Source organism: Cellulomonas sp. P1_C4 (assembly GCF_056406355.1).
Genome location: NZ_JBFUAI010000012.1, coordinates 54,748 through 144,398, shown reverse-complemented (window position 1 = coordinate 144,398; position 89,651 = coordinate 54,748). Strand labels below are relative to the sequence as shown.

Below are 89,651 nucleotides of genomic sequence, written 5' to 3'. Positions count from 1 at the left end.
CAGCCGGGGCCGCGGCCACAGCCGGGGCCGGCGGCGCGGCCACAGCCGGAGCCGGCGGCGGAGCGGTGCCGGTGCTGCGGGATTGGTTCGCGGTGTGGTCAGCGAGCGTGCGCTCGGCCAGCATTGCCGTCATCGTCGCCACCTCCCGCCTTGCACCGATCGCCCGATGTGGGCATAGAACAAGTGTACGATCGACCACTGACATTCGTCTCTGACCAGAGGAAACGGCGGAGGTCAGAGCCGGTGGATCGCACCCGATCCGCGACGCGCCGCGGCGCTATCGCCCCAGCGCAGCCAGTGCCATCTCCTCCAGGAGCGCACGGGTGCGAGCGGTCGAGACCGACCGCGCGCTGTGCGGTGTGGAGTTCAGCAGGCCGAACGTCGCCTGGGCCCGCAGCCGCAGCTCGGCGCGATCGGTGGACGGGCTGAGCCGCCGCAGCACCTCGACCCACAGGTCGATGTAGCGACGCTGCAGGTCACGAACCGACTCGCGGTCCTGCGGCGACAGGGCGGCGAGGGAGCGGTCCTGCACGCGGATCACGTCGGGGTCGCGCAGGGCGAAGTCGACGTGGAACTGGACCAGCGCGACGAGCGCCGACGAAGGGTCGGAGGCGTCGTCCACGACCGCACGGCCGCCGACGAGCAGACCCTCGCTGACCCCGACGAGCAGCGCCGCCAGCACGGCTTGCTTGCTGGGGAAGTGCCGGTACACGGCGGGGCCGCTGACGCCGACCGACGAGCCGAGGTCTTCGATCGACACCCCGTCGAAGCCGCGGCTGGCGAACAGCCGCGCGGCGGACGACAGCAGCGCGTCGCGGCGCTCGGCCTTGGCGCGGCCGCGGGCTGTCGGGAGGGTGTCGAGCTGCTCGGCCATCAGGGCCCCTTCGTGGACAACGACGTGATCGCAGACTAGCCTGATTTCAGTTAGCGATCCCTAACTGAACTGATTTCTCCAGCCACCCCTTGGAGATAGCGTCGATGGAGATGCTCAGCACCACGGCCGACCCCGCCGCGCCGTCGTTCACCTCGAACGACGAGTCTCAGCGCGCGCTCGTCGGCGAGCTGCACGACCGGCTCCGCACGGCAGCGCTGGGCGGTCCGCAGAAGTCCCGCGAGCGCCACGTGGCCCGCGGCAAGCTGCTGCCGCGCGAGCGCATCGACGTCCTCCTCGACGAGGGCAGCCCGTTCCTCGAGGTCGCGCCGCTGGCCGCCGACGGGCTCTACGACGGCGAGGCCCCGGGCGCCGGCGTCATCGCGGGCATCGGCCTGGTGCACGGCCGGCACGTCATGGTCCTGTCCAACGACGCGACCGTGAAGGGTGGCACCTACTTCCCGCTCACGGTGAAGAAGCACCTGCGCGCGCAGGAGATCGCGCTCGAGAACCGGCTGCCGTGCCTGTACCTCGTCGACTCCGGCGGCGCGTTCCTGCCCAAGCAGGACGAGGTGTTCCCGGACCGGGACCACTTCGGCCGAATCTTCTTCAACCAGGCCCGGATGTCGGCCGAGGGCATCCCGCAGATCGCCTGCGTCATGGGCTCCTGCACGGCCGGCGGTGCCTACGTGCCAGCGATGAGCGACGAGACCGTCATCGTGCGGGGCCAGGGGACGATCTTCCTGGGCGGCCCGCCGCTGGTGAAGGCGGCGACCGGCGAGGTGGTGACGGCCGAGGACCTGGGCGGCGGCGAGCTGCACGCGCGGACCTCGGGGGTCACGGACCACCTGGCGGAGAACGACGCGCACGCGCTGCAGATCGTCCGGGACATCGTCGCGACCCTGCCTGTTCCACGCACGACGGCCTGGGACGTGATCGAGACCCGCCCGCCCAAGGTCGACGAGGGCCAGCTGTACGGCGTCGTGCCCACCGACCTGCTGACGCCGTACGACGTGCACGAGGTGATCGCGCGGCTCGTCGACGGCAGCGAGCTGCACGAGTTCAAGCGCGAGTACGGGACGACGCTGGTCACCGGGTTCGCGCGGCTGCACGGGCACCCCGTCGGCATCGTCGCCAACAACGGCGTGCTGTTCAGCGAGTCGGCGCTCAAGGGCGCTCACTTCATCGAGCTGTGCGACCAGCGCGGCATCCCGCTGGTGTTCCTGCAGAACGTCAACGGCTTCATGGTCGGTCGGGACTACGAGGCCGGCGGCATCGCGAAGCACGGCGCCAAGATGGTCACCGCCGTCGCGACCACCCGCGTGCCCAAGCTGACGGTCGTCATCGGGGGTTCGTTCGGAGCCGGCAACTACTCGATGTGCGGGCGGGCCTATGACCCACGGTTCCTGTGGATGTGGCCCGCGAGCCGGATCTCGGTCATGGGCGGCCCGCAGGCGGCGTCCGTGCTTGCCACGGTGCGCCGCGAACAGCTGGGTGACGACTGGAGCGCCGAGGACGAGGAGGCGTTCAAGGCGCCGCTGCGCGAGCAGTACGAGACGCAGGGGAGTCCCTACTACGCGACCGCGCGACTCTGGGACGACGGGATCATCGACCCGGCCGACACGCGTCGCATCCTCGGCATGGCCCTCGACGTCTGCGCCACGGTGCCGCTCGGCGAGCCGCGCCTCGGCCTGTTCCGGATGTGACGGCCGTGTTCACCAGCGTGCTCGTGGCGAACCGCGGGGAGATTGCGTGCCGGGTCATCTCGACCCTGCAGAGGCTCGGCATCCGGGCCGTCGCCGTCTACACCGACGCCGACCGGTCGGCGCTCCACGTCTCGCGGGCCGACGAGGCCGTGCGGATCGAGAGCTACCTGTCGATCGAGGGGGTGATCGCGGCCGCCCGACGTACCCGCGCCGAGGCCATCCACCCCGGGTACGGCTTCCTCTCCGAGAACGCGGACCTGGCCCGCGCGTGCGAGGCAGCGGGTGTCGTGTTCGTCGGCCCCGGGGTCAAGGCCTTGGAGGTCATGGGCGACAAGAGCCGCGCCAAGGAGCACGTGTCGACGGCCGGTGTGCCGGTGATCCCCGGCTCGTCGGTGGCCGATGCCGAGTCCGCCGAACGCGTCGGGTACCCGCTCCTGGTCAAGCCGTCGGCGGGCGGGGGCGGCAAGGGGATGGTGGTCGTCGAGCGAGCGGACGACCTCGCCGACGCCCTCGCCGGCGCCCGTCGCCTCGCCGCGTCGGCGTTCGGCGACGACACCCTGCTGCTCGAGCGCCTGGTGACCACCCCGCGGCACATCGAGGTCCAGCTGCTTGCCGACGAGCACGGCACGGTGATCCACCTCGGCGAGCGCGAGTGCTCGCTGCAGCGTCGGCACCAGAAGGTGATCGAGGAGGCGCCGTCGCCGCTGCTCTCCGAGCAGATGCGGTCATCCATCGGCGAGGCCGCCTGCGACGTCGCGCGGACTGTCGGCTACGTCGGCGCCGGGACCGTGGAGTTCCTCGTGTCCGACGACGCGCCCACGGAGTTCTTCTTCATGGAGATGAACACGCGGCTGCAGGTCGAGCATCCGGTCACCGAGCTGGTCACCGGGCTGGACCTGGTCGAGTGGCAGCTGCGGATCGCGGCGGGGGAGCCGTTGACGCTTCACGACGTCGAGCTGACCGGTCACGCGGTCGAGGCGCGCGTCTACGCCGAGGACCCGGCGCGGGACTTCCTGCCGTCGTCGGGGACCGTGCTCCTTCTCGACGAGCCTGCCGGCGAGGGCATCCGGGTCGACAGCTCCTTGCGAGCCGGGCTCGAGATCGGGTCGATGTACGACCCGATGCTCGCCAAGGTCGTCGCGTGGGGGTCGTCGCGAGACGAGGCGCTCGCTCGCCTCGACGGGGCGCTTGCCCGCACGACCATCCTCGGCGTGCGCACCAACATCGCGTACCTGCGCCAGATCCTTGCCGATCCCGACGTGCGGGCCGGTCGGCTCGACACCGGGCTGCTCGGGCGGCTGACTCCCACGACCCGCGAACCCGACCCGGTGTCCGTCGTCGCGGCGGCGCTGTGGCTCCACGGCACGCCCGGCAGCCGGCCCTGGCGGTCCGACGGCTGGCGCCTCGGCGACCCGCGACCCAGCCGCTACGACTTCCGGGACATCGGCGAGGTCTCCGTGCTCGGTTCCGCCGTGACGATCGACGGGGCTACAAGGCGCGCGAGCCTCGTGCGGCGTGAGACCGACACGGTCGACGTGGAGGTCGACGGCGTCGTGCACTCGCGCCGTCTCGCGGTCGACGGCCCGGTCCTGTGGGTCGGCGACGACGAGCTGCGCGTCATCACCCGGGTCGAGCGGCTCGCCGAGCAGCTGGCCACGCGCAGCCGGGGCGAACGGGCCGCGGACCCGGTAGTCCGTTCTCCGATGCCCGGCATCGTCGTCTCGACCGACGTGGCGACCGGCGACAGCGTCGTCGCAGGTCAGACCCTCCTGGTCATCGAGGCGATGAAGATGGAGCACCGGGTCGTCGCCCCCAGCGACGGCATCGTCACCCTCACGGTCCGACCGACCGACCGGGTGGCACTCGACCACGTGGTGGCCACCATCTCCGGCCACCCCGACGAAGGGATCCCGGCATGACCTACGACCTCACCCCCGAGCAGCAGAAGCTCGCCGACGAGGTGCGCGACTTCGCGGACTCCGTCGTCGCACCGGCGGCCTACGAGTACGACACGAAGCGCGAGCTGCCGTACGAGATCCTCGCCCAGATGGGGGACATGGGGCTGTTCGGCCTGCCGTTCCCGACGGAGGTCGGCGGTCAGGGGCGCGACTACGTCGACCTCTGCCTGGCGGTCGAGCAGCTGGCCCGCGTCGACCAGTCCATCGCCGTGACGCTCGAGGCCGGCGTGGGGCTCGGGGCGATGCCCGTGTGGCGCAGCGGGACCGAGGCGCAGAAGCAGGAGTGGATCCCGATGCTCGCGCAGGGCAAGGCGCTCGCGGCCTTCGGGCTCACGGAGGCCGACGCGGGGTCGGACGCGGGCGGGACGAAGACGACCGCGCGCCTCGAGGGCGGCGAGTGGGTGATCAACGGCAGCAAGCAGTTCATCACCAACTCCGGCTCCCGGATCACCCGGCTCCTGACGATCACCGCGGTGACCGGCGAGAGCGTCCGAGACGACGGCTCGATCAAGAAGGAGCTCACCGCCATCCTCGTGCCGGCCGGGACGCCCGGGCTCACCGTGCTGCCCGCGTACGACAAGGTCGGCTGGCACACCTCGGACACCCACCCGCTGCGCTTCGAGGACCTGCGGGTCCCGTCGGAGAACCTGCTCGGCGTGCGCGGCCGCGGCTTCGCGCAGTTCATCCAGACGCTCGACGAGGGCCGGGTCGCGTTCGCCGCCCTCTGCGCGGGCGCCGCGCAGGGCTGCCTCGAGGAGGCCATGCGCTACGCGAAGAGCCGCAACGTGTTCGGCCACCCCATCGGCGAGAACCAGCACATCGCGTTCACGATCGCCCGCATGGAGTCCCGCGTGCACTCGGCCCGACTGGCCTGGCTCGACGCCGCGCACCGGCTGGTCGCGGGCCAGCCGTTCAAGCTCGAGGCCAGCCTGGCCAAGCTCATCGCGAGCGAGGCGGCCATGGCGAACGCGCGCGACGCGACGCAGATCTTCGGCGGGTACGGCGTGATGAACGAGAACCCCGTCGCACGGCACTATCGCGACTCCAAGATCCTGGAGATCGGCGAGGGGACGACGGAGGTGCAGCTCATGGTCATCGCGCGCGAGCTGGGCTTCGCGGGGGCGCCGCGATGACGAAGGACGTCGAGCAGCGCGGCCTCTACTACGAGGAGCTCGAGCTGGACACCCGCTACGTGCACCGCCCCGGCCGCACACTCACCGAGGCGGACAACGTCCTGTTCAGCACGCTCACCATGAACGGCCAGGCGCTGCACCTGGACGCCGCGTGGTCCGCCGCGCAGCCGTTCGGGCAGCGGCTCGTGAACTCGATGATGACCCTCGCGGTGCTCGTCGGGAGCTCGGTCGACCAGCTGACCCAGGGCACCATCGTCGCGAACCTCGGCTTCACCGACGTGCGGTTCCCGCACCCGCTGTTCCACGGAGACACGCTGTACTCGTCGACGATCGTGCGGGACAAGCGGCTCTCGGAGTCGCGGCCGGGCCAAGGGGTCGTGACGCTCGAGCACACCGGGCGCAACCAGGACGACCTCGTCGTCGCGGTGGCCACGCGATCGGTCCTGTTCTGGTGCCGGGAGGCCGCGCCGTGACCGGCTTCGCGATGGGCCCGGCGCTGCTGTTCTGCCCCGCCGACCGGCCCGAGCGCTACGAGAAGGCCGCAGCCCGCGCCGACGCGGTGATCCTCGACCTCGAGGACGCGGTGTCCGCCGACGCCAAGCCGGCGGCCCGGTTCAGCCTCACCGACATCCCCCTGGACCCCCGGCGCACGATCGTCCGGCTCAACCCCGTCGGCACCGACGACCTCCGCGAGGACCTCCGCGCCCTCATGGCGACGCCGTACCGGACGGTCATGCTGGCGAAGACCGCGTCCGCCGAGGACGTCCGCCTGCTCGCCCGCTACGACGTGATCGCTCTGGTCGAGACGGCCGCGGGCGTCGTGAACGCCGCGGCCATCGCCGGCGAGCCGAACGTCATCGGGCTGATGTGGGGTGCGGAGGACCTCGTCGCGTCCCTGGGCGGCACGTCGAGCCGGCACGCCGACGGGCGGTACCGCGACGTCGCGATGCACGCCCGATCCACCGTCCTGCTCGCGGCCGGCGCGCACGGCAAGGCCGCGATCGACGCCGTGCACCTCGACATCGCCGACGTCGACGGGCTGGCCCGTGAGGCCGCCGACGCCGCCGCCAGCGGGTTCGCCGCGACGGCCTGCATCCACCCGTCGCAGGTCGCGGTGATCCGGACCGCGTACCGGCCGGACGAGGCCGAGGTGCAGTGGGCGCGGGCCCTGCTGGAGGCGGCCCGCGGCGAGCGCGGGGTCTTCCGGTGGGAGGGACGCATGGTCGACGCACCCGTCCTCCGGCACGCCGAGCGGGTTGTGCAGCGCGCTGGTTGACCGACGGGCTCGGGGCCGGCGACTGTGACGTCTCTCTCGTCGCGGTCGGGAAGCATCCGCGACGGGTCACGTGTTGCCCCCGGAGGCTGCCGACCCTGGCCACCATCGACACCCTGGGAGCACCCCCGCGTGAGCACGTGGAACCTGACCGAGCGCCTCGCCGTCGACCTGCACCGAGTCGCCAGCGCGCTCTGTCGTCCCGTCCACGGTCGCTGAACCGCCCCGGCCCGCCGCAGCCTCGCGGCCGGACGCCCGATCGCCCCTCGTCGTGACCCGCGCCCGCACTGTGGCGCGCCCCCGAAAGGCCTCACGTGTCTGATACCTCCACACAGCCCAAGCGCCGGCTGCGCCTCCCGTCCTTCTCCGTCCAGGTCCTGCTGGGCCTCGGCCTCGGTGTGCTGCTCGGCTGGATCGCCCTGCAGATGGGCCCGACCGCGTCGGGCGACCCGAACTGGCTGACCACGACGCTCGACACCATCGGCTCGTCGTTCGTCACCCTGCTCAAGGCGATCGTGCCGCCGCTGGTGTTCCTCGCGATCGTCACGTCGATCGCCAACCTCCAGCAGGTCACCAACGCGGCGCGGCTGGCCTGGCAGACGCTGTTGTGGTTCGCCATCACCGCCGCGATCTCGGTCGCGATCGGCATCGGGCTCGGCCTGCTGTTCCAGCCCGGCCACAACTCGACCCTCAGCCCCGAGGCGGGCTCCGAGGTCGGGGTGACCGGCAGCTGGCTCGACTTCCTCAACGGCCTGATCCCGAGCAACTTCCTCGGGCTGGGCGCCAGCACGCAGCAGGGCGACGGCGGGCTGTCGACGTCGGTGTCGTTCAACGTGCTCCAGATCGTGGTCGTCGCGATCGTCGTCGGCATCGCGGCCCTGCGCACCGGTACCGCCGCTCAGCCGTTCCTGGCGTTCACGCGCTCCGCGCTCGCGATCGTGCAGAAGGTGCTGTGGTGGGTCATCCGGCTCGCACCCCTGGGCACGCTGGGCCTCATCGGCCGCGCCGTCGCCACGTACGGCTGGGACCTGCTGGCGCCGCTCGGGACGTTCGCGGTCGCCATCTACGTCGGCCTCGCGCTCGTGCTCTTCGTCGTCTACCCCGTGATCCTGCGCACCAACGGGCTCGGGATCATGAGCTTCTTCCGGGGCGCGTGGCCGGCGATCGAGCTCGCGTTCGTCTCGCGCTCGTCGGTCGGGACGCTGCCCCTGACCCAGCGTGTGGTCGAGCGGAACCTCGGTGTGCCGCGGTCGTACGCGTCGTTCGCGGTGCCGCTGGCGGCGACGACGAAGATGGACGGCTGCGCCTCGATCTACCCGGCGATCTCCGCGATCTTCGTCGCGCAGCTGTTCGGCATCGACCTGACTCTCAAGGACTACCTGCTCATCGCGTTCGTGTCCGTCGTCGGCTCCGCCGCGACCGCCGGACTGACCGGCGCGGTGGTCATGCTCACGCTGACCCTGTCGACGCTCGGCCTGCCGCTCGCCGGCGTCGGGCTGCTGCTGGCGATCGACCCGATCCTCGACATGGGCCGCACCGCGGTAAACGTCGCCGGGCAGGCTCTCGTGCCGACGATCGTCGCCAAGCGCGAGGGGATCCTGGACCTCGGCCAGTACGCCTCGGCGTCCGCGGAGGACATCTTCGCCGACGACGTGGAGCCGGCCGAGGTCGTCGACGAGGCGGCGGACCGGCGAGAGCCCGTCCTGACCTCCTGAGCCCGGACGCGGCGGACCGATGAGTCCGCCGCGTCCCGCCGGTATGTATCCGCGGGACCGCATCAGGCCCCGCGACGGGGCAGGAACGCCTGCGCCGTCGACCGGCACAGACAGGAGTGCATGATGACGACTCTCGACACGCTCGACACGACGGCCGTGGAGGACCTGCTGGCACAGATGGGCACCGCCTGGGGCGCCCACGACGCCGAAGCGTTCGCGGCCCTCTACGCCGACGACGCCACGGTGGTGACGGCCGGCACGTATATCCAGGGCAAGGACCAGATCCGCACCTTCATGGTCGCGGGCTTCGACGGTCCGCTGAAGGGCACGGCCTCCGTCGACGAGCCGCAGCGGATCAGGTTCCTCTCGCCCGACGTCGCGGTGGTGAACAGCCTGGGCGGCTACCGACCGGCCGGGGCGGCGAGCGTGCCGCCGCACCTCCAGCGCCGCGCCACGTGGGTGCTCGCGCGGACCGAGGGCCGCTGGCTCGTCGAGTCGTACCACAACTGCGCCGCCAACCCGGCCTGACGCGGGTCGGCGCGGGGCACAATCGGAGCGGGAGAGGAGCGCCGCCGGTGTCGGTCAGCGAGGACTTCGCACGTCAGACGCTGCCGTACCGGCGCGAGCTCCTGGCGCACTGCTACCAGATGCTCGGGTCGGTGCACGACGCCGAGGACCTCGTGCAGGAGACGATGCTGCGGGCCTGGCGCGCGTACGACCGGTACGACGACCAGCGCGCGTCGATGCGCACTTGGCTGTACCGGATCGCGACCAACGCGTGCCTGACGGCCCTCGAGAGCCGTCGTCGCCGGCCGATGCCGTCGGGCCTGGGAGCACCGGGCGACGACCCCCGGGCTCCGTTGGTGCCCGACCGCGAGGTGCCCTGGCTCGAGCCGATGCCGGACGCGCTCGTCGACGGCGACCCGGCGACGGTCGTGGTGGCCCGCGGCCAGCTGCGGCTCGCGCTCGTCGCGGCCATGCAGCACCTGCCGGCCCGCCAGCGCGCGATCCTCCTCATGCGCGAGGTGCTCGAGTGGTCGGCGGCCGAGGCGGCGGACGCCTTGGGCACCACCCMGGCCGCCGTGAACAGCGGTCTGCAGCGCGCGCGGGCGCGGCTGGATGGCCTGGGCATCGGCGCGGACCACGTGGCCGAGCCGGTCACCGCGGACCAGCGCGCCGTCGTCGACCGCTACGTCTCGGCGTTCGTCGTCGGGGACCTGGCCGCCATCGGCCAGCTGCTCACGGAGGACGTCGTGCTCGAGATGCCGCCGGTCCCGGCGTGGTACCGGGGCCGCGACGACTACGTGGCGTTCATGGCGAACGTGTTCGAGCGGCGCGGCACGGACTGGTGGACGACGCCCGTCGGCTCCAACGGGCAGGCGGCGTTCGCCGCCTACGTGCGGGAGGGGGAGACCTACCGGCTGCACTCGGTCCAGGTCTTCTCGGCCACCGCCGAGCGGATCGCGGGGTCGGTGGTGTTCACCGACCCCGCGATCCTGGCCTCGTTCGCCGTCCCTGAGCTGGTCAGGACTGGATGAACTCCAGCAGGTCGGCGTTGATCGTCGCCGCCTCGGTGGTCGGCATCCCGTGCGGGAACCCGGCGTACGTCTTGAGAGTCCCGTTCTGCAGGAGCGCCGCGGACAGGGGGCCGGAGTCGGCGTAGGGGACGACCTGGTCGTCGTCGCCGTGCATCACCAGCGTGGGCACGGTGATCTTCTTGAGGTCCTCGGTGAAGTCGGTCTGCGAGAAGGCGACGATGCCGTCGTAGTGGGCCTTCGCGCCGCCCATCATCCCCTGACGCCACCAGTTCTCGATGATGGCCTCCGACGGCTCCCGGCCCGGGCGGTTGAAGCCGTAGAACGCGGTCGAGGGCAGGTCGCGGTAGAAGTTCGACCGGTTCGTGGCCACCTGCTCCTGCAGTCCGTCGAAGAGCTCCTTGGGCAGGCCCCCGGGGTTGGAGTCGGTCTTCACCATGATCGGCGGCACGGCGGCGATCAGGACGGCCTTCGACACGCGGCTCTCGCCGTGGCGGGCGATGTAGTGGACGACCTCGCCGCCGCCCGTGGAGTGACCGATGTGCACGGCGTCCTGCAGGTCGAGCGCGGACGTCAGCGCGGCCAGGTCATCGGCGTAGTGGTCCATGTCGTGCCCACCGTCGGTCTGGGTCGAGCGGCCGTGGCCCCGGCGGTCGTGGGCGATCACCCGGTAGCCGTGCAGCAGGAAGAACATGAGCTGGGCGTCCCAGTCGTCGGACGACAGCGGCCAGCCGTGGCTGAACACGAGGGGCTGGCCCGAGCCCCAGTCCTTGTAGAAGATCTCGACGCCGTCGGTCGTGGTGATCGTGCCCATGGGTCCTCCAGGGAGCAGGGTGTGCTGTCCTTGCTGAGGCTAATGGGGCATTCGCGACCGCGCGGGCGTTCAGCTGGAGATCCGCTCCTTGATCAGCCCGAGCACCCGGCCGACGTTGAGGGTCCACCCGACCCCGAACACGCGCGGGTTGATGATGCTCCCGCTCTCGGGGTTCCAGAAGCGCTCCTTGATGCGCTCGGGCGTCGGGAACCGGAAGTCGTACGGCACGAAGCCGACGACGACGCCGTTCCACTGTCGTTCTTCAGGAGGCTGACGCAGCTCCTTGACCAGGGCAGCGACCCCGAGGCCGAGCGTGATGAGGCGGATCAGCCGGCGCAGGTCGCGCGGCCCGTGCGAGCGTTCGTCGTGCACTGCCATGGTGAGGGCTCCCGTCGCGGTGGAGCCTCCATGATCCACCTGCGGCGACCTCTGGCGAGGGCGTGCGGCCGCCCGATGTGCGCGGACCTACCCGAGGACGTCCAGGAGCCGCGCCGCGAACGCCTCCGGCTCGCCGGCCTGGCCGAACTCGGGTCCCGAGAAGCCGCCGTGGTGGCTGGGGAAGACGGCGAGCTCCAGCCCGAGGGCGTCGGCGAGCGCCTCCGAGGTGCGCCACGTGAGCAGACCCTTGCTCTCGATGCCGGCGGCGATCACGACGCGGGTCGACGTACTTGTCAGCGCGTCGATGTCCGGGACGTACGCGGTGACCGCGTTGGAGACGCCCGAGAGCAGCGGGTCGGTCCGGGATCCGTCGTCCTCGGTGGGCAGGCCGAACATCGCGGGGTCGGGCAGCGAGGCGGCGAAGGCGTCGGTGAACTCGCCCTGCCACGACGTCAGCCCGATGAACGCCGCCATGCCGGCGCCCCAACCGCGCTGCCGGTACGCGTCCTGGACGGCTCGTTCGGCAGCGGCCGCGGCGTCGGCGTCGGGCAGCACCGAGAGGATCGGCGGCTCGTGCGCGACGAGGGTGCGGACATCAGCGGGATGCGTCGCGACCAGCTGCAGCCCCGTGACCGCGCCGCCGCTGCTCCCGAACAGGTCCACCGGACCCAGCACGCCGATGAGCGCGTGCAGATCCTCGGCCTGCTGCTGCGGGGTGTTCGTCGTGTCGCCGTCGGTGCGTTCGCTGCGGCCGAGGCCGCGGGGGTCGTACGCGACGAGCGTGCGGTCGGGGAGGAACGACGCGAGCGTCGCGAAGCCCTCGGCTGTCATCGGCTGGCCGATGAGCAGCAGCGGCAGGCTCCCGTCGGCGGCCGGGAACGGGCCGCGGACGTCGTAGACGATCGACGCGCCAGGGACGTCGAGGGTGTGGGTGGTCGGCGTCGACATCGACAGGGTCCCTTCGTGCGGTCCGTGGACGCGTTCATCGCACCATGCCCCGCCCGGGTCGCGCTACGGGTCCTCAGTCGGGGAGCAGCGGCACCGCGAGGCCCTCCCCGCGGCGCAGCAGGCTCGCGCGCACCACCGCCTGCGTCCCGAACCGCACCGCGACCGCGTCCACGGCGGCGTCGAGGCCCCTATGGTCGTGGCCGTCGAGCAGCAGCTCGGGCTGGACGAACGCGTCGGACTCCAGCCCACCCAGCGCGACGCCGACCAGGGTGATCCCGCGCTCGCGGACGAGCGGGCCGGCGGACGCCAGCAGCGCGACGGCGGCTGCCGCGATCTGCTCGCCGGAGTCGGTGGCGAACGCCAACGTGCGCGACCGGGTCGCCTTCGTGTAGTCCTCGAAGCGCAGCCGCAGCACCACGGTCCGCGCCACCCGGTTCGCTTTTCGCAGGCGCCGGCACACCCGGTCGACCAGCCCGAGCAGTGCCGCGCGGACGAACTCGGGCGCGTGCGGGCCGTGCCCGATCGCGCGCTGGGCACCGATCGACCCGCGCGACTTCCCGACGACCACCCGCGCCGGCGTGTGCCCGTGCACCACCGCGTACAGGTGCCTGCCGGCCGCGGGTCCGAGGGCGCCGACGAGCACCGAAGACGGCAGAGCCGCGATGTCGCCGGCCGTCGCCAGCCCGTATGCGTGGAGCTTGCGGGCGGTCACGTCGCCGACGCCCCACAGCAGCTCCAGCGGGAGCGGGTGCAGGAACGCGTCCTCGCCGTCGGGCGGGACCAGCAGCAGCCCGTCCGGCTTGGCCACGCGCGACGCCACCTTGGCCAGGAACGGCGTCCGCGCGACGCCCACGGTGATCGGCAGGCCGACCTCGTCGCGGACCCGGGCGCGCAGACGCGCAGCGATCTCGACGGGCGGCACGTCGATCCGGTGCAGCCCGGCGACGTCGAGGAATGCCTCGTCGATGGACACGCCCTGGACCAGGGGAGTGGTCTGGCGGAACAGCTCGAAGACCGCCTTGCTGGCCTCGACGTAGGCGTCGAACCGCGGGCGGACGACCACGAGGTCCGGGCACAGCGCGCGGGCCTGCCGACCGCCCATCGCGGTCTTCACGCCCCGGCGCTTCGCCTCGTAGGAGCAGGCCAGCACGACGCCACCGCCGACGGCGATCGGTCGGTTGCGGAGCCGGGGGTTGTCGCGCTGCTCGACCGACGCGTAGAAGGCGTCGAGGTCGGCATGCAGGATGGTGGAGCGCACGAACACATGTTCGAACATAGGTCTGACACTAGGGTGCCGCCATGCACCGGATCATGCTCCGCGAGGTCATCATCGACGTGCCTGCCGACCGGTTCGACACCGTGACCACGTTCTGGTCCGGGGCCCTTGCGGCGACCCCGCACCCGATCCCGGACGAGCCGTACGTCGGCCTGCGGGACGCCGCGTCGCTGCCGCACGTCGCGACGCAGGACATCGGCGACGACCCGACTCCGCGCTACCACCTCGACATCGAGACCGACGACCTCGAAGCCGAGATCGCGCGGCTCGAGGCGCTCGGGGCGACGGTGCGGAGAAGGCACGACGACTACGCCGTCATGACCGACCCGGTCGGTCTCCTGTTCTGCCTCCTGCCGCCCGTGTCGGAGGAGTTCGAGCAGCGCGCGAAGACGGTGGGGGCTCAGTCGTAGAACGGCGGGAGCAGCTCCGAGTCCTCGGACGTGCTGCGGATCGGGTCGGTCGTCTGCTCGCTCTCCGCGAGTCGCCACCAGGGTGCGTTCACGGTTGCCATCCTCTCCCCGGTGAGCGGTCATGAGCGGGGACGATGGTCCCGGGGTGACGACGGCGACTCCCTCGGGCTCCGGTGTCGGAGGTCGGGCATAGCGTGCATGCCCGACAGCCGTTCCGTCGCAGGAGGTGGTTCGCATGGCCGCAGCACCGCTGGACGTCGCCCTCGCGTATTTCGACGCCTGGACGCACGGCGACCTCGACGCCGCGATGGCGTACATCGATCCCGACATCGTCTGCGACGCGCCGGCCGGTCGCCTGGAGGGTGCCGACGCCTACCGCGCCTTCATGACGCCGTTCGTCGGGATGCTCGTGAGCGCCTCCGTGATCGCGGCGTTCGGTGACGACGAGGTGGCGCTCGTCATGTACGACACCGTGACGCGGCTCGTGCCGGACGCGCCGGGCGCCGAGTGCGTGACCGTGGTCGACGGGCGGATCACCCGCAGCAGGTTCCTCTTCGACCGCGCGCCGTTCGACGCCGCACGCGCGGCCGCGGCGGGCTAGCGATCGCCCGCCGCGGGCGCGCGCATCACTCCCACACGTAGGCAGGGCGCAGCTCCGCGGGGCTGCCTGGACCCGCGAACTGCACCGCGATCTGTTCGGCGCGCTCGCGCGTCGCCACGTTGATGAGGAAGAAGCCGGCCAGCTGCTCCTGGGTCTCGGCGAACGGCCCCTCGCTGGCGAGGGAACCGCCGGTGCGCCAGCGATAGACGGTCGACTCCTGCGGGTCGGCGAGGGCTTCGCCCGTCACCAGCTCCCCGGATGCGGACAGCTCGGTGAGCAGCACGTCGAAGTCCTTGCCCATCGCCTCGAGCTCGTCGGGCGGGAGGGCCCGGCCTTCGTCGGTGAGCTGCGACGTGGGGTGGCCCCAAGGCTTGGGGTTTGCGTGGATGAGGATCACGTACTTCACGGCGGTTCTCCTTGGTCGTGGGCGTTGACATCCCCATGACGAAGTCGACCACGTGAACTCGACACGCGACATCCCGGCAATCTGACCGTCATCTGCGACCTGCACGATGACCGCCATGCGCCTCCTCGTCCACGACGCCCTGCTGATCCCCGTCTCCTCCGCCGGGCCCGACTGGTTCCTCGGCTGGTTCCTGGTGGGCGACGACGGGCGGATCGCCTCGATGGGCGCGGGCGCGCCGGACGCGTCGCTGCTGGTCAGCGGAGTGCCGCTGCTGGACGCGGGCGGCGCGATCGTCGCGCCGGGGTTCGTCTCCGCGCACTCGCACCTGTTCACCTCGGGCATGCGCGGGATCTCGCCCGGCTCGACGCTCTACCCCTGGGTGCTCTCGATGGTCGAGGTCATGGACAAGTGCTCGCCGGACGACGTCTACTGGTCGACCCTCCACGGCGCGCTCGACTTCCTCGCCAACGGCGTGACCAGCGCGTACAACTTCACGCACTCGCGGGTGACGTGGCGCTATGACCCCGTCTCCGCGTCGCCCGCGCTGGGTCGGGTCGCGCCCGTCGAGTTCGTCACGCGGCAATTCGACGCCGTCGCCGACGCGGGGCTGCGGGTGGTCAACGCCATCCGGCTGGACGACGAGGCCGGTCCCGAGGACGAGATGCTCGGGGTGTTCGGGGACATGGTGCGGGAGTCGTCCCTGCGCACCCCCGCCGACCAGCACCTGGGGGCATCGGTGATGGGGGCCGTGCAGTGGGCGTCGGCACCGCGGTCGGCCGAGCTGGAGGTTGCGGTCATGCGCGAGCACGGGATCACCAACCAGGCGCACTTCGTCGAGACCGCGCAGGGCATCGAGACCCAGCGCGAGAAGTTCGCCTGGTACCGGTCCGCGGGGGCGTTCGGGCCGGACTTCCTGTTCGGGCACTTCGTGCACCCGACGGACGAGATGGTCGACGTCGCGGCGTCCACGGGGTGCGGCGTGGTGTGGCAGGCGACGTCCAACGGGCGCCTGGGGTCCGGGTTCGCCGACGTCGTGCGGCTGCGGGAGGCCGGCATCCGCGTCGGGCTCGGGCTGGACGACCAGTCGTGCACCGACATCTCCGACCCCTGGGGGAACATGCGCATCGGGCTCTACAGCACGCGGGCGCTGCACACCGACGCGTCGRTGCTGATGCCCGCCGACGTCCTGCGGATGCACACGCTCGGGGCGGCGGAGGTGCTCGGCGTGCAGGACCGGATCGGGTCGCTCGAGGTGGGCAAGCTCGCCGACTTCCTGCTCGTGGACCACCGATCCCCGGACACGGGTCCGGTCTGGGACGTGCTGGCCACCTACGTGATGGCGTGCGGCCTGCGGAACCTCAAGCAGGTGTACGTCGGCGGCGTGCTGGTATCGGAGCAGGGGACCTCGCCGTCCGCGCTCGCCGCCGCCGCGCCGGGCGAGCTGCGGTCGCGGATCACCGAGGCGGCCGCGCGATGGGGCGTCGAGCTGCCGCTCGCGGCGCTCGAGGGACGGTCCTAGGTGGCTCCGTCGATGTCGCGCCCGTGGTGCAGGTCTCCGCACTCGACCTCGGTCACGCCGTGCGCTCGCAGGTAGGCGCGCGCGCCGCGGTCGCCCGTCAGGGTCTGCGCCAACGGCTCCCAGTGGTGGCGGGCGATGAGCACCGGGTGGCCGGGGCGTCCGTCGTAGACCGCCTGGCGCAGGCTTCCCGACGCCCCCAGCACGCGCTCGACGACGCTCACGGGCGTGCCCGGCAGGTCCACCAGCGTGACCAGGGCGGCGTCGCCGGTCGCGTGGGCGAGGCCCGTGCGCAACGACTCGCCGATGCCGTCCGCCCAGCGCTCCGCCACGACCACCTGGACCCGGTCATCGGAGGGAAGCAGGGCGCGGGCCTCGTCGGCACCCGCGCCCAGGACGACCACGACCCGCGCGCAGCCGCCCTGCTGCAGCAGCTGCACGGCCTGTTCGAGCCAGCCGTCGACCAGGGCCTTGGGCTGGCCGCGGCGCCGGCCGGCGCCGGCTGCGAGGACGATGCCGTCGATGGTGGGGGGCACGCCTGTACGGTGCCATCGCGGGGGTGCGGAGGGGAAACCTGCTGGCGACGACGAAGGTGGCGTGATGATCGCTGACGATGCCGAGACCCGGTCCCGGCTGACCGCCGCGCTGCACGTCGGGCGCTGGGTGGACGAGGTCGCCGCGGGCTGCCCGTACCCGTCCGTCGACTCGCTGGTCGGCGTCGCGGACCTGGCTGCGCGGTCGCTCACACCGGCCGAGGTGGACGAGGCGCTGTCCACGCACCCCCGGATCGGCGAGAAGGCCGGCGGCCTCAGCGCGTCGGAGCAGGCCGCGTCCGCGACCGAGGACCCCGCGCTCGTCGAGGCCATGGCCGCGGGGAACCGCGCCTACGAGGAGCGGTTCGGGCGCATCTTCCTCATCCGTGCCGCCGGGCGCAGCCGTCCCGAGATCCTCGCCGAGCTGCATCGCCGGCTCGGTGCGTCCGACGCCGACGAGGTCGCCGAGGTGGCCGACCAGCTCCGCCAGATCGCGCTCCTGCGCCTTCGTGCCCTGTTCGAGGAGTCCTGATGAGCCAGCTGACCACGCACGTGCTCGACACCACCCTGGGGCGGCCGGCGGCCGGGGTGCCGGTCGTGCTCTCCGGGCTCTCCGGCGGGTCGTGGACGTCGATCGACTCCGGCGTCACGGACGACGACGGTCGCGCGCGTTCGCTCGGGCCGTCGGCCGTGGCGCCCGGGCGGTACCGGTTCACGTTCGACACCGCCGCCTACTTCGCGGCGACCGGGCAGGTCGGGTTCCACCCCGAGGTGGTCGTGACCTTCGACGTCGTCGACGAGAGCCACTACCACGTGCCCCTGCTGCTGAGCCCGTTCGCGTACTCGACGTACCGGGGGAGCTAGGGGCGCGTCAGTACTCGACCTTCGCCGGGCGGGCGAGCCAGGCGTCGATCGGCTCGGCGGCCGTCGGGACCCGGTGGGCGAGGACGGGCATGGGCCAGGTGTCGCGGTCGGCGGCGAACAGCTCGTAGAAGGCTCGGTCGTCGAACCCGGCGCGGGCGGCGTCGTAGCGGTCGGCGGCGAACACCACCCGGTCGGCCCTCGACCACAGGCACGCCGCGAGGCACAGCGGGCACGGCTCGCAGGACGAGTAGATGGTGGCGCCCTCGAGGGAGAAGTGCTCGATGGCGCGGCACGCCGCGCGGATCGCCTGGACCTCGGCGTGGGCCGTGGGGTCGTTGTCGCGCGTGACCCGGTTCTGGCCGACGCCGATCACCATGCCGGCGCGGACGACGACGGCGCCGAACGGGCCGCCGCCGTCGGCCACGTTCGCGGTCGCGAGGGCGACGGCCTGCGAGAGCCAGCTCTCGTCGTCGGGCGTCATGAGGCACCTCCGGGGTGGATCGGGACCGCGGCCAGGAAGGGCGAGGGGGTCACGGGGCACCTACCGAACGGGTCCAGGCGGCCTCGTCGGTCGCGGCGCCGTCGCGGACGATGACCGCCTCGATCAGGCCGTAGGGGCGGTCGGCGGCGAAGAAGACCTCGCCCGGGTTCTCGAGCCCGAAGGGGCGCAGGTCCGCGAGGAAGTGGTGCTTGTTGGGCGCGGCGAACCGGATCTCGACCACCTCGGGGATCGCGTCCAGCACGGCGACGCCCATGTGCCAGAGGGTCTGCTGCAGGGCGAGGGAGTGCAGCGTGGCGAACGTCGAGAGCATCACCGACCGGGCTGCGGCATAGGTGGCGTCGTAGTCGAGCTCGGCGTCGGGTGCGTACCGCCACTGGGCGACCAGAGACGTGGCGAGGACGCGGTCGGTGGCCTCGGCCAGCGTCGTGTACTCGTTCTGGAGGAAGCCGCGGAACTCCGAGCCGGTCGACTTCAGCACCGTGAGGTCCTTGAGGCCGGCGATCACGGTGGTGCCGTTCTCGTCGGCGGTCACCGACGTCGTCCGTACCTCCTGGCCGCTGCGCACCCACGTGTGGTCGTGCTCCGCACCGTCGACGACAGCCCGCACCCATGCGTACTCCTGGACGTCCACCCGGGCGCCGACTACCGGGACGACGTCGTCGACGAAGTGCCGGGCCAGCAGCGTCGCGAACTCCTCGGGGGACGCGATCCCGTGCTTCTTGGCATACGCGAACGCCATGTTCTTCTGGGTGTCCGTGGGCAGCACGGCGGACTGGTCGCCGTCGAGGTAGGCGGCGCCGAAGCCGCCCCGCAGCGCCGTCGACACGTTGAGGTCGCGGATCTGGTGCTGCGGCGTGTCCCGCACGACCCGGACGACGCGCGTCTCGGCCTTGCCGTACTGGTGAGCGTGCAGCCGGGCCGTCATGGGCGAGCCGAGCCGGGGTGGCGTGACATGCGGGTCTCCTGTCATCCGGGGAGCTCGCTGACGGTCCAGGTGCCGTCGGTGAGCTGGTGCTCCTGGCGGTGGCTGACGGACGTCGGGTCGCCCGTCCAGAACGTGACGCTGGTCGGCCGGACCAGGAAGCCGATCCACGACGCGGGCGGGTCCAGCGAGGGGTGCTCGTCCGTGAACGCGTCCCAGGCCGCCCGGCGGTCGTCCTCGGCCAGCTCGGCGACGGCGGGCGTGTTCACCCACGCGAGCTGCTGGAGGTACCGGGACCGGTGCGCGTACGCGCGGTCGGTCTCCGCCCGGTCGGCGCGCTCGGCGAGGCCGCGGACCACCAGCTGCCGCAGCGGCTCGGTCCAGCGGGCGACGAGCGCGACCGTCGGGTGGGCCGTCAGCTGCGCGACCTTGCGGGAGTTGGCGTCGGTGTGGAAGTACAGGCCGTCGGTGTCCAGCTCGCTCAGCAGGACCGTCCGGGCGTCGGGTGCGCCGGTCGCGTCGACGGTCGCCAGGGTGACGGCTGGGCGGTCGGGGTCGTCGTTGGCCGGAAGCCACTGCGCAAGCAGGCGGACGACCTCCTCGGGCAGCGCGGCCGGCACGTCGGCGTCCACCGGTACCGCCGGGGGGATGGGGTCCCACACCGGGTGGTCGAGCGACGGCTGTTCCGTGGTGTGTTCGGGCAGGGGCGTCATCGGCACATCATGCGCCGGGGGCAGCGTGCGTGAAGGCCGCAATCTCGGTGAGCACGTCGACGGCTCGGTCGACCGAGGCGTCGAACAGCGCGGCGCCGGCGGCCGCGGTGGCGCCGGTAGGGTCGCCGATCACCCCGTCGGGTCCGAAGTCGTCGCTCAGCCAGCCGAACTGCGCCGGCGTGCTGTGGAAGCCGAGGTGGGTCAGGGCGCCGATGTGCTCGGGGACGGTGCGGCGCGCCTGCGACATGTCGACCAGGTCGGGGCGCAGGTGCAGCACCAGCGAGGTCTCGCCGTACCCGGCGTGGATGCCGAGGCCGTGCTCGTCGGGCTCGTGCTCGCCGCCGGCTCCCGCGATCTGCACCCCGGCCGGCATCGCGAAGGTCAGCAGGCCGTGCAGGCGGCGGATCTCGCGGAGCGCGACCCCGAGCAACGCGGTGTTGCCCCCGTGGCCGTTGAGGAAGACCAGCCGCCGGGCCGGTGTCGCAGCCACCGATCGGCCGATGTCGACGAGCGTCGACATGAGCGTCTGCCAGGAGACCCAGACCGTGCCGGACGCCCAGGAGTGCTCGTCGGACTTGGTGTAGGTGAGGGTGGGCAACTGCCACACGTCGAGCCCGGCCGCCGCGGCTCGCTCGATCGCGGCCGTCGCGACGCTCTCGGCGATGAGGGCGTCGGTGATCAGCGGCAGGTGCGGGCCGTGGTGCTCCATGGCGCCGGTGGGCACCACCAGGACGGAGTCGGGTCCGAGCACGCGTGCCGTGGCCGGGCCGGAGAGCTCGGCGAGCAGGCGGGTCATCGGATCGCTCCCTTGCGCGGGCCGGCGTACTCCGGGTTGAGCTTGCCGGGGTTGAGCAGGCCGTGCGGGTCGGTCGTCCGCGCGAGCGCCAGCGTGCGCTCGACCTCGAAGTCGACGTTCCACTGGTGCGGGTTGTGGACGCCGACCCCGAGCGCGCCCAGGGCTGCGATGACCTCGTCGAGCCGCTCCGGACCCTCGTAGACGCCCGCGAGCATGCCGATGGGCACGGTGTGCCCGGCCTCGAGGTGCAGGAGCCCACCGGGGATCGTCGCCTGCACCTCGTCGAGCCGGTCGACCAGCGCGTCACCGCCGACCTCGAGGTGGATGTACGTCCCGGGGTCGGCCTTCTGCAGCCACTCGATGGGGTGGTTGTAGGACAGGACGGAGAGCTTGAGGGAGGCCTGCGGTCCGTCGCGGAGGTCCTCCACGGTGCCGCCTGCGGCCCTGACCAGGGCGGTCGCGGCGTCGACGGCGGCGGGGTCGAGGATCGCGCGCAGGCTCGCCCGGCCCTCGGGGATCGCGGGGTCGGGCGGCAGGGCCTCGGACACCGTCGGGTGGTCGGCGGACACCAGGCGCGGGCGGGGCGACAGCAGCCCGATCTCACGCAGCACCCGGAAGGCGTCGTGCTGGGAGTCGAAGCTCGCGTAGAACCCGTGCCAGTCCTGCAGTGGCTCGAGGCGGACGGTGGCCCGCGCGAGGATGCCGGCGGTGCCGTAGTTGTGCACGTAAGCCTGGGCGTCGTCCCCCTCGACGTGGACCAGCGCAGCGTCGCCCGAGGCGTGCACCACGTCGAGCGCGACGACGAACCCCTGGTGGTTGGCGCCGTGCACGATGGTCCCGGTCCCGCCGGAGCCGCCGGACAGGAACCCGCCGACCGTCGACTGCGCGGTCGACGGGTACATCCACAGCTCCTGCCCGGTCTCGCGCGCGGCCGCCTCGATCGCGACCATCGTCGCGCCCGCCTCCGCCGTGACCCAGCCGTCGCCGACCTCGACCACCGCGCGGGCGCGGGTCAGGTCGAGCACCAGGCCGCCGGGCATCGGGATCGCCTGGCCGTAGTTGCCCGTGCCCTTGCCGCGCGGGGTCACCGGCACGCCGTGCCGGACCGCCGCCGCGACGCACTGCGCGATCTGCGGCGCGCTCGTCGGGAACGCCACGACGTCGGCCAGCCCGAGCGGAAGCAGCTCGAGGATGAGCGGCGACATCGTCGCGCCGTCCACGCTGACCCGCTCGCGGACCCGGTGGTCGGTGGTCACGCCGTCGTCGCCGAGCAGGCCCCGCAGCTCGTCGGTCAACGCCTCGACGGCCGTCGTCGTCTCCATGGAACGTCCTTCCAGGTGCATGCGGGCGGCGGGCGGGACGCGAGCCCCSCCCGCCGCCCCGGGGATCAGAAGCCGATCGACTGGTCGAGGAACTCGTTGGTGTAGAGGTCCTTGGCCACCAGGCCCGCCTTCGGCGGGGCGCCCGCGTCGGTGTAGATCGGGCCGGCGATGTCGATGATCTTCTGGACCCGCGCCTCGTCCATGTCGCCGACGTAGTCGTTCTCGCCGTTCGACGCGATGTCGAGCTTCTTCATCTGCTCGACGGCGAAGTCCGCGACGCCCTGGGAGTAGACCCAGCCGTTGTTGTACTGGCCGACGAGGTCGAGGATCAGCGCGTTCGTCGTCGCCGGGTCGTTGATGTAGTCGACGTCCGCCTGCTGCATGACGGGCACGAGCTTCTCCAGGCAGGGCGTGAGGTCCTCGAGGTCACCGGTCCGGACCGACATGGCCTCGGGGTAGAAGGGGAAGCCGGCGTCGTAGATGGTCTCGAGCTTGACGGGCTTGCCCCAGGCCGTGACCTCGTTCTCGTAGATGTACGGCTCGGCCGTCGCGAAGCCCTGCTGCGCGTCCTTGCCCTGCGCGGCGACGAAGTTGGCCGGCGTGCCGTCGTAGCTGCCGTCGGTCACCGAGGCGTCGAGCGTGCCCGAGCCGATGAGGTAGCTCATGTAGGCGGCCMCGTTGAAGTAGCGGATGACGCCGCCCGAGTCCTTCAGCGCGGAGCCGAGGCCCTTGATGTCGGTGACGTCGGGGTACGTCGCCGGGTCCCACATGACCATCATCGGAGACTTGTCGTTCTCGGCGAACACGGCGGTCGTCGGGAACTTGTCGGACAGCTGCACGGCCTCGTCGGTGGAGACGTAGCCCAGCGTGATCGACGTGTCCTGGTACATCTGTGCGGACGCCTGCGTGAACCCGATCGCCGGGCCACCGGCGCGGACCTCGATCTTCACGCCCGTGGGCTTGCCGCCCGACACCAGGTCGCCGGTCACCGACTTCTGGTTGGCGTCGACCGTGTAGCCCTTGCCGACCAGCTCGTAGAGGTGGCCGTGGTCCGCCTCCGGGTTCCAGTCGGTCTGCACCACGATGGTCGCGGGGCAGACGTCGGACAGGTCGACCCCGCCGGCGGCCGCCGTGGCGGCGGTCGTCTCGGAGTCACCGGCGCCGCCGGCGCAGGAGGCCAGGGCGGCCGTGGTGAGCAGGATGCCGACCGCTGCCGCAGCCGAGCGGGGAGTAGTGCGCATGGGGGCTCATTTCAGGGGAGGGACGGGCGGGGTGGAACGACGGCAGCGGGGAGGGGGTGGGCCCGCGGCCGGGGATCAGGTGAAGTCGTACCAACGGCCCACGACGAGCCGTCCGAGCCAGCCGAAGATGACGAACACGGCCACGCCGAGCAGGGAGGCGACGAGGATCGCGGCGTAGAGCTGGGGGCCCTGGAGGCGGGACGCGTACACCTGGATGAGGACGCCCAGGCCGGGGTTGCCGCGCTGGAAGAACTGGTCGCCGACCACCGCGCCGACCACCGCGAGCCCGGCCGACGTGCGCAGGCCGACGAAGATCGAGGGCAGCGCGGCGGGGAACTGCAGCTTGCGCAGCAGGGTGGCGCGGCTGACCCCCTGCAGCTGGAAGAGCTCGCGCTGCTGCTTGGCCACCGACTGCAGGCCGAACAGGGTCATCGACACCATCGGGAAGAGCGCGATGAGGATGGTGACGATGACGCGGGCTTGGAAGTTGTAGCCGAACAGGATCCCGATGAGCGGCACCAGGGCGAGGATCGGGATGCACTGCAGCACCACCGCGTACGGGAAGAGGGACCGCTCGATCCACGCCGCCTGCGACATGACCACCGCCCACGCCATGCCGAGGACGATCGCGAAGACGAGGCCGGTCATCGCGACCTCGGTGCTGTGCAGCAGGGCGGTGGCCAGGGTCTGCAGCTCCTCGGGGTCGGTGAGGACCTCGAGCACCTGGTGCGGGTACGGGACGAAGTACGGCAGCCCGCGGGACGCGTAGTAGGCGGCGAGCGCGTACCAGAGGCCGAGGAAGCCGATGAAGACGACGATCGGCCCGAGCCACGTGATCACGGACTTCTTGCGCCGCGTCGGGGCCGCCTTAACGGGCCGGCGGGTGGGGGCGGTGACGCCCTCGAGCGTGGTGGTGGCCATCAGCTGTGCGCCTCCTTGAGGGCGTGCGAGACCTCGCCGACGACCGCGGCGAACTCGGGGGAGAACCGGATGTCGGGATCGCGTGGCATCGGGAACGGGACGTCGAAGGTGCCGACGAGCCGGCCGGGGCGACCCGACATGACGACGACCTTCGTCGACAGGTAGACGGCCTCCGCCACGGAGTGCGTGATGAACAGGCCGGCGAAGTGCTGCTCGCTGAACAGCTTGAGCAGCTCGTCGTTGAGGCGGCTGCGCGTGATCTCGTCGAGCGCGCCGAACGGCTCGTCGAACAGGAACAGCTCGGGGTCGAGCGTGAACGAGCGGGCCAGCGACGCGCGCATCTTCATGCCGCCCGACAGCTGCTTGGGCAGGTGCTTCTCGAAACCGCTGAGCCCGACCAGGTCGATCGCCTTCGCGGCGGCCCGTCGGCGCTCCTTGATGCCCCGACCGTTGAGCTCGGCGAGCAGCTCGACGTTGCCCTGCACGTCCCGCCAGGGGAGCAAGGTCGCGTCCTGGAAGACGTAGCCGATGTGGTCGGTGGCCAGCTCGACCACCCCGGCGCTCGCGGTCTCGAGGCCCGACGCGATGCGCAGGAGCGTCGACTTGCCGCAGCCGGACGGGCCGACGACCGAGACGAACTCGCCCCGACCGACGGTGAGATCGACGCCGGACAGGGCGGTCGTGCCGTCCGGGAACGTCATGGCGACGTCGTGGAACCCCAGCAGGGGTCCCGCCTCGCGCGCCGGGGACGCCGGCGTGCTGGTGGGTGTCGTGAGGGACACGGTCACCTCGCTTCGGGGTAGGGGCTGGACAGGACCGCGGGGGAGGCGACCTGCGTGTGGGTCTCGCTCTGCGCGACGAGGCGTCCTTCGTGCAGGACGTAGCGGTCGGCGGTCGCGGTGGCGACGACGCCGACGAGGTCCGTGCCGCGCACCGCGAGCAGCTCGGCGCGGGCGCCGACCTCGACGCCCGCGACCGGCAGGCCCATGACGTCGCGCGCCCCGGTGCTGACGGCGGCGTACGCCTCGTCGACGGACAGGTGGCCGGCGACGACCAGCAGCATCGCGGTCTCCAGCGCGTCCGACCGGCCCAGCGGGTTGAACGGGTCGCGCACGTTGTCCGCGCCGGCGGCGAACCGGACCCCGGCGTCCACCAGCGCGCGGACGGCGGTCAGCCCGCGCGGGGTCGCGATCTCGGAGCCCCAGCCCTGCAGGTAGAGGTTGGTGATCGGGTTGGCGATGATCCCGAGGTCCGCGGCGAGCACGTCGGCGATGACCTCGTCGCGCCGCGGCCCGTCCAGGGTGCCCAGGCGGACGCAGTGTCCGGCGCTGACGGGCACGTCCCAGTCGCGGACCGCGCGGGCCAGCACGTCGAGCGTGACCTCGCAGTCGAGGCTCTCGTCCGTGTGCATGTCGACGCCGACGCCGTGCGCGACCGCGACGTCGAGCAGCCGGTGCAGCTCCGCGACGGGGTCGGGCGCGAGGTGCGGTGCGCCGCCGACGAGGTCGACGCCCGCGGCCAGCGCGGCGTCCATGTCCGCCACCGGTGTCAGGTAGCCGCCCAGGGTGACCAGCTCCAGGTCCACCAGCCCGCGCAGCTCGTCGCGCACCTGGACCAGGGCCCGCACGCCGCGCAGCGGGTCGTCGCCGTGGAGCAGGTCGACATGGGTGCGGATGGCCGTCGTGCCGTTGGCCAGCATGGTGAGCGCCTGGGTGCGGGCGCGGGTCGCGATGTCCTCGACGGTCATCCGGGCGGAGTGCGCGTGCCACGAGTCGATCGCGAGGCGCAGGTCGCCCATCGGCGGCCGGATCGCGTCCCACGACAGGGCCTTGTCGAGGTGCGCGTGCGGCTCCGCCGGCGCGGGCAGGAGCAGGAAGCCGTCCAGCTCGAGGGTGGCGTCCGGGTCGCCCGCCGCGAGCGAGCCCCCGGCCACGACGTCCGCGACGACGGCGCCGTCCAGCAGCACGTCGACCACGCGGCCGTCGGCCAGACGCGCGTGCGTCAGCCGCTCGATGGGGCGGGGCAGAGCCGGCATCGCGTCCCTCCTTCCGGAGCGCACGACTCACCCGGGCGGGTGCGCCGTCGCGGGTGGTGAAGCAATTTCTTCGTGCTCTGCGCACGCTAAGCAGGCTGAGTTACCGACGTGTAACCACAGCAGTCCAACTGCGTCACCAAGTGCCGATCTCTGTTAACACGAGCCTCGTACCCTGACGCTTCGCCCGACTCGGCCGCATACGAGGAGCTGCCCGTGAGCGTGTTCAGCGACATCCAGCGGCCCGTTGTGGTGCACGCGCGCGCCGAGGTGGCCGACGGGGTCGTCGCGCTCGACCTGGTGCCGACGAACGGCCGACCGCTGCCGCCGTGGACGCCGGGCTCGCACATCGACCTGCTGCTCGGCGACGGGCTCGAGCGGCAGTACTCGCTGGTCGGCGACCCGGCCGACCGCACGACCTACCGGGTCGCCGTCCTGCGCGAGCCCGACGGTCGCGGCGGCTCGGTCGCCGCGCACGCGCTCGACGTGGGCGACGCCCTGCGGCTGCGCGGGCCCCGCAACCACTTCGCGTTCTCCCCGGAGGGTCCGACGGTGTTCGTCGCGGGTGGCATCGGGATCACGCCGATGCTGTCGATGGTGTCGGCCGCCGTCGGCGCCGGTTCCGAATGGGCGCTGCACTATGCCGGACGCTCGCGGTCGACCATGGCGTTCGTCGACGAGCTGGTCGCGGACCACCCCGATCGCGTGCACGTCTACGCCGCGGACGAGKGGCGGCGTCTCGACATCGGCGCGGTCACCGCCGGGCCGGCGGGTCAGGTGTTCTGCTGCGGGCCGCGGCGGCTGCTGGACGCCGTCGAGTCGTCCGTCGAGACGGGGTGGACCGTGCACACCGAGCGGTTCGAGGCGCGCGAGTTCGGGCCGCCGGTGTGGAGCGAACCGTTCGAGGTTGAGCTCGCACTGTCGGGCACGACCCTGACGGTCCCGCCCGGGCGCAGCATCCTCCAGGTCGTCGAGGACAGCGGCGCCATGGTCGTGTCGTCCTGCCGGGTCGGCACGTGCGGCAGCTGCGAGACGCCCGTGCTCGAGGGGACGGTGGAGCACCGCGACTCCGTCATCGGCCCCGGCGGCAGCGGCGCGACGATGATGATCTGCGTCTCGCGCGCCGCGGGCGCCAGCCTGGTGCTCGAGCTGTGAGCGCTCAGCGCCCGACGCGACGGCGGAGGTCGGCCACCACGTCGTGCTCGTCGGCGGTCTGCAGCACGAAGTCCCGCACCACCACGCGCCCGGCGACGACGACGTGCCGCGGGCGGCGGCCCGGCGCGGCCCAGAGCAGCCCGGCGACCGGGTCGGCGACACCCGCGTCGGCCACCCCTGACACGTCCCACACGCACAGGTCCGCCGCGGCGCCGGGACGCAGGTGACCCAGCTCGGGGCGGCCCAGACCCGCCGCGGAGCCGGCCGTCGCCGCGCCGAGCACCTCGCGCGCGGTCAACGGGCGGCCGACCAGCGGCGCGACCTGCATCGCGAGCCGCGCGTCGGCGAGCAGGTGGCCGGCGTCATTGCTCCCGCCGCCGCTCGTGCCGAGACCGACGGGGACGCCGGCGTCGAGCAGGGCCGCCACCGGCGCGACGCCCCAGCCCATCGGCAGGTCGCAGCCGGGCGCGTGCGTCGCGGTCGCGCCGCTCGCCGCGACGCGCGCCAGCTCGTCGTCGGTGATCCCGCACAGGTGCGCGAGCGTGACGTCCGGCGCGAGCCACCCCCACTCGTCGAGCAGGTCGAGCGGGCGCCGGCCGTACCGCTCGACCGCCGCGACCACGTCGACCTGCTCGTTCGCCTGGGTGCGCCGCCGCAGGCCGTGGCGCGCCGCGACCTCGCCGAGCAGCCGGAAGGTCTCGGGGCCGTCGCTGTGCACGCCCGCCGGGCCGACGGCGAGCTGCAGCATGGGGCTCTGGGGCAGGGCAGCCACGATCGCCTCGGCGGACAGCGCCGCGCGCTCCGGGTCGTCGCGGGCGCTGCCGCGGACGAATACGAGCCGGGCGCCCAGCCGGTGCGCCGCGTCCACGGTGCCGCGGGCGACGTCGACCGAGGCGTCCTCGTCGTCGGGCCAGGTGAGGTGGTGGTCGGCGACCGTGGTCACGCCGCTGAGCAAGGCCTCGGCGAGGCCGGCGGCGGCTGCTGTTCCCGCGAGCTCGCCGTCCACGCCCGCGGCGGCGTAGGCCGCGGCCATCGTCGGCAACCACGACGCCATGGGGACGCCGCGCGTGCCGGGCAGCGTGCGGAAGGCGGTCTGCAGCAGGTGCTGGTGCGCGTTGACCAGCCCGGGCGTGACCACGCAGCCGGCCACGTCGAGCCTTTCGGCGCCCGGCGCCGGGTCCCGCGTGACCACCCCGTCCGTCACGTGTACGTCCCCCACGCGCTCGGTCTGCGCATCGACGACGACGGCCACGGCCCCGGAGAGTGTCAGCATGGGGTCTTGGTAGCACCGTCACGTTGCGGGGAGGTGACCTGAGTGCTCGAGATCGCGGACCGCCTGCTCGCGCGCCTGACCGACGGCCACCGCGTCGCCGTCGCCACGGTCGTGTCGATGACCGGCAGCGGGCCGACCGTCGTCGGCACCTCGATGGCCGTGGACGACACGGGTGCCGCCATCGGCAGCGTCGCGGGCGGGTGCGTCGAGGGCGCCCTGTACGAGCTGTGCGCGTCCGTGCTCGCCGGGTCGGCGCCCGGCGTCCAGGAGTACGGCGTCACGGACGAGGACGCGTTCGCCGTGGGCCTGACCTGCGGGGGAGTGCTGCGCGTGCACGCGCGCGAGCTCGGCCCCTCGGACCTCCCACCGCTCGCCGCCGCTGCCCGCGGCGCAGACGCCGTCGTGGTCACACCGCTCGACGGCCCCCTCCCGCGCGGGTTCGTCCCGTCCGTCGACCGCTCCGGCCTGCTGCGCGTCGCCGGGCCCGACGGAGGTGTCGAGGTGTTCATCGAGGTCGCGTCCGCGCCGCCGCGCATGGTCGTCTACGGCGCGCTCGAGTTCTCCGCCGCGCTCGCGGCCGCGGCGCGGGCGGTCGGGTACCGGGTGACCGTGTGCGACGCGCGCGCCGTGCTGGCCACGCCTCGTCGGCACCCCGGGGCCGACGAGGTCGTCGTCGACTGGCCCGTGCGCCATCTCGGCCTGCAGGTGCTCGGTCCGCGTGACGTCGTCTGCGTGATGGCGCACGACGACCGGTTCGACGCCGACCTGGTCCTGGCCGCGCTGCGGTCCGGCGCCGGCTACGTGGGCGCCATGGGCTCGCGCCGGACCCAGGACCGGCGCACCACGGCCCTCCTCGAGCGCGGCGCCCGGCCCGACGAGCTCGCCCGCCTGCACGCCCCGATCGGCCTCGACATCGGCGCCTCGACCCCGGCGGAGACCGCGATCTCGGTCCTCGCGGAGGTCCTCGCCGCCCGATCGTCGTCCTCGGGCCGCCCGCTCACGGCCTTATCGGGCCCGATCCACCACGCAACGCCAACCCCCTGACCCACAACGTCCGAGCAAGTGGGGCCCCTGACCTGCATCTGCTCGGACGCTAGGCGCGGTGAACCCGCTGCGTCCGAGCAGGTGGAGCCCCTGACCGGCACCTGCTCGGACGTTGGGTGTGGGCCGTAACGTCCGAGCGGATGGGGGCCATGGCCCGCATTTACTCGGACATCAGGCGTCGTGAACCCGTTGCGTCCGAGGAGATGGGGCCTCTGACCTGCATCTGCTCGGACGCTAGGTGTCCCCCCAGGGGATCGGCAGTGTCCGCGGATTCGGTCGTCGGGGCGCGTCAATGTGCGGACGTCCCACCACGCCGTAACGTCCGCACTCGTGCGGGTTCTGGCCCTATCGAGTGCGGACGTTGCGTGCACCAGGTTCGCGGACGTCCGCACTCCTGCGGGGTCTGGCCCTATCGGGTGCGGACGTTGCGGGTGGTGGGGTCAGCTTTGGAGCAGGCGCCAGAGGCGGTCGGCGGTCATCGGGAGCTCGTGGGGGCGGACGCCGAGGGCGTCGCGGATCGCGTTGGCGAGGGCCGGGGCGACCGGGTTGTAGGGCGCCTCGCTCATGGACTTGGCGCCCAGGGGGCCGAGGTCGTCGGTGGTCTGCGCGAAGAGCACCTCGGTGCGGGGCAGGTCGATCATCTGCGGCACGTGGTAGCTGCGGAACGACGCGGTGGTCACGCGGCCCTCGTCGTCGAGCCGCATCTCCTCGTACAGCGCGGTGCCGACGGCCTGCCCGGTGCCTCCCTCCACCTGGCCGCGCAGCTGCTCGGGGTGCAGAACCGTGCCGGCGTCGACGGCCTGGATCGAGCGCAGGACGGTGACCTCGCCGGTGTCGGGGTCGACGGCCATCCGGAACGCGTGCACGTTGAAGGCCACGGACCGCGGGGAGCCGTCGTGGGTGCCCTGGGCGGTGAGCCCGGGCACCGCGCGCGCGATCTCGGTGAGGGGGACCCCGCTGGCGGTGTCGGGCGTCAGGCCCTCGTCCCAGGACCGCGGTTCGTCGCTCGGGTGCTCGCGCAGCGCGGCAGCCGCGGCGAGCACCTTTCCGCGCAGCTGCAACGCCGCGCGGTGCAGCGCGAGGCCGGCGACGACGACGCCCGCGGACCCGAACGCGCCGGTGTCGTAGCCGGCCACGTCGGTGTCGGACTGCCGGATGACGATCCGGTCGACGGTGGTACCCAGGGCCTGGGCGACCAGCTGGCCGTGCACGGTCGTCGTGCCGTTGCCGAACTCCGTGGTGCCGATGCTCGCCTCGTAGCGTCCGTCGTCGAGCAGCCGGACGGTGGCCTCGGCGTAGTGGCCGCGCGGGGCGATGGTCGCGATCATCGCGACGGCCATCCCCTCGCCGACGAGGGCGCCGTCCGGGGTCGGGGCGTCGAGCGAGCGATCGGCAAGGGCTGCCTGCGCCAGGTCGAGGCACTGGTCCAGGCCGTACGAGTTGATGCCGAGGTCGCTCACCTCGTCGGGGTCGGTCACCAGCAGGTGGTCGCCCGGGACGACGACGTTGCGGCGGCGCAGGTCGAACGGGTCGATGCCGACGGAGCGTGCAAGGTCGTCCATCGCGGACTCGATGGCGAAGATGATCTGCCCCAGCCCGTACCCGCGGAACGCGCCCGACGGCAGCGTGTGGGTGTAGACGGCCTCGGCGTCGACCCGCTTGTTCGGGCAGCGGTACACGGCCATCGACTCGCTGACCCCGTGGAACATGACGCCCGGCCCGTGGTTGCCGTACGCGCCGGTGTTGTTGAGCACGTCGATGCGCATGGCGGTGAGGACGCCGTCGGCGTCGGCACCGAGCTCGACCTCGACCCGCACGGGGTGCCGGCTGGGCACGATGGTGAACTCGTCGGCCCGCGTCATCTCGTACTGCACGGCGCGACCGGTGCGCAGGACGGCGAGCGTGACGACGTCCTCGGTGAGCAGCTCCTGCTTGCCGCCGAACCCGCCGCCGACGCGGCCCGTCAGGACGCGGACGCGGTCGAGCGGGAGATCGAAGATGTGCGCGATCTCCTTGCGGACCAGGTAGGGGACCTGGGTGCTGGTGCGCAGCACCAGGCGGCCGTCCTCGTCGAGCCAGCCGCGGGTCGCGTGGGTCTCGAGCGCGGCGTGGGAGACGCGGCTGGTCCGGTACGTGCCGCTGACGCGGTGGGCCGACGACGCCAGCGCCGCGCTCACGKAGCCCATCTCGTCGTGCAGCTGCGCGACCACGTTGCGTCCCGGCTCGGAGATCCGCGCCTCGGGACCCTTGTCGCCGTGGACCAGCGGGGCGCCGGGCCGTCGCGCCTCGGCGGGGTCGACGACCGCCGGGAGCACCTCGTACTCGACCCGGAGGAGCGCGCGCGCTCGCTCGGCCTCGCGCAGCGACTCGGCCACCACGACGGCGACCCGCTGGCCGCGGAACCGCAGGACGGGGTCGAGCACGCGGGTGTCGTCGGGGTCGTCCAGGCGGGACTCGTGGCGGGCGGTCGAGAAGAGCGTCGCGGGCGAGTCCTCGTGGGTGAGGACCGCGAGGACACCGGGCGCCGCGAGGGCCTCGGCGGCGTCGATCGACACGATCCGGGCGTGGGCGTGGGGGCTGCCCAGCACGGCGAGGTGCGCGAGGTCGGTGGCAGGTACGTCGAGCGTGAAGGGCTCCCGGCCGGTGACGATCCGCCGGGCGGCGGGGGAGCGCACCGAGCGGCCCGCGTCCTGCCCGGCCAGCGGGTCGACGGTGTTGCGGCGGCCGGCGACGGCGTCGCAGATCGAGCGGTAGCCCGTGCAGCGGCAGAGGTTCCCCTTGAGCAACCGGGCGGTGTCTTCGTCGTCGCCCCCGGTGAGGTCGAGGCCGGCCACCGTGGTGACCAGGCCCGCGGTGCAGAACCCGCACTGGAACGCGGCCGCGTCGACGAACGCCTGCTGGACCGGGTGCGGCTCGTCCACCGTGCCGAGACCCGCGACCGTGGTCACCGAGCGGCCGTCCGCGCGGTACGCGGGCACGAGGCACGAGTGGGTCGGCCGACCGTCGAGCAGCACCGTGCACGCGCCGCAGTCGCCCGTGTCGCAGCCCTTCTTCACCTCGACGTGGCCGTGCTCTCGCAGGAGCGTGCGCAGCACCTGGCCGGGCGCCGGATCGACGTCGAGCGGTGCGCCGTTGACCTCGAACCTCATGCGAGCTCCTCCCGGACCTGCTCGGCGAGCCGCAGCGTCATGGCGCGCCGCCAGTCCGGGGCGCCGTGGGGGTCGTCGTACCAGTCGTCCATCCGCTCGATCGCGGCGCGCAGCTCGTCGGCACCCGGGAAGGTCGCGAAGGCGAGCCGGTGCGGGTGCGGGACGCCCGCGGTGAGCGTGACGACGAGGCCACCGTCGGCGGACCGGCGGCCGACGACGATCGCGCCGGAGCGCCCGTGTCGCGTGAGCGCGACGCGGCGGAAGACCGCGGGCTCGCCGAGGACCTCAGCGGGCACGACCACCGCACGCAGCACCTCGCCGGGCGCGAGGGTCGTCGATCGCACCCCCGTGACGAAGGAGGCGACGGGCTGGCGGCGCTCGCCTCCGTCGGGCGTCCACACCACCGCCGTCGCGTCGAGCGCGACCGCCCACGTCGTGAGCGCGCCGGCGGGCAGGGCGACGCAGATGTTGCCGCCGACCGTCGCCCAGTCCCAGATCTTCTCCGACGCCACCAGCGACCGTGCGCACCGCTCGACCAGGTGCTGCGAGGCCCAGCCGTCGACGGGCGGGAGGTCGACGAGCTCCCGGACGGTGCACGTGGCCGCCACGGAGAGGCCCTCGGGCGTGAGCTCGATCGCGGGCCACCGCAGCGACGTGAGGTCGACCAGCTCGGTCAGGTCGGGCTGCGTCTCGGAGAACAGCCACGTGCCGCCGGCCAGGGGCGCGCTGCCGGGACCGAGCGCGAGGTCGGTCCGGTCGTGTGCCGCGCGGACGCGGTCGAGTGAGGTCAGGTCCATGGTGCGCCGAGTGAACCGTACCCACGTGTCGGGCATGTGACGACGACCCGTCCTACGGTCGGATCATGACGATCCGACACCTGCGCCAACCGACCCTGGACTGTGCGGAGCCCCGCGAGCTGGCCGAGTTCTACCGCCGGCTGCTCGGCTGGGACTACGCGCCGGGCCACGAGGACGAGGACCCCGCCGGCGACGACTTCCTCCTGCTCATGGACCCCGACCGGCCCGTGCGCCTGGCGTTCCAGCGCTCGGACGCGGTGGTGGCGCCGTGGCGCGTGGGAGCCCGCGTGCACCTCGACCTGGACGTCGACGACCTGGACGTGGCACACGAGGACGCCGTGCGGCTGGGCGCGAGGCCCCTCACGGGCACGCCCGCGGAGGAGGGCCACGCCGACGACCCGTTCCGCGTCTACGCCGACCCCTCCGGACACCCGTTCTGCCTGTGCCTCCCCGACCCCGACGCGTGACGGCTCAGACCGGCGCGAAGGCCCTCAGCTCCTCGCGGCCGCCGTCGACCACGAGGCAGCTGCTCTCCGGCACCTCGTGCCACGCGCCCTTGAGGTCGCCCAGCGGCTCGGACACCACGACGCGGGTCGAGGCATCGAGGTCGTGCAGCACGGGGTTCTCCGGGTACTGCAACTTGAGGACGGCGACGTCGGCGTTCCGGAACAGCGACCGGCTCTGCCCCTCGGTGGAGTAGCGGAACGCCCACATCCGGTCCCCGTCGGTGGTGCAGACGGTCATCTGCACGGGGAACGCGACGCCGTGCGCGCGCCCCACCTGCTCGACCAGCCCCACCGCGCGGGCCACGGCGGCCGGCGGGTCGTCCTCGAGGCCGAACGTGAGGGCGAGGAAGAAGAGGATCTCGGAGTCCGTCGACCCCTCGATGAACGGGTACAGGTCCGGGTCCACCGCGAGCGCGAGGTCACGCTTCATGGCGGAGAACCCGGCGAGCAGCCCGTTGTGCATCCAGAGCCAGCGCCCGTAGCGGAACGGGTGGCAGTTGGTCTGCTGCACCGCGGAGCCGCTGGTGGCGCGGATGTGCGCGAGCACGACACCCGAGCGCACGTGGCCGGCCAGCTCGCGCAGGTTCCGGTCGCTCCACGCCGGTTCGATGCTCCGGAACACCCCTGGAGTGGGGGAGTGGTCGTCGTACCAGCCGACCCCGACGCCGTCGCCGTTGGTGGCCTCCGCGCCGAGCCGGCTGTGCAGGCTCTGCATGACGAGCGAGTTGGTGGGCTTGTAGAGCAGGTCCTCGATGAGGACGGGTGATCCGGTGTACGCGAGCCAGCGACACATGTCGGCCTCCTTGCCGTGCGGTCCCCAGCACACCAGGTGCGGCCCCGGTTGTCTGCACCCCGGCGTCACCAGGGCGGTGTCGGCAGCCCCTCGTCGTACGTCCCGCCCGCGCCGCAGCCGCCCACGTACCCGTCGGGCATGCGCGGGTACACCTCGATCCAGTACCGGCGCGCGAGGTCGGCGGCCTCGATCGGCGACGCGCCGAGCGCCTGCGCCATCCCGGCGTCTCGCTGCACCGCGGCGCACTCGGCGTGGGCCTCGTCCGTGATCCCGACCATGTGCATGGTCTCGTGGGTGAGCACGTGCACCGCGACGACCTGGTCGAGCGTCGGGCGCGCCTTGGCCGACCACAGCCATGTGCGCAGGTGGGCGCACGGGTCCCGCTTGATCAGCGTCGACCGCTCGGGGACGCCGCCGGGGCCCCAGCGGACGAAGCCCAGCTCGGCCCCCAGGTCGAGGAACGCCTGCCCGAGTCCCTGGCAGTGCACCTCCACCGGCCCGCCGGCGACCTCGACCGCCGCGCGCTCGAGCCGGCTCTCGACCCACCCCTGCACGGCCAGCGGGACCGCGCAGCACAGCGCCAGCACGAGCGAGAGGCCGATGCTGATCTTCGGGAAGGGCGCGACCCGGCCGAGCGCGTCGACGCGGTGCAGCACCCAGCGCACGGCGAGGCCCGCCGCGAGGGTGAGCAAGCCGATCAGCGTGAGGGTGAGCAGCACACCTCAGTCATCGGTCGTCGCGGGCTCCACCATGACGTGGGCGGGGTCGAGGACCTCGAGGATGCGGCCCATGACCCGGTCGAGGTCGGCGACGTCGGCCGCGGTCAGGGGGTCGATCACGGTGGCCAGGACGGTGCCGGCGTGGCCGGGGGCGGCGGCCTCGACCGCGCGCCAGCCCGTGGGCGTGAGGATCGCGTTGGTCGCGCGCCGGTCCTCGGCGCAGGGCTCGCGCCGGACGAGGCCGCGCTTCTCCAGCCGGGACACCACGTGCGACAGTCGGGCGAGCGTCGCGTTCGTGTGCGCGGCGAGAGCCGTCATCCGCAGGGTGCGCTCCGGTGCCTCGGAGAGCATGGCGAGCGTGAAGTACTCGAAGTGGCTCAGGCTGGAGTCGCGCTGGAGCTGGGACTCGAGCGTGCCGGGGAGCAGCTCGACCACCGCGATGAGCTTCTTCCAGGCGCGCAGCTGGTCCGCGCTCAGCCATCGCACGTCGCTCATGAGAGCGACTCTATCAAATACTTGACGCTACAAGTATTAGAGGTAGAGTTGTTGAAGCGACAACAAAAATCCAGGAGGACGACGCTGTGAGCACTGTGACGATCATCGGGGCCGGGACCATGGGCCGCGCCATCGCGTGGCGCGTCGTCGCCGGCGGAAACGAGGCCCAGGTGCTCACCCGCCAGCCGGTCAAGGTGGCCATCCCGGGCGCGAAGCACGGCACGATCGGTGACGCACTCACCGGCGACATCGTCGTCCTCGCGCTGCCGTACGGCGCGTACGACGAGGTCCTCGCGCAGTACGAGGGCCAGCTCGACGGCAAGGTGATCGTGGACGTGTCCAACCCCATCGACGCCGCCACGTTCGACGGCCTGGTGGTGCCGACCGGTAGCTCCGCCGCCGCCGTCCTCGCCGAGGCGATCCCCGGAGCGACCGTGCTCAAGGCCTTCAACACGACCTTCGGCGCGACCCTGACCAGCGGCGAGGTGGGCGAGGAGAAGACGAGCGTCCTCATCGCGGGCGACGACGCCGAAGCCAAGGCGGCGCTGAGCGCGGTCGTCGAGGCGGGTGGCCTGCGCGCCGTCGACGCCGGCTCGCTGAAGCGCGCCCACGAGCTCGAGGCCTTCGGCTTCCTCCAGATTGCGCTCGCGGCGTCCGAGCAGACGTCGTGGACCGGCGGGTTCGGGCTGACCCGATGACCGAGATCCTGGACGGGCGCACCGACGTCGGTGCCGTGACGCTCAAGGTGGGCGACCTCGACGCCATGACCGACTACTACGCGCGCGGCGTCGGCCTGACCGTGATCGGCCAGGAGGGCGACCGCGTCACTCTCGGCCGGCAGGGGGTGCCGTCCGTCGTCCTCGAGCACACGCCGCTGCTCAAGCACGCGCCGTCGTCGGCGGCCGGCCTCTTCCACACCGCGATCCTGTTCGACCAGCAGGCCGACCTGGCCTCGTCGGTGTTCTCGGTCGCGCGGCACTTCCCGTCCTCGTTCACGGGCAGCTCCGACCACCTGGTCTCCAAGGCGCTGTACTTCGACGACMCCGAGGGCAACGGCGTCGAGCTGTACTGGGACCGGCCGCGCGAGCAGTGGGGCTGGGAGAACGGCCGCGTCGCGATGGCGACCGAGTACCTGGACCCGAACGGGTTCCTGCGCGAGAACCTCGCGGACCCGGACGCGCTCGACGGGGCGGCCGCGGTGGGGCACGTGCACCTCAAGGTCGGCGACATCACGACCGCCCACCAGTTCTACGTCGACACCGTCGGCTTCGAGGTCACCGCCGAGTACGGCACGCAGGCGCTGTTCGTGTCCGCCGGTGGGTACCACCACCACCTGGCGATGAACACCTGGCAGAGCCGCGGTGCGCAGGGCCGGTGGCCGGCGCTCGGGCTCGGTGAGGTCACCATCGAGCTGCCGACGGCCGACGAGCGCGGAGCCCTCGGCGCCCGCCTGGCGAGCCGCGGCATCGCGGTGCGCGACGACGGTCAGGTGCTGGCCTTCGAGGACCCGTGGAACAACGAGATCCGGGTCGTGGTCGCGGGCTGAGTCACGCCTCCGGGGGCGTCGTCTCGACCGCCTCCTCGTTCCAGTTCTCCACCGTCTGCAGCACCCAGAAGACGACGAACAGCAAGAGCAGGATCGCCTCCACGACGAGGATCGTCCCGAACCAGAGCGTGAACCCGGACAGCGCCGCGACCGCGTACAGCGCGGCGGCGACCACGATGGTCAGCACCATGAGCAGGCTGATCAGCTTGTACGTGCCGGCGTACCCGTGCGGCGTCATGCCCCGGACGTTCCCGCGCTCCGGCGCGCGCCGGCCGTTGATCCACGCGACGCCGGCGATGAGGACGAAGAACGTCATCGCCGACGCGTAGTGCGCGCCGGTGAGGAACGTGTCGCGCGAGAAGACGAACCAGAACCCGAACGCTGCCCAGACGCCGGTCGCGACGAGGAGCGCGATCGTCATAGCGCGGCCCCGCGGGCGTGCGCTCCACCACGCGAACACCAGCCCCACCCCGCCGACGACCAGCAGAGCGCTGACGTTGTTCTCGACGCCGGGCACCAGGTCGGCCGGCAGGCACGTCTCGACGCCCGCCTCGCAGCCGTGCTTGAGCGGCGTCGGCACGAACGCCACCAGCGGGATCACCATGCCCGCCAGGTCGAGCAGGGCGTCCTCCCAGCCGGGCCGGCCCTTGATCGCGATGAGTGCGGGGCCGATGGCGACCAGGGCGCCGATGAACACCGCCTTCACGGCGGTGTAGTAGTACGCGCTGATCGAGCCGAGGCGCGGGCTGTCGCCCCAGATCATCTCGATCGCGAGCGACGTCCCCAGCAGCAGCGCCATCCCCACGACGGAGACGCGCAGGTACCGGTACGTCTTGCGGGTGGTCAGGTCCAGGGCGACGGTGTCCCCTGGCGCGACGTCGGCCATCGTCGGCCCCCTCCCGTTCCCGCCAGGCTAGAGGCTCTCGGCCCGCCGCGATCGCACCACGATCAGGAGTCCCGCCCGGGAATGGCGTCCGCCAGCTCGGCGCGGGAGCGCACCCCGAGCTTCAGGTACACGTTGCGCAGGTGGTACTCGATCGTCTTCGGGCTGAGGAACAGCGCGGCCGCCGCTTCCCGGGTGGTGCGGCCGCCGGCGAGCATGCGGGCCACCTGCAGCTCCTGGGGCGTGAGGTGGTCGAGGCCGGTCGCGCTGCGGCGCTGGGCGGTCTCGCCGGTGGCGCGCAGCTCGGCGGCGGCCTGGTCGGCCCAGGGGACCGAGCCGAGCCGCTCGAACGTCGCGAGGGCGGCGCGCAGGTGCGGGCGCGCGTCCACCCGGCGCTTCAGGCGGCGCAGCCGGGAGCCGTACGCCAGCTCGGTGCGGGCCGTCTCGAAGTCGTCCGGCGTGTGGCCGTGATAGGCCAGCGCCACCGAGAAGCAGACGTCGACTACGGTGTCCGGGCAGGTCAGGCCGGCGGCGCGGGCTGCCCGCGCGAGCGACCACGGCTGGCCCTTGAGCTCAGCGCGCTCGGTCAGCGACGCCGCCAGGGCGTGCGCCTCCTCGTCGCGACCCAGGTGCACGAGCGCCTCGACCATCTCCGCGGCGGGGGACAGGTCGACGTCCATGAAGCCGAGCTCGGTGAGCAGACGGGCGAGCGCGGTGTAGCCGTCGAGCGCGGCCTCGACGTGCCCGAGGCCCAGCTCGAGCTCGGCCAGCGCCGTCATCGCCCACGCGTGGAAGAACCCCAGGTGGTGCGTCCGCGCTATGTCGAGCGCCTCGGCGGCGTGGGACCGGCACGCGGCCACGTCGCCGCGGCGGGCCTCGAGCCAGGCCAGGCCAGCCAGGCAGGCCGCGACGTCCGTCGACTGGCCGGCCTCGCGGGCCAGCTGGACCGCCTCGGTGTAGCCGGCGACGGCGTCGTCCCAGCGGTCGGTGGTCGCCTGGTCGCGCGCGACGTAGAACAGCAGGATCGGCAGGCCGCCGATGTCGGTGCGACTGCGCGTGTGGGCGACGACGGTCGGGATCACGTCGCGGCCGACGGCGCTCTCCCGCAGGTACAGCGGGCCGACGACGAGCCACGGCGCCAGCTGCGGGTCCGCGAGGAACTGCTCCGCCTGGGCGATTCCCGCGCGCAGGAGGTCGGGGCCGCCACGCCCGGTGAGGATGCCGGCGACCGCCGCGGCCATCGTGCCGACCCACCTCGCCCGCGCCGTCCGCGCGTCCAGCTCCCCGATCCGGGCGGCGGCGGAGGCAGCGGCCGCGACGTCCCCCGCGAACTGGCTGGCCTGGATCCCGTCGGCGAGCAGCCAGATGGCGGCGTCCGGGTCGTCGTCGGCGGCCGCGAGCCCGGCCGTGATGAGGATGTCCCGGGCGCGCTCGATCGAGCCCGTGCGCATCGCCACCGCGCCGTCCAGCGCCGCCGCTCGGACGCGCAGGTCCGGGGTCTGGGGCAGCGCCGACGCCCGGGCGAGCAGGTCGACGGCGGCGTCCGGCAGCCCGGCGCGCCACGCGCTCTCTGCCGCCGAGACGAGGCGCTGCACGCGGTCGCGCGGGTCCTGCGTGAGCCGAGCCGCACGCTCGAACCCCGCCGCGGCGACCGCGTGCGCGCCACGGGCGCGGGCGCGGGTCGCGGCGTCGTCGAGCACGGACGCGACGGAGTCGTCGGGGGTGGCCGTCGCCTCGCCGAGGTGCCAGGCGCGGCGGTCGACGTCGTCGGCCGGCACCGCGCGGGCGAGCGCCCCGTGGACCGCGCGGAGGGTGGCCGCGCCGGCCTCCGCGTAGACACCCGAGCGGACGAGGTCGTGCCGGAACGTCACGCGGTCGGGCCCGACGGTGAGCAGCTGCGCCTGCGCGGCCTCGTCGAGGTCGGTCACGGACACGCCGAGCAACGCGCACGCCCCGGTGATCGCGGCGAGATCACCGCCACCGGCCGCCGCGACCAGCAAGGCGGTCCGGGCCGCCGGCGAGAGCTGGTCCGCCCGGCGGGCGAACGTCCTGGCCAGGGAGGCGGGCACCGGGATCGGCGCGCCCGGCGGGAGGGCGTCGACCCCGTCGTCGGTGAGCTCGAGCAGGGCGAGCGGGTTGCCCCCGGTCGCCGCCAGCAGGTGCGCGCGGGCCTCGTCGGAGAGGCGGTGGCCGACCGAGCGGGCCAGCGACGCGGCGTCGTCGTCGGCCAGGCCCCCGAGCGCCAGCTCGGGCAGGCCTGCCGATCCCACCACCGACGGCGCCTCGTCGCGGACCGCGAGCAGGACGACGACGGGGTCGGCGGTGAGGCGTCGGGCCGCGAAGCACAGGGCCTGCGCCGACGGCGGGTCGAGCAGGTGGGCATCGTCGACGACCACCGCGACCGGTCCGTCCTCGGCCACGCGGCTCAGCAGGCTGAGCACCGCCGCGCCGACCGCGAACCGCTCGCCGCCGGATCCCGGCACCAGCGCGAGCGCCGAGCCCAGCGCCTCGGCCTGGGGTGCCGGGATGGCGTCGAGCAGGCCGAGGACGGGCCGCAGGAGCTGGAGCAGCCCGCCGAACGGCACCTCGCGCTCGGCGTCGATCCCCGCGGCCCGCAGCACGCGCATGCCCGCGTCGGACACGGCCGACGCGGCGTCCTCGAGCAGCGCGCTCTTGCCGATCCCCGCCTCGCCGGTGAGCACCAGCGTGCCGCTCTCGCCGACGCGCGCGGCGGCGACCAGCGTCGCGATGACCTGGCGTTCGCGCTCGCGGCCGACCAGCACAGATCGAGTCTAGGGAGCGGACCAGGGGGGCCACCTGATCCGACTGGGCCCCGTCCCCGCCAGTCTCGACAGGGACAGATCCACCCCGACCGAGGAGCGCACGACCATGACCGAGACCCTTCCCCAGCGGACCATCGACCCCGACAAGCTCATGTCCTTCGTGTTCCGGGCCGTCGACGAGGTTGGCGCGACCCTGAACACGGCGCTGGTCGTGATGGGCGACAAGCTGGGTTACTACACGGCGATGGCCGACGGCCGCCCGACCACCCCGGCCGAGCTGGCCGAGCAGACCGGCACCAGCGAGCACTACGCCCGAGAGTGGCTCAACAACCAGGCCGCCGGCGGGTACGTCGAGTACGACGCCGAGGACCGGCGCTACACGCTGCCCGCCGAGCACGCCGTCGCGCTTGCGGACCCGACGAGCCCCGCCTACCTGGCCGGCTTCTTCCAGCTGGCGTTCGGCACCGTCCACGACGCCCCGGCCATCTTCGACGTCGCCCGCGACGGTGACGGCCTCGGCTGGCACCAGCACCACACGGACGTGCACCACGGCTGTGAGCGGTTCTTCCGCACCATGTACAACGGCCACCTGCTCACCGAGTGGATCCCCGCGCTCGACGGCGTCCAGGCCAAGCTCGAGGCGGGCGCCCGCGTGGCCGACGTCGGCTGCGGGCACGGCGCCTCGACGATCCTGCTGGCGAAGGCGTTCCCGAACTCGGTCTTCGTCGGCTCGGACTACCACGCCGAGTCGATCGCCGTCGCTCGCGAGCGCGCCGTCGCCGCGGGCGTGGCGGACCGGGTCACGTTCGAGGTCGCTTCCGCCACCGAGTTCACGGGCACCGGCTACGACCTCATCGCGGTCTTCGACGCCCTGCACGACATGGGCGACCCGGTGGGCGCCGCGCGGCACGTGCGCAGCGCGATCGCGGAGGACGGCACCTGGATGGTGGTCGAGCCGATGGCGGGCGACCGCGTCGAGGACAACCTGAACACCGTCGGCCGGGCCTACTACGGCTTCTCGACGCTCCTGTGCACGCCCGCGTCGCTGAGCCAGGACGTCGGGCTCGCCCTCGGCACGCAGGCCGGCCCGGCCAAGATCCGCGACGTCTCCACGGCCGCCGGGTTCTCGACCTTCCGCACCGCCGCGAGCACGCCGTTCAACAACGTGTTCGAGATCCGGCCGTGACGACGGGCACCCACCGGGCGGACACTGCAAGGGTGACCCAGCGTCGCCCGAGCAGGTCCGCCGATCCCGATGACGTCGGCGTCGTCGTGCGGGACGGGGTGGAGCTCGCCTACGAGGTCTACGGCCAGGACCACGCGCCCACCGTGCTCCTGGTCCCCACCTGGTCGATCGTGCCGTCGCTGTTCTGGAAGGCGCAGCTCGGCTTCCTCGCCCGGCACTACCGGGTGATCACGTTCGACGGTCGGGGGAGCGGCCGCTCGGGCCGGCCAGAGGGGGCGGCCGCCTACACGGACGTCGAGTACGCGGACGACATCGTCGCGGTGCTCGACGCCACGGCGACCGGTGTCGCGGTGCTGGTCACCGAGTCGTGCGGGGCGTCCTGGGCGGTGCACGTCGCTGCGAAGCACCCCGAGCGTGTGACCGGGCTGATGGCCATCGCCCCGTCGTGCGGCCTGGACGTGGCGACGCCGGGCCGCGACCACGTCCCGTGGGACGAGCCGCTGGAGGACACCCATGGCTGGGCCAAGTACAACAAGCACTACTGGCTGGGCGGCGGGTACGACGACTTTACGGCGTTCTTCTTCCGCAAGATGTTCCCCGAGCCGCACTCCACCAAGCAGATCGAGGACTGCATCGGCTGGGCGCACGAGATCGCGCCGCAGGTGCTCGCGGACACGACCGCCGGCCGCCTCGGGTGCGACGGGGCGATCTGCGAGCCGATCGCCCCGCTCGCCGAGAGGGTCACCTGTCCCGTGGTCGTGGTGCACGGCACCGATGACCGCATCCGTCCGCAGGCGTTCGGCGAGAAGCTGGCCGAGCTGACCCGCGGCGACCTGGTCCTCATCGAGGACGCGGGGCACGGCCCGTCGGCGCGCGACCCGGTGAAGATCAACCACCTGATCGCGCAGTTCGTCGACCGGCTGCACCCGGCGCCGCCGCGACCGACCTGGCGGCGCGCCGCGAGCCGGGCGCCGCGCGCGCTGTACCTCTCGTCGCCCATCGGCCTCGGGCACGCCCAGCGCGACGTCACCATCGCGGCCGAGCTGCGCGCGCGCCGCCCCGGGCTGCAGATCGACTGGCTCGCGCAGAACCCGGTCACCCGGGTGCTCGCGCAGCACGGCGAGCGCGTCCACCCGGCGTCCGCGTGGCTGCGCAACGAGTCGGGCCACATCGAGCACGAGGCGGGCGAGCACGACCTGCACGCGTTCCAGGCGATCCGCCGGATGGACGAGATCCTGGTGCACAACTTCATGGTGTTCGACGAGGTCGTGGCCGACGGCGACTACGACCTGGTCATCGGCGACGAAGCCTGGGACGTCGACTACTTCCTGCACGAGAACCCCGAGCTCAAGCGGTTTGCGTTCGCCTGGATGACGGACTTCGTCGGCTGGCTGCCGATGGCCGACGGCGGCGCCGCGGAGGCCGCGCTGACGGCCGACTACAACGCGGAGATGATCGAGCAGCGCGCGCGGTTCGCGCGCGTGCGGGACAAGTCGGTGTTCGTCGGCGATCCCGACGACGTGGTCGAGGACGACTTCGGCCCCGGCCTGCCCAGCATCCGCACCTGGACGGAGGAGAACTTCGACTTCGCGGGCTACGTCACCGGGTTCGACCCGGGGTCGCTCGACGGCACCGACCGACTGCGTGCTGAGCTGGGTGTCCGCCCGGGCGAGAAGCTCTGCCTGGTCACCGTCGGCGGCTCGGGCGTCGGCACCTCGCTGCTGCGCCGCGTCATGGAGGTCGTGCCGCTGGTGCGCGAGGCGGCCCCGGAGCTCCGGTTCGCCTTCGTCACCGGTCCGCGCATCGACCCGGGCTCGCTGCCGACGGGCGAGGGCTCGACGGTGCTCGGCTACGTGCCCGACCTGTTCCGGCACCTCGCGGCGAGCGACGTTGCCGTGGTGCAGGGCGGCCTGACGACGACGATGGAGCTCACGGCGCTGAACAAGCCGTTCGTCTACGTGCCGCTGCGCCACCACTTCGAGCAGAACGTGCACGTGCGCAAGCGGCTCGACCGGTACGAGGCCGGCCAGCACCTGGCCTACGAGGACGCGCTGGACCCGGACGCGCTGGCGGAGGCGATCCTCAAGGAGGCCGGTCGGGACGTCCGCTACCGGCCGGTGCAGACCGACGGCGCGGCTCGGGCCGCGGCGCTGCTCGCGGACCTCGTCTAGACCCAGATCGTCGCGAGCCAGGCCGTGATGCCGGCCAGGGCGAGCAGCGTCCCGTTGAACGCGATCGCGGACCTGACCTCGCCGCGCGACACGTGCAGCGTGACCGCGCCGATCTGCAGCAGCACGAAGCCGATCGCGGCGACGAGGGCGAGCCACGGGGCGACGCCGACCAGCGGAGGCACGATCAGCGCGACGGCGCCCAGCACCTCCAGCACGCCGATCGTGCGCACGACCCGGAAGGGCAGGTCGTCCACCCAGGCCATCATCGGCCGCAGCTGGTCCCGCGACTGCAGCACCTTCTTGCCGCCCGAGTACAGGTACAGGGCGGCGAGCAGCGAGGCGAGGACCCAGTAGGCGACGCTCATGCGGGACTCCAGGTGACGGGTGGTCGGTCGCCACATCATCGGTGATCAATAGGGCGGACCGACGGCACGACGCGGTGCTAGCTTCCGGCGCGTGGGCAGGACGAACTATCTGGTCGAAGGACTCTCCGGCACCGGCAAGACGTCGGTGGCCGACGAGCTGCAGCGTCGCGGGTACCAGGTGATACACGGCGACCGGGAGCTGGCCTACCAGGGCGACCCTGACACCGGTGAGCCGACCACGGTCGGCGCGCACGAGAACCACCTCTGGGACGTCGACAAGGTCAGGGCCCTGGCGGCCGACCAGGGGGAGCCGGCGACCTTCTTCTGCGGCGGCTCGCGGAACTTCTCCCGCTTCCTCGACCTGTTCGACAAGGTCTTCGTCCTCGAGGTCGACCTCGCCACGTTGCACCGACGGCTCGACGCGCGACCGGACGAGGAGTGGGGTGGCGGGGTGCCCACCGACCGGGCGCTCATCGTGCGGTTTCACCAGACCGGCGCGGACGTCCCGCAGGACGGCGAGGTCATCGACGCGACCGCACCGATCGAGGCGGTCGTCGACGAGATCCTTCGTCGGTGCGGGTCAGGGACCTAGAAGTCCACCAGGGTCAGCCGCACGCGGACCGGGTCGCCGATCTCGAGCGACTCGGCCCGGCGCACGGCCTTCTTCACCGGCAGCACGTAGGTGTCCGACGACGGGAAGATCGACGTCCGCCACACGGTGTCGCCCACGGTGACCTCGACCCGCACCGACCCGAACCCGCGGGTGCGGTCGCCGACGAGGTCGAGCACCTCGTCGGCGATCTCCGTCGGGAGGTTGACGAAGGTCCACACGTCGGTGCGTCGGGCGTCCCAGAGCCACAGCGGGGCCTCGAACGCGTAGCTCACTACGACACCATGTCGGCGCCCAGGAGCTGCGGGCCGTCGTACGGCGCGACGTCGTCGTCGTAGCGCTCGGCGTCGTCCTGCGGCTCGTAGCCCAGCGACCGCGCGGTGGTCAGGTCCCACCAGCCGCGCGTGTTCGCGGAGACCCCGTACGCGATGCAGTGCCCGTCGACGGGTCCGCGCAGCGCGGCGTCGACCAGTCGGACCACGTCGCCGGGGCTGAGCCAGATGCCCAGGTGGAACGCGGTGCGCGGCACGTCGTCGCACTGCCCGATCCGCAGGGAGACCGTCTCGAGCCCGTACCGGTCGGCGTACAGGCTGGCCAGCGCCTCGTCGGCGACCTTGGATACGCCGTAGAAGGTGTCGGGCCGCGTGGTCCGGTCCGTGCGGGCGATCTCGTCGGCCGGGTAGAAGCCGACGGCGTGGCAGGAGCTCGCCAGGACCACCCGCCGCACACCGGCGCGCCGGGCGGCCTCGAGGACCCGGTAGGTGCCGTCGATGTTGGTGCGCAGGATGGCGTCCCACGTGTCCTCGCCCGGGATGGCGGCCAGGTGCACGACGGCGTCCGCGCCGGTCATCGCCGCGGTGAGCGCGTCCTCATCGAGGATGTCGACGTGCGTGAACGGCTCGCCCGGGTCCTTCACATCGAGCAGGATCGGCGTCCAGCCCCGCAGCGCGAGGCCGCCGTCCGCGTGCCGCAGGTACGTGCCGACCCGTCCGGCCGCGCCCGTGACCACCACCGTGCCGCTCATCGATCCTCCTCGTCGAGGCCTGCGCCTGGCGCCATCCTTCCCCATCGCGCGGGCCCGGGTCCCTCGTCGTAGCGTCGGGCTCGTGGACATCTCCCAGCTGCTGACCGAGTCGTTCTCCCGCGTGGGGGAGGTGCTGGAGCGTGCCGTCGGCGGGTTGTCCGTCGACGACCTGACGTGGCGGCCCGACCCCGCCGCCAACACCATCGCCTGGCTTGCGTGGCACGCGGGCCGCGGCCAGGACGCGCAGATCGCCGACGTCGCCGGCGTCGAGCAGGTCTGGACCGCGCAGGGGTGGGCGGACCGCTTCGACCTGCCGTTCGACCGCGCCGCCAGCGGGTACGGGCAGAGCGCCGATGAGGTCGCCCAGGTCCGGGCGCCGGGCGAGCTGTTGCTGGGGTACTACGGCGCGGTCGAGAAGCAGACGACCGCGTATCTGGAGCGACTGACCGACGCCGACCTGGATGTCGTCGTCGACGAGCGCTGGGACCCGCCGGTGACGCTCGGCGTGCGGCTGGTCAGCATCGTCGGCGACAGCCTGCAGCACGCGGGCCAGGCGTCGTACGTGCGCGGGCTGCTGGTGTGGTGCGTGCGCGTTCCTAGCCGCGGCCCTTCGACGACACAGAGCCCGTGAGCCCACGCGAGTGCAGCACGTGCCGCTCGAGCGGCGCAAACACCAGCAGCTCGATGAGGATGCCGACCAGGAAGATCAGGCTGATCGCCGCGATGACCAGCGACATGTCGCTGGTGGTCCGGCCGATGTCGAGCAGCTGGCCGAGGCCGGTGCCCAGCTGCGGTGAGTAGGTGATGAGCTCGGCGGCCATCAGGGAGCGCCACGCGAACGCCCAGCCCTGCTTGAGCCCGCCCAGGAAGCCGGGCAGTGCCGCGGGCAGGAGCACGTAGCGGATGCGGGTCCAGCCGCGGGCGCCCAGCACCTGGCCGACGCGCAGGTACAGCGGGGGCACCTGGTCGGTCCCCGCGAGCAGCCCGTTGACGATCGACGGCACGGCGCCGAGCAGGATGACCGCGTACATCGTCGCGTTGCTGAACTGGAACCAGATGATGGCCGCGGGCACCCAGGCGACCGACGGCAGCGACTGCAGGCCCGTGACGATCGGGCCGAACGCGCGCCGCAGCAGGGGAGAGGCCGCGAGCACGACCCCGATGGTCACGCCGACGACGACGGACATGACGAACCCGACGGCCGCGCGCTGCAGGCTGAGGCTCACGGCCCGCCAGGCGGAGCCGTCCTGGATCGACGCGAGCAGGGTCTGCCAGACGTCGGCCGGGCTGGGCAGGGCGTACGGGGGCTTGAGCTCGAGGACGTAGGCGACCTGCCACACGGCGACGAGGACCGCGAGGGCGCCGAGGACCGGCCAGATGGCGCGCCAGGCCTCCTGCCAGGCGGACCGACGGGGGTCCGCGATCGGCCTCTCGAGCGCGTCGAGCCCGGCGGCCAGGTCGCGCTCGCTGGTGCGCACGTGCGCGGCTGTCTCAGTGGCCATGACGGGCGATCTCCTCACGCAGGTGCTCGGTGATCTCGGCGCTCAGGCGCGACACCCCCGGGTCCTCGATGCGCCGCGGCTGCGGCAGGTCCACGGTCCACTCGCGCACCACGCGACCGGGCCGCGAGGAGAGCAGGACGACTCGCTGACCCAGTCGGACCGCCTCACGGACGTTGTGGGTGACGAAGATGACGGCGCGGCCGGTCTCGGCCCAGATGCGCATGAGCTCCTCGTGCAGGACGTCGCGCGTGATCGCGTCGAGCGCGGCGAACGGCTCGTCCATGAGCAGGAGGTCGCCCTCCTGCGCGAGGGCCCGGGCGAGCGCCACGCGCTGCCGCATGCCGCCGGACAGCTCGTGCACGCGCTTGGGCCCGGCGCCCTCGAGCCGGACCAGCGCGAGCAGCCGCTGGGCCTCCTCGCGTCGCTCCGTGCGTCCGATCCCGCGCAGCCGAAGGGCCAGCTCGATGTTGGCGCCGGCCGTGAGCCACGGGTACAGGGCCGGCTCCTGGAACATGAGCGCGGGCCGGCCGCCGGTGACCTCGACCGTGCCGGAGACGGGCTTGTCCAGCCCGGCTACGAGCGAGAGCAGTGTCGACTTCCCGCAGCCGGACGCACCGAGCAGGCTGACGAACTCCCCGCGGTGGACGGTGAGGTCGATGTGCTCGAGCACGGGCGGCCGGGACGCCTCGCCGAAGTGCTGCGTGACGTCCGTCAGGCGCGCCGCGACGGCGGCCCCGGAGTCGGTCACCGGGGTCGCCGTCGCGGTCGTGGTGGTCACTTGCCCGACACCCCGAGGCCCGCGTCGTCGACCGGGTCCTGACCGTTGTCCGCCAGGACCTGGTTGAGCAGCGTCAGGTCGTAGATGCCGTGCAGGTCGGTCTCCTTGGAGACGCCCGCCGCGACGCCGTTGTCGGCCGACGTCTGCAGGCTCGAGGCGATCGGGTCGAGCGTGAGGCGCAGGTTGCCCCAGGCCCGGTCGAGCACCTCCTGCGAGAGCGGCTTGCCGCTGAGCTTCTCGATCGCGGCGTTGGCCGTGGTCTTGGCCTCCTCGGGGTTCGCTTCGATCCACTGGCTCGTCTCGTACTCGGCCTCGATGAGGTTCTTCACCGTGCCGGGGTACTTCGACAGGAAGTCGGTCGTGACGATGAGGTGCGTGGTGACGAAGTCGCCGTCGGGCCACAGGTCCTTCTCGTCGACGAGCACGTGCGCACCCGCGTCGACGACGAGGCGCGACGCCCACGGCTCCGGGAGCCAGGCACCGTCCAGGGTGCCGGCCTTGAACGCGTCGAGCGTCTGCGAGTTCTCCTGCGGCGCGATGGTCACGTCGCTCTCGCCGCCGGTCAGCGACGTCTTGAGATCGTTGTCGGCGAGCCACGCGCGCAGGGCCACGTCCTGGGTGTTGCCCAGCTGCGGGGTAGCCAGCGTCGTGCCCTTGAGGTCGGCCGGCTTGTCGATGCCGTCGCCGACCACCAGCTGGGCGCCGCCCGAGGTCGCGCCGCTGACGATGCGGACCGCGTCGCCGTTGGACTGCGCGAACGCGTTGATGGCGGGGTTGGGGCCGAGGAAGGACGCGTCGATCGCGCCGCCGAACAGGCCCTCGACGGCGGCAGGGCCGGCATTGAAGATCTGCGTGGTCAGCTTCGTGTCGCCGAGCGCCTTCTGGTACGTGCCGTCGTCGACGCCGACGAGCGCGTTGGCGTGCGTGAGGTTGGCGAAGTAGCCGAGCCGCAGCTCGGGCGCCTCCGCGAGGGCCGCGCTCTCGGAGGGCGTGGCCGCCGCGTCGGCGGTGTCGTCGTCCGCGGCGCTCGACGAGCAGGCGGCAAGCGATGCGGTGAGCAGGGCGGTCAGTGCGAGGGCGACGCGGCGCGTGGTCCGGGCAGTCATGGCAGGTCCTTGGGGTGTCGAGGGGCGAGCGGTCGGTGAGCGGGCAGGCTCAGCGACATCGGTGGGGCGACACCAGGGCAGGAACATGGGTGGACGCCATCAGGCGTGACCTCCGTGGGGGACGGGGGTGGCGGTGCGTCGAGCCGCGGTCCGAGGTGGCGGGGCGTCGATCGCTTCGCCAGGGGGGACGGGCGGAGCTGGGTTCAGACGGTCCGCGGACAGCAGGGGCGCGCGGCGACCGTGACGACGGGACAACACGTCGTGACGGGGCGGCGGGTGGACTGCATGGGACGAGGATGACGGCTGGCGCCGGTTTCGGACACCCTCGTCTCGTATGTTGATCGGGATACTCAGGATTTGGGCAGTCGTCGCGACGGCTGTTCACGATCGCCTCGCAGGCGTCGACGTAGAGTCGCGGCCATGCAGTGCCCCTACTTCGACGCGCACCGGTGCCGGTCGTGCACCTGGATGGGGCGGCCGCACGGCGAGCAGGTCGCGGACAAGGAGCGGCACTGCCAGCACCTGCTCGGCGAGCGCGAGGATCTGGTCTGGCTCCCGCCGGTGAGCGGCCTCGAGTCGGGTTACCGGAACAAGGCGAAGATGGTCGTCGGCGGCACGGCCGAGGCGCCGACGCTCGGGATCCTCGACGCCGAGGGGCGCGGCGTGGACCTGCAGGGCTGCGGCCTCTACCCGGACGACCTCGCGGCGACGTTCCCGGTGCTCTCCGCGTTCGTCACCCGCGCGAACCTCACGCCGTACGACGTGCCGGCGCGTTCGGGCGAGCTGAAGAACCTGCTGATCACGCAGTCACCGGACTCCGAGCTCATGCTCCGGTTCGTGCTGCGCTCCCAGGAGCCAGTCGCCCGGATCCGCAAGCACCTGCCCTGGCTGCTCGAGGCCCTGCCGGCGCTCCGCGTGGTGTCGGTCAACCTGCTGCCGGACCACAAGGCCGTGCTCGAGGGTGACCGCGAGATCCTGCTCACGGCCGACGAGACGCTGCGGATGCGTCTGAACGGGATCGATCTGCACCTGCGCCCGCAGAGCTTCTGGCAGACCAACACCGAGGTCGCTGCCGCGCTGTACCGGCAGGCGACGGCGTGGGTCGACGAGCTCGCGCCCGCCTCCGTCTGGGACCTGTACTGCGGCGTCGGCGGGTTCGCCCTGCACTGCGCCGACCCCGGCCGCGAGGTCACCGGGATCGAGACCAGCACCGAGGCGATCGCCAGCGCGACGCTGAGCGCCGCCGACGCCGGCCTCTCGCGCGTGCGCTTCGCCGCCGGGGACGCCACCGCGTTCGCGCTCGCGGCGGCGCGGGCACCGGACCTCGTGATCGTCAACCCGCCGCGGCGCGGGATCGGCGAGGAGCTCAGCCGGTGGCTGGAGGCGTCGGACGTCCGGCAGGTCGTCTACTCCAGCTGCAACGCGGCCTCGCTCGCCCGGGACCTGGCGGCGATGCCGTCACTACGACCGCGCCGCGCCCAGGTGCTCGACATGTTCCCGCAGACCACGCACTACGAGGTGCTGACGCTGCTCGAGCGGGCGTAGCTCAGCCGCGGTGCCGAGATCGGGTGATACATCGGCTCATCGTCAATTCCACAGATAGTTCTGTCCAGTTGACGGTCGATGACTACCACCCGAACGGCCCCTGGTCGCAGGTTGCCCCGGGAACGTAGGAAGAGGCATGCACAGTGGCAGCCTCCCCGTCATCGTCGTCGGCGGAGGCCCCGCCGGCCTCGCCGTCGCCGCCGCGCTCGGTCGCCGCGGCGTCCGCGCCCTGGTCCTGGAGCGGTCCGACGCCGTCGGTGCGTCCTGGCGCCGGCACTACGAGCGGCTGCACCTGCACACCACGCGCCGGCTGTCGGGCCTGCCGGGCATGCCGTTCCCGCGCCGCTACGGCCGGTGGGTCGCGCGCCAGGACGTCGTGGACTACCTCGACGCGTACGCGGTGCGGCACCAGCTGGACGTGCGCACGGGCGTTCAGGTCACCGGCATCGAGCGGGCCGCCGGCGGCTGGTCGGTGCGCACCGCGGACGGCGAGACGTTCGAGGCCGCCGAGGTCGTCGTGGCCACCGGGTACAACCACACGCCCGTGCCGCCGGCGTGGCCGGGCGTCGAGGGGTTCCCGGGCGAGGTGCTGCACGCCTCGACGTACCGGAACCCGGCGCCGTACCGCGGTCGCGACGTCCTCGTCGTCGGCGTCGGGAACACCGGCGCCGAGATCGCGGTCGACCTGGTCGAGGGCGGGGCGTCGCGCGTCCGGCTCGCCGTGCGGACGGCGCCGCACATCGTGCGTCGGTCGAACTTCGGCTGGCCCGCGCAGGGCACGGGGATCGTGGTGCGGCACCTGCCCGTGCCGGTGGTCGACGCGATCGCCCGCGCCGTGGCGCGCGTCGAGGTCCCCGACCTGGCGCGGTACGGCCTGCCGCGCCCGACCACCGGGTTGTACTCGCGCGTCATGGAGGGGTCTGTGCCCGTGCAGGACGTCGGTCTGCTGGCCGCGGTGCAGGCCGGGAAGGTCGAGCCCGTCGCGGCCGTCGAGTCGGTCGACGGCGCGGAGGTCGTCCTGGCGGACGGGTCGCGGATCACGCCCGAGGTCGTGCTCGCGGCGACGGGCTACCGCCGCGGCTTGGAGGCTCTCGTGGGCGACCTGGGCGTGCTCGACGACCGCGGGCTGCCGACGGCGCACGGGCCGCACCCGGCCGCGCCGGGGCTGTACTTCACCGGCTACACCAACCCGATCAGCGGCATGTTCCGCGAGCTGCGGATCGACGCCGGCCGGATCGCGCGCTCGATCGCGCGCGCACGGTCGACGGACCGCGGCCGGCAGGCGTCGGTGCCGACGGCCGTGACTCCGGGCTAGCCGGCCGCCCGCTGGCGCCACGCCCGCCAGGCGCCGGTCGACCACAGCGCCCACACGACGAGCAGCGGCTGGAACAGCAGGCGGATCGCGCGTGCACGGTCGGAGTCGAGGCCGAACGCGTCGGTGCGCGTGACCAGCTGGGAGATGTTGCCTGGGAAGATCGCGACGAAGAACGCCGCGGCGATCCCGCCGACGGTGACGCGCTGCTTGGGCAGGGCGACCAGCGCGCCGCCGAGCGCGAGCTCGACGACCCCGGACCCGACGACGACGGCGTCGGTGCTGAGCGGGATCCACGGCGGCACCTGCGCGCGGAACTCCGTGCGGCTCCAGCTCAGGTGGCTGGTGCCCGCGAACAGCAGGCCCGCGCCGAGCGCGATCCGGCCGACGGTGCGGGCGATGGAGGGGCTCTCGCGGTCGGTCAGCGGCATCGGCCCAGCGTGTCACGCGCGGGTGCGCCGCGCTCAGCGGAGGAACCGGTAGCGCAGGTGGGTGGCCCGCGGCGTCGCGACGACCTCGGTGCGCTCCAGATGGGTCAACCCGCCGCCGACGTGGTCCAGCAGCCGCTCCCCGCGGTGCAGCAGCACGGGCACGAGGTTGAGCAGCAGCTCGTCGGCCATCCCCGCGGCGATGACCTGCTGGGACACGACGGCCCCGTCCATGACCAGCACGTCCCGGTCGCCCGCGGCGGCCCGCGCCTGCTCGACGGCGCTCGCGATCCCGTCGGTGACGAAGGTGAAGTCGGGGTTCGCGTCGGAGGTGTCCGGCCCCGCGCTGAAGCCGTCGAGCGAGACCGATGCGCTGACGCGGACGATGCCCATGCGCTCCTCCTCCGGTGCCCTGACCTTCACCGAAGGGGGTTGCGCGTGGCCACCGAGCGACGTACGTTGAAGGCGTCGCTTAATTAAGGAGTTGCTCACATGCCCGCACGGGACGCCCTGAGCGTGGTGTTCGCCGCGCTCGCGGACCCCACCCGGCGGGCGATCCTCACGCAGCTCTCGCACGGCCCGACGACCGCCGGTGAGGTGGCCGCGCCATTCGCGATGAGCAGGTCGGCCGTCTCGCAGCACCTGCGGGTGCTGGAGGAGGCCGGGCTCATCGAACGCACGGTCACGGCTCAGTGGCGCACGTGCGCGCTGCGCACCGAGCCGCTGGACGAGGTCGCCGCCTGGGTCGACGGACACCGCCGGCACTGGGAGGAGCGTTTCGACCTGCTGGACGAGCGACTGCGACAGACCCGACAACACTCAGGAGAGGCAGACCGATGATCGAGACGGACCAGACCTTGCAGAAGGCCTTCACCATCACGCGCATCTTCGACGCTCCGCGCGCCGAGATCTGGCGCGCGTGGACCGACCCCGACGAGGCTGCCGCCTGGTGGCACCCGCGGGGGGTCGAGACGCCCCGCGACTCCGTCGAGCTCGACGTGCGCCCGGGCGGGACGTACCGCTACACGATGGTCGCGCCGGACGGCAGCACCTACCCGACGGGCGGCACCTACCGCGAGGTGGTCGAGCCGTCGCGGCTCGTCTTCACCTGGGTCGACCCGGGTGACCCCGAGGAGGACGCCCCCGTGATCACCGTGACCCTGGAGGATCTGGGGCAGCGGACGCGCATGGTCTTCCACCTCGACGGCGTGGGTGGGGAGCCCGGCGACGAGAACGTCTATGACGGGTGGGACTCCGCGTTCGACGTGCTGTCGGAGCGGCTCGCCTGACTACTGCGGCTGAGCCCCGCCGGCCCTAGGTGGTCGGTGGGGCTCACGCGCCTCGCGCCGCAGCGCTACGAGGACGAGGACGACTCAGCTCAGCGCGCCGCGCGCCTGAGGGCGACGACGACCACGAGCGGCCAGAGCGCCTGCGCGCCGGCGACGGCTCGCTCGCTGAGGCCGATCGCGTCGCCACCGGTCTGCAGCTCGACGACGAACACGCCGAGCAGGCCCACGAGCGCCGCGGAGGCGGTGAGACCGACGACGGGCCGCAGGACGCCGGCAGCCCCGCGTCGGCGGGCGAGCGCGGGCCACAGGGCGAGGGCACCGAAGCCGATGCCTGCCGCGACGCCATGCGCCGCGGGGAACCTGTCGACGGGCAGGGTCGCGACCGCGAGCGTGGCGGCGCCGCCGAGCGCGTGCATCGCCCTGGCGGCGCGGGGGACCGGTCGCAGGCCCGCGGCGGTGATCATGTGCGCTAGGCCGGTGATCGCGAGGCCGGTGGTCATGATCCAAGGGTCGACGGCGGTCGACGCTGCGAGCGCGCTGATGGTCTCCTGCACCGCGTCGAACGACGGCTGCTGCGCGGCCGCCAGGGTCCAGCCGCCGATCATGGCGACGGGCGCGGCGATCGCGGACGCGAGCGCCCAGCGGGGGACCGTCATGGAGGGGCTGCCCTTCTGGTCGGAGCTGTCGGAGACTGGGTTCGTGACCGACCACCCGGACGGATGGGTCGTCGAGGACGAGTTCGACGGGCCCGACCTCGATCCTGCCCGCTGGCTGCCGCACTACCTGCCGGCGTGGAGCTCGCGCGCGTTGACCGCGGCGTCGTACGAGCTCCGCGACTCTTGCCTGCACCTGTTCATCCCGCCGTCGCAGGGGCCCTGGTGCGCCGACGACCACCGCCCGCCCACCCGCGTCTCGGGCATCCCGTCGGGGAACTGGTCGGGGCCGGTGGGTGGCACCCGCGGGCAGCAGCCCTACCGTGACGGACTCGTGGTCCGGGAGGCGCAGGAGGCGTTCCGCGGCTGGACGCCGTCGGGCGGGCTCCTCGAGCTGCGCGCCCGCGCCGTGGTGACGCCGCGGTCGATGGTGGCCTTCTGGCTGGTCGGGCTCGAGGACGAACCGGAGCGGTCCGCCGAGATCTGCGTGATGGAGGTGTTCGGCGACGCGGTCCGTCCCGGCTCCGCAGAGGTCGGCGTCGGCCTCCATCCGTTCCGCGACCCCGCCGTGGTCGAAGACTGGGCGGCGGTGCGTCTGCCGATCGACGTCTCCGACTTCCACACGTACGCGGTCGACTGGAATGGGGAGCGGGCGGACTTCCTCGTCGACGGTGTCGTCGTGCGCCGCTGTGAGCGTCCGCCGACGTACCCGATGCAGCTAATGCTGGCCGTCTTCGACTTCCCGGAGCGGTCGGTGGGCGACGACGGCGACGCGGTGCCGGAGCTCGTCGTCGACAGCGTCCGCGAGCACGCCCGGCGCTAACGGCGCTGCTGGTCGGTCGCTCGTTGCTTCGTCGGGACGCGCATCGGCCCGACGCTTGTGGGCACTGGTCGAGCGGGCGTGCGCGTTCGACTACCCCCTCGAGAGTCTGCCGGAGTCGCCAATCGGCACCGATCGTCTCTCGATCGCCGCGCACCACACTGAGCCGCCCACAGCCCCCGTCTTCACCCCCCGGCCCACTCCCTCGCCGCGGCGAAAAGTCGATGTCAGACCCCGTTCGTACACTTGTACGAACGGATGCCGGCGGAAGTTGGGGAGGTGTTGGTTGATGACGGCGTCGTACGAGTCCGAGACCGCGGAGCTCGAGCTCCCATGGCCGTCATGGCTCGACACCGCTGAGGATTGGGAGCCTTGCCCGTCGCCGTCGCCGTCGCCGTCGCCGTCGCCGTCGCTCTCGCCGTCGCCGTCGCTCTCGCCGTCGCCGTCGCTCTCGCCGTCGCCGTCGCTCTCGCCGTCGCCGTCGCTCTCGCACTCGCCATCGCCGTCGCTCTCGCACTCGCCATCGCCGTTGCCGTCGGACTGGTCGGAGCCCTACGTCCCTGACCCGTTGCCGGAGTTCACGTTCGCCGTCCTGAGCCCGTTCGCTCACGGCCGCCAGGGCAGCGACGGCGTGCCGATGCTGCCGGCGTTCCCGATTGTCGAGCCGCGGCTCTCGGTGTCGACGTTGGCGGGGATCCTCGAGCAGGTCGAGCCGGCCGACCTGCCTGGTGCGCACCTGGTCAACGCGATCATCGGCTGGGAGCAGACCATCGCGGCGGCGCAGGCCGAGCAAGCGTCGTTGGTGCGCGAGCTTGCCCTCCGGAGCGGTCCGTTCACCCTGCGCGTCGCCGGTGACGAGCTGGCKAGCGCCCTGGTGTGCACCCGCCCGGCTGCCGAGCGGTTGGTCGTTCGTGCGGAGCTGGCGGCTGAACACCCGTCGCTGTCCGACGCCTGGTCCGCCGGCCTGATCGGAGCTCGGAAGATCGACGTCATCCTCGACGAGGTCGCGGTGGCTGACCGTGCGTCCGCCGCCGGTGTGGTGGCGGACGCCGTCGCCGCGGCCGGCGAGATGACGGCACCCCAGCTCGCACGGCACGTCCGGGCAGCCGTGCTCGGCGCGGACGCCGCGGCGGCCGAGCGTCGGGCCGCCAAGGAGCGCGCGGACCGACGCGTGGAGCTGACTCCCGTGCGCGACGCGATGGCCTGGGTCGGGGCGTGCCTGCCCGCCGACCAGGCGCTGGCGGTGTTCACGACCGTGGACGCGCTCGCCGGCACCACGCGGGTCGACGGAGACGAGCGCACCGCGGACCAGCGGCGCGCGGACGCGTTTGCGGACATCTTCGTGGGCATCCTCGAACGGCAGACGACGCCCGACGGTCAGCCGCTGCCCACGCGCGGCGGTCAGCGCGTCGCCGTGCAGCTCACTGTCGCGGCCACCACCCTTCTCGGGCTGGACGACTCTCCGGGCCACCTCGGGTCGTTCGGTCCGATCCCCGCATCGATGGCGCGTGAGCTCGCACAGGACGGCACGTGGCGTCGGGTGCTGACCGACCCGGCGGGCCAGGTGTCCGAGGTCGGGTCCGTCACCTACCGACCGGGCGCCGACCTGACCCGGCTGGTGCAGGCGCGGGACCAGACCTGCACCTTCCCCGGATGCCGGCAGCCCGCGGTGCGGTGCGATCTCGACCACCGCGAGCCGTACGACCACAACCGGTCGGGCGAGGGGCAGACGTGCGAGGCGAACCTCCACTGCCTGTGCCGCCATCACCACCGGGCCAAGACCGAGGGCCGCTGGAAGGTCACCTACGACCGAGCCACTGGCGTCTCCACCTGGACCAGTCCGCTGGGCCTGACCTACGCCCGACATCCGCAGCCGGTCCTGGCCGCGGCGTCGTCTTTCGAGCACCTGCGCCCGTCCTCCGCACCGCCCCCGCCGCGTGATTGGGGCGACCCGCCGTTCTGATCGAAACCCCGGCTGCGTGGAATGGTTCCCCAGAGTCGTTCGCGTCGGATGGGAACTCTCGAGCGGCCTACTCTCGACACATGAGCGTGCTCACCAGGAACAACGTCGTGCTCGCAGGCGTGCCGGGCGCGCCGGCCATGGTGTTCGCGCACGGGTTCGGGTGCGACCAGAGCATGTGGCGGTTCGTCGCGCCCGCGTTCGAATCGACGCACCGGGTGGTCCTGTTCGACCACGTGGGCGCGGGCGGGTCGGACCTGGAGGCTTACGACCCGGAGCGGTACGGCTCGCTCGACGGCTATGCGGACGACGTCGTCGAGCTGCTCGACGAGCTCGATCTTGGGCCGGCGGTGTTCGTCGGGCACTCGGTCAGCGCGATGATCGGTGCCCTCGCGTCGACGAGGCGTCCTGACCTCTTCGACCGGCTTGTGCTCGTCGGCCCGAGCCCCCGCTACGTCGACGACGACGGGTACCGAGGTGGGTTCAGCGCCGTGGAGATCGATGAGCTGCTGGAGACGATGGACGACAACTACCTGGGCTGGTCGGCGTTCATCGCGCCGGTCATCATGGGCAACGCCGACCGGCCCGAGCTGGGTGAGGAGCTGACCAACTCGTTCTGCCGGACCGACCCGGCGATCGCGAAGCGGTTCGCGCGGACCACGTTCCTGTCCGACAACCGCGACGACCTGACCGCCGTGACCACGCCGGCGCTCGTCCTGCAGTGCCGTGAGGACGCCATCGCGCCGCCCGAGGTCGGTCGGTACGTGCACGAGCATCTCCCGGGGAGCGAGCTCGTGCTCCTCGACGCCGTCGGGCACTGTCCCAACCTGAGCGCGCCCGACCAGGTGGTCGACGCCATCACCGCCTACCTGGCCCATGCCCCCGTCCGGGCGTAGCCACGCCTGGGACGTCGCGCCGGTCGCGCTGCTGCGGCTCGACGCCGACGGGAAGGTCGTCGACGCCAACCGGATGTTCCTCGAGTGGGTCGGTCGCGAGCCCGGGACCCTCGTGGGCGCCGCGCGGCTGAGCGAGCTGCTCTCGGTCGGCGGCCGGATCTACTGGGAGACCCACCTGTCCCCGCTCCTGCACATGCAGGGGCGGATCGACGAGGTCGCGGTCGAGCTGCGGGGACCCGACGGACGGATGCCGGTCCTGATGTCGGCGCGCGCGTGGGCGACCGACAGCGGCGAACGCGTGGTGGACGTCGCGTTGTCCCGGGCCGTGGAGCGGTCCCGCTACGAGCGCGAGCTGCTCGCGGCGCGGACCGCCGCCGACACGGACGCGGCGCAAAAGGCGTCCGTCGCGCACGAGCTGCAGCTCGCGCTGCTCACCTCCAACCTGCCGACGGACGGCCGCTTCGTCGTGTCCACGGAGTACCGGCCGGGGGTGCAGGCTCTGGAGGTCGGCGGCGACTGGTACGACGCCTTCCTGCTCGACGACGACCGGCTCGCGGTCGTCGTCGGTGATGTCGTCGGGCGTGGGCTCCACGCCGCCACCGCCATGGGTCAGCTGCGCAGCGCGGTCCGCGCGGTCGCCGAACCGGGCGTGGGGCCTGCGGCGCTGCTCGGGCGCCTCGACCGGTTCGTCGAGCAGGCCGCCGTCGGCTTCATGGCCACCCTCGCGTACGCGGAGATCGAGCTGGACACCGGCCGCGTCCGGTACGCCTGCGCGGGCCACCTCCCGCCGCTCCGGCTGACGGCCGCGGGCGCGCACGAGTTCCTCTGGGCGGGGCGGTCCACACCGCTGGGGATCGGCGCCGATCGGGTCGAGGCCGAGGCCACCCTGCTCCCGGGCGACCTCCTCGTGCTCTACACGGACGGCCTGATCGAGCGCCGCAACCGTTCCCTGCGCGAGGGCCTCGACGCCCTCGCGGAAGCCGGCACCGCCCTGAGGGAACCGACCGGCTCGGTGTCGTCGCTGGTCACCGACCTGCTCGCGCACGCGGGCGACGAACGCGACGACGTGTGCGTGCTCGTCATGGCGTGGTCGGGTGACGGATACCGAGCGGAGTAAGACGGTCGTCGGTGGGCACCTCTGCGGCCCACCGACGACCGTCAGCGTCTGGCCGCGGTCAGAGCCCGGGGTTCGCGTTGTGCACGAGCTCCAGCGCCATCTCCGGGAACCAGTCGCCCGCGGCGGGGTCGGCGTAGCCGCGGACGGGGTCGATGCCACCGGCCGGGCCCCACCGGGTGCACTCGCCGTCGGACTCGCCCGGAATCTTCACCCACAGGTAGGCGTCGACGTAGGGGCTGCCGGTGGTGAGCGTCGGCTTCAGGCCGAGCCCGCGCTCTGGCGGGTTGCACCAGACCTGGGGGTCACCGGCGGGGTGGTCGGCGGGTGCGGTCCACGGACCCTGCCCGTTGCGGCTCGTGTCGATGACGCCGTGCTTCAGGACGTCCGGGCCGCTCGGTGCGCCCGCCGCGTTGGTGACCTCCTTGGTGTACCAGTCGTCGGTCTTCGTCCAGGTGCTGAAGTCGGCCGGATCGGCCGGGTAGTACTGCGACGCGCAGTAGTCGAAGTGGCCGACGCGCCACCCGCCCTCGGCGGTGTTCGTCCCGTACCAGAGGCACTGCGAGATCCACGAGGCGAACTTGACCTGGCGCTCGGACGTCTCGTAGTTGGACACGTTGAGGAAGAACCCGTCGGCCTTCTCGACGCCGGCCTTGTGCAGGCGGTCGGAGATGTCGCCGACGCCCAGCCAGCCGGAGTGCGTGCCGTCGAGGTAGACGGAGGTGTTCGGCAGGGCGGTGAGCCGGTCGACCGCGCCGTTGACCTGCGTGAAGCGGTCGGACGCCGCGGTGGCCGAGTTCAGCTCGGCGGGCCGGCACCACTCGGGCTCGTCCTTGGCGATCGGCGTGTACCAGGGAATGATCCCGAGGCCGTCGGGCTCGAGCAGCACGATCGCCTCGCCGTCGCCGACGCCGGCGGCGAACGCGTCGATCCATGCCAGGTAGGACGCGGTGTCCGCCGCGCCGCCCGCGGAGTACTGGGCGCAGTCGCGGAACGGGAGGTCGTACGCGACCAGCACGGGGATCGAGTGCGTGATCCGGGCCTGGAGCATGGTCTTCTGGACGGCCTTCTTGACTTCCTTGGGCGTCCCGGAGGTGAACCAGACGGCCTGCGGGGTGGCGGCCATCGTGGTCAGCGCCGCGGCATCGGCCCACTGGCGCGTCTTGACCAGCTGCTTGATCTGTTGGACGGCGCCGGTGTCCGGCGGGGGAGTGAAGAGCCGCGTGGCCGGCGGCGGCGCGTGGTGGCCGCGGCCGTCGTGAGCCGCGGCGGGGGCCGCGACGGCGAGTGAGAGCGCTACCACACTGGCGGCAGCGAGCAGCATCGAGCGGGTGCGGGGCAGGGGTCTGGACACGGAGTCTCCTACGTCGTTGTCGGATGACCGTTCGCGAGCGACGGGCGTGAGCCGTCCCGGGAAGCATGACAATCCGGTCGCTCGAGCACAAGGTATACCGGTAAGGAAGATTCCGGAGGTTGGCGTCGTCGAGCCACGGGAGCCGGCTCACCGGAACCACGCGCGGCGGTTGTACAGGGGGGTGCCGTCGCGCGTGGCGGCCGGGTGATCGGCTGGGTCAGAAGACGCGGTTGGCGATCTCCGCGGGTGCCAGCAGGAGCTGCTTGATCTCGTCGTCGAGCTTCACCAGCGTGAGCGAGGCACCGGCCATGTCGAGCGACGTGCAGTACTCGCCCACATAGCTGCGTCCGACGGCGATGCCCTGCGCGGCGAGCTTCTCGTGCGCCAGCCCGTACAGCAGGTACAGCTCGCTGATCGGGGTGCCGCCCAGGCCGTTGATCATCAGCGCGACCTCGTCGCCCGAGGAGTACGGCAGGTCGGGCACGACCGCGCCGAGCAGCTCGTCGACGATCTCGTCGGCACTCACCAGCTTGGCGCGGCGACGACCGGGCTCGCCGTGGATGCCGACCCCGACCTCCATCTCGTCGTCGGCGAGCTCGAAGAGCGGGGATCCCTTGGCCGGCGGCGTGCACGGCGTCAGCGCGATGCCCATGGTCCGCGTGACGGAGTTGACCTTCTCGCCGATCCGCACGAGCTCCTCGAGCGAAGCACCCGCCTCCGACGCCGCTCCCACGGCCTTCATCACGAAGAAGTTCCCCGCGACACCTCGCCGGCCCACCGTCCACGTCGAGTCCTTGACCGCGACGTCGTCGTTGATGAACAGCGTCTTCACGTTGAGACCCTCGGCCTCCGCCAGCTCGGCGGCCATCTCGAACGCCATCTTGTCGCCGGTGTAGTTGTTGACCAGCAGCAGGACGCCCTTGTCCGAGGCCAGCAGCTTCGCTGTCTCCAGCACGTACTCCATGGGCGGCGCGGCGAACACGTCACCGGGACACGCCCCGTCGAGCATGCMCTTGCCGACGACCATCACGTGCGCCGGCTCGTGGCCGGACCCGGACCCCTGGATGATCGACACCTTGTCGTGGCTCGGGGCGTCGGCCCGCATGATCAGGTTGTACTCGGGGATGTAGCGCAGGGTGTCGGGGTTGGCCAGGGCGATGCCCTTGAGCATCTCGGGGACGAAGTTCTTCGGGTCGTTGACGAACTTCTTCATCAGTCATTCCTCCACATCGTCGTGTTCTTCTGACCTGCCGCCGCGCCGCCCCCGGACGCGGACGTGTGTCACCAGGTGTCGGCGATCCGCTCCGCCAGCACCGCGACCGCGACCGCGCCCGGGTCGACCGACCCGATGCTGCGCTCGCCCGTGTAGGACGCCCGGCCGCGACGGGCCTGCATCGGCTTGGTCGCCTCGGCCGCGTCGCGTGCGGACACGGCGGCCGCGCGCGCGATGTCCGGTGCCGACGAGCCCGCGGCGAGCTCCTTCTCGATCGTGTCGGTCATCGGCGCGAGGGCGTCGAGGAGCGTCTTCTCGCCCAGGTCGGCGCCGCCGCGCGCCTTGATGCCCTCGATGGCGGCCCGCAGCATCGCGACCACGTCGTCGCCCGTGATCTCCTGCTTGCCCTTGACCTGCCCGGCTGCCCGGAGGAACGCGGTGCCCCAGATCGGTCCCGACGTGCCTCCGATCCGGCCCGTCATCACGAGGGCGACCTTCTGCAGGAACGTGCCCGTGTCGCTGCGGTCGAACGTGTCCCACTGGGTCTCCACGTTCTCGAAGCCGCGAGCCAGCGAGAACCCGAAGTCCCCGTCTCCGACGACGGAGTCGAGGTCGCCGAAGTACTTCTCGTTCTCGACGCAGGTCTGGGCGATGGTGCGGACGACGGACTCGACGCGGGCATCGGACACGGCGCTTCGCTCTCTCTCGGGATCGGCGGGTTCGGGGTCTATGGCGTCTGCAGGAGGCGCTCGACGTGGGACAGCTCGACCTGGCCCTGGATGTCGAGGCCGTGCGGGTCGGCGAGGACGGTGGCGGGACTGTCCGGGACGTCGCCGAGCGAGCTCACGACGAGCGATGCGCCGGTGAAGTCCTCGTCGGCGGTGTAGCTGCTCACCGTGACGACGGTCCGCAGCCCGGCGCCCAGCGCGGCCCGCAGGCCGTTGGCGCTGTCCTCGACGACGACGACCTGCTCCGGCCCGACCCCGAGCTCGCGCAGCGCCAGCAGGTAGATGTCGGGCGCCGGCTTCTTCTTGGGGACGACGTCACCGGCGAACACCGCGAACTGCGCGGCCAGGTCCTCGCCGACCGCGTGCTCGAGGACGGCGCGCACCGAGGCTTCGGCCGACGTCGACGCGACCGCGAGCCGCCAGCCCGCGGCCGACGCGTCGGCCACGATGCGCGCGATCCCCGGCCGTCCCGGCATGACGCCGTCGGCGACCATCGCCGTGTAGTGCGCGGTCTTGGCCTTGTGCCAGCGGGCGATCAGGTCGCGCTGCTCGTCGGAGTCGACGGGCAGGTGCGCGGTCTCGACGAAGACCGGCGTGAACACCGTCGCGAGCCGCTCCTTGCCGCCCCCGATCGCGAGGAGCTGCCCGTACTCCTCCTCGCTCCAGTGGATCGGCAGCCCGGCGTCCGCGAACGTTCGGTTGAACGCGGGCAGGTGGCCGTCGCGCTCGGTGTCGGCGAGCACGCCGTCGCAGTCGAAGATCAGCGTCGGGCTCATGCGGTGCTCCCCGCGTTCATCGGGCGGCCCTGCCCGCGGCGCCGAACTCCTCGATGTGTACCGCGATCGCGGCCTGCACCGCGGCGGAGATGTCGCGGAACATCGAGGGTGGGTCCCACTTGTCCCGGGCGCGCGCCTCGGCCAGGTGCTTCTCGGCCGAGCGCATGTACGCGACCTTGACCCCGGTCGAGATGTTGATCTTCGAGACGCCGGCGCTGATGAACGTCGCGAAGTCGTCGGCGGACAGGCCGGTCCCGCCGTGCAGGACGATCGGGCGGTCCGTCAGGGCGGCCAGCTCGCGCACGCGCTCGGGCAGCAGCACCGGCTGGGCCTTGTACTCGCCATGCGCGGTGCCCAGCTGGGGTGCCAGCAGGTCGACGCCCGTGCGCTCGGCCACCGCGGCCAGCGTCTCGACGTCGTAGGAGTGCAGGGAGACGTCGGAGCCGATGCCGTCCTCGACGCCGATGATGTTCTCGAGCTCGGACTCGACGTCGACCCCGGCGACGTGCGCCTCGGCGACCACCTCGGCGGTCTCGCGCTCGGCGGTGGCGAGGTCCCGGTTCGAGGCGTCGAAGAGCACCGATGACCAGCCCGCGCGGACGACGTCCGAGATGACGGCCCGGTCGGGGCAGTGGTCCAGGTGCAGGGCGACGGGCACGGGGACGTCGGCGGCCGCGGACCGGAACATGGTCGTGACCAGGTCGGTGCCGATCGAGCGGACGGTCTTGACGGAGATCTGGATGATCATCGGCGAGCTCGCGGCCACGGCGGCGGCGATCACGGCGCGCAGGCTCAGGTCGTCGAGGATGTTGACGGCGGGGACGGCGTAGCCGTGCTCGCGAGCGGTCCGCGTCATCGTCAGCGTCGACGAGATCATGCTCAGCCCTCCCGGCGAGCGGCCCTGCGTGACCGGGTGCACCCCGTCCTCGTGGGACGAGCGCGCTCCCGATCGACCAGGACCGCATCGTCCCGATCTCCCCGCAGTCTAGACAGGTCTACTCATGCCCGCCCAGGATCCGTGGAACCCTGTGCTCATGACGGAGGTCCTGGAGCGGGAGTCGGCCGTGCCGCTCTATGCGCAGCTCGAGACGATCCTGCACGCGCGGATCGCCAGCGGCGAGTGGGCTCCCGGGCAGCGGATCCCGTCGGAGAACGAGCTCAACCGGATGTTCGGCCTGAGCCGGATGACGGTCCGCGGCGTCCTCACCAAGCTCGTCGGCGACGGCCTGCTGGTCCGCGTCCCGGGCAAGGGCACGTACGTCGCGACGCCCAAGATCAACGCGACCTCGCCCGCCTACCGTGGGGTCCGCGAGCAGCTCGAGGGCCTCGGGTACGAGACGTCGACCCGGCTGGTCTCGCTCGCGCTCGAGGCTCCGTCGCAGGGCGTGCGCGAGCGGCTCGCGCTGGGCGAGGCCGACGAGACCTACGTGATCGTGCGGGTCCGCTCGGTCCAGGGGGAGCCCATCAGCCTGCACCGCTCGTACGTGCCGGCCCGGCTGGCGCCCGGGCTCGACGGGCACGACGTCGTCGCCAACCAGCTGTGCGTGGTGCTGGAGCAGCACTACGGATTGCCGATGAAGCACGTCCGCGAGGACCTCGAGGCGGTCGCGGTGAGCACGGCCGACGCCAAGCACCTCGGGATGCGGCGCGGCGAGCCCGCCCTGCAGCTGCAGGACGTGATCTTCGACGCCCTGTCGCGGCCGTTCGAGTACTCCTCGATCGTGTTCCGCGGCGACCGGATGCGGCTGCGGTTCGACTACGACCGGTGAGTCAGTCCTCCAGCAGCCCGCCACCGACCCACGAGCCGATGGCGGCCACGTCGCCCGGGCTGAGCTGCATGCGGGCGCCGCGGCAGAGCCCGACCACGTTCTCCGTCCACGCCAGCGCAAGGTCGCCCGCACCCGTCGTCGGCGTGAGCTCGAGGCCGGCAAAGCTGATGCCGCCGATGACGAAGTTGACGGTGGACCGGCCGACCTGGGCGCCCGCCTTGCGGCAGGCGTCTCGGACGCGCCTCGACGTCTCGGCGCGGTCGAACGGGTGCGCCGCGAGGTCGGCGGCCAGCGCGGTCAGCAGCACGCGGTAGTTCGACTGGCTCAGGCCCGGGGTGTCGGTCACCGCGACGACCTGACGTTGCAGAGCACTCGAGGACGTGTCCGTGACCGCACCGGGCAGGTCGGCTTCGCCGAAGCGGTTGGCATCCCAGACGAAGCCCGGCGGTCGGGACGAGACGCCGACCTCGGGCACGTTCTTGGCCAGCCACGGCAGGAAGCCCCCGGCGCCCGCCCACCGGGTCTCCGGCAGCGAGGGTTCGGTCTTCTGCGCCAGCTGGGCGATCGTGCCGAGCGGAACGGGCCGGTCGGCGGTCCGGACGCGCTGGAGGACGGCCTTGCGGGCGGGAGTGCTGGCCGGCGGCGTCTCGACGACGGTCGCCTTCTTCGAGCGCGCGGGCGCCGCGGTGGCCGGTGCGACGCTGACAGCCGGTGCCTCGGTCGCGACCGGCGCCTCGGTGACTGAGCTGTCGACGGCGAGGGTCGACGCCGTCTGCGTGACCAGGTCGGCCAGCTCGTCGGCCGTGACGACCGCATCGGCCACGGAACGGTAGGCGCTCGCGGCGGGGCTGGCGGTGATGATCGTGACGCGCCGGTCGGCGGCGCGGCAGCGCAGGGCGAGGGGAGTGAAGTCCGCGTCGGCGGACACGATGACGAACTCCTCGTAGTGGGTCGACGCGGCAAGGGCGTCGACGGCGTCGAGGACGAGGTTGATGTCGGCGCTGCTCTTACCCTGCTGGGTCAGCGACGGGCAGTCGACCACCTGGAACCCGGCACGCGTGAAGTTGGGGCGGAACTGCGAGAACCGCGACGGGTTGAGGTAGCAGGCGCGGATGAGGAAGCGACGGGTGAAGTCGCCCTCGGAGTCGCTGCCGGTCTCGAGCTCGCCGAGCCAGTGCGCCGGGTTCGTCGCGAACGCCTCAGCGGCCACGGGGTCGAGGCGCTGCAGGCCGATGTACACGTTGTCGAAGTCGACGAACAGGGCGGTACGAAAACGCCGAGCGGCGTCGGCGCGGTCGGCAGAGGTCACGCTCGTGGAGGTCACCCGAGCATCTTCCCCGCTGACGCGGACCGACGCGTACCAGAACGCGATCCGTCAGCTACTTCGTGGCGTCGAGCTCGGGCCGCGCAGACAGCAGGAACGCCTCGACGGCTGCCTTGTCGAGCCCGAGGGCGGCAACCGGCCCGGTCCCGTCGTCGGCCTCCAGGAGGGCGAGCAGGACGTGCCCGGTGTCGACGCTTTGGTCGTCGAGCCGCACGGCCTCGCGGAACGTCAGCTCGAGCGCCTTCTTGGCGCCGGCGTCGAACGGGATGAGGGCGGGCACGGGGGAGACAGCCGGCGCGAGGGCGGCGGTGAGCGTGGCGCGGGCGTCGGAGAGCGACGTGACCTGGGCGGCGACCGCGCGCGCGGCGACGTCGTCCGGCGCCGCGAGCAGTCCAAGTGTCAGGTGCGCCGGCGTGATCTCGGCGTTGCCGGCGGCGTGCGCCTCGTTCTGCGCCGCGACGACGACGCTGCGCGCGGCGTCGGTGTAGCGGGCGAAACCCTGCGACGCGGAGGGCTCGGCGGGTCTCCCGGGGTCCTTGGGCACGAACCGCTTCTGGGCGGCCTGCTTGGTCACGCCCATGCTGGCGCCGATCTCGGTCCACGACGCGCCGGACCGGCGGGCCTGGTCGACGAAGTGGCCGATGAGGTGGTCGGCGATGTCGTCGAGCGACTGCGCCGTGAGCACGGCGGTCGAGAGCTGGTCGAGGACCGTCGGCTGGGTGGTGGTGATGGCCTGGATGAGGTCGTCGAGACGGACGGGGTTCTGGAGGCGAGTCGTCGTCATGCGTCAACCCTAGGTTGACGACCAACGACGCGTCAACCACGTGTTGACGCTGGCACCCGGGGGCAGACTGGCGAGGTGCATCTCCTCCAGGACGCCGGCCTGCCCGGCGGGACCTCGTACACCGAGCATCTCCGCGTCCCCGCGCTGAGCGTCGGCACCTACGTGCTGCGCGTCGGCGACGTCGACGGTCAGCAGCCGCACACGGAGGACGAGATCTACGTCGTCCTTCGGGGGCGGGCGCGGCTGTGGACTCCGGACCTGACCGTCGACGTGGGCCCCGGTGCGGTCGCGTTCGTGCCCGCGCTCGAGGCTCACCGGTTCGTCGACATCGCGGAGGACCTGCACGTGCTGGTCGTCTTCGGGCCGGCGGAGTACGGCAACGCGGGCGGCCCGGCGGAGCCCGGCACCGCGGAGGCGGCGCGATGATCCGCCACCGCGTCGTCGTCCACGGGTTCGTGCAGGGCGTCGGCTATCGGTGGTCGCTGTCCCGCGAGGCACGGCGGCTCGGGGTGCAGGGCTGGGTGCGCAACCGCTCGGACGGGACCGTGGAGGCCGTCCTCGAGGGCGCCGACGAGGCCGTCGACGCCCTCGAGTCGTGGTGCCGCTCCGGCCCGGGCGGGGCCGGGGTGTCCGGCGTCGACGTCACGATCGAGAACCCGGAAGGGCTGACCCGGTTCACGATCGAGCCGTAGGCACCTACGCAGCCGCCGCCGGCGCCGACCCGCGCAGCGCCGCACACACGGCAGCCGACGGGAACGACGCGTTCGACGACGCCGTCCAGCGGGCGACCGGGCGCCCGTCCGGCCGCACGACGACGGCACCGTCGTCGCCGAGGCGCAGCGCCTTCGCCACGGACACGTCGACGCGACGGACGTCCACGGGGACGCCGTGCGCAGACCCCTGGACCACGCGAGCGTCCGGTCCGGCCAGGACCGTGAGCCCGTCGCCCAGGAGGTCGAGCGTCGACGTCCGACCGTCCGGCAGCCACGCGTGCGGGATCCGGTCGACCAGGTCGTCGAGGTAGTCCTCGGAGACGTCGCGCTGGTCGGCGGCCACGGCCGAGCGCTGCATGTTGCGCAGACCGACGGGCCGACGCTCGGCCTCGTAGCTGTCGAGCAGCGACTCGTGCGCCCAGCCGCGCAGCACCCAGCCGAGCTTCCAGCCGAGGTCGTACCCGTCGTGGATCGCCGTGTTCATGCCGGCCGCGCCGCGCGGCGTCATGCGGTGCGCGGCATCGCCGACGAGGAACGCCCGACCCTGCCGGTAGTGCGACGCGATCTGCGCCGTGAACGTGAAGTCGCCGGTCCACACGATCTCGGGGTCGAGGTCCGGTGCGCCCGCTCCGGCGCGGATGAGCTCGACGAGCCGCTCGCGCGGGTAGTCGTCGCGCGTCTCGGTCGTCGGGTCCCAGGTCATCGAGAAGACCCAGCGGTCGACGCGGTCGGTCGGCAGGAACACCCACGGCGGACCCGGCCGGACCACCATGTAGAGCCCGTGCCGTCGCTCGCCGACGACGTCCGCGACCGGCCCCCGGAACAGCACGGCCAGGTATGCGCCGAGGTCGCCGGGGCCCTCCATCGCGATGCCGGTGCAGCGGCGGACCGCGCTGTGGGCGCCGTCTGCGCCGACCACGTACTGGGCGCGCACGGTCAGCGTCTCACCGTCACGGCGCAGCGTCACCGTGACGCCGCCGTCGTCCTGGTCGAGCGCGACCAGATCCGTGCCCAGCCGGACCTCGGTGCCGGGGAGCGAGAGCAGGTGCTCCAGCAGCACGGGCTCGAGGTGGTCCTGCGGTGCGATGGCGGTCGTCGTCGGGCTGAGCGATGCCGCGATCTCGGTGGACGGGAAGCCCATCGACATCTCGACGCCGTCGGTCGAGGCGAGCGAGCGGCCGATCCAGCCCGTCTCGCTGACGTCGATCGCGCCCGCGCGCACCGCGTCCTCGAGGCCCCAGGCCCGCATCAGCTCCATGGTGCGCAGGTTGATGCCGGTGGCTCGGGGGAACGGGGACAGCGCGGTCCGCCGTTCGACGACGAGCGTGCGGACGCCGTGGCGGGCGAGCGCGATCGCGGCGGTGAGTCCGGCGGGACCGGCGCCGACGACGACGACGGTCGGGGTGGTGGTGAGTGGCATGGTCGTGCTCTTCCTGTGGGATGTTTCATCGGACATGATGTCTTTCACAAGACAGAGTGTCTTTTGTCGGACTTGATGTCAAGTGAAAGTAGGATGTTCGTCGTGACGACGCGGAAGTACACCCAGCAGGCGCGGGCCGTGGCGGCCGACGAGACCCGTCGGCGGATCCTGGACGCGATGCGCGACCGGCTGCGCGCTGCCCCGAGCGAGGCGCTCAGCATCGAGCGGGTCGCGCAGGAGGCGGGCGTGGCGAGGTCGACGGTCTACCTCGTGTTCGGCTCGAAGGCGGGGCTCTTCGAGGCGCTCGGCCAGGACCTGCTCGAACGGACGGGGTTCCAGCGGATCGTCGACGCCGTGGCGTTGCCCGACGCCCGAGACGCCGTCCGGCAGTCGCTCGTCGCCGCCGCTGCGGTCTACGCGGCCGAGCGGGACGTCTCGCGGACCATCTACTCGATGTGGTCGCTCGAGCCCGAGGCGGTGCGCCGTGCGTTCGAGGTGGTCGAGCGCGGGCGCGCCGAGGGGCAGCGCCGGCTGGCCGAGCGGCTCGCGGAGGAGGGGCGCCTGCGGTCCGACGTCACGGTGGAGGAGGCGACCGACATCCTCTGGGTGGTCAGCAGCTTCGAGACGTTCGACCAGCTCTACACGGGCCGTGGCCTGGGCGAGGAGGCCGTCGCCGCGAGGCTGGGCGCGATGGCGGAGCGGGCGCTCTGGGAACGGTGAGCGTCACCGCAGCCAGACGCGCAGCCGGCCGACCTGCTCGAAGCCCGCGCTGACCGGCGGGACGACGTCCGGCCCGGACTCGTAGCCGACCAGCGGCAGCGGGCCGAGCTCGCGGCCGGCGACCATCGTGAGCTCGGTCCACACGACCTCCGGCTCGATCCGCAGCGCCCGCACGTTCGAGACGCCGACGACGGGACTGTCACCGGACCGGTTCAGCGCCGCGACGGCGATCGGGCCGTCGGCGTCCGCCGCCAGCAGCAGCCGGACGGCGGGGTCGTCGAGCACAGCAGGCGTGATCGCGGCCGACCCGTGCGCGGCGCGCCACTGCGGGATCGTCGCGGCGTCGACCGTCCGCCACGGCAGCGCCGGGGTCATCGGCGACCGGGCGGCCCGGGTCAGCCACTGCGCCTCGAACAGCACCGCGTAGCCGTGCGGCGACAGGTCCAGGTCGGCGAACGAGTCCTTCACCGATGCGCCGGGGGAGTCGTCGATCGCGGCGAGGACCTCGGCGGCGACGACCCCCGGCCGCAGCGTGACGGCGTCCGGATACGCCTCCGGGGAGCGTCGCGGCGTCGACCAGAACCCGGGGTGTGTCGTCGTCGGCGCACCGGTCGCGCGGACGACGAGGTCGCACCAGGCGGCGTTGTTCGCGGCAGCCTCGGCGGCGGTGGGCCCTGACACGACACCCACTCTGCCCGCTACGGTGCTGGGCGGGGGGCAGACGCACGGAGGTGGCATGCCCGGGTTCCGGCACGCAGGACGCCGCGTGGTCGCGGCGCTCATCGACGGCGCAGCGGTCGCCGTCCCGCTGGCGGCGGTGGCCGCCGTCAACGCCCTCGCGACCCGGCGGGGTACCGCACCACCGATCCTCATCGCCCGGCGGCCGCGGCTGATGGTCCCCGTGCTGGTGACCATCCCGGCCGCCCTGGTCCTCGGGTTTGCCGATGCCCACGGCGGCACCCCGGGCATGCGCGCCCTCGGCCTGGCGACGGCGCCCGTGGGCGGCGGCGACCTCAGCGTCGGCGCCGCGGTGCTGCGCCGGGCGGTCACCACGACGCTGCCCTGGGAGCTGGCCCACCAGGGAGTCTGGTCGGCCCGTGGCGAGCAGAACCTGGCGGCGGCGCTGCTGCTGGGCTCGTCCTACGCGTGCCTGATCGGCCTGGCGGTCCAGGCGGGCCGCGGCGACGGGCGCACGGTGGCGGACCTGCTGGCGGGCACGATCGTCCTCGACGTGCACGACGTCCCGGCGCGATGATCGAAGGTGATGCACCGGGAGGGCTCATGAGCTGGATCCGCGAGGCGAGCGAGGACGAGGACCCCACGGGCGAGGTCGCCGCGGCGTTCGACAGGGACCGGGCGACGCTGGGGTACGTCGCCAACTACACCCGGGTGTTCGCCCGCCGGCCCGCGGTCCTGCGCGGGTGGCAGGGGCTGAACGGGGCCATCAAGGGGATGGACGCCCGACGCTACGAGGTCGCGACGACCGCCGCCGCGCTGCGGTTGCGGTCCAGCTACTGCGCGCTCGCGCACGGCGGCGTCCTCGCGCGCTCGCACCTGAGCCCGGACGCGGTGCGCGCGCTCGCGCAGGGTGAGGACGCCGCCGAGCTGACCGAGGTCGACCACGCCGTCGCCCGGCTCGCCGACAAGGTCGCCGCGGGGGCCGCGGACCTGCGGCCGGGCGACCTGGACGAGCTGCGCGGGCTCGGGTTCACCGACGACGACGTCCTCGACGTGGTCCTCGCCGCCGCGGCACGGGGGTTTTTCAGCACGGTGCTCGAGGCGGTGGGCGCGGAGCCGGATGCGGCGTACTCGGCGCTGGACGGACCCATGCGGGACGCGCTGACGGTGGGGCGGCCGATCGCCTCGGCCTGACGGGCCACCGGCCGCGCTGCGTCCGCACGGAGCGCCGACAGACCCGCTGCCTGCACCAGGGGGCGCTCCCCGATCCGCCGCACCGTCCACGTCGGCACGCCGGCGCTCTCGTTGTCCGTGGTGGGCGCGGCGCGGGCACCTGACGGGCCAGCTCAGGCGGTCGGCACGTCCCGTCGGGCCTCACCCACGTACTGGCTGAGGGGCCGGATCAGCGAGTTCGCTCCGAGCTGCTCCATGATGTGCGCGGTCCAGCCCGTGATCCGGCTCGCGACGAACAGCGGCGTGAACGTCGGGGTGTCGAACCCCATGAGGTGGTACGCGGGGCCGGTCGGGTAGTCGAGGTTGGGCAGGATGTTCTTGCGCTCGGTCATGGCCGACTCGAGGGCGTCGTACAGGTTCAGCAGGTCCGGCCGGTCGTAGTGCTCGCTCAGGGTCACCAGCGACTCGTGCATGGTGGGCACCCGCGAGTCGCCGTGCTTGTAGACGCGGTGGCCGAAGCCCATGATCTTGCGCTTGCTCGCCAGGGCGTCGTCGAGCCAGGCCGCGGCGCGGTCGGCCGTACCGATCTCCTCGAAGGTGTGCATGACCGCTTCGTTGGCCCCGCCGTGCAGCGGCCCCTTGAGCGCGCCGATGGCCCCGGTCACCGCCGAGTGCAGGTCCGAGAGCGTGGAGGCGATGACGCGCGCGGTGAACGTCGACGCGTTGAACGAGTGCTCCGCGTAGAGCACCATCGACACCTCGAACGCGTGGACCACGACGGGGTCGGGCAGCTCACCGAACGTCACCCAGAGGAAGTTCTCCGCGAACCCGAGGTCCTGGCGGGGCTCGATCGGCTCCTCGCCGCGCCGCCGGCGCTGGTCGAGCGCGACGATCCCCGGCAGCTGCGCGAACAGGCGCACCGACTTGGCCAGGTTGGCCTCGGGCGACGAGTCCTCCGCGGTCGGGTCGTGCGCGCCGAGCACGCTGACCGCCGTGCGGACGACGTCCATCGGGTGGCAGGTGAGCGGCAGCGCCCGGATCGCGGCGACGACAGCGTCGTCGAGCCCGCGCTGCAACCGCTCGGCGCCCTGCAGAGCCGCCAGCTGGTCCTCGGTGGGCAGCTCGCCGTGCCAGAGCAGGTACGCGACCTCCTCGAACGAGCGCGAGGCCGCCAGCTGCTGGACCGGGTAGCCGCGGTACAGCAGCGAGTTGCTGGCGGCGTCCACGGAGCTGATCTCGGTGGTGTCGACGACCACCCCTGCCAGGCCCTTGTGGATCTGGACGTCGGACTCGGTCATGCAGTGCCTCCATCGTCGGTGATGGTCAGTGGATCAGGAGCATCATGCCCTCATCCGCCGGGTGCACTGCCACCCGGGGTCGGTCGCGCATGCAGAGTCAGAGGCGGAAGTTGAACACGTCCGCGTCGAAGTGGTTGTAGGACTCGTAGTCGAGCAGCTGGTAGAGCTCCGCGCGGGTCTGCATCCGGTCCAACAGGCCGGCCTGCGTGCCCTCGGCGCGGATGGTGTCGAGGCCGGCCATCGCGGCGCCCATGGCCAGGCGCAGCAGCGTGACCGGGTAGATGACGATGTTGATGCCGAGGTCCTCGAGCTGGCGCGCCGTGAGCAGCTCGCCCTTGCCGAACTCCGTCATGTTGGCCAGCAGCGGCACGTCGACGGCGGCGCGCACCGCGGCGAACTCGTCGGCACCCGTCAACGCCTCGGGGAAGATCGCGTCCGCGCCCGCGTCGACCAGCGCCTTGGCCCGGTCGATGGTGGCGGCCAGGCCGTCGACCGCGCGGATGTCGGTGCGCGCGATGACGAGGAAGCTCGGGTCGCGCCGGCCGTCGACGGCGGCCCGGATGCGCTGGAGCGCGGTGTCGTCGTCGACCACGGACTTGCCGTCCAGGTGGCCGCAGCGCTTGGGGTTGACCTGGTCCTCGATGTGGCAGCCGGCCAGCCCGGCGTCCTCGAGACCCTGGACGGTCCGGGCGACGTTCATGGGCTCGCCGAAGCCGGTGTCGGCGTCGACGATCGCCGGCAGCCCCGTCATCCGCGCGATCTGGCCCGCGCGCAGGGTCACCTCCGTGGCGGTAGTGAGCCCGATGTCCGGCAGGCCGAGGTCGGCCGACAGCACGGCGCCGGAGATGTACACGCCGTCGAAGCCCTTGGCCTCGATGAGCCGGGCCGACAGCGGGTTGAAGGCGCCGGGCAGCTGGAGCAGCCGGCCGGAGGCGAGGCGCTCGCGCAGCGCGGCGCGCTTGTCGGCCGCGGTGGTGGTGGCGTACAGCATCAGAAGAGTCCTTCCGGGGTGCTCACGGTGTCCAGCAGGCCGGCGGGGGCGACGACCGTGAGGCCGGCGAGCTCCTCGGCGGTGAGGGACGGCAGGCGCTGGGCGACGTCGAGGAACCGCTCGATCTCCGCCCCGTCCAGCACGCCCTCGGCGAGCGTGCGGAACTTGGCCACGTACTGCGCGCGGGCGAACGGCCGGGCGCCCAGCGGGTGCGCGTCGGCCACGGCGATCTCGGCCTCGACCACCTCGCCGGTCGTCGTCGTGATGACGACGCGGCCGCCGAACGCCTTCTCGGCCGGGTCCGTCGAGTGGTACCGGGCGGTCCACGACGGGTCCTCGGTCGTCGTGACCTTGAGCCACAGGGCGATGGTGTCGGCGCGGCCCGCGCGGGACGGCGCGTACGAGTCCACGTGGTGCCAGGCGCCGTCCTGCAGCGCGACCGTGAAGATGTACGGGATCGAGTGGTCGAGCGTCTCGCGCGAGGCCGTCGGGTCGTACTTCTGCGGGTCGCGCGCGCCCGAGCCGATGACGTAGTGCGTGTGGTGCGACGTGTGGATGACGATCGACGCCACGTTTTCCGGGTCCGTGAGGTCGGGACGCTCGCCGTGCAGGCGGCGGGCCAGGTCGATGAGCGCCTGCGACTGGTACTCGGCCGAGTGCTCCTTGGTGTACGTGTCGAGGATCGCCGTCTTGGCCTCGCCGGGCGCGGGCAGCGGGACGTCGTACGCGGCGTCGGGGCCGTCCAGCATCCAGGCGATGACGCCGTCCTCGCCCTCGTAGATCGGCGTCGGCGACGTCTCGCCGCGCATCGCCCGGTCCACGGCCTCGATGGCGACCTTGCCCGCGAACGCCGGGGCGTAGGCCTTCCAGCTCGAGATCTCGCCCTTGCGGGACTGCCGCGTGGCCGTCGTCGTGTGCAGTGCCTGGCCGACCGCGTGGAAGATCACCTCGGGCGACAGGTCGAGCAGTGTGCCCAGCCCGGCCGCGACCGACGGGCCCAGGTGCGCGACGTGGTCGATCTTGTGCGCGTGCAGGCTGATCGCCCGGACCAGGTCGACCTGGATCTCGTAGCCGGTGGCGATCGCGCGCACCAGCGCGGCGCCGTCACGGCCGGTGTGCTGGGCCACCGCGACGAGCGGCGGGATGTTGTCGCCCGGGTGGGAGTAGTCGGCCGCGAGGAACGTGTCGTGGTAGTCGAGCTCGCGGACGGCGACGCCGTTGGCCCACGCCGCCCACTCAGGGCTGACGCGGGTCTGCGGCGGGACGCCGGAGACCGTCGACCCCCGACGGGGCCCGACGTACGGGTGCGCGAGGGCCTGCGCGCGGGCCGCCGACGGAGGAGTCCGCGTGAGCGAGGCGACCGTGACCGCCGCGTTGTCGATGACCCGGTTGATGATCATGTCGACCACCTCGTCGGGCACCTCGACGGGGTCGGCGGCGACCTGCGCGATGGCCCAGGCCAGCTGGTCGGCACGCGCCAGGCGGTCCGCGCTCGGGTGCACGCGGACAGGGTGGTTCACGGTCATCGGGTCACTTCCTTGTGAGTTCTGACGGTCAGCGGGCGTGGGCCATGTCCCCGACGGCCAGCCGTCGCAAGACCTCGATGACGACGGCGGCGGACCGGTCCGCGGCGTCGTCCACGTGCAGGAGGAAGTCCGAGCCCGCCACCGGACCGCACAGGTCCGAGATCCCCCGGACCGAGAGGAACGGCACCCCGTACAGGTGGGCTGTGTGGGCCAGGGCGGCGGACTCCATGTCCGTGGCCAGCGCGGACKGGAACGACGCCCGGATCCGGTCGATCCGGCTGGCGTCGATGAACGCGTCCCCGGAGAGCACCGTGCCGGACAGGATGCGCAGGTCGACGCTCGCGGTCGCGGCGGCGTCGTGCAGGATCTGCTCGGCCTCGTACACCTMGGGCATGCCCGGCACCTGGCCCAGCTCGTAGCCGAAGGCCCGGGCGTCGGCGCCGGAGTACACGTACTCGGAGCCGACGACCACGTCGCCCACCCGCACGTCGAGGCCCACGCCGCCCGCGCTGCCGGCGCTGATGACCGCGCGCGGGTGCGTGCCCTGGATGGCGACGGCCGCGGCGGTCGCGGAGTTCACCAGGCCGATGCCGCACTGCACGAGCAGCACCTGGCGACCGCAGATCGTCAGCAGCCGGTGCTCGGCGTGGCCCATCGCCGTCGGGTCGCCGACGACGTCCGCGCGGCTCAGGAACGCGGCGGACTCGTCGGGCATCGCGGTGACGATGACCGCGTCGACGGCGATCATGCGGAGACCTGGCTCCACTCCGCCCGGGCGCCCAGGAACGTCTTCGCGGCGTCCTGCGCGCCCGCGAGGGTGTGGTTGGCGCCCCAGCCGCACTGCACCTCGTTCGCGGCGGGGACCTCGGTCGCGGTCGTGATGTCCGTGAGGGTGTCCTCGACCAGGCCGAGCACGTCGTCGTAGTCCCACTCGCCCTGCAGGATCAGGTAGAAGCCGGTCTGGCAGCCCATGGGCGAGAAGTCGATGACGCTGTCCGAGTGGTTGCGGGAGTGCTCCGCGAACAGGTGCTCGAGCGAGTGGACGGTCGGCATCTCGAGGTGCGCGACGTTCGGCTGCGTGAAGCGGACGTCGTACTTCTGGATCACGTCCCCGGCGGGCAGGTGCTTGGTGTCGGCTAGGCGCACGTACGGCGCGGCGACGGTCCGGTGGTCGAGGTTGAACGACTCGACGTTCATGCGTGGCTGGTTCACGGCAGAGATCCTTCTCGGTCGGCGACGCGCCCATTGTCCCCTCCCCTGAGCGTGCGGCCGAACGGTGCTCGTACGATCACCGCGTGTCCATCCCCGAGTACGTCCTCGCGCTGCGCGCCGCCGTCGGTCACGACCTCCTCTGGCTGCCCGGCGTCACCGCCGTCGTCGTGCGGGACGACGGCCACCTGCTGCTGGTGCGCCGGGCGGACAACGGCGAGTGGACCCCGGTCACCGGAATCATCGACCCGGGGGAGGAGCCGTCGGACGCCGGCGCCCGCGAGGTGGTCGAGGAGGCGTCGGTGGTCGCTGTCCCGGAGCGCTTGGTCTGGGTGCACGTGCTACCGCCGATGGTCTACGAGAACGGCGACCGCGCGCAGTACCTCGACCACACGTTCCGCTTCCGCTACGTCTCGGGCGAGCCGTTCCCGGCGGATGGCGAGAACACCGACGCGGCCTGGTTCGCGCCCGACGCGCTGCCGCCAATGTCGGCGGAGATGCACGCGCGGATCGCCAAGGCGCTGGCACCGGAGGGGCCGGCGGCGTTCGGGGTCTGAGTCAGCCGGCCGTGCTCATCGACTGGGTGCCGACGACGCGCAGCAGCGCGAGCGCCTCCGCGTCGGGCGTGCCCGGCTCGGCTGAGTAGACGATCACGGTCTGGTCGGTGTCCGGCACGTGCAGGGAGTCGCAGTCGAGGCTGATCAGCCCGAGGCTCGGGTGGTCGATCGTCTTGCCGTGGAACGGCCAGGACGTCGACGATCCGCCGGCTCGCCACAGCTCGTCGAAGCGGGGGCTGCCGCGGCGCAGCTCGCTGACCAGGTCGCGCACGGACGGGTCACGCGGGTAGCGGGCGGCGGTGGCCCGCAGGGTGGCCACCGACTGGACTTCGGTGGCGGCGCGCTCCTCGTCGCCCATCGCCACCCGGCTCCGTCTCGGGTCGGGCGTGCCCAGGAACCGCAGCCAGACGATGTTGCGCTGGCGACGAGGGACCAGCGACCAGTCCCCGAGCAGCGCCGAGGCCATCGCGTTCCACGCGAGGATGTCGCCGCGCGCGCTGAGCACCATGGTCGGGAGGTCGTCCAGCCGGTCCAGGAGCCGCTGCACGCTCGGGCGCACGTGCTCGTCGATCCGGCCGGGCACCGGCGGCGCGTTGCCGGCCAGGTGGAACAGCTCCGCGCGGGCGTCGTCGTCCATCCGCAGCGCCCGGGCAAGGGCCGCGAGGACCTGCGGCGACGGGTGCGGTCCGCGGCCCTGCTCCAGCCGCACGACGTAGTCGACGCTCACACCCGCCAGCTGCGCGACCTCCTCGCGCCGCAGACCGGACACCCGTCGACGGGAGCCCGCGGGGAGCCCCACGTCCTGCGGCGAGAGCGCGGTCCTGGCGCGCTTGAGCACCTGAGCGAGCTCGGAGCGGTCCATCGGCCCAGGATGCCCCACGGTCAGGGCCGACGGCGGGCTGCAGTCGGGCCGCAGCCGGGTACCGCCGGTCCTAGGGTCCGCCGGCACTGGATGGGGGCCTTGGCCGGGGCGACGGTGGACCCATGACCACCACCATCGCCCTCGTCACGGGGGCCACCCAAGGACTCGGCACGCAGACCGTCCGCAGGCTCGCGGCGCTCGGCTGGACCGTCTGGCTCGGCGCGCGGGACGTCGCCGTGGGCACGCGGCTCGCCGACGAGATCGACGGCGACGTCCGCGCCGTCCAGCTCGACGTCACCGACGACGCGTCGGTCGACGCCGCCGCTCGCATGATCGACGAGCACAGCGGCCGGCTCGACGTGCTCGTGAACAACGCCGGGATCAGCGGCGGGATGCTCGCGCCGCGCGAGACCGCCGCGGCCGACTTCCTGCGCGTCTACGGCGTCAACGTGCTCGGACCGGTCCGCACGACGCACGCGTTCCTGCCGCTGCTCGACCGGTCCGCGCAGCCGCGGGTCGTCATGGTGTCCAGCGGCATGGGGTCGCTGGGCGTCACCACCGACCCGGACCGGTTCGAGTCCACCCTGCACGGGCTCGTCTACCCGTCGTCGAAGACCGCGCTCAACATGATCACCTCGCAGTACGCCAAGTCGTTGGCCGGCTACCAGGTCAACGCCGTCGACCCGGGCTACACCGGCACCGCGCTCAACGGGTTCCGCGGCACGCAGACCGTGCAGGAGGGCACCGACGCAGTCGTCGCGGCCGCCACGATCGAGCCCGGCGCGGCCACCGGCACGTTCACCGACCGGTCGGGCGTCGTGCCCTGGTAGCCAGGTCAGCGCGCGAGGCGCTCCACCACCGCGCCGTAGACGCGCGGAGCCGTGGCGGCCAGGGGCACGATCCCGCGGCGCAGGGGTGAACGCGCGGCCATGAGCAGGCCGCTGGTGAGCAACCGGTAGTCGCGGGTCGCCGCGGTCCACGCCTTCTCGTACGCGGCGTTGGAGCGGGTCACGTCGTCGTCCAGGGTCGCGATCGCGGTGCGCGCCTGCGCCAGCCCGACGCGCACGCCCTCGCCGGTCAGGGCGTCGACGTACCCGGACGCATCGCCGACCAGGCGGACCCGGCCGGCCGTGCGCCGCCGGGTCCGCTGGTGCAGCGGGCCGGCTCCGCGAGCGGGGCCCAGCGTCTCGGCGTCGCCCAGGTTGCGGCGCAGGGCCTCGAACGAGTCGAGAGTGCGCTCGTAGTCCTGGTGCGCCGGCCCGAGGAGGGCCACGCCGACGACGTCGTCGGCGACCGGTGTCACGTACGCCTCGACGGAGTGCCCCCAGTGCACCTCGACCAGATCGGTCCACGGCTCGATCCGGAAGTGCCGACGGACACCGAAGCGGCGACCGGTCCCGTCCCGTTCCACCGCCAGCCCCACCTGGCGGCGGACGGTCGAGTGCAGACCGTCGCAGCCGAGCAGCCAGCGTCCGCGGATGCCCGCGCACACGACGGCGTCCGCGTCCTGCTCCACGGCTCCGCCGCGGCCGGGCACGACGACGACGCCCAGCTCGGCGGCACGCTCGGCGAGCGCGGCGTGCAGGACCGTCCGCCGCGCACCGAGCCCGGGGCTCGTCGCGAAGAGGTGGTCCGCCACGCGGGGACCGCGCAGGTAGCGGATGCCGCTGAGCGGGTGGCCCTGCGGACGCACGCCGAGGCGCGCGAGCGCGGCGACGGCGCCGGGCATCAGGCCCTCGCCGCAGGCCTTGTCCACGGGTGTCGCGCGGGGCTCGACGACGATGACCGACAGCCCCGCCAGCCTCCCCTCGATGGCGGCCGCGAGCCCGACAGGCCCACCGCCGATGATCAGCAGGTCGGCGTCGGGTGTCACGGCGCCGCCGCGGTGGCCGGGCTGACCGAGCGCAGGGCGCGCTCCTCCGTGGGGATGCGGAAGCCGAGCAGCAGCACCGCGTTGAGCACCGTGAATGCCAGGGCGGTGACCCAGGCCGTGTGCACCAGCGGGAGGGCCGCGCCCTCGACCGCCACGGCGACGTAGTTCGGGTGGCTGAGCCAGCGGTACGGACCGCGCCGCACCAGCGCCACGCCGGGAACCACGATGACGCGGGTGCTCCACTGGTTGCCGAGGGTCGCGATGCACCACCAGCGCAGGGCGTTCGCGGCGACGACGAACGCCAGCGCCGTCCACCCGAGCACGGGCAGGAACGGCCGGTCGGCCACGTGCACCTCGACCACGCACGCGACCAGCAGGCCGGTGTGCAGGGCGACCATCGGCGGGTAGTGGCGCTTGCCGGTCTCGATGCCACCGTGGGCGAACGCCCAGGTCACGTGCCGTTGGGACACCACCAGCTCGGCCAGGCGCTCGAGCGCGACGACGACGATCAGCCAGTCGTAACCGATCACCTACGGCTCCTCGGGCCAGCGCAGCAGGACGGTCTCGGTGCACACGCCGGGGCCGATGGCGAACAGGACGCCGGCGGAGCCGGGGATCTGGCCGCCCGCCGCCAGCTCGTCGGCCAGCACGTGCAGCACGCCCGACGAGCTCAGGTTGCCCACCCGGGCCAGCGACCGCCAGCTCGCCGCGAACGCCTCGTCGGGCAGGTCGAGCGCCCGCGCCGCGGCCTGCAGGATCTTCGGCCCGCCGGTGTGCGCCACCCACGTGTCGACGTCGGGGATCTTGAGGTCGTGCGCCGCGAGCAGGTCCACGACGCCCCGCCCGAGGTGCTGCTCGACGATGTCCGCGAGGCTCGCCGCCAGCACGATGCGGAAGCCGCTGCCGCCGATGTCCCAGCCGAGCGCGTCGCCGGTGTCGGGGTACAGCGCGCTGCGCGCACCGACGACGTCGACCCCGCCCTCGACGTCGCGCGCCCGGTCGGCGCCCACCATCACGACCGCCGCCGCGCCGTCCCCGAACAGGCCGCTCGACACGATGTTGGCCATCGAGTCGTCGTCGCGCTGCAGCGTGAGCGAGCACAGCTCGACGGACACGAGCAGCGCCACGTCCTGCGGGTGCCCGTGCAGGTAGTCCCGCACACGGGCGATCCCGGCGGCGCCGGCGACGCACCCGAGCCCGAACACGGGCAGCCGCTTGACGTCGGGGCGCAGGCCGAGGCGGTCGACCAGGAGCGCGTCGACGGACGGCGTCGCGATGCCGGTGATCGACGTGAACAGCAGGAAGTCGACGTCAGCCGCCTCGAGCCCGGCGGCGGCCAGCGCTGCGCGGCAGGCCTCGGCCGCGAGCGGGGTGCCCTCGCGGACGAACGCGTCGTTGGCGGCGGCGAAGGTGGTGAGGTCGGCGTAGGCCTCGAGGGGGAGCGCGAGGTGCCGTGTCTCGATGCCCGTCGCGGCGTGGATCCGGTCGATCGTGCGGCGGCGGCGCGGGTCGGACGTGAGCAAGGGCGCGATCGTGTCCGTGATCTCGGCCTGGGCGTGCACGTGCGCGGGCAGGACCGGGGCGATCGACGCGATGCGCACCATCCGGGCATCGTGTCACGCGTCGGTCGGTCCGTCACGTGACGAGGGCAACCGACGAAGCTCGTTTCGCGACCTGCGACGATGGCCCGTCCGAGGAGGTGGGCCGGTTGACCGAGCATCCGCGGCGCTCCCGCGCCGTCGACCTGGCCCTTGCCTGCCACCCCGGCCCGACGGTCGCGGTGACGGTGTTCGCGGTCGCGATGGCTGCCGGCGCGGGCGCCCCGCCGCTGACCACCGTGCTCGTCGGCGCCGCGATCCTGGCCGGCCAGCTCTCCGTCGGCTGGTCGAACGACTGGATCGACGCCGGTCGCGACGCCGCCGTCGGCCGCCCGGACAAGCCCGTCGGGGTCGGCCGCCTGGCGGTCTCGACCGTGCGGACGGCCGCCCTGGGCGCCGCGGCCGCCTGCGTGGTCCTGTCGTTCGCCCTCGGCTGGCGGGCGGGGCTGGTCCACCTGGCGACGGTCGCGTCGGCGTGGGCGTACAACGTGCGGCTCAAGAGCACGCCGTGGTCGTGGGTGCCGTACGCGTTCTCGTTCGGGTTCCTCCCGCTGGCCATCGCCCTGGCCCTGCCCGGGGCGCCCGTCGCGGCGTGGTGGGCCATCACCGCGGGCGCCCTGCTCGGCATCGGCGCGCACGGCGCGAACGTGGTGCCGGACCTGCAGGACGATCGGGCGACCGGCGTCCGAGGGCTGCCGCACCGGGTGGGTGGCGTCGCGACGTCCATCGGCACKGGCGTCTCGCTCGTGGCTGCGACGGTCGTCGTCGTGCTGGCGCCCGCCGGGCCGCCGCGGGCCGCGGCCGCGGGGGTGCTCGTCGTCGCCGTCGGGCTGACGATCGTGGGCACCGTGCTCGCGCTGGGCGGTGGCCGCAACCGGCTCCCGTTCGCCTTCGCGATCGCGGTCGCCGCGGTGGACGTCGTCCTGCTGGTGCTGTCCGACTGGGTGGTCTACTGAAGCGTTCCGCTTGACTGAGAGCGTGCTCGAAGGGGCATGGTGCAAGGACACCCCACCCGAAGGAGTCCCCGTGCGCGTCGGCGTCCACCTCATGCGATTCGACTCGGTCGAGCCCTCCGCGATCCGTCAGGAGCTGGCCGACACGGCGTCGGCCGCCGACGAGGCCGGGATCGCCTGGGTCTCGGTCATGGACCACTACTTCCAGATGGTGCGCGCCGGGTTCCCGGCCGAGGACCCGATGCTGGAGGCCTACACCACGCTGGGGTACCTGGCCGGCGTGACCTCGAACGTCCAGCTCGGCGTGCTGGTCACGGGTGTGACGTACCGGTACCCCGGACTGCTGGCCAAGATCGGCGCGACGCTGGACGTGCTCAGCGGCGGGCGGGCGACCATGGGCCTCGGCGCCGCCTGGTACGAGGAGGAGCACCTCGGGCTGGGCGTGCCGTACCCGACGTTGGCCGAGCGGTTCGAGCGTCTCGAGGAGACGCTGCAGATCTGCCGTCAGATGTGGGACCCGACGAACGACGGCCCGTACGAGGGCAAGCACTATCAGCTGGCGCAGACCCTGTGCTCGCCGCAGCCGCTGAAGCGACCCGAGATCCTCATCGGCGGGGCGGGGGAGCGCAAGACCCTGCGGCTCGTCGCGCAGTACGGCGACGCGTGCAACTTCTTCGCGACGACGCCTGACGAGGTCACCCACAAGCTCGACGTCCTCAAGGGCCACTGCGAGGACGTGGGGCGTGACCCCGCGGAGATCCGCGTGACCCTGCTGCACGGCGGCGACGCCCTGCTCTCGGGCGACGTCGACCAGTTCGTCGAGGACGTCAGGCCGTACGCCGCGCTGGGCGTCGAGACGGTCATCCTGCGCCCGCCGACGACGAGCCTGTCGGCATGGGTGCGGGACCGCGTCGCGCCCGCGGTGCCGCGCGTCGCGGACCTGGGCTGACGGCGGTCCCGCTCTCGACGGCTACGCCACCGGCACGCCGACGTCGTCCGCCGCCGCCTGCAGCGCCGCGACGTCGATCTTGGACATGGTGAACATCGCGTTCATCGCGCGGTTCGCGCGGGCGGGGTCGGGGTCGCTCAGCAGCTCGGGCAGGGCGGTCGGGATCACCTGCCACGACAGGCCCCAGCGGTCCTTGAGCCAGCCGCACCGACCGGGCTCGCCGCCGTCTTCCGTGAGGGCGTCCCAGACGCGGTCGCACTCCTGCTGGTCCGGCACCGAGACCAGCAGCGAGAACGCGTCGGTGAGCTGGTACTGCGGTCCGCCGTTGAGGGCGGTCACCTCGAGCCCGTCGAGCACGAAGCTCACGGACATGGCGGTGCCGGCCGGCTGCGGCGCGCCCTCGCCGTAGCGGGCGATGTCGGTGATGCGGGAGTTCGGGAAGATCGCGACGTAGCGCTCGGCGGCCTGCTCGGCCTGGTCGTCGAACCACAGGAACGGGCTGATGCTCGGCATCTCGGTACCTCCGGTGTGCGTGACGCAGGCCCGGTGCCCGGCGTCCCTACGTGAGGTGGTCGGAGCCGCGTCGAGGATCTCGACACCCGACGCCTCACCAGTGCGCGGGAGGTTCCAGGCCCGCCGGCAGACGGGTCGTCGCATCGCCCGCCGCGGACGCGATCTGCGGTGGAGTGACGAACAATGCGGAGGTGAGATCAGCGCCGTGCAGCCGGGCGCCTCGCAGGTCCGCACCCAGCAGGTCGGCCAGCCGGAGGTCCGCACCCCGGAGGTCCGCGCCCAGCAGGGAGGCGCCGCGCAGGTCGGCACCCCGCAGGTCGGCATCGCGCAAGGCCTTGCCGACGAGGTCCGCGTCCCTGTGCCGGCGCCCGCGCAGCCCGGCGCGGGCCAGCTCGCTGGCGCGTTCCAGCAGCGGGCCGACGGTCCTGCGCTGCGCGCCGACGTCGACCGCGAGGATGGTCGCCGGATCGGCGTCGGCCAGGCGCACGAGGTCGTCGTACGCGCGTCGGGCATCCTCGTGCACCGCACGCGCGGCCGGCATCGCGAGCACCTCGTCGAGGTAGGTCAGCAGCTCGTGCAGGTGCCGCACCACGGGGAAGACGGAGAACATCTCGTCCCGAGTGTCGGGGTGGTCGCGCCAGCTCTGTCCGCCGTAGGTGCCCTGCGTGACGTGCTGGCCGGCGCCGAAGCACTCGTAGGCCGTGCACCCGGCCATGCCGCCGTCGCGCAGGCTCGCGTGGATGGTGCACCCGAAGTCCGTCGCCAGGTTCCGGCACGGCTCGCCCGCGGCCTTGTCGAAGGCGAAGTCCGACGACGGCGCGAACGGGAGCGCGACGCAGCAGAGGCCGACGCAGCGCGCGCAGTCGGACCGCAGCTCGAGAGGCACCCGTCGAGGCTAGCTCTGCCGACGACGTCTGCCGTCGGCAGATCCGCCGACGGCAGAGCAAGGCCCCTGCGGCCCCCGCATCGTGTGACGGTCGACGGACCAGCGAACCCACGGAGGCACCCATGAGCACGGCCCCACCCACCGTCCGCCCGTTCGACGACGACCTGTCGACCCGCCTGCTGCACCAGCGCATCGTGGTGCTCGGCCAGGAGGTCGACGACGCGATCGCCAACCGCGTCTGCGCGCAGCTGCTGCTGCTCTCCGCCGAGGACCCGCGCCGCGACATCGCGCTCTACATCAACTCGCCGGGCGGCTCCGTGAGCGCGGCGCTCGCGATGTACGACACGATGCGGCTCATCCCGAACGACGTGTCCACGCTGGCCATGGGCCTGGCCGCCAGCGCCGCCCAGTTCCTGCTCAGTGCGGGGACGCCGGGCAAGCGGTTCGCGCTGCGGCACTCCCGGGTGCTCATGCACCAGCCGTCGGGCGGCATCGGCGGCACCGCGATCGACATCGCGATCCAGGCGCAGAACATGGCGCACGTGAAGCGCACCATGCAGTCGCTCACCGCCGAGCACACCGGGCAGTCCGTCGAGACGATCGAGCGCGACGCCGACCGCGACCGCTGGTTCACCGCCGAGGAGGCGCTGGCGTACGGGTTCATCGACCGCGTGGTCGAGCACCTCGACGACGTCCGGCCGGACGCCTCGCTGCGACGGGCGGGCCTGTGATGGCCGGCCAGTACACGATCCCCGTGGTCATCGAGCAGCGGACGACGGGGGAGCGCGCGTCCGACGTCTACTCGCGGCTGCTCACCGATCGGATCATCTTCCTGGGCACCGAGATCGACGACGGCGTGGCCAACGTGGTCATCGCGCAGCTGCTGCACCTGCAGTCGGAGAGCCAGGACTCGCCCATCCACCTGTACATCAACTCGCCGGGCGGCTCGATCACGGCGCTGCTCGCCGTCTACGACACGATCCAGTACATCAAGCCCACCGTGGCGACGTTCTGCCTGGGCCAGGCCGCGTCCGCCGCGGCCGTGCTGCTGGCGGCGGGCACGCCCGGCAACCGGCACGTCCTCGAGCACGCGCGCGTCCTGCTCCACCAGCCCTCCGGCGGCGGCGAGGGCACGGCCGCGGACCTGGAGATCCAGGCACGGGAGATCGCGCGCCTGCGCGAGGAGGTCGACCAGATCCTGCACCGCCACACCGGGCAGCCCCTGGCCAAGCTGCGCACCGACACCGAGCGCGACCTCATCCTCACGGCGCAGCAGGCGGTCGACTACGGGCTGGCGGACCGCGTGGTGACGACGCTCAAGCAGGTGCGGGACGTGGCGTGACGCGGGCGCGGCAGAGCCCGTCGGGGCCGCACCAACCGGAGCGTGGCGTGACTCGGGTCAGGCGGCGAGCAGGACGAAAGGTGGGGTGACGAGCGTCAGGCGGCGAGCAGCAGGCGGATCGGGACCGTCGAGTCCGCGCGCGCGGCCAGCGTCGTGACGCTGGCGAGCTCCCGGCCGGCCGCGGCCGTGGCCCGCTCGCCGGCGGCGGGTGCGGTCAGGTCCACGACGACGCGGCCCTCGGCCAGCGCGAGCTGCGCGTGCGCGGTGCCGATGAGGTCGACCAGCCGCAGCCCGAGCGCCCGGCACACCGCGGCGAGGACCTCCGACGAGGCCTCCTTGCGGCCGCGCTCGACCTCGCTCAAGTACGCGATGGACACCCGCGCGTCCTGGGCGACGTCACGCAGGGTCCGGCCCTGACGCTCGCGCTGCCCACGCAGGATCGCGCCGACGAGCCGGCGCAGCAGAGGCTCGGGACGGTGCTCCAGGTGCGGCGTCATGGCGTCCTCCGGGTTGTGCGGCGGCGTGCTCTGCAGCCACGCTAGCCCGCGAGTCCCGGCGTTCGTCGTCGCGACCCGTCTGCCCTGAGCGGACACGCCCTCAGCTCGACACGTCGGCCGTGGTGAAGCGGCTCCACGCCAGCGCGCCGAAGATCGCCACCCAGGCGGCCTGCAGGGCGAGCCCCTGACCCAGCACGCCCCAGTCCGGCTCGAGCCGCAGGAACTCCGCGAAGTCGAGCCAATGGTGCGTGAGGAGCGCGGGCGCGATGGCGTGCAGCTGGGGCAGCTGGTCCAGGACGCCGCAGACGATCGCGGTGACCACGGTCGCGGCCATGGCGCCGACGGGCACCTCGGTGAGCGTCGAGAAGAACAGCCCGACGGCCACCAGCCCGGTCATCGAGAGCCCGACGTAGGCGACGATCGCGGCGACCCGCAGCACGCCGGCGCCCAGCGGCACGGTGGTGCCCGAGAGCAGCGTGACCCCGTGCAGCCCGAAATAGACCGCCCCGGTGACCAGGCCGACGACCGCGACGGCGAGCACCGCGGACGCCGCGAACGCGAGCGCGCCGACGGCCTTGACCGCGAGCAGCCGGCCGCGCCCGACGGGCACGGTGAGCAGGTAGCGCAGCGTGCCGGCCGACGCCTCGCCGGCGATCGCGTCGCCCGACGCGATGCCGATGGTCAGCGGCAGCAGGAACGGCAGGCACAGGAACAGCGACGCCACGACGAGGAACAGCCCGTTGCCGGTCACCTGGCCGATGAAGCCAGGCCCCTGGCCGTCGAGCGCGGAGTCCTGGGTGACGAACAGGACCGTGCCCAGCAGCAGCGGCACCAGCGCGAGCCCGGACAGCAGCACGAGGTTCCGGCGGCGGCCCAGTACGAGGCGCAGCTCGCTGCGCGTGAGTCGCAGCAGGGAGCCGCGGCGTGGGGTGAACGTCGGTGCCTCGTCAACGAGCGACATCGAAGCCCTCCCCGGTGAGCCCGACGAAGATCTGCTCGAGGTTCGGCCGGCGGACCTCGAGGCCCAGCAGGTCGACTCCGGCGTGCACCAGGGCGGCCGACACCTTCTCGGGCGGCACACCACCGAGCAGCCCGCTGACCGTCAGACCCGCCGCGCCGACCTCGGTCAGGCCGAGCCCGGTGAGGACCTCGGTCGCGACCCCGACGTGGTCGACCGACGTGAGCACGGACACCCGGGCGGCGCCGCGTTCGGTGAGGGCCGCACGGTCGCCCTGCAGCAGCAGGTGGCCGTGTCCCATGATCCCGATGTGCGAGCAGACCTGCTCGATCTCGGCGAGCAGGTGCGACGAGACGAGGACGGTCGTCCCGTGGTCGGCCAGCTCGCGGACCAGGGTGCGGACCTCGCGGGTGCCCTGGGGGTCGAGCCCGTTGGTCGGCTCGTCGAGCACCAGCAGGTCGCGCGGCCGCAGCAGCGCCGCCGCGAGGCCGAGCCGCTGCTTCATGCCGAGCGAGTACTGCCGGTACGGCTTCGTCGCCGCCGCGGCGAGGCCGACGCGCTCGAGGGCCCGGTCCGCCCGCTGGGTGGCCGTCCGGGGGTCGGCGGTCGAGTCACCCGCGTCGAGCCGGCCGAGGTTCGCGCGTCCGGTCAGGTACGGGTGGAACGCCGGGCCTTCGACCAGCGCGCCGACGCGGGGGA

100 protein-coding genes (1 of these 100 running past the window's edge) are annotated in these 89,651 nt (G+C 72.8%); 44 read left to right on the top strand and 56 right to left on the bottom strand.

Annotated features, from left to right (window positions below):
- Positions 1-277: 277 nt before the first annotated feature.
- Entirely contained in the window at positions 278-874 is a 597-nt protein-coding gene (locus tag AC1DYZ_RS11525; protein WP_477065327.1) for an SACE_7040 family transcriptional regulator, read from the bottom strand.
- A 104-nt stretch (positions 875-978) separates the two neighbouring features.
- Here AC1DYZ_RS11525 and AC1DYZ_RS11520 point away from each other — a divergent pair, with 104 nt between their 5' ends.
- From AC1DYZ_RS11520 to AC1DYZ_RS11480, 9 genes are all read left to right on the top strand, one after another.
- Complete coding sequence (locus AC1DYZ_RS11520; RefSeq protein WP_477065326.1) at positions 979-2,577, top strand: carboxyl transferase domain-containing protein; 1,599 nt, start codon at positions 979-981, stop codon at positions 2,575-2,577.
- A 5-nt stretch (positions 2,578-2,582) separates the two neighbouring features.
- Positions 2,583-4,496 carry an acetyl/propionyl/methylcrotonyl-CoA carboxylase subunit alpha gene (locus AC1DYZ_RS11515; RefSeq protein ID WP_477065325.1) on the top strand — a complete coding sequence of 638 codons (1,914 nt, stop codon included), beginning with the start codon at positions 2,583-2,585 and terminating at the stop codon, positions 4,494-4,496.
- On the top strand, positions 4,493-5,668 hold the full coding sequence (locus tag AC1DYZ_RS11510; RefSeq protein WP_477065324.1) for an acyl-CoA dehydrogenase family protein: 1,176 nt from the start codon (positions 4,493-4,495) through the stop codon (positions 5,666-5,668). Before AC1DYZ_RS11515 ends, AC1DYZ_RS11510 begins: the two co-directional genes overlap by 4 nt.
- Positions 5,665-6,141: a MaoC family dehydratase gene (locus AC1DYZ_RS11505; RefSeq protein ID WP_477065323.1), complete on the top strand. Its 477-nt coding sequence runs from the start codon at positions 5,665-5,667 to the stop codon at positions 6,139-6,141. Before AC1DYZ_RS11510 ends, AC1DYZ_RS11505 begins: the two co-directional genes overlap by 4 nt.
- A gap of 11 nt (positions 6,142-6,152) precedes the next feature.
- Complete coding sequence (locus AC1DYZ_RS11500) at positions 6,153-6,944, top strand: HpcH/HpaI aldolase/citrate lyase family protein (protein WP_477065333.1); 792 nt, start codon at positions 6,153-6,155, stop codon at positions 6,942-6,944.
- 24 nt (positions 6,945-6,968) lie between these two features.
- Positions 6,969-7,160 carry a putative leader peptide gene (locus tag AC1DYZ_RS11495; RefSeq protein WP_477065322.1) on the top strand — a complete coding sequence of 64 codons (192 nt, stop codon included), beginning with the start codon at positions 6,969-6,971 and terminating at the stop codon, positions 7,158-7,160.
- A gap of 95 nt (positions 7,161-7,255) precedes the next feature.
- Positions 7,256-8,656, top strand: a complete 1,401-nt coding sequence (locus AC1DYZ_RS11490) for a dicarboxylate/amino acid:cation symporter (RefSeq protein ID WP_477065321.1) — start codon at positions 7,256-7,258, stop codon at positions 8,654-8,656.
- A gap of 123 nt (positions 8,657-8,779) precedes the next feature.
- On the top strand, positions 8,780-9,184 hold the full coding sequence (locus AC1DYZ_RS11485; protein WP_477065320.1) for an SgcJ/EcaC family oxidoreductase: 405 nt from the start codon (positions 8,780-8,782) through the stop codon (positions 9,182-9,184).
- A 47-nt stretch (positions 9,185-9,231) separates the two neighbouring features.
- Positions 9,232-10,194, top strand: coding sequence for a sigma-70 family RNA polymerase sigma factor (locus AC1DYZ_RS11480; protein ID WP_477065319.1), 963 nt, complete (start codon positions 9,232-9,234; stop codon positions 10,192-10,194).
- Here the strand turns inward: AC1DYZ_RS11480 and AC1DYZ_RS11475 are convergent.
- From AC1DYZ_RS11475 to dinB, 4 genes are all read right to left on the bottom strand, one after another.
- Positions 10,181-11,005, bottom strand: a complete 825-nt coding sequence (locus AC1DYZ_RS11475) for an alpha/beta fold hydrolase (RefSeq protein ID WP_477065318.1) — start codon at positions 11,003-11,005, stop codon at positions 10,181-10,183. The genes AC1DYZ_RS11480 and AC1DYZ_RS11475 overlap by 14 nt on opposite strands.
- Before the next feature lie 69 nt (positions 11,006-11,074).
- Positions 11,075-11,383, bottom strand: a complete 309-nt coding sequence (locus tag AC1DYZ_RS11470) for a DUF5808 domain-containing protein (protein WP_477065317.1) — start codon at positions 11,381-11,383, stop codon at positions 11,075-11,077.
- Between the two features lie 87 nt (positions 11,384-11,470).
- On the bottom strand, positions 11,471-12,331 hold the full coding sequence (locus AC1DYZ_RS11465; protein ID WP_477065316.1) for an alpha/beta fold hydrolase: 861 nt from the start codon (positions 12,329-12,331) through the stop codon (positions 11,471-11,473).
- A 73-nt stretch (positions 12,332-12,404) separates the two neighbouring features.
- Positions 12,405-13,607 (bottom strand): DNA polymerase IV, encoded by a 1,203-nt coding sequence (dinB, locus tag AC1DYZ_RS11460; RefSeq protein WP_477065315.1) that lies wholly within the window; start codon positions 13,605-13,607, stop codon positions 12,405-12,407.
- Between the two features lie 23 nt (positions 13,608-13,630).
- Here dinB and AC1DYZ_RS11455 point away from each other — a divergent pair, with 23 nt between their 5' ends.
- Positions 13,631-14,017 (top strand): VOC family protein, encoded by a 387-nt coding sequence (locus AC1DYZ_RS11455; protein ID WP_477065314.1) that lies wholly within the window; start codon positions 13,631-13,633, stop codon positions 14,015-14,017.
- Positions 14,018-14,252: 235 nt separating this feature from the next.
- The gene (locus AC1DYZ_RS11450; RefSeq protein ID WP_477065313.1) at positions 14,253-14,618 is read left to right on the top strand and encodes a nuclear transport factor 2 family protein; all 366 of its coding nucleotides are present in this window, start codon (positions 14,253-14,255) and stop codon (positions 14,616-14,618) included.
- Positions 14,619-14,643: 25 nt separating this feature from the next.
- Here the strand turns inward: AC1DYZ_RS11450 and AC1DYZ_RS11445 are convergent, their stop codons facing one another.
- Positions 14,644-15,024, bottom strand: coding sequence for a YciI family protein (locus AC1DYZ_RS11445; protein ID WP_477065312.1), 381 nt, complete (start codon positions 15,022-15,024; stop codon positions 14,644-14,646).
- Between the two features lie 115 nt (positions 15,025-15,139).
- Here AC1DYZ_RS11445 and AC1DYZ_RS11440 point away from each other — a divergent pair, with 115 nt between their 5' ends.
- Positions 15,140-16,543: an amidohydrolase family protein gene (locus AC1DYZ_RS11440; protein ID WP_477065311.1), complete on the top strand. Its 1,404-nt coding sequence runs from the start codon at positions 15,140-15,142 to the stop codon at positions 16,541-16,543.
- Here AC1DYZ_RS11440 and AC1DYZ_RS11435 read toward each other — a convergent pair.
- Positions 16,540-17,076, bottom strand: a complete 537-nt coding sequence (locus AC1DYZ_RS11435; protein WP_477065310.1) for a nucleotidyltransferase family protein — start codon at positions 17,074-17,076, stop codon at positions 16,540-16,542. The two genes, AC1DYZ_RS11440 and AC1DYZ_RS11435, sit on opposite strands and share 4 nt — an antisense overlap.
- 64 nt (positions 17,077-17,140) lie before the next feature.
- Here AC1DYZ_RS11435 and AC1DYZ_RS11430 point away from each other — a divergent pair, with 64 nt between their 5' ends.
- Positions 17,141-17,605 (top strand): 2-oxo-4-hydroxy-4-carboxy-5-ureidoimidazoline decarboxylase, encoded by a 465-nt coding sequence (locus AC1DYZ_RS11430; RefSeq protein ID WP_477065309.1) that lies wholly within the window; start codon positions 17,141-17,143, stop codon positions 17,603-17,605.
- Positions 17,605-17,937: a hydroxyisourate hydrolase gene (gene uraH, locus AC1DYZ_RS11425; RefSeq protein ID WP_477065308.1), complete on the top strand. Its 333-nt coding sequence runs from the start codon at positions 17,605-17,607 to the stop codon at positions 17,935-17,937. Before AC1DYZ_RS11430 ends, uraH begins: the two co-directional genes overlap by 1 nt.
- A 7-nt stretch (positions 17,938-17,944) precedes the next feature.
- Here uraH and AC1DYZ_RS11420 read toward each other — a convergent pair whose 3' ends face one another.
- The 9 genes from AC1DYZ_RS11420 to AC1DYZ_RS11380 form a co-directional block, all read right to left on the bottom strand.
- Positions 17,945-18,418, bottom strand: a complete 474-nt coding sequence (locus AC1DYZ_RS11420) for a nucleoside deaminase (protein ID WP_477065307.1) — start codon at positions 18,416-18,418, stop codon at positions 17,945-17,947.
- A gap of 49 nt (positions 18,419-18,467) precedes the next feature.
- Positions 18,468-19,409, bottom strand: coding sequence for a factor-independent urate hydroxylase (gene pucL, locus AC1DYZ_RS11415; protein ID WP_477065306.1), 942 nt, complete (start codon positions 19,407-19,409; stop codon positions 18,468-18,470).
- Positions 19,406-20,074: a pyridoxine/pyridoxamine 5'-phosphate oxidase gene (locus AC1DYZ_RS11410; protein ID WP_477065305.1), complete on the bottom strand. Its 669-nt coding sequence runs from the start codon at positions 20,072-20,074 to the stop codon at positions 19,406-19,408. The genes pucL and AC1DYZ_RS11410 overlap by 4 nt, the downstream gene beginning before the upstream one ends.
- A 7-nt stretch (positions 20,075-20,081) precedes the next feature.
- Entirely contained in the window at positions 20,082-20,870 is a 789-nt protein-coding gene (locus tag AC1DYZ_RS11405) for a creatininase family protein (protein WP_477065304.1), read from the bottom strand.
- Positions 20,867-22,192 (bottom strand): FAD-binding oxidoreductase, encoded by a 1,326-nt coding sequence (locus AC1DYZ_RS11400; RefSeq protein ID WP_477065303.1) that lies wholly within the window; start codon positions 22,190-22,192, stop codon positions 20,867-20,869. Before AC1DYZ_RS11400 ends, AC1DYZ_RS11405 begins: the two co-directional genes overlap by 4 nt.
- A 65-nt stretch (positions 22,193-22,257) precedes the next feature.
- Positions 22,258-23,433, bottom strand: a complete 1,176-nt coding sequence (locus AC1DYZ_RS11395) for an ABC transporter substrate-binding protein (protein WP_477065302.1) — start codon at positions 23,431-23,433, stop codon at positions 22,258-22,260.
- A gap of 75 nt (positions 23,434-23,508) precedes the next feature.
- Complete coding sequence (locus AC1DYZ_RS11390; RefSeq protein ID WP_477065301.1) at positions 23,509-24,354, bottom strand: ABC transporter permease; 846 nt, start codon at positions 24,352-24,354, stop codon at positions 23,509-23,511.
- A complete protein-coding gene (locus AC1DYZ_RS11385) occupies positions 24,354-25,136 on the bottom strand; it encodes an ABC transporter ATP-binding protein (RefSeq protein WP_477065300.1) in 783 nt (260 codons plus the stop codon). Before AC1DYZ_RS11385 ends, AC1DYZ_RS11390 begins: the two co-directional genes overlap by 1 nt.
- A gap of 2 nt (positions 25,137-25,138) precedes the next feature.
- Entirely contained in the window at positions 25,139-26,389 is a 1,251-nt protein-coding gene (locus AC1DYZ_RS11380; protein WP_477065299.1) for an amidohydrolase family protein, read from the bottom strand.
- A 213-nt stretch (positions 26,390-26,602) separates the two neighbouring features.
- Between AC1DYZ_RS11380 and AC1DYZ_RS11375 the strand changes: the two genes are divergently transcribed.
- The gene (locus AC1DYZ_RS11375; RefSeq protein WP_477065298.1) at positions 26,603-27,541 is read left to right on the top strand and encodes a PDR/VanB family oxidoreductase; all 939 of its coding nucleotides are present in this window, start codon (positions 26,603-26,605) and stop codon (positions 27,539-27,541) included.
- 4 nt (positions 27,542-27,545) lie between these two features.
- Here AC1DYZ_RS11375 and AC1DYZ_RS11370 read toward each other — a convergent pair whose 3' ends face one another.
- Positions 27,546-28,814: an amidohydrolase family protein gene (locus AC1DYZ_RS11370; RefSeq protein ID WP_477065297.1), complete on the bottom strand. Its 1,269-nt coding sequence runs from the start codon at positions 28,812-28,814 to the stop codon at positions 27,546-27,548.
- A gap of 42 nt (positions 28,815-28,856) precedes the next feature.
- Between AC1DYZ_RS11370 and AC1DYZ_RS11365 the strand changes: the two genes are divergently transcribed.
- Positions 28,857-29,858 (top strand): XdhC family protein, encoded by a 1,002-nt coding sequence (locus AC1DYZ_RS11365; RefSeq protein WP_477065296.1) that lies wholly within the window; start codon positions 28,857-28,859, stop codon positions 29,856-29,858.
- Between the two features lie 440 nt (positions 29,859-30,298).
- Here AC1DYZ_RS11365 and AC1DYZ_RS11360 read toward each other — a convergent pair whose 3' ends face one another.
- Both AC1DYZ_RS11360 and AC1DYZ_RS11355 read right to left on the bottom strand, forming a co-directional pair.
- Positions 30,299-33,007 (bottom strand): molybdopterin-dependent oxidoreductase, encoded by a 2,709-nt coding sequence (locus AC1DYZ_RS11360; RefSeq protein ID WP_477065295.1) that lies wholly within the window; start codon positions 33,005-33,007, stop codon positions 30,299-30,301.
- Positions 33,004-33,804 (bottom strand): FAD binding domain-containing protein, encoded by an 801-nt coding sequence (locus AC1DYZ_RS11355; protein WP_477065294.1) that lies wholly within the window; start codon positions 33,802-33,804, stop codon positions 33,004-33,006. Before AC1DYZ_RS11355 ends, AC1DYZ_RS11360 begins: the two co-directional genes overlap by 4 nt.
- 65 nt (positions 33,805-33,869) lie before the next feature.
- On the opposite strand from AC1DYZ_RS11355, the gene AC1DYZ_RS11350 reads away from it, so the two are divergent.
- Entirely contained in the window at positions 33,870-34,271 is a 402-nt protein-coding gene (locus tag AC1DYZ_RS11350) for a VOC family protein (RefSeq protein ID WP_477065293.1), read from the top strand.
- A 4-nt stretch (positions 34,272-34,275) separates the two neighbouring features.
- On the opposite strand, the gene AC1DYZ_RS11345 is transcribed toward AC1DYZ_RS11350, so the two are convergent.
- From AC1DYZ_RS11345 to AC1DYZ_RS11335, 3 genes are all read right to left on the bottom strand, one after another.
- The gene (locus AC1DYZ_RS11345; RefSeq protein ID WP_477065292.1) at positions 34,276-35,103 is read right to left on the bottom strand and encodes a class II glutamine amidotransferase; all 828 of its coding nucleotides are present in this window, start codon (positions 35,101-35,103) and stop codon (positions 34,276-34,278) included.
- Between the two features lie 65 nt (positions 35,104-35,168).
- A complete protein-coding gene (locus AC1DYZ_RS11340; RefSeq protein ID WP_477065291.1) occupies positions 35,169-35,822 on the bottom strand; it encodes a hypothetical protein in 654 nt (217 codons plus the stop codon).
- A gap of 3 nt (positions 35,823-35,825) precedes the next feature.
- Positions 35,826-36,317, bottom strand: coding sequence for a MarR family winged helix-turn-helix transcriptional regulator (locus AC1DYZ_RS11335; protein ID WP_477065290.1), 492 nt, complete (start codon positions 36,315-36,317; stop codon positions 35,826-35,828).
- 86 nt (positions 36,318-36,403) lie between these two features.
- Here AC1DYZ_RS11335 and AC1DYZ_RS11330 point away from each other — a divergent pair, with 86 nt between their 5' ends.
- Both AC1DYZ_RS11330 and AC1DYZ_RS11325 read left to right on the top strand, forming a co-directional pair.
- Complete coding sequence (locus AC1DYZ_RS11330; protein ID WP_477065289.1) at positions 36,404-37,015, top strand: NADPH-dependent F420 reductase; 612 nt, start codon at positions 36,404-36,406, stop codon at positions 37,013-37,015.
- Positions 37,012-37,863: a VOC family protein gene (locus AC1DYZ_RS11325; protein WP_477065288.1), complete on the top strand. Its 852-nt coding sequence runs from the start codon at positions 37,012-37,014 to the stop codon at positions 37,861-37,863. Before AC1DYZ_RS11330 ends, AC1DYZ_RS11325 begins: the two co-directional genes overlap by 4 nt.
- Before the next feature lies 1 nt (position 37,864).
- Here the strand turns inward: AC1DYZ_RS11325 and AC1DYZ_RS11320 are convergent, their stop codons facing one another.
- A complete protein-coding gene (locus AC1DYZ_RS11320) occupies positions 37,865-38,749 on the bottom strand; it encodes a hypothetical protein (protein WP_477065287.1) in 885 nt (294 codons plus the stop codon).
- Positions 38,750-38,811: 62 nt separating this feature from the next.
- The gene (locus tag AC1DYZ_RS11315) at positions 38,812-41,529 is read right to left on the bottom strand and encodes a helix-turn-helix transcriptional regulator (protein WP_477065286.1); all 2,718 of its coding nucleotides are present in this window, start codon (positions 41,527-41,529) and stop codon (positions 38,812-38,814) included.
- A gap of 106 nt (positions 41,530-41,635) precedes the next feature.
- Between AC1DYZ_RS11315 and AC1DYZ_RS11310 the strand changes: the two genes are divergently transcribed.
- Together AC1DYZ_RS11310 and AC1DYZ_RS11305 are read left to right on the top strand one after the other, a co-directional pair.
- Positions 41,636-42,715: a class I SAM-dependent methyltransferase gene (locus AC1DYZ_RS11310; RefSeq protein WP_477065285.1), complete on the top strand. Its 1,080-nt coding sequence runs from the start codon at positions 41,636-41,638 to the stop codon at positions 42,713-42,715.
- A gap of 32 nt (positions 42,716-42,747) precedes the next feature.
- Complete coding sequence (locus AC1DYZ_RS11305; protein ID WP_477065284.1) at positions 42,748-44,886, top strand: alpha/beta fold hydrolase; 2,139 nt, start codon at positions 42,748-42,750, stop codon at positions 44,884-44,886.
- Here the strand turns inward: AC1DYZ_RS11305 and AC1DYZ_RS11300 are convergent.
- On the bottom strand, positions 44,883-45,251 hold the full coding sequence (locus AC1DYZ_RS11300) for a DoxX family protein (RefSeq protein WP_477065283.1): 369 nt from the start codon (positions 45,249-45,251) through the stop codon (positions 44,883-44,885). The genes AC1DYZ_RS11305 and AC1DYZ_RS11300 overlap by 4 nt on opposite strands.
- Positions 45,252-45,342: 91 nt before the next feature.
- Between AC1DYZ_RS11300 and AC1DYZ_RS11295 the strand changes: the two genes are divergently transcribed.
- Complete coding sequence (locus tag AC1DYZ_RS11295) at positions 45,343-45,843, top strand: AAA family ATPase (RefSeq protein ID WP_477065282.1); 501 nt, start codon at positions 45,343-45,345, stop codon at positions 45,841-45,843.
- Here AC1DYZ_RS11295 and AC1DYZ_RS11290 read toward each other — a convergent pair.
- A complete protein-coding gene (locus AC1DYZ_RS11290; protein WP_477065281.1) occupies positions 45,840-46,136 on the bottom strand; it encodes a DUF1905 domain-containing protein in 297 nt (98 codons plus the stop codon). The genes AC1DYZ_RS11295 and AC1DYZ_RS11290 overlap by 4 nt on opposite strands.
- The gene (locus AC1DYZ_RS11285; RefSeq protein ID WP_477065280.1) at positions 46,136-46,885 is read right to left on the bottom strand and encodes an NAD-dependent epimerase/dehydratase family protein; all 750 of its coding nucleotides are present in this window, start codon (positions 46,883-46,885) and stop codon (positions 46,136-46,138) included. The genes AC1DYZ_RS11290 and AC1DYZ_RS11285 overlap by 1 nt, the downstream gene beginning before the upstream one ends.
- Positions 46,886-46,967: 82 nt before the next feature.
- Here AC1DYZ_RS11285 and AC1DYZ_RS11280 point away from each other — a divergent pair, with 82 nt between their 5' ends.
- A complete protein-coding gene (locus AC1DYZ_RS11280; RefSeq protein WP_477065279.1) occupies positions 46,968-47,516 on the top strand; it encodes a mycothiol transferase in 549 nt (182 codons plus the stop codon).
- On the opposite strand, the gene AC1DYZ_RS11275 is transcribed toward AC1DYZ_RS11280, so the two are convergent.
- The 3 genes from AC1DYZ_RS11275 to AC1DYZ_RS11265 are packed head-to-tail and all read right to left on the bottom strand — an operon-like array spanning position 47,482 to position 50,271.
- Positions 47,482-48,387 carry an ABC transporter permease gene (locus AC1DYZ_RS11275; protein WP_477065278.1) on the bottom strand — a complete coding sequence of 302 codons (906 nt, stop codon included), beginning with the start codon at positions 48,385-48,387 and terminating at the stop codon, positions 47,482-47,484. The two genes, AC1DYZ_RS11280 and AC1DYZ_RS11275, sit on opposite strands and share 35 nt — an antisense overlap.
- Complete coding sequence (locus AC1DYZ_RS11270) at positions 48,377-49,102, bottom strand: ABC transporter ATP-binding protein (protein ID WP_477065332.1); 726 nt, start codon at positions 49,100-49,102, stop codon at positions 48,377-48,379. Before AC1DYZ_RS11270 ends, AC1DYZ_RS11275 begins: the two co-directional genes overlap by 11 nt.
- Positions 49,103-49,161: 59 nt before the next feature.
- Positions 49,162-50,271, bottom strand: coding sequence for an ABC transporter substrate-binding protein (locus tag AC1DYZ_RS11265; RefSeq protein WP_477065277.1), 1,110 nt, complete (start codon positions 50,269-50,271; stop codon positions 49,162-49,164).
- A 420-nt stretch (positions 50,272-50,691) separates the two neighbouring features.
- Here AC1DYZ_RS11265 and rlmC point away from each other — a divergent pair, with 420 nt between their 5' ends.
- Positions 50,692-51,816 (top strand): 23S rRNA (uracil(747)-C(5))-methyltransferase RlmC, encoded by a 1,125-nt coding sequence (gene rlmC / locus AC1DYZ_RS11260; protein WP_477065276.1) that lies wholly within the window; start codon positions 50,692-50,694, stop codon positions 51,814-51,816.
- 136 nt (positions 51,817-51,952) lie between these two features.
- Positions 51,953-53,131 (top strand): flavin-containing monooxygenase, encoded by a 1,179-nt coding sequence (locus AC1DYZ_RS11255; RefSeq protein ID WP_477065275.1) that lies wholly within the window; start codon positions 51,953-51,955, stop codon positions 53,129-53,131.
- Here AC1DYZ_RS11255 and AC1DYZ_RS11250 read toward each other — a convergent pair.
- A complete protein-coding gene (locus AC1DYZ_RS11250; protein WP_477065274.1) occupies positions 53,128-53,559 on the bottom strand; it encodes a DoxX family protein in 432 nt (143 codons plus the stop codon). The two genes, AC1DYZ_RS11255 and AC1DYZ_RS11250, sit on opposite strands and share 4 nt — an antisense overlap.
- A gap of 33 nt (positions 53,560-53,592) precedes the next feature.
- The gene (locus tag AC1DYZ_RS11245; RefSeq protein ID WP_477065273.1) at positions 53,593-53,949 is read right to left on the bottom strand and encodes a dihydrofolate reductase family protein; all 357 of its coding nucleotides are present in this window, start codon (positions 53,947-53,949) and stop codon (positions 53,593-53,595) included.
- Between the two features lie 99 nt (positions 53,950-54,048).
- Between AC1DYZ_RS11245 and AC1DYZ_RS11240 the strand changes: the two genes are divergently transcribed.
- Positions 54,049-54,396: an ArsR/SmtB family transcription factor gene (locus AC1DYZ_RS11240; protein WP_477065272.1), complete on the top strand. Its 348-nt coding sequence runs from the start codon at positions 54,049-54,051 to the stop codon at positions 54,394-54,396.
- On the top strand, positions 54,393-54,845 hold the full coding sequence (locus AC1DYZ_RS11235) for an SRPBCC family protein (protein WP_477065271.1): 453 nt from the start codon (positions 54,393-54,395) through the stop codon (positions 54,843-54,845). Before AC1DYZ_RS11240 ends, AC1DYZ_RS11235 begins: the two co-directional genes overlap by 4 nt.
- Before the next feature lie 89 nt (positions 54,846-54,934).
- On the opposite strand, the gene AC1DYZ_RS11230 is transcribed toward AC1DYZ_RS11235, so the two are convergent.
- On the bottom strand, positions 54,935-55,501 hold the full coding sequence (locus tag AC1DYZ_RS11230; RefSeq protein WP_477065270.1) for a DUF998 domain-containing protein: 567 nt from the start codon (positions 55,499-55,501) through the stop codon (positions 54,935-54,937).
- Between the two features lie 43 nt (positions 55,502-55,544).
- On the opposite strand from AC1DYZ_RS11230, the gene AC1DYZ_RS11225 reads away from it, so the two are divergent.
- The 5 genes from AC1DYZ_RS11225 to AC1DYZ_RS11205 all read left to right on the top strand — a co-directional run bounded on the left by AC1DYZ_RS11225 (position 55,545) and on the right by AC1DYZ_RS11205 (position 60,291).
- The gene (locus tag AC1DYZ_RS11225; protein ID WP_477065269.1) at positions 55,545-56,321 is read left to right on the top strand and encodes a glycoside hydrolase family 16 protein; all 777 of its coding nucleotides are present in this window, start codon (positions 55,545-55,547) and stop codon (positions 56,319-56,321) included.
- Positions 56,322-56,690: 369 nt separating this feature from the next.
- Positions 56,691-56,882 carry a hypothetical protein gene (locus AC1DYZ_RS11220; RefSeq protein WP_477065268.1) on the top strand — a complete coding sequence of 64 codons (192 nt, stop codon included), beginning with the start codon at positions 56,691-56,693 and terminating at the stop codon, positions 56,880-56,882.
- A 4-nt stretch (positions 56,883-56,886) separates the two neighbouring features.
- On the top strand, positions 56,887-58,281 hold the full coding sequence (locus AC1DYZ_RS11215) for an HNH endonuclease signature motif containing protein (RefSeq protein WP_477065267.1): 1,395 nt from the start codon (positions 56,887-56,889) through the stop codon (positions 58,279-58,281).
- A gap of 80 nt (positions 58,282-58,361) precedes the next feature.
- Complete coding sequence (locus tag AC1DYZ_RS11210; RefSeq protein ID WP_477065266.1) at positions 58,362-59,174, top strand: alpha/beta fold hydrolase; 813 nt, start codon at positions 58,362-58,364, stop codon at positions 59,172-59,174.
- The gene (locus tag AC1DYZ_RS11205; protein WP_477065265.1) at positions 59,155-60,291 is read left to right on the top strand and encodes a PP2C family protein-serine/threonine phosphatase; all 1,137 of its coding nucleotides are present in this window, start codon (positions 59,155-59,157) and stop codon (positions 60,289-60,291) included. Before AC1DYZ_RS11210 ends, AC1DYZ_RS11205 begins: the two co-directional genes overlap by 20 nt.
- 58 nt (positions 60,292-60,349) lie before the next feature.
- On the opposite strand, the gene AC1DYZ_RS11200 is transcribed toward AC1DYZ_RS11205, so the two are convergent.
- From AC1DYZ_RS11200 to AC1DYZ_RS11180, 5 genes are all read right to left on the bottom strand, one after another.
- A complete protein-coding gene (locus AC1DYZ_RS11200; RefSeq protein ID WP_477065264.1) occupies positions 60,350-61,642 on the bottom strand; it encodes a glycoside hydrolase family 6 protein in 1,293 nt (430 codons plus the stop codon).
- A 217-nt stretch (positions 61,643-61,859) separates the two neighbouring features.
- On the bottom strand, positions 61,860-62,855 hold the full coding sequence (dhaK, locus tag AC1DYZ_RS11195; protein WP_477065263.1) for a dihydroxyacetone kinase subunit DhaK: 996 nt from the start codon (positions 62,853-62,855) through the stop codon (positions 61,860-61,862).
- A gap of 68 nt (positions 62,856-62,923) precedes the next feature.
- Entirely contained in the window at positions 62,924-63,544 is a 621-nt protein-coding gene (gene dhaL, locus AC1DYZ_RS11190; protein ID WP_477065262.1) for a dihydroxyacetone kinase subunit DhaL, read from the bottom strand.
- A gap of 38 nt (positions 63,545-63,582) precedes the next feature.
- Positions 63,583-64,359, bottom strand: a complete 777-nt coding sequence (locus tag AC1DYZ_RS11185) for an HAD-IA family hydrolase (RefSeq protein WP_477065261.1) — start codon at positions 64,357-64,359, stop codon at positions 63,583-63,585.
- A gap of 16 nt (positions 64,360-64,375) precedes the next feature.
- Entirely contained in the window at positions 64,376-65,236 is an 861-nt protein-coding gene (locus AC1DYZ_RS11180) for a class II fructose-bisphosphate aldolase (protein ID WP_477065260.1), read from the bottom strand.
- A 157-nt stretch (positions 65,237-65,393) separates the two neighbouring features.
- Between AC1DYZ_RS11180 and AC1DYZ_RS11175 the strand changes: the two genes are divergently transcribed.
- Positions 65,394-66,128, top strand: coding sequence for a GntR family transcriptional regulator (locus tag AC1DYZ_RS11175; RefSeq protein ID WP_477065259.1), 735 nt, complete (start codon positions 65,394-65,396; stop codon positions 66,126-66,128).
- Between the two features lies 1 nt (position 66,129).
- Here the strand turns inward: AC1DYZ_RS11175 and AC1DYZ_RS11170 are convergent, their stop codons facing one another.
- Complete coding sequence (locus AC1DYZ_RS11170; protein WP_477065258.1) at positions 66,130-67,452, bottom strand: NYN domain-containing protein; 1,323 nt, start codon at positions 67,450-67,452, stop codon at positions 66,130-66,132.
- Between the two features lie 55 nt (positions 67,453-67,507).
- Complete coding sequence (locus tag AC1DYZ_RS11165) at positions 67,508-68,236, bottom strand: Clp protease N-terminal domain-containing protein (protein ID WP_477065257.1); 729 nt, start codon at positions 68,234-68,236, stop codon at positions 67,508-67,510.
- 75 nt (positions 68,237-68,311) lie between these two features.
- On the opposite strand from AC1DYZ_RS11165, the gene AC1DYZ_RS11160 reads away from it, so the two are divergent.
- The gene (locus AC1DYZ_RS11160) at positions 68,312-68,662 is read left to right on the top strand and encodes a cupin domain-containing protein (protein ID WP_477065256.1); all 351 of its coding nucleotides are present in this window, start codon (positions 68,312-68,314) and stop codon (positions 68,660-68,662) included.
- A complete protein-coding gene (locus AC1DYZ_RS11155) occupies positions 68,659-68,928 on the top strand; it encodes an acylphosphatase (protein WP_477065255.1) in 270 nt (89 codons plus the stop codon). Before AC1DYZ_RS11160 ends, AC1DYZ_RS11155 begins: the two co-directional genes overlap by 4 nt.
- 4 nt (positions 68,929-68,932) lie before the next feature.
- Here AC1DYZ_RS11155 and AC1DYZ_RS11150 read toward each other — a convergent pair whose 3' ends face one another.
- The gene (locus tag AC1DYZ_RS11150; protein ID WP_477065254.1) at positions 68,933-70,369 is read right to left on the bottom strand and encodes an FAD-dependent monooxygenase; all 1,437 of its coding nucleotides are present in this window, start codon (positions 70,367-70,369) and stop codon (positions 68,933-68,935) included.
- Between the two features lie 102 nt (positions 70,370-70,471).
- Here AC1DYZ_RS11150 and AC1DYZ_RS11145 point away from each other — a divergent pair, with 102 nt between their 5' ends.
- Positions 70,472-71,089 carry a TetR/AcrR family transcriptional regulator gene (locus tag AC1DYZ_RS11145; protein WP_477065253.1) on the top strand — a complete coding sequence of 206 codons (618 nt, stop codon included), beginning with the start codon at positions 70,472-70,474 and terminating at the stop codon, positions 71,087-71,089.
- Between the two features lie 3 nt (positions 71,090-71,092).
- Here AC1DYZ_RS11145 and AC1DYZ_RS11140 read toward each other — a convergent pair whose 3' ends face one another.
- Positions 71,093-71,770: a hypothetical protein gene (locus AC1DYZ_RS11140; RefSeq protein ID WP_477065252.1), complete on the bottom strand. Its 678-nt coding sequence runs from the start codon at positions 71,768-71,770 to the stop codon at positions 71,093-71,095.
- 55 nt (positions 71,771-71,825) lie between these two features.
- On the opposite strand from AC1DYZ_RS11140, the gene AC1DYZ_RS11135 reads away from it, so the two are divergent.
- Both AC1DYZ_RS11135 and AC1DYZ_RS11130 read left to right on the top strand, forming a co-directional pair.
- The gene (locus tag AC1DYZ_RS11135) at positions 71,826-72,344 is read left to right on the top strand and encodes an RDD family protein (RefSeq protein ID WP_477065251.1); all 519 of its coding nucleotides are present in this window, start codon (positions 71,826-71,828) and stop codon (positions 72,342-72,344) included.
- A gap of 26 nt (positions 72,345-72,370) precedes the next feature.
- On the top strand, positions 72,371-72,961 hold the full coding sequence (locus AC1DYZ_RS11130; RefSeq protein WP_477065250.1) for a carboxymuconolactone decarboxylase family protein: 591 nt from the start codon (positions 72,371-72,373) through the stop codon (positions 72,959-72,961).
- Between the two features lie 152 nt (positions 72,962-73,113).
- On the opposite strand, the gene AC1DYZ_RS11125 is transcribed toward AC1DYZ_RS11130, so the two are convergent.
- The 5 genes from AC1DYZ_RS11125 to AC1DYZ_RS11105 form a co-directional block, all read right to left on the bottom strand.
- Positions 73,114-74,238: a bifunctional 2-methylcitrate synthase/citrate synthase gene (locus AC1DYZ_RS11125; RefSeq protein ID WP_477065249.1), complete on the bottom strand. Its 1,125-nt coding sequence runs from the start codon at positions 74,236-74,238 to the stop codon at positions 73,114-73,116.
- 97 nt (positions 74,239-74,335) lie between these two features.
- The gene (prpB, locus tag AC1DYZ_RS11120; RefSeq protein WP_477065248.1) at positions 74,336-75,229 is read right to left on the bottom strand and encodes a methylisocitrate lyase; all 894 of its coding nucleotides are present in this window, start codon (positions 75,227-75,229) and stop codon (positions 74,336-74,338) included.
- Positions 75,229-76,755, bottom strand: a complete 1,527-nt coding sequence (locus AC1DYZ_RS11115) for an MmgE/PrpD family protein (RefSeq protein ID WP_477065247.1) — start codon at positions 76,753-76,755, stop codon at positions 75,229-75,231. The genes prpB and AC1DYZ_RS11115 overlap by 1 nt, the downstream gene beginning before the upstream one ends.
- 28 nt (positions 76,756-76,783) lie before the next feature.
- Positions 76,784-77,503, bottom strand: coding sequence for a 5'-methylthioadenosine/S-adenosylhomocysteine nucleosidase (gene mtnN, locus AC1DYZ_RS11110; protein ID WP_477065246.1), 720 nt, complete (start codon positions 77,501-77,503; stop codon positions 76,784-76,786).
- Positions 77,500-77,952, bottom strand: coding sequence for an S-ribosylhomocysteine lyase (locus AC1DYZ_RS11105; protein WP_477065331.1), 453 nt, complete (start codon positions 77,950-77,952; stop codon positions 77,500-77,502). The genes mtnN and AC1DYZ_RS11105 overlap by 4 nt, the downstream gene beginning before the upstream one ends.
- A 98-nt stretch (positions 77,953-78,050) precedes the next feature.
- Here AC1DYZ_RS11105 and AC1DYZ_RS11100 point away from each other — a divergent pair, with 98 nt between their 5' ends.
- Positions 78,051-78,521, top strand: a complete 471-nt coding sequence (locus tag AC1DYZ_RS11100; RefSeq protein WP_456825872.1) for an NUDIX hydrolase — start codon at positions 78,051-78,053, stop codon at positions 78,519-78,521.
- 1 nt (position 78,522) lies between these two features.
- On the opposite strand, the gene AC1DYZ_RS11095 is transcribed toward AC1DYZ_RS11100, so the two are convergent.
- Positions 78,523-79,383, bottom strand: coding sequence for a helix-turn-helix transcriptional regulator (locus AC1DYZ_RS11095; protein ID WP_477065245.1), 861 nt, complete (start codon positions 79,381-79,383; stop codon positions 78,523-78,525).
- A gap of 122 nt (positions 79,384-79,505) precedes the next feature.
- Between AC1DYZ_RS11095 and AC1DYZ_RS11090 the strand changes: the two genes are divergently transcribed.
- Complete coding sequence (locus AC1DYZ_RS11090) at positions 79,506-80,213, top strand: SDR family NAD(P)-dependent oxidoreductase (protein WP_477065244.1); 708 nt, start codon at positions 79,506-79,508, stop codon at positions 80,211-80,213.
- 5 nt (positions 80,214-80,218) lie between these two features.
- Here the strand turns inward: AC1DYZ_RS11090 and AC1DYZ_RS11085 are convergent, their stop codons facing one another.
- Genes AC1DYZ_RS11085 through AC1DYZ_RS11075 form a run of 3 tightly spaced genes read right to left on the bottom strand, consistent with a single transcriptional unit; the run spans position 80,219 to position 82,860 of the window.
- Complete coding sequence (locus tag AC1DYZ_RS11085) at positions 80,219-81,256, bottom strand: NAD(P)/FAD-dependent oxidoreductase (RefSeq protein ID WP_477065243.1); 1,038 nt, start codon at positions 81,254-81,256, stop codon at positions 80,219-80,221.
- Positions 81,253-81,786: an isoprenylcysteine carboxyl methyltransferase family protein gene (locus AC1DYZ_RS11080; protein ID WP_477065242.1), complete on the bottom strand. Its 534-nt coding sequence runs from the start codon at positions 81,784-81,786 to the stop codon at positions 81,253-81,255. Before AC1DYZ_RS11080 ends, AC1DYZ_RS11085 begins: the two co-directional genes overlap by 4 nt.
- Positions 81,787-82,860 (bottom strand): type III polyketide synthase, encoded by a 1,074-nt coding sequence (locus tag AC1DYZ_RS11075; protein WP_477065241.1) that lies wholly within the window; start codon positions 82,858-82,860, stop codon positions 81,787-81,789.
- A 104-nt stretch (positions 82,861-82,964) separates the two neighbouring features.
- On the opposite strand from AC1DYZ_RS11075, the gene AC1DYZ_RS11070 reads away from it, so the two are divergent.
- Positions 82,965-83,810, top strand: a complete 846-nt coding sequence (locus AC1DYZ_RS11070; protein ID WP_477065240.1) for a UbiA family prenyltransferase — start codon at positions 82,965-82,967, stop codon at positions 83,808-83,810.
- 70 nt (positions 83,811-83,880) lie between these two features.
- A complete protein-coding gene (locus AC1DYZ_RS11065; protein ID WP_477065239.1) occupies positions 83,881-84,756 on the top strand; it encodes an LLM class F420-dependent oxidoreductase in 876 nt (291 codons plus the stop codon).
- Positions 84,757-84,777: 21 nt separating this feature from the next.
- Here the strand turns inward: AC1DYZ_RS11065 and AC1DYZ_RS11060 are convergent, their stop codons facing one another.
- Both AC1DYZ_RS11060 and AC1DYZ_RS11055 read right to left on the bottom strand, forming a co-directional pair.
- Positions 84,778-85,269, bottom strand: coding sequence for a VOC family protein (locus AC1DYZ_RS11060; RefSeq protein ID WP_477065238.1), 492 nt, complete (start codon positions 85,267-85,269; stop codon positions 84,778-84,780).
- Positions 85,270-85,363: 94 nt separating this feature from the next.
- Positions 85,364-86,155, bottom strand: a complete 792-nt coding sequence (locus tag AC1DYZ_RS11055; RefSeq protein WP_477065237.1) for a pentapeptide repeat-containing protein — start codon at positions 86,153-86,155, stop codon at positions 85,364-85,366.
- A gap of 122 nt (positions 86,156-86,277) precedes the next feature.
- Here AC1DYZ_RS11055 and AC1DYZ_RS11050 point away from each other — a divergent pair, with 122 nt between their 5' ends.
- Both AC1DYZ_RS11050 and AC1DYZ_RS11045 read left to right on the top strand, forming a co-directional pair.
- Positions 86,278-86,886 carry a ClpP family protease gene (locus AC1DYZ_RS11050; RefSeq protein WP_456825882.1) on the top strand — a complete coding sequence of 203 codons (609 nt, stop codon included), beginning with the start codon at positions 86,278-86,280 and terminating at the stop codon, positions 86,884-86,886.
- Entirely contained in the window at positions 86,886-87,497 is a 612-nt protein-coding gene (locus AC1DYZ_RS11045) for a ClpP family protease (RefSeq protein ID WP_477065236.1), read from the top strand. The genes AC1DYZ_RS11050 and AC1DYZ_RS11045 overlap by 1 nt, the downstream gene beginning before the upstream one ends.
- Before the next feature lie 95 nt (positions 87,498-87,592).
- On the opposite strand, the gene AC1DYZ_RS11040 is transcribed toward AC1DYZ_RS11045, so the two are convergent.
- The 3 genes from AC1DYZ_RS11040 to AC1DYZ_RS11030 all read right to left on the bottom strand — a co-directional run.
- On the bottom strand, positions 87,593-87,994 hold the full coding sequence (locus AC1DYZ_RS11040) for a helix-turn-helix domain-containing protein (protein WP_477065235.1): 402 nt from the start codon (positions 87,992-87,994) through the stop codon (positions 87,593-87,595).
- Positions 87,995-88,094: 100 nt separating this feature from the next.
- Complete coding sequence (locus AC1DYZ_RS11035) at positions 88,095-88,955, bottom strand: ABC transporter permease (RefSeq protein ID WP_477065234.1); 861 nt, start codon at positions 88,953-88,955, stop codon at positions 88,095-88,097.
- Positions 88,942-89,651, bottom strand: the 3' portion of a protein-coding gene (locus AC1DYZ_RS11030; RefSeq protein WP_477065330.1) for an ABC transporter ATP-binding protein. Its footprint extends 277 nt past the window's final position; the window shows 710 of its 987 coding nt (coding positions 278-987); the start codon falls outside the window, past its right edge; it ends in the stop codon at positions 88,942-88,944. The genes AC1DYZ_RS11035 and AC1DYZ_RS11030 overlap by 14 nt, the downstream gene beginning before the upstream one ends.

Excerpts from the sequence above, each read along its gene's own strand:
- AC1DYZ_RS11525 (WP_477065327.1), bottom strand. The coding sequence starts at position 874 with ATGGCCGAGCAGCTCGACACCCTCCCGACAGCCCGCGGCCGCGCCAAG.
- AC1DYZ_RS11520 (WP_477065326.1), top strand. The coding sequence starts at position 979 with ATGGAGATGCTCAGCACCACGGCCGACCCCGCCGCGCCGTCGTTCACC.
- AC1DYZ_RS11510 (WP_477065324.1), top strand. The coding sequence starts at position 4,493 with ATGACCTACGACCTCACCCCCGAGCAGCAGAAGCTCGCCGACGAGGTG.
- AC1DYZ_RS11505 (WP_477065323.1), top strand. The coding sequence starts at position 5,665 with ATGACGAAGGACGTCGAGCAGCGCGGCCTCTACTACGAGGAGCTCGAG.
- AC1DYZ_RS11500 (WP_477065333.1), top strand. The coding sequence starts at position 6,153 with ATGGGCCCGGCGCTGCTGTTCTGCCCCGCCGACCGGCCCGAGCGCTAC.
- AC1DYZ_RS11485 (WP_477065320.1), top strand. The coding sequence starts at position 8,780 with ATGACGACTCTCGACACGCTCGACACGACGGCCGTGGAGGACCTGCTG.
- AC1DYZ_RS11475 (WP_477065318.1), bottom strand. The coding sequence starts at position 11,005 with ATGGGCACGATCACCACGACCGACGGCGTCGAGATCTTCTACAAGGAC.
- AC1DYZ_RS11470 (WP_477065317.1), bottom strand. The coding sequence starts at position 11,383 with ATGGCAGTGCACGACGAACGCTCGCACGGGCCGCGCGACCTGCGCCGG.
- AC1DYZ_RS11465 (WP_477065316.1), bottom strand. The coding sequence starts at position 12,331 with ATGTCGACGCCGACCACCCACACCCTCGACGTCCCTGGCGCGTCGATC.
- dinB (WP_477065315.1), bottom strand. The coding sequence starts at position 13,607 with ATGTTCGAACATGTGTTCGTGCGCTCCACCATCCTGCATGCCGACCTC.
- AC1DYZ_RS11455 (WP_477065314.1), top strand. The coding sequence starts at position 13,631 with ATGCACCGGATCATGCTCCGCGAGGTCATCATCGACGTGCCTGCCGAC.
- AC1DYZ_RS11450 (WP_477065313.1), top strand. The coding sequence starts at position 14,253 with ATGGCCGCAGCACCGCTGGACGTCGCCCTCGCGTATTTCGACGCCTGG.
- AC1DYZ_RS11430 (WP_477065309.1), top strand. The coding sequence starts at position 17,141 with ATGATCGCTGACGATGCCGAGACCCGGTCCCGGCTGACCGCCGCGCTG.
- uraH (WP_477065308.1), top strand. The coding sequence starts at position 17,605 with ATGAGCCAGCTGACCACGCACGTGCTCGACACCACCCTGGGGCGGCCG.
- AC1DYZ_RS11420 (WP_477065307.1), bottom strand. The coding sequence starts at position 18,418 with ATGACGCCCGACGACGAGAGCTGGCTCTCGCAGGCCGTCGCCCTCGCG.
- pucL (WP_477065306.1), bottom strand. The coding sequence starts at position 19,409 with ATGACAGGAGACCCGCATGTCACGCCACCCCGGCTCGGCTCGCCCATG.
- AC1DYZ_RS11410 (WP_477065305.1), bottom strand. The coding sequence starts at position 20,074 with ATGACGCCCCTGCCCGAACACACCACGGAACAGCCGTCGCTCGACCAC.
- AC1DYZ_RS11405 (WP_477065304.1), bottom strand. The coding sequence starts at position 20,870 with ATGACCCGCCTGCTCGCCGAGCTCTCCGGCCCGGCCACGGCACGCGTG.
- AC1DYZ_RS11400 (WP_477065303.1), bottom strand. The coding sequence starts at position 22,192 with ATGGAGACGACGACGGCCGTCGAGGCGTTGACCGACGAGCTGCGGGGC.
- AC1DYZ_RS11390 (WP_477065301.1), bottom strand. The coding sequence starts at position 24,354 with ATGGCCACCACCACGCTCGAGGGCGTCACCGCCCCCACCCGCCGGCCC.
- AC1DYZ_RS11380 (WP_477065299.1), bottom strand. The coding sequence starts at position 26,389 with ATGCCGGCTCTGCCCCGCCCCATCGAGCGGCTGACGCACGCGCGTCTG.
- AC1DYZ_RS11370 (WP_477065297.1), bottom strand. The coding sequence starts at position 28,814 with ATGCTGACACTCTCCGGGGCCGTGGCCGTCGTCGTCGATGCGCAGACC.
- AC1DYZ_RS11355 (WP_477065294.1), bottom strand. The coding sequence starts at position 33,804 with ATGGACCTGACCTCACTCGACCGCGTCCGCGCGGCACACGACCGGACC.
- AC1DYZ_RS11350 (WP_477065293.1), top strand. The coding sequence starts at position 33,870 with ATGACGATCCGACACCTGCGCCAACCGACCCTGGACTGTGCGGAGCCC.
- AC1DYZ_RS11345 (WP_477065292.1), bottom strand. The coding sequence starts at position 35,103 with ATGTGTCGCTGGCTCGCGTACACCGGATCACCCGTCCTCATCGAGGAC.
- AC1DYZ_RS11335 (WP_477065290.1), bottom strand. The coding sequence starts at position 36,317 with ATGAGCGACGTGCGATGGCTGAGCGCGGACCAGCTGCGCGCCTGGAAG.
- AC1DYZ_RS11320 (WP_477065287.1), bottom strand. The coding sequence starts at position 38,749 with ATGGCCGACGTCGCGCCAGGGGACACCGTCGCCCTGGACCTGACCACC.
- AC1DYZ_RS11310 (WP_477065285.1), top strand. The coding sequence starts at position 41,636 with ATGACCGAGACCCTTCCCCAGCGGACCATCGACCCCGACAAGCTCATG.
- AC1DYZ_RS11300 (WP_477065283.1), bottom strand. The coding sequence starts at position 45,251 with ATGAGCGTCGCCTACTGGGTCCTCGCCTCGCTGCTCGCCGCCCTGTAC.
- AC1DYZ_RS11285 (WP_477065280.1), bottom strand. The coding sequence starts at position 46,885 with ATGAGCGGCACGGTGGTGGTCACGGGCGCGGCCGGACGGGTCGGCACG.
- AC1DYZ_RS11275 (WP_477065278.1), bottom strand. The coding sequence starts at position 48,387 with ATGGCCACTGAGACAGCCGCGCACGTGCGCACCAGCGAGCGCGACCTG.
- AC1DYZ_RS11265 (WP_477065277.1), bottom strand. The coding sequence starts at position 50,271 with ATGACTGCCCGGACCACGCGCCGCGTCGCCCTCGCACTGACCGCCCTG.
- rlmC (WP_477065276.1), top strand. The coding sequence starts at position 50,692 with ATGCAGTGCCCCTACTTCGACGCGCACCGGTGCCGGTCGTGCACCTGG.
- AC1DYZ_RS11255 (WP_477065275.1), top strand. The coding sequence starts at position 51,953 with ATGCACAGTGGCAGCCTCCCCGTCATCGTCGTCGGCGGAGGCCCCGCC.
- AC1DYZ_RS11250 (WP_477065274.1), bottom strand. The coding sequence starts at position 53,559 with ATGCCGCTGACCGACCGCGAGAGCCCCTCCATCGCCCGCACCGTCGGC.
- AC1DYZ_RS11245 (WP_477065273.1), bottom strand. The coding sequence starts at position 53,949 with ATGGGCATCGTCCGCGTCAGCGCATCGGTCTCGCTCGACGGCTTCAGC.
- AC1DYZ_RS11240 (WP_477065272.1), top strand. The coding sequence starts at position 54,049 with ATGCCCGCACGGGACGCCCTGAGCGTGGTGTTCGCCGCGCTCGCGGAC.
- AC1DYZ_RS11235 (WP_477065271.1), top strand. The coding sequence starts at position 54,393 with ATGATCGAGACGGACCAGACCTTGCAGAAGGCCTTCACCATCACGCGC.
- AC1DYZ_RS11230 (WP_477065270.1), bottom strand. The coding sequence starts at position 55,501 with ATGACGGTCCCCCGCTGGGCGCTCGCGTCCGCGATCGCCGCGCCCGTC.
- AC1DYZ_RS11210 (WP_477065266.1), top strand. The coding sequence starts at position 58,362 with ATGAGCGTGCTCACCAGGAACAACGTCGTGCTCGCAGGCGTGCCGGGC.
- AC1DYZ_RS11205 (WP_477065265.1), top strand. The coding sequence starts at position 59,155 with ATGCCCCCGTCCGGGCGTAGCCACGCCTGGGACGTCGCGCCGGTCGCG.
- AC1DYZ_RS11185 (WP_477065261.1), bottom strand. The coding sequence starts at position 64,359 with ATGAGCCCGACGCTGATCTTCGACTGCGACGGCGTGCTCGCCGACACC.
- AC1DYZ_RS11180 (WP_477065260.1), bottom strand. The coding sequence starts at position 65,236 with ATGATCTCGTCGACGCTGACGATGACGCGGACCGCTCGCGAGCACGGC.
- AC1DYZ_RS11175 (WP_477065259.1), top strand. The coding sequence starts at position 65,394 with ATGACGGAGGTCCTGGAGCGGGAGTCGGCCGTGCCGCTCTATGCGCAG.
- AC1DYZ_RS11165 (WP_477065257.1), bottom strand. The coding sequence starts at position 68,236 with ATGACGACGACTCGCCTCCAGAACCCCGTCCGTCTCGACGACCTCATC.
- AC1DYZ_RS11155 (WP_477065255.1), top strand. The coding sequence starts at position 68,659 with ATGATCCGCCACCGCGTCGTCGTCCACGGGTTCGTGCAGGGCGTCGGC.
- AC1DYZ_RS11150 (WP_477065254.1), bottom strand. The coding sequence starts at position 70,369 with ATGCCACTCACCACCACCCCGACCGTCGTCGTCGTCGGCGCCGGTCCC.
- AC1DYZ_RS11135 (WP_477065251.1), top strand. The coding sequence starts at position 71,826 with ATGCCCGGGTTCCGGCACGCAGGACGCCGCGTGGTCGCGGCGCTCATC.
- AC1DYZ_RS11130 (WP_477065250.1), top strand. The coding sequence starts at position 72,371 with ATGAGCTGGATCCGCGAGGCGAGCGAGGACGAGGACCCCACGGGCGAG.
- AC1DYZ_RS11125 (WP_477065249.1), bottom strand. The coding sequence starts at position 74,238 with ATGACCGAGTCCGACGTCCAGATCCACAAGGGCCTGGCAGGGGTGGTC.
- prpB (WP_477065248.1), bottom strand. The coding sequence starts at position 75,229 with ATGCTGTACGCCACCACCACCGCGGCCGACAAGCGCGCCGCGCTGCGC.
- AC1DYZ_RS11115 (WP_477065247.1), bottom strand. The coding sequence starts at position 76,755 with ATGACCGTGAACCACCCTGTCCGCGTGCACCCGAGCGCGGACCGCCTG.
- AC1DYZ_RS11105 (WP_477065331.1), bottom strand. The coding sequence starts at position 77,952 with ATGAACGTCGAGTCGTTCAACCTCGACCACCGGACCGTCGCCGCGCCG.
- AC1DYZ_RS11095 (WP_477065245.1), bottom strand. The coding sequence starts at position 79,383 with ATGGACCGCTCCGAGCTCGCTCAGGTGCTCAAGCGCGCCAGGACCGCG.
- AC1DYZ_RS11090 (WP_477065244.1), top strand. The coding sequence starts at position 79,506 with ATGACCACCACCATCGCCCTCGTCACGGGGGCCACCCAAGGACTCGGC.
- AC1DYZ_RS11075 (WP_477065241.1), bottom strand. The coding sequence starts at position 82,860 with ATGGTGCGCATCGCGTCGATCGCCCCGGTCCTGCCCGCGCACGTGCAC.
- AC1DYZ_RS11060 (WP_477065238.1), bottom strand. The coding sequence starts at position 85,269 with ATGCCGAGCATCAGCCCGTTCCTGTGGTTCGACGACCAGGCCGAGCAG.
- AC1DYZ_RS11050 (WP_456825882.1), top strand. The coding sequence starts at position 86,278 with ATGAGCACGGCCCCACCCACCGTCCGCCCGTTCGACGACGACCTGTCG.
- AC1DYZ_RS11045 (WP_477065236.1), top strand. The coding sequence starts at position 86,886 with ATGGCCGGCCAGTACACGATCCCCGTGGTCATCGAGCAGCGGACGACG.
- AC1DYZ_RS11040 (WP_477065235.1), bottom strand. The coding sequence starts at position 87,994 with ATGACGCCGCACCTGGAGCACCGTCCCGAGCCTCTGCTGCGCCGGCTC.
- AC1DYZ_RS11035 (WP_477065234.1), bottom strand. The coding sequence starts at position 88,955 with ATGTCGCTCGTTGACGAGGCACCGACGTTCACCCCACGCCGCGGCTCC.